The sequence below is a fragment of the uncultured Granulicatella sp. genome (genome assembly GCF_963516875.1).
Lineage (GTDB): Bacteria > Bacillota > Bacilli > Lactobacillales > Aerococcaceae > Granulicatella.
Genome location: NZ_CAUQCL010000003.1, coordinates 1 through 115,343, shown reverse-complemented (window position 1 = coordinate 115,343; position 115,343 = coordinate 1). Strand labels below are relative to the sequence as shown.

Annotated in this window: 106 protein-coding genes, 2 other RNA genes, 1 pseudogene and 1 riboswitch (1 of these 110 running past the window's edge); of the genes and pseudogenes, 12 read left to right on the top strand and 97 right to left on the bottom strand. The window is 32.5% G+C overall.

From position 1 onward, the window contains the following. The 11 genes from RWM24_RS02235 to lspA all read right to left on the bottom strand — a co-directional run. Positions 1 to 2,406, bottom strand: the 5' portion of a protein-coding gene (locus RWM24_RS02235) for a PD-(D/E)XK nuclease family protein (RefSeq protein ID WP_314111116.1). Its footprint begins 1,164 nt before the window's first position; the window shows 2,406 of its 3,570 coding nt (coding positions 1-2,406); it begins with the start codon at positions 2,404 to 2,406; its stop codon lies off the left edge, out of view. 133 nt (positions 2,407 to 2,539) lie between these two features. Continuing rightward, positions 2,540 to 2,776, bottom strand: coding sequence for a glutaredoxin-like protein NrdH (nrdH, locus tag RWM24_RS02230; protein ID WP_314111114.1), 237 nt, complete (start codon positions 2,774 to 2,776; stop codon positions 2,540 to 2,542). 234 nt (positions 2,777 to 3,010) lie between these two features. Beyond that, positions 3,011 to 3,175 (bottom strand): hypothetical protein, encoded by a 165-nt coding sequence (locus RWM24_RS02225; RefSeq protein ID WP_314111112.1) that lies wholly within the window; start codon positions 3,173 to 3,175, stop codon positions 3,011 to 3,013. Positions 3,176 to 3,229: 54 nt separating this feature from the next. Further along, complete coding sequence (locus tag RWM24_RS02220; RefSeq protein ID WP_314111110.1) at positions 3,230 to 3,856, bottom strand: thermonuclease family protein; 627 nt, start codon at positions 3,854 to 3,856, stop codon at positions 3,230 to 3,232. Between the two features lie 79 nt (positions 3,857 to 3,935). Then, on the bottom strand, positions 3,936 to 4,496 hold the full coding sequence (gene frr / locus RWM24_RS02215) for a ribosome recycling factor (RefSeq protein WP_006702655.1): 561 nt from the start codon (positions 4,494 to 4,496) through the stop codon (positions 3,936 to 3,938). Between the two features lies 1 nt (position 4,497). Next, positions 4,498 to 5,220, bottom strand: coding sequence for a UMP kinase (gene pyrH, locus RWM24_RS02210; protein ID WP_314111108.1), 723 nt, complete (start codon positions 5,218 to 5,220; stop codon positions 4,498 to 4,500). Between the two features lie 99 nt (positions 5,221 to 5,319). Next, on the bottom strand, positions 5,320 to 6,201 hold the full coding sequence (gene tsf / locus RWM24_RS02205) for a translation elongation factor Ts (protein ID WP_314111107.1): 882 nt from the start codon (positions 6,199 to 6,201) through the stop codon (positions 5,320 to 5,322). A 105-nt stretch (positions 6,202 to 6,306) separates the two neighbouring features. Then, positions 6,307 to 7,077 carry a 30S ribosomal protein S2 gene (gene rpsB / locus RWM24_RS02200; RefSeq protein WP_314111106.1) on the bottom strand — a complete coding sequence of 257 codons (771 nt, stop codon included), beginning with the start codon at positions 7,075 to 7,077 and terminating at the stop codon, positions 6,307 to 6,309. A 170-nt stretch (positions 7,078 to 7,247) separates the two neighbouring features. Beyond that, positions 7,248 to 7,787: a bifunctional pyr operon transcriptional regulator/uracil phosphoribosyltransferase PyrR gene (pyrR, locus tag RWM24_RS02195; RefSeq protein ID WP_314111104.1), complete on the bottom strand. Its 540-nt coding sequence runs from the start codon at positions 7,785 to 7,787 to the stop codon at positions 7,248 to 7,250. 12 nt (positions 7,788 to 7,799) lie between these two features. After that, positions 7,800 to 8,693 (bottom strand): RluA family pseudouridine synthase, encoded by an 894-nt coding sequence (locus RWM24_RS02190; protein ID WP_314111200.1) that lies wholly within the window; start codon positions 8,691 to 8,693, stop codon positions 7,800 to 7,802. Between the two features lies 1 nt (position 8,694). Further along, positions 8,695 to 9,159 carry a signal peptidase II gene (lspA, locus tag RWM24_RS02185; RefSeq protein ID WP_314111102.1) on the bottom strand — a complete coding sequence of 155 codons (465 nt, stop codon included), beginning with the start codon at positions 9,157 to 9,159 and terminating at the stop codon, positions 8,695 to 8,697. 239 nt (positions 9,160 to 9,398) lie between these two features. On the opposite strand from lspA, the gene RWM24_RS02180 reads away from it, so the two are divergent. Then, positions 9,399 to 10,031, top strand: a complete 633-nt coding sequence (locus RWM24_RS02180; RefSeq protein WP_314111100.1) for a YkyA family protein — start codon at positions 9,399 to 9,401, stop codon at positions 10,029 to 10,031. A 6-nt stretch (positions 10,032 to 10,037) separates the two neighbouring features. Next, positions 10,038 to 11,231 (top strand): putative glycoside hydrolase, encoded by a 1,194-nt coding sequence (locus RWM24_RS02175; RefSeq protein WP_314111099.1) that lies wholly within the window; start codon positions 10,038 to 10,040, stop codon positions 11,229 to 11,231. 383 nt (positions 11,232 to 11,614) lie between these two features. Here RWM24_RS02175 and parC read toward each other — a convergent pair whose 3' ends face one another. Then, positions 11,615 to 14,071 carry a DNA topoisomerase IV subunit A gene (gene parC, locus RWM24_RS02170; RefSeq protein WP_314111097.1) on the bottom strand — a complete coding sequence of 819 codons (2,457 nt, stop codon included), beginning with the start codon at positions 14,069 to 14,071 and terminating at the stop codon, positions 11,615 to 11,617. A 1-nt stretch (position 14,072) separates the two neighbouring features. Continuing rightward, entirely contained in the window at positions 14,073 to 16,121 is a 2,049-nt protein-coding gene (parE, locus tag RWM24_RS02165) for a DNA topoisomerase IV subunit B (protein WP_314111095.1), read from the bottom strand. A 173-nt stretch (positions 16,122 to 16,294) separates the two neighbouring features. Between parE and plsY the strand changes: the two genes are divergently transcribed. Beyond that, on the top strand, positions 16,295 to 16,894 hold the full coding sequence (gene plsY / locus RWM24_RS02160; protein WP_314111093.1) for a glycerol-3-phosphate 1-O-acyltransferase PlsY: 600 nt from the start codon (positions 16,295 to 16,297) through the stop codon (positions 16,892 to 16,894). A 459-nt stretch (positions 16,895 to 17,353) separates the two neighbouring features. On the opposite strand, the gene galE is transcribed toward plsY, so the two are convergent. From galE to ylqF, 11 genes and pseudogenes are all read right to left on the bottom strand, one after another. Next, on the bottom strand, positions 17,354 to 18,352 hold the full coding sequence (galE, locus tag RWM24_RS02155) for a UDP-glucose 4-epimerase GalE (RefSeq protein WP_314111091.1): 999 nt from the start codon (positions 18,350 to 18,352) through the stop codon (positions 17,354 to 17,356). Between the two features lie 422 nt (positions 18,353 to 18,774). Then, positions 18,775 to 18,876: pseudogene (locus tag RWM24_RS02150) on the bottom strand (Clp protease ClpP); the annotation flags it as partial. Between the two features lie 140 nt (positions 18,877 to 19,016). After that, on the bottom strand, positions 19,017 to 19,967 hold the full coding sequence (locus tag RWM24_RS02145) for an Abi family protein (protein ID WP_314111089.1): 951 nt from the start codon (positions 19,965 to 19,967) through the stop codon (positions 19,017 to 19,019). Between the two features lie 955 nt (positions 19,968 to 20,922). After that, positions 20,923 to 21,726 carry a GTP-sensing pleiotropic transcriptional regulator CodY gene (gene codY / locus RWM24_RS02140; protein ID WP_314111087.1) on the bottom strand — a complete coding sequence of 268 codons (804 nt, stop codon included), beginning with the start codon at positions 21,724 to 21,726 and terminating at the stop codon, positions 20,923 to 20,925. A gap of 15 nt (positions 21,727 to 21,741) precedes the next feature. Next, positions 21,742 to 23,148: an ATP-dependent protease ATPase subunit HslU gene (hslU, locus tag RWM24_RS02135; RefSeq protein WP_314111085.1), complete on the bottom strand. Its 1,407-nt coding sequence runs from the start codon at positions 23,146 to 23,148 to the stop codon at positions 21,742 to 21,744. Between the two features lie 11 nt (positions 23,149 to 23,159). Then, positions 23,160 to 23,687, bottom strand: coding sequence for an HslVU peptidase proteolytic subunit (gene hslV / locus RWM24_RS02130; RefSeq protein ID WP_006702671.1), 528 nt, complete (start codon positions 23,685 to 23,687; stop codon positions 23,160 to 23,162). An 11-nt stretch (positions 23,688 to 23,698) separates the two neighbouring features. Then, positions 23,699 to 24,640 (bottom strand): tyrosine recombinase XerC, encoded by a 942-nt coding sequence (xerC, locus tag RWM24_RS02125; RefSeq protein WP_314111083.1) that lies wholly within the window; start codon positions 24,638 to 24,640, stop codon positions 23,699 to 23,701. Positions 24,641 to 25,004: 364 nt separating this feature from the next. Then, entirely contained in the window at positions 25,005 to 27,074 is a 2,070-nt protein-coding gene (gene topA, locus RWM24_RS02120; RefSeq protein ID WP_314111081.1) for a type I DNA topoisomerase, read from the bottom strand. Positions 27,075 to 27,179: 105 nt separating this feature from the next. After that, positions 27,180 to 28,046 carry a DNA-processing protein DprA gene (dprA, locus tag RWM24_RS02115; protein WP_314111079.1) on the bottom strand — a complete coding sequence of 289 codons (867 nt, stop codon included), beginning with the start codon at positions 28,044 to 28,046 and terminating at the stop codon, positions 27,180 to 27,182. Between the two features lie 71 nt (positions 28,047 to 28,117). Then, on the bottom strand, positions 28,118 to 28,891 hold the full coding sequence (locus tag RWM24_RS02110) for a ribonuclease HII (RefSeq protein WP_314111077.1): 774 nt from the start codon (positions 28,889 to 28,891) through the stop codon (positions 28,118 to 28,120). 1 nt (position 28,892) lies between these two features. Then, positions 28,893 to 29,750 (bottom strand): ribosome biogenesis GTPase YlqF, encoded by an 858-nt coding sequence (gene ylqF / locus RWM24_RS02105; RefSeq protein WP_314111075.1) that lies wholly within the window; start codon positions 29,748 to 29,750, stop codon positions 28,893 to 28,895. Between the two features lie 142 nt (positions 29,751 to 29,892). Between ylqF and RWM24_RS02100 the strand changes: the two genes are divergently transcribed. Then, positions 29,893 to 30,150, top strand: a complete 258-nt coding sequence (locus tag RWM24_RS02100; protein WP_314111073.1) for a hypothetical protein — start codon at positions 29,893 to 29,895, stop codon at positions 30,148 to 30,150. Between the two features lie 38 nt (positions 30,151 to 30,188). Here RWM24_RS02100 and RWM24_RS02095 read toward each other — a convergent pair whose 3' ends face one another. From RWM24_RS02095 to mnmA, 48 genes are all read right to left on the bottom strand, one after another. After that, positions 30,189 to 30,887: an MgtC/SapB family protein gene (locus tag RWM24_RS02095; protein WP_314111071.1), complete on the bottom strand. Its 699-nt coding sequence runs from the start codon at positions 30,885 to 30,887 to the stop codon at positions 30,189 to 30,191. A gap of 125 nt (positions 30,888 to 31,012) precedes the next feature. Further along, positions 31,013 to 31,816, bottom strand: coding sequence for an ABC-2 family transporter protein (locus RWM24_RS02090; RefSeq protein WP_314111069.1), 804 nt, complete (start codon positions 31,814 to 31,816; stop codon positions 31,013 to 31,015). A 4-nt stretch (positions 31,817 to 31,820) separates the two neighbouring features. After that, positions 31,821 to 32,600 carry a hypothetical protein gene (locus RWM24_RS02085; RefSeq protein ID WP_314111067.1) on the bottom strand — a complete coding sequence of 260 codons (780 nt, stop codon included), beginning with the start codon at positions 32,598 to 32,600 and terminating at the stop codon, positions 31,821 to 31,823. Next, positions 32,597 to 33,565 carry an ATP-binding cassette domain-containing protein gene (locus RWM24_RS02080; protein ID WP_314111065.1) on the bottom strand — a complete coding sequence of 323 codons (969 nt, stop codon included), beginning with the start codon at positions 33,563 to 33,565 and terminating at the stop codon, positions 32,597 to 32,599. Before RWM24_RS02080 ends, RWM24_RS02085 begins: the two co-directional genes overlap by 4 nt. 157 nt (positions 33,566 to 33,722) lie before the next feature. Beyond that, on the bottom strand, positions 33,723 to 34,085 hold the full coding sequence (locus RWM24_RS02075) for a DUF956 family protein (protein WP_314111064.1): 363 nt from the start codon (positions 34,083 to 34,085) through the stop codon (positions 33,723 to 33,725). A gap of 100 nt (positions 34,086 to 34,185) precedes the next feature. Then, entirely contained in the window at positions 34,186 to 35,100 is a 915-nt protein-coding gene (locus RWM24_RS02070; RefSeq protein WP_314111062.1) for a PTS system mannose/fructose/sorbose family transporter subunit IID, read from the bottom strand. A 15-nt stretch (positions 35,101 to 35,115) separates the two neighbouring features. After that, a complete protein-coding gene (locus tag RWM24_RS02065; RefSeq protein WP_314111060.1) occupies positions 35,116 to 35,925 on the bottom strand; it encodes a mannose/fructose/sorbose family PTS transporter subunit IIC in 810 nt (269 codons plus the stop codon). Positions 35,926 to 35,937: 12 nt separating this feature from the next. Continuing rightward, complete coding sequence (locus tag RWM24_RS02060) at positions 35,938 to 36,921, bottom strand: mannose/fructose/sorbose PTS transporter subunit IIA (RefSeq protein ID WP_314111058.1); 984 nt, start codon at positions 36,919 to 36,921, stop codon at positions 35,938 to 35,940. A 200-nt stretch (positions 36,922 to 37,121) separates the two neighbouring features. After that, entirely contained in the window at positions 37,122 to 37,709 is a 588-nt protein-coding gene (gene lepB, locus RWM24_RS02055; protein ID WP_314111057.1) for a signal peptidase I, read from the bottom strand. A 15-nt stretch (positions 37,710 to 37,724) separates the two neighbouring features. Further along, on the bottom strand, positions 37,725 to 38,342 hold the full coding sequence (gene lepB / locus RWM24_RS02050) for a signal peptidase I (RefSeq protein WP_314111056.1): 618 nt from the start codon (positions 38,340 to 38,342) through the stop codon (positions 37,725 to 37,727). A gap of 15 nt (positions 38,343 to 38,357) precedes the next feature. Further along, positions 38,358 to 39,818 carry a S41 family peptidase gene (locus RWM24_RS02045; protein ID WP_314111055.1) on the bottom strand — a complete coding sequence of 487 codons (1,461 nt, stop codon included), beginning with the start codon at positions 39,816 to 39,818 and terminating at the stop codon, positions 38,358 to 38,360. Positions 39,819 to 39,830: 12 nt separating this feature from the next. Continuing rightward, on the bottom strand, positions 39,831 to 40,541 hold the full coding sequence (gene deoD, locus RWM24_RS02040) for a purine-nucleoside phosphorylase (protein WP_314111054.1): 711 nt from the start codon (positions 40,539 to 40,541) through the stop codon (positions 39,831 to 39,833). Between the two features lie 40 nt (positions 40,542 to 40,581). Beyond that, positions 40,582 to 41,193 carry a DUF2140 family protein gene (locus RWM24_RS02035; protein ID WP_314111053.1) on the bottom strand — a complete coding sequence of 204 codons (612 nt, stop codon included), beginning with the start codon at positions 41,191 to 41,193 and terminating at the stop codon, positions 40,582 to 40,584. A gap of 48 nt (positions 41,194 to 41,241) precedes the next feature. Beyond that, positions 41,242 to 42,387: a radical SAM family heme chaperone HemW gene (gene hemW / locus RWM24_RS02030; RefSeq protein ID WP_314111051.1), complete on the bottom strand. Its 1,146-nt coding sequence runs from the start codon at positions 42,385 to 42,387 to the stop codon at positions 41,242 to 41,244. Between the two features lie 10 nt (positions 42,388 to 42,397). After that, positions 42,398 to 44,122: an NFACT RNA binding domain-containing protein gene (locus RWM24_RS02025; protein WP_314111049.1), complete on the bottom strand. Its 1,725-nt coding sequence runs from the start codon at positions 44,120 to 44,122 to the stop codon at positions 42,398 to 42,400. Positions 44,123 to 44,749: 627 nt separating this feature from the next. Further along, positions 44,750 to 45,976, bottom strand: a complete 1,227-nt coding sequence (gene pepT, locus RWM24_RS02020; protein WP_314111047.1) for a peptidase T — start codon at positions 45,974 to 45,976, stop codon at positions 44,750 to 44,752. Positions 45,977 to 45,996: 20 nt separating this feature from the next. Beyond that, on the bottom strand, positions 45,997 to 47,121 hold the full coding sequence (locus tag RWM24_RS02015; RefSeq protein WP_314111046.1) for a Nif3-like dinuclear metal center hexameric protein: 1,125 nt from the start codon (positions 47,119 to 47,121) through the stop codon (positions 45,997 to 45,999). Beyond that, on the bottom strand, positions 47,108 to 47,818 hold the full coding sequence (locus RWM24_RS02010) for a tRNA (adenine(22)-N(1))-methyltransferase TrmK (protein ID WP_314111044.1): 711 nt from the start codon (positions 47,816 to 47,818) through the stop codon (positions 47,108 to 47,110). Before RWM24_RS02010 ends, RWM24_RS02015 begins: the two co-directional genes overlap by 14 nt. 20 nt (positions 47,819 to 47,838) lie before the next feature. Further along, entirely contained in the window at positions 47,839 to 48,606 is a 768-nt protein-coding gene (locus RWM24_RS02005) for a DeoR/GlpR family DNA-binding transcription regulator (protein WP_314111042.1), read from the bottom strand. 77 nt (positions 48,607 to 48,683) lie between these two features. Next, positions 48,684 to 50,441 (bottom strand): aspartate--tRNA ligase, encoded by a 1,758-nt coding sequence (gene aspS / locus RWM24_RS02000; protein WP_314111041.1) that lies wholly within the window; start codon positions 50,439 to 50,441, stop codon positions 48,684 to 48,686. Positions 50,442 to 50,456: 15 nt separating this feature from the next. Further along, positions 50,457 to 51,773 (bottom strand): histidine--tRNA ligase, encoded by a 1,317-nt coding sequence (gene hisS, locus RWM24_RS01995; protein ID WP_314111039.1) that lies wholly within the window; start codon positions 51,771 to 51,773, stop codon positions 50,457 to 50,459. A 340-nt stretch (positions 51,774 to 52,113) separates the two neighbouring features. Then, the gene (locus RWM24_RS01990; RefSeq protein ID WP_314111038.1) at positions 52,114 to 55,398 is read right to left on the bottom strand and encodes an SHIRT domain-containing protein; all 3,285 of its coding nucleotides are present in this window, start codon (positions 55,396 to 55,398) and stop codon (positions 52,114 to 52,116) included. A gap of 190 nt (positions 55,399 to 55,588) precedes the next feature. After that, entirely contained in the window at positions 55,589 to 57,001 is a 1,413-nt protein-coding gene (locus RWM24_RS01985; protein ID WP_314111037.1) for an ATP-binding cassette domain-containing protein, read from the bottom strand. After that, positions 57,001 to 58,515, bottom strand: a complete 1,515-nt coding sequence (locus RWM24_RS01980; RefSeq protein WP_314111036.1) for an ABC transporter substrate-binding protein — start codon at positions 58,513 to 58,515, stop codon at positions 57,001 to 57,003. The genes RWM24_RS01985 and RWM24_RS01980 overlap by 1 nt, the downstream gene beginning before the upstream one ends. Continuing rightward, positions 58,512 to 59,297, bottom strand: coding sequence for an ABC transporter permease (locus RWM24_RS01975; protein ID WP_314111034.1), 786 nt, complete (start codon positions 59,295 to 59,297; stop codon positions 58,512 to 58,514). The genes RWM24_RS01980 and RWM24_RS01975 overlap by 4 nt, the downstream gene beginning before the upstream one ends. Next, positions 59,294 to 60,229 carry an ABC transporter permease gene (locus RWM24_RS01970; RefSeq protein ID WP_314111033.1) on the bottom strand — a complete coding sequence of 312 codons (936 nt, stop codon included), beginning with the start codon at positions 60,227 to 60,229 and terminating at the stop codon, positions 59,294 to 59,296. Before RWM24_RS01970 ends, RWM24_RS01975 begins: the two co-directional genes overlap by 4 nt. A gap of 13 nt (positions 60,230 to 60,242) precedes the next feature. Next, a complete protein-coding gene (locus tag RWM24_RS01965; protein WP_314111032.1) occupies positions 60,243 to 60,974 on the bottom strand; it encodes a class I SAM-dependent methyltransferase in 732 nt (243 codons plus the stop codon). Next, positions 60,974 to 61,750 (bottom strand): class I SAM-dependent methyltransferase, encoded by a 777-nt coding sequence (locus RWM24_RS01960; protein ID WP_314111030.1) that lies wholly within the window; start codon positions 61,748 to 61,750, stop codon positions 60,974 to 60,976. The genes RWM24_RS01965 and RWM24_RS01960 overlap by 1 nt, the downstream gene beginning before the upstream one ends. A gap of 141 nt (positions 61,751 to 61,891) precedes the next feature. Further along, a complete protein-coding gene (locus RWM24_RS01955; protein WP_314111029.1) occupies positions 61,892 to 62,950 on the bottom strand; it encodes a 3D domain-containing protein in 1,059 nt (352 codons plus the stop codon). 128 nt (positions 62,951 to 63,078) lie between these two features. Continuing rightward, positions 63,079 to 64,260 (bottom strand): ABC-2 transporter family protein, encoded by a 1,182-nt coding sequence (locus RWM24_RS01950; protein WP_314111199.1) that lies wholly within the window; start codon positions 64,258 to 64,260, stop codon positions 63,079 to 63,081. Next, a complete protein-coding gene (locus tag RWM24_RS01945) occupies positions 64,260 to 64,847 on the bottom strand; it encodes an ABC transporter ATP-binding protein (protein ID WP_314111027.1) in 588 nt (195 codons plus the stop codon). Before RWM24_RS01945 ends, RWM24_RS01950 begins: the two co-directional genes overlap by 1 nt. Positions 64,848 to 65,004: 157 nt before the next feature. Then, positions 65,005 to 65,487 (bottom strand): nucleoside 2-deoxyribosyltransferase, encoded by a 483-nt coding sequence (locus tag RWM24_RS01940; RefSeq protein WP_006702719.1) that lies wholly within the window; start codon positions 65,485 to 65,487, stop codon positions 65,005 to 65,007. Between the two features lie 34 nt (positions 65,488 to 65,521). Next, a complete protein-coding gene (locus RWM24_RS01935; protein ID WP_314111025.1) occupies positions 65,522 to 67,147 on the bottom strand; it encodes an ATP-binding cassette domain-containing protein in 1,626 nt (541 codons plus the stop codon). Positions 67,148 to 67,259: 112 nt separating this feature from the next. Next, positions 67,260 to 68,903: a Na/Pi cotransporter family protein gene (locus RWM24_RS01930; protein WP_314111024.1), complete on the bottom strand. Its 1,644-nt coding sequence runs from the start codon at positions 68,901 to 68,903 to the stop codon at positions 67,260 to 67,262. 280 nt (positions 68,904 to 69,183) lie between these two features. Beyond that, positions 69,184 to 69,447 (bottom strand): type II toxin-antitoxin system antitoxin, RelB/DinJ family, encoded by a 264-nt coding sequence (locus RWM24_RS01925; protein WP_314111023.1) that lies wholly within the window; start codon positions 69,445 to 69,447, stop codon positions 69,184 to 69,186. Between the two features lie 137 nt (positions 69,448 to 69,584). Continuing rightward, entirely contained in the window at positions 69,585 to 70,667 is a 1,083-nt protein-coding gene (locus RWM24_RS01920) for a hypothetical protein (RefSeq protein WP_314111021.1), read from the bottom strand. Continuing rightward, complete coding sequence (locus tag RWM24_RS01915) at positions 70,645 to 71,859, bottom strand: hypothetical protein (RefSeq protein WP_314111019.1); 1,215 nt, start codon at positions 71,857 to 71,859, stop codon at positions 70,645 to 70,647. The genes RWM24_RS01920 and RWM24_RS01915 overlap by 23 nt, the downstream gene beginning before the upstream one ends. A 1-nt stretch (position 71,860) precedes the next feature. Further along, positions 71,861 to 72,760: an ABC transporter ATP-binding protein gene (locus tag RWM24_RS01910; RefSeq protein WP_314111018.1), complete on the bottom strand. Its 900-nt coding sequence runs from the start codon at positions 72,758 to 72,760 to the stop codon at positions 71,861 to 71,863. A 360-nt stretch (positions 72,761 to 73,120) separates the two neighbouring features. Continuing rightward, positions 73,121 to 74,695 carry an ABC transporter ATP-binding protein gene (locus RWM24_RS01905; protein ID WP_314111016.1) on the bottom strand — a complete coding sequence of 525 codons (1,575 nt, stop codon included), beginning with the start codon at positions 74,693 to 74,695 and terminating at the stop codon, positions 73,121 to 73,123. A gap of 298 nt (positions 74,696 to 74,993) precedes the next feature. After that, positions 74,994 to 76,211 (bottom strand): DUF438 domain-containing protein, encoded by a 1,218-nt coding sequence (locus RWM24_RS01900; protein WP_314111014.1) that lies wholly within the window; start codon positions 76,209 to 76,211, stop codon positions 74,994 to 74,996. After that, positions 76,204 to 76,446 carry a DUF1858 domain-containing protein gene (locus RWM24_RS01895; protein WP_314111012.1) on the bottom strand — a complete coding sequence of 81 codons (243 nt, stop codon included), beginning with the start codon at positions 76,444 to 76,446 and terminating at the stop codon, positions 76,204 to 76,206. Before RWM24_RS01895 ends, RWM24_RS01900 begins: the two co-directional genes overlap by 8 nt. A 15-nt stretch (positions 76,447 to 76,461) precedes the next feature. Further along, positions 76,462 to 76,920, bottom strand: a complete 459-nt coding sequence (locus RWM24_RS01890; RefSeq protein ID WP_314111197.1) for a type II CAAX prenyl endopeptidase Rce1 family protein — start codon at positions 76,918 to 76,920, stop codon at positions 76,462 to 76,464. 11 nt (positions 76,921 to 76,931) lie between these two features. After that, entirely contained in the window at positions 76,932 to 77,462 is a 531-nt protein-coding gene (locus RWM24_RS01885) for a hypothetical protein (RefSeq protein WP_314111010.1), read from the bottom strand. Further along, complete coding sequence (locus RWM24_RS01880; protein ID WP_314111008.1) at positions 77,452 to 78,816, bottom strand: MATE family efflux transporter; 1,365 nt, start codon at positions 78,814 to 78,816, stop codon at positions 77,452 to 77,454. Before RWM24_RS01880 ends, RWM24_RS01885 begins: the two co-directional genes overlap by 11 nt. Before the next feature lie 2 nt (positions 78,817 to 78,818). Then, positions 78,819 to 79,556 carry an HAD family hydrolase gene (locus RWM24_RS01875; protein ID WP_314111007.1) on the bottom strand — a complete coding sequence of 246 codons (738 nt, stop codon included), beginning with the start codon at positions 79,554 to 79,556 and terminating at the stop codon, positions 78,819 to 78,821. 8 nt (positions 79,557 to 79,564) lie between these two features. Beyond that, positions 79,565 to 80,005: an ACT domain-containing protein gene (locus RWM24_RS01870; protein WP_314111005.1), complete on the bottom strand. Its 441-nt coding sequence runs from the start codon at positions 80,003 to 80,005 to the stop codon at positions 79,565 to 79,567. Between the two features lie 189 nt (positions 80,006 to 80,194). Next, entirely contained in the window at positions 80,195 to 82,735 is a 2,541-nt protein-coding gene (locus tag RWM24_RS01865) for an ATP-dependent RecD-like DNA helicase (protein WP_314111003.1), read from the bottom strand. Between the two features lie 25 nt (positions 82,736 to 82,760). Then, positions 82,761 to 83,885, bottom strand: a complete 1,125-nt coding sequence (gene mnmA, locus RWM24_RS01860) for a tRNA 2-thiouridine(34) synthase MnmA (RefSeq protein WP_314111001.1) — start codon at positions 83,883 to 83,885, stop codon at positions 82,761 to 82,763. A 208-nt stretch (positions 83,886 to 84,093) separates the two neighbouring features. On the opposite strand from mnmA, the gene RWM24_RS01855 reads away from it, so the two are divergent. Beyond that, entirely contained in the window at positions 84,094 to 84,339 is a 246-nt protein-coding gene (locus RWM24_RS01855) for a helix-turn-helix transcriptional regulator (RefSeq protein ID WP_314111000.1), read from the top strand. Positions 84,340 to 84,401: 62 nt separating this feature from the next. Here the strand turns inward: RWM24_RS01855 and RWM24_RS01850 are convergent, their stop codons facing one another. After that, complete coding sequence (locus tag RWM24_RS01850) at positions 84,402 to 84,743, bottom strand: cysteine desulfurase (RefSeq protein ID WP_314110998.1); 342 nt, start codon at positions 84,741 to 84,743, stop codon at positions 84,402 to 84,404. Positions 84,744 to 84,783: 40 nt separating this feature from the next. Then, positions 84,784 to 85,953, bottom strand: coding sequence for a cysteine desulfurase family protein (locus RWM24_RS01845; protein WP_314110996.1), 1,170 nt, complete (start codon positions 85,951 to 85,953; stop codon positions 84,784 to 84,786). Between the two features lie 109 nt (positions 85,954 to 86,062). On the opposite strand from RWM24_RS01845, the gene RWM24_RS01840 reads away from it, so the two are divergent. Next, positions 86,063 to 87,325: a replication-associated recombination protein A gene (locus RWM24_RS01840; protein WP_314110994.1), complete on the top strand. Its 1,263-nt coding sequence runs from the start codon at positions 86,063 to 86,065 to the stop codon at positions 87,323 to 87,325. A gap of 124 nt (positions 87,326 to 87,449) precedes the next feature. Here RWM24_RS01840 and RWM24_RS01835 read toward each other — a convergent pair whose 3' ends face one another. From RWM24_RS01835 to RWM24_RS01785, 11 genes are all read right to left on the bottom strand, one after another. After that, the gene (locus RWM24_RS01835; protein ID WP_314110992.1) at positions 87,450 to 88,163 is read right to left on the bottom strand and encodes a DUF4241 domain-containing protein; all 714 of its coding nucleotides are present in this window, start codon (positions 88,161 to 88,163) and stop codon (positions 87,450 to 87,452) included. A gap of 26 nt (positions 88,164 to 88,189) precedes the next feature. Beyond that, a complete protein-coding gene (locus RWM24_RS01830; RefSeq protein WP_314110991.1) occupies positions 88,190 to 88,696 on the bottom strand; it encodes a hypothetical protein in 507 nt (168 codons plus the stop codon). A gap of 234 nt (positions 88,697 to 88,930) precedes the next feature. Next, on the bottom strand, positions 88,931 to 89,695 hold the full coding sequence (locus RWM24_RS01825; RefSeq protein WP_314110989.1) for a class I SAM-dependent methyltransferase: 765 nt from the start codon (positions 89,693 to 89,695) through the stop codon (positions 88,931 to 88,933). 676 nt (positions 89,696 to 90,371) lie between these two features. Further along, positions 90,372 to 91,196 carry a bifunctional hydroxymethylpyrimidine kinase/phosphomethylpyrimidine kinase gene (gene thiD / locus RWM24_RS01820; protein ID WP_314110987.1) on the bottom strand — a complete coding sequence of 275 codons (825 nt, stop codon included), beginning with the start codon at positions 91,194 to 91,196 and terminating at the stop codon, positions 90,372 to 90,374. Beyond that, positions 91,189 to 91,842: a thiamine phosphate synthase gene (gene thiE / locus RWM24_RS01815; RefSeq protein WP_314110985.1), complete on the bottom strand. Its 654-nt coding sequence runs from the start codon at positions 91,840 to 91,842 to the stop codon at positions 91,189 to 91,191. The genes thiD and thiE overlap by 8 nt, the downstream gene beginning before the upstream one ends. Beyond that, positions 91,826 to 92,653: a hydroxyethylthiazole kinase gene (locus tag RWM24_RS01810; protein WP_314110983.1), complete on the bottom strand. Its 828-nt coding sequence runs from the start codon at positions 92,651 to 92,653 to the stop codon at positions 91,826 to 91,828. The genes thiE and RWM24_RS01810 overlap by 17 nt, the downstream gene beginning before the upstream one ends. Then, the gene (gene thiW / locus RWM24_RS01805; RefSeq protein ID WP_006702744.1) at positions 92,638 to 93,168 is read right to left on the bottom strand and encodes an energy coupling factor transporter S component ThiW; all 531 of its coding nucleotides are present in this window, start codon (positions 93,166 to 93,168) and stop codon (positions 92,638 to 92,640) included. The genes RWM24_RS01810 and thiW overlap by 16 nt, the downstream gene beginning before the upstream one ends. Positions 93,169 to 93,180: 12 nt before the next feature. Then, positions 93,181 to 93,849, bottom strand: a complete 669-nt coding sequence (gene tenA, locus RWM24_RS01800; protein WP_314110980.1) for a thiaminase II — start codon at positions 93,847 to 93,849, stop codon at positions 93,181 to 93,183. A 4-nt stretch (positions 93,850 to 93,853) separates the two neighbouring features. Beyond that, positions 93,854 to 94,507, bottom strand: coding sequence for an energy-coupling factor transporter transmembrane component T (locus tag RWM24_RS01795; protein ID WP_314110978.1), 654 nt, complete (start codon positions 94,505 to 94,507; stop codon positions 93,854 to 93,856). Continuing rightward, complete coding sequence (locus RWM24_RS01790; RefSeq protein ID WP_314110976.1) at positions 94,491 to 95,846, bottom strand: ABC transporter ATP-binding protein; 1,356 nt, start codon at positions 95,844 to 95,846, stop codon at positions 94,491 to 94,493. Before RWM24_RS01790 ends, RWM24_RS01795 begins: the two co-directional genes overlap by 17 nt. A gap of 3 nt (positions 95,847 to 95,849) precedes the next feature. Beyond that, complete coding sequence (locus tag RWM24_RS01785; protein ID WP_314110974.1) at positions 95,850 to 96,407, bottom strand: ECF transporter S component; 558 nt, start codon at positions 96,405 to 96,407, stop codon at positions 95,850 to 95,852. Between the two features lie 156 nt (positions 96,408 to 96,563). After that, positions 96,564 to 96,653: riboswitch (TPP riboswitch) on the bottom strand. Between the two features lie 143 nt (positions 96,654 to 96,796). Here RWM24_RS01785 and ssrS point away from each other — a divergent pair. Both ssrS and RWM24_RS01775 read left to right on the top strand, forming a co-directional pair. Next, a non-coding RNA gene (gene ssrS, locus RWM24_RS01780) (6S RNA) lies at positions 96,797 to 96,987 on the top strand. A 135-nt stretch (positions 96,988 to 97,122) separates the two neighbouring features. Further along, positions 97,123 to 97,581 carry a universal stress protein gene (locus RWM24_RS01775; RefSeq protein WP_314110973.1) on the top strand — a complete coding sequence of 153 codons (459 nt, stop codon included), beginning with the start codon at positions 97,123 to 97,125 and terminating at the stop codon, positions 97,579 to 97,581. A gap of 308 nt (positions 97,582 to 97,889) precedes the next feature. On the opposite strand, the gene dtd is transcribed toward RWM24_RS01775, so the two are convergent. The 4 genes from dtd to prmA all read right to left on the bottom strand — a co-directional run bounded on the left by dtd (position 97,890) and on the right by prmA (position 102,403). Continuing rightward, positions 97,890 to 98,336: a D-aminoacyl-tRNA deacylase gene (gene dtd / locus RWM24_RS01770; RefSeq protein ID WP_314110971.1), complete on the bottom strand. Its 447-nt coding sequence runs from the start codon at positions 98,334 to 98,336 to the stop codon at positions 97,890 to 97,892. Between the two features lie 26 nt (positions 98,337 to 98,362). After that, positions 98,363 to 100,579 (bottom strand): bifunctional (p)ppGpp synthetase/guanosine-3',5'-bis(diphosphate) 3'-pyrophosphohydrolase, encoded by a 2,217-nt coding sequence (locus RWM24_RS01765; protein WP_314110969.1) that lies wholly within the window; start codon positions 100,577 to 100,579, stop codon positions 98,363 to 98,365. A 111-nt stretch (positions 100,580 to 100,690) separates the two neighbouring features. Next, positions 100,691 to 101,449: a 16S rRNA (uracil(1498)-N(3))-methyltransferase gene (locus RWM24_RS01760; RefSeq protein ID WP_314110967.1), complete on the bottom strand. Its 759-nt coding sequence runs from the start codon at positions 101,447 to 101,449 to the stop codon at positions 100,691 to 100,693. A gap of 9 nt (positions 101,450 to 101,458) precedes the next feature. Continuing rightward, entirely contained in the window at positions 101,459 to 102,403 is a 945-nt protein-coding gene (gene prmA, locus RWM24_RS01755) for a 50S ribosomal protein L11 methyltransferase (RefSeq protein ID WP_314110965.1), read from the bottom strand. 232 nt (positions 102,404 to 102,635) lie between these two features. Between prmA and gpsB the strand changes: the two genes are divergently transcribed. The 3 genes from gpsB to RWM24_RS01740 all read left to right on the top strand — a co-directional run bounded on the left by gpsB (position 102,636) and on the right by RWM24_RS01740 (position 104,596). Continuing rightward, positions 102,636 to 103,001 carry a cell division regulator GpsB gene (gene gpsB, locus RWM24_RS01750; RefSeq protein ID WP_314110963.1) on the top strand — a complete coding sequence of 122 codons (366 nt, stop codon included), beginning with the start codon at positions 102,636 to 102,638 and terminating at the stop codon, positions 102,999 to 103,001. Between the two features lie 11 nt (positions 103,002 to 103,012). Continuing rightward, an RNA gene (gene rnpB, locus RWM24_RS01745) (RNase P RNA component class B) lies at positions 103,013 to 103,373 on the top strand. Between the two features lie 77 nt (positions 103,374 to 103,450). Next, on the top strand, positions 103,451 to 104,596 hold the full coding sequence (locus RWM24_RS01740; protein ID WP_314110961.1) for a class I SAM-dependent RNA methyltransferase: 1,146 nt from the start codon (positions 103,451 to 103,453) through the stop codon (positions 104,594 to 104,596). Positions 104,597 to 104,751: 155 nt separating this feature from the next. Here the strand turns inward: RWM24_RS01740 and clpB are convergent, their stop codons facing one another. Both clpB and RWM24_RS01730 read right to left on the bottom strand, forming a co-directional pair. After that, positions 104,752 to 107,349 carry an ATP-dependent chaperone ClpB gene (clpB, locus tag RWM24_RS01735; RefSeq protein WP_314110959.1) on the bottom strand — a complete coding sequence of 866 codons (2,598 nt, stop codon included), beginning with the start codon at positions 107,347 to 107,349 and terminating at the stop codon, positions 104,752 to 104,754. Between the two features lie 199 nt (positions 107,350 to 107,548). Beyond that, the gene (locus tag RWM24_RS01730) at positions 107,549 to 108,658 is read right to left on the bottom strand and encodes a hypothetical protein (protein ID WP_314110958.1); all 1,110 of its coding nucleotides are present in this window, start codon (positions 108,656 to 108,658) and stop codon (positions 107,549 to 107,551) included. Positions 108,659 to 108,759: 101 nt separating this feature from the next. Between RWM24_RS01730 and RWM24_RS01725 the strand changes: the two genes are divergently transcribed. Beyond that, the gene (locus RWM24_RS01725) at positions 108,760 to 109,692 is read left to right on the top strand and encodes a diacylglycerol kinase family protein (protein ID WP_314110956.1); all 933 of its coding nucleotides are present in this window, start codon (positions 108,760 to 108,762) and stop codon (positions 109,690 to 109,692) included. Positions 109,693 to 109,724: 32 nt separating this feature from the next. Here the strand turns inward: RWM24_RS01725 and RWM24_RS01720 are convergent, their stop codons facing one another. From RWM24_RS01720 to pflA, 6 genes are all read right to left on the bottom strand, one after another. Next, a complete protein-coding gene (locus tag RWM24_RS01720; protein ID WP_314110954.1) occupies positions 109,725 to 110,465 on the bottom strand; it encodes a MerR family transcriptional regulator in 741 nt (246 codons plus the stop codon). 100 nt (positions 110,466 to 110,565) lie between these two features. Next, positions 110,566 to 111,423 carry a YitT family protein gene (locus RWM24_RS01715; RefSeq protein WP_314110952.1) on the bottom strand — a complete coding sequence of 286 codons (858 nt, stop codon included), beginning with the start codon at positions 111,421 to 111,423 and terminating at the stop codon, positions 110,566 to 110,568. A gap of 19 nt (positions 111,424 to 111,442) precedes the next feature. After that, positions 111,443 to 112,333 carry a YitT family protein gene (locus RWM24_RS01710; protein WP_314110950.1) on the bottom strand — a complete coding sequence of 297 codons (891 nt, stop codon included), beginning with the start codon at positions 112,331 to 112,333 and terminating at the stop codon, positions 111,443 to 111,445. Beyond that, positions 112,330 to 113,220 (bottom strand): VOC family protein, encoded by an 891-nt coding sequence (locus tag RWM24_RS01705; RefSeq protein WP_314110948.1) that lies wholly within the window; start codon positions 113,218 to 113,220, stop codon positions 112,330 to 112,332. The genes RWM24_RS01710 and RWM24_RS01705 overlap by 4 nt, the downstream gene beginning before the upstream one ends. Before the next feature lie 100 nt (positions 113,221 to 113,320). Next, the gene (locus tag RWM24_RS01700) at positions 113,321 to 114,250 is read right to left on the bottom strand and encodes a manganese-dependent inorganic pyrophosphatase (protein ID WP_314110946.1); all 930 of its coding nucleotides are present in this window, start codon (positions 114,248 to 114,250) and stop codon (positions 113,321 to 113,323) included. Positions 114,251 to 114,313: 63 nt separating this feature from the next. Further along, positions 114,314 to 115,075 carry a pyruvate formate-lyase-activating protein gene (pflA, locus tag RWM24_RS01695; RefSeq protein WP_314110944.1) on the bottom strand — a complete coding sequence of 254 codons (762 nt, stop codon included), beginning with the start codon at positions 115,073 to 115,075 and terminating at the stop codon, positions 114,314 to 114,316. Positions 115,076 to 115,343: the final 268 nt, after the last annotated feature.

Here is a 115,343-nt window from a genome sequence, read left to right as displayed (position 1 = left end):
TTCTTTTGGTAATTGCTTGGCAATATTTAAATGGAATACACTGTTTACTAATGTGTGATACTGATTTTGGAAATCTTTATCCTGTTTTAATAAATGTGGTAAAGTAAGCCAAATCGATGGGATATCTTCTTCTTTTGAGAATTTATACTGACGAAGTTTTTGTAGTAACGTTGTAAATAATTCATGAATTGTTACAAAATCACCCTGTTCAAAACGTTCTTGTTGTTTTTGATTGCCATCTTGAGTAGTAATCTCAAATTTATTTAAAATACGTTCTACAAAGCTAGAAGGTTTTAATTTAGTACCTTTATCTGTATGATGCATTGATAAATATAACTTTTCAGTTGCGGAAGTTAACACTTTATAAAATAAAAATGGCTCTACGGATTGTTTTTGAATCGTTGTTGGATGTAAGAAACGTCCACTATCTAATTTACTTAATAAATATTCTCTTTCTTCATCGGTAATTAAACCACTCTCCTCTTCCATTCTAGGAAGGACTCCTTGAGATAATCCAATAACAAATGTAACCTTTTTAGGAGAATAGCGGACAGAATCAATTCCCGTACACGTTAATTGGTCTAACGTAGATGGAGCCATATTATAGTGTGTATGTTCAAATCCTGTATGTAATAATAATTGGAATATTTCCCAATCAAACGGCTCATCTCCAAAAATATAAACATACTCTTCTAATAATTTTAGAAATTCATTCCATACTTGATCTTGTCTACGAGCTGTTTGAATGTCTCCACTATTGGCAGCATGATTTCTCCAGTATAAGAATGCTTCCGTTACACCAATTTTTTCTAATAATTGATATAGGAGAGTGATCGCTTCTTTTGTTGTCTCAACTTTATCCAATTTTTTATAAAATGGTTCTAATAAAGAGACGATTTGCTCTCGTAGTTCTTGTGCTTGTGTTAATTGTTGATGAACTAGCACTTCTCTGCTACTTAAGCTATCTTCATCAATATTTTCAACTTGATAATTCCATGTTTTACTTGAAATCCAATCTTTTCCTTCATAGCCTTGAGCTAGTATAATTGTTTCAGTTTCATCTAATGTTTGACGATATTGAATCAAGGCATCTCTTAGCGTAACTTCCTCATCATCCTTATTCACTATATTTGCTCGATTTAAGGGCCAGAAACAATATTCACTTCTTAATAGGTTCATTATGTCATGATAACGCCAAAAATGCTTCTGGATAGCAAAAATCGCGTCTAGTACTTGAATGAGTGGATGATGCTCCATTGTATCTGATAAATCCATGAAATAAGGAATTTGATACGTTTCTAATAAAGGTTGCAGGAGTGTTTGTTGTTCTTCTAAATTTCTCGATAAAATTTGAATATCTTGGTAACGATATTTTCCACTATCAACTAATGTTTTAATGGTTGCTAATGTTTCTTGGATTTCTTGACGTTCATCTTCATAAGTTGTCCATTGTAAAGCTTCAATTTTCCGTGATGTACGATTTGAAGTAGTTTCAAGTCCCCCACTTGTTTCTAACCAATATTGTTCAAGTTCGAAAAAGTCAGGATGATAAGTGTTATTTCCTTCTTTTAATTCTTTTAAAACAGGATTACTTTCATCAATCATTAACCAATTTAGTAAGCGAGAAATTAATTGACGATTGGAATCAAATAAACTAGATTCTAGTGTTTCTTTTGGTTTAAAAGCATCTGTTGTTGCAGTAGTATAAAACTCTACTCCTCCGCACGATTTCACTAATGCATCAATTACTTCTAATTCCATCGCATTTAAGTGATACGATTGATCAATCACAACATACGTATTTGATAAATCCATAGATGAAATTTCTTGCGCTAATATACATAATAAATCTTCTGATTGAACAAAATCTTGTTTTAAATATTCTAAATAATGTTTATAAATGATGCCAAATTCTTTCAAACGTTGATCAATTTCTTCGTAAGAATCCTGTTCAAACCACTCTGAGAAATCCTCTACTTCGATTCCTCCTAAACGAAATTCTTGCATGACAGCAGATAAACGTTCAATAAAACCTTTATGACGAGATTCCTTATTAAATAACACTAATTCATCTTGATATTCAGATAATATTTTTTGTAATATCATACAAATTCCAACCTTGGATAAAGACGGACGTTGAAGTGCAGCATGATCTCTTAAAAAATACCAAGCTAATCGCTTAAAACTGTATACTTGTAATTTTGTCACAGCATAAGAATTCTGTGGTTGTTGTAATAACTGCCCCACTTGTTGAATCATTTCTAATTCTGCAGAAAACTTAATGTGGTCTGGTACAAGATAAATAACTTGATTCTGGCTAGATTGTTTTAACCAATCTGCAATTTTTGTAGCAATATGCGAAACTTTCGCACTTGTTTCTTTTGTAAGAATGACTTCGAAACTCATAAGAACCTCCTATCGTTTATTCCCCTTAACTTAACCATATAACGATGAATTTGTAAACAAAAATAAAACGATTTTTCTATTTGTAGCACTCCGCTACGCAGAAAAATCGTTTTAAAAATTCAATGTTAAATTCTTAGCCAACTAATGTTTCTAAAATATCTGGGCGGAAACCAAAGAATGGTTCAATACCTTCCGCTACAATTACTGGTAATGATTGGAAGCCTAAAGCTTTCACTTCTTCTAAAGCTTCTTCTGATTCAAACACATCCTTGATGACAAATGGTACTTGATTATCCTCAAAAAATTGTTTTGTAAAATTGCATTGCATACAATTTGGTTTTGAATATAGTGTAATTTGACGTTTTGACATATACATCTCTCCCTTATGGTTCATACAGGTAGTATGATACCTCATATCTGGTTAAAATACAATATATTGTGCTTAAAATTTTTATTTTATTTTTTAAAACACAATATATAGATAAAAACTGTTATGGTACACTTGGATAAAACTTGATATAACGCCAAAAACAGTTTTGATACACAGGTCATAGAATCCATCTAAGGCGTAAAACACTATATTTAGTACTTAACTTTTACTTAATTATTCGTTTTCGGAATCTTTCATTCTTTTAATAGTTACAGCATAAACTGCAGCTCCAATAGATGCAAATACTGCAATCATCTTTTTATCATTGAAAAAGACAGTAAAGACAACTACCAAAAAAATCAAAAATAAAATGGTTGCCATAAAACTTCTTTTTTTCATACCCCTGCCCCCCTTAACAATAATCTTGGCAAAATTATATCATAACGAAACGAATTAGTACACACTTGTATCAAATCCACGGTTTGTTACATAGCCATCTTTTTCCCAAATATTTTTCTTTTTCTTCTTCGTTTGATCTTCTACTTTTTGTAAATCTTTTAATAGACTTGTATTTGGTGGATGAGCATATCCTACTCTTGCTAAACTTTCTTCGACTAAAGTTTGCTGTAATAATTTTCCATCTAAATATACATACATCAAAGCACGTCCATATTTATCTGTATAATCCCCTACATCAAATTTACCTTCGACTTTTTTAGCTTTCTTTAGTAATTCTTCTGTTCTTTGTTTCGCTTGATCTGCAAATGGTTGAGCAGCTTTTCCTTCTTTAGCTGTTTCTGGCGTATCAATTAGTAATAAACGAATTTTGAACTCTTTCCCATCTAATCGAACATGGAATGTATCACCATCAGCTACTTTACCAACTTCGAGGGTATATTTTTTTGACTTATTATAACCAGAAAAATCTACTGTACTTTCAACTTGTGTTTGACTAGCATTTGATTTATTGGGAATTTTCTTTTGATTGTTCGAGAAAAAACTAATTCCAGAAATAATTAGAATAAGGACTAATATCGCTAATTTAACAAGTAAAAATTGTTGCTTCTTTGTTAATTTCATAAAATCTCCTCTCAACGATTCAAAAAATAAATGACAACAAATCTTATACATGAACTAAGATTTGTTGTCACAGGATGAATTATACTTCTAATAATTCTTTTTCTTTTACTTGTGCTAAGTGATCAATGTTTTTTACACTGTCATCCGTTAATTTTTGAATATCTTTTTCATATCCACGTAAATCATCTTCAGTGATTTCTTTATTTTTTTCAGCTTTCTTTAAATGTTCAATGGCATCACGACGAATATTACGAACACTTACTTTAGCACCTTCAGCTTCTTTTCCTACTTGTTTTGCTAATTCTTTACGACGTTCTTCTGTTAATTGTGGAATGACTAAACGAACAACGCTACCATCATTTGTTGGTGTAATCCCAATATCAGACATTAAAATTGCACGTTCAATATCTTGTAAACTAGATTTGTCATAAGGTGTAATTAAAAGCATACGAGCTTCAGGAACTGTTACAGAAGCTAATTGATTAACTGGAGTTGGAACTCCATAATACTCAACTTGTAGGCGATCTAATAGACTTGCATTCGCACGTCCAGCACGAATTCCGCCTAATTCACGTTGTAGAGCATCTTCAGTTTTTTTCATACGTTCTTTTGCATTTGCAATAATTTCAGTTGCTGTCATATTATTTCCCCCTTACAGTTGTACCGATATTTTCACCAAGAACAACTCGACGAATATTTCCTGTTTCATTTAAATTGAAGACAACTAATGGAATATCATTATCCATAGATAACGAACTAGCAGTTGTATCCATAACTTTTAATCCTTTTTGAATGATATCTAAATGTGTTAACTCCGTAAATTTAATGGCGTTTGTATCAATACGAGGGTCTGCACTATACACACCATCAACATTATTTTTAGCCATTAAAATTGCATCTGCTCCAATTTCAGCAGCACGTAATGCAGCTGCAGTATCTGTAGAAAAATAAGGATTTCCTGTACCACCTGCAAAAATTACAACTCGAGATTTTTCAAGATTTCTTACAGCTTTTCTACGAATATATGGCTCCGCAATTTGACGCATTTCAATAGAAGTTTGAACACGAGTAGGAACTCCAATGTTTTCTAATGCATCTTGAAGTGCTAAGGCATTCATAACTGTAGCAAGCATACCCATATAGTCTGCTTGTGCACGTTCCATTCCTACTTCTTCTCCTGTTACTCCACGCCAAATATTTCCGCCACCAACAACGATTGCAATTTGAACGCCTAAATCATGAACTTCTTTAATTTCTTTAACAATTTCTTTAATAGTTGGAGGATTAATACCAAAACCTGTTTGGCCAGCTAATGCTTCTCCACTTAATTTTAATACAACACGTTTATATTTTGGTTCAACCATTGTAAGGACTCCTCTTATATAGATTCTTAGTGAATTAAGTCTAAAAAAAAGGGGAATAGAGGGCAGCTTCCTACCTTATTCCCCACTAATTGAAATCAATTATTTTTTAACTTGTCCCATTACTTCTTCAACAAAGTTGTCAACACGTTTTTCTAAACCTTCACCAACTTCATAACGGTGGAATAATTTAACTTTACCACCTTTAGAAGCAGCATATTTAGATACTGTTGTATCTGGATCTTTAACGAATGGTTGGTCGTTCAAGCTGATTTCAGCTAAGAATTTGTTTAAACGTCCAGCAATCATTTTTTCAACGATATTAGCTGGTTTACCTTCGTTTAATGCTTGTTCTGTAAGAACTTTTTTCTCATGTTCTAATTCATCAGCAGAAACTTCTGAACGGTCAACATATTTAGGATTGATTGCTGCAACGTGCATAGCAATGTCTTTAGCAGCATCTGCATCTGAAGAACCTTCTAATATAGTTAACACACCGATACGTCCGCCCATGTGTAAGTATGCTCCGAATGCATCTGCATCAGATTTTTCAACGATTTCAAAACGACGTAATGAAATTTTTTCTCCGATAACTGTAGTTGCTTCAGCGATTACATCTGATACTTTACCTTCATCAGTAACGATTTCTAAAGCAGCTTCTAAGTCAGCTGGTTTGTTTGCTAAAATTACTTGTGATAATTTAGCTACTAATGCTTGGAATTTGTCGTTTTTAGCAACGAAGTCTGTTTCAGCATTTACTTCTAATACAACTGCAACGTTTCCATCTACTAATACGTTTGTAATACCTTCTGCTGCAATACGGTCAGCTTTTTTAGCTGCTTTTGCTAAACCATTTTCACGTAAGTAGTCAACGGCTGCATCGATATCTCCTTCAGTTTGAACTAATGCTTTTTTAGCATCCATCATCCCTACGCCAGTCATGTCACGTAGTTGTTTTACTAATTGTGCTGAAATTTGTGCCATTTCAATTTCCTCCTAAATGTTATAAATTTACAAAAATTATTTTTAAAAAAAGCTGTTTGGATGAAAGTTTTCTTTTCCGATTCCAAACAGCCTACTGGTTAGTGATTATTCAGCGTTGTCGCCTTCAACTAATTTTTCAATATCTTCTAATGAAGTATCTTTATCTAAGTCTTCTTCGTCAACTGCTACGTCTTCACCTTGGTTACCTTCAACGAATGCATCTGCCATTTTAGCTACGATTAATTTAACCGCACGGATTGCATCGTCATTTGATGGAATAACAACATCGATTTCATCAGGGTCACAGTTTGTGTCAACCATAGCAACGATTGGAATGTTTAATTTGTGAGCTTCTTGAACTGCAATACGTTCTTTACGAGGGTCAACGATAAACATTACATCAGGAATGCGTGGCATATCTTTAATACCACCTAAGTATTTTTCAAGTTTGTCTAATTCTTTTAATAGAACACCAACTTCTTTTTTAGGTAATACTTCGAAAGTACCGTCTTCTTGCATTTCTTTAATTTTTTTCAAGCGGTTGATACGTGTTTGGATTGTATCCCAGTTAGTCAACATACCACCTAACCAACGATGGTTAACATAGTATTGACCAGTACGGATTGCTTCATCTTTAACAGCATCTTGTGCTTGTTTTTTAGTACCTACGAATAAAGCAATACCTCCGTCTTGAGCAACTTCACGCATGTAGTTGTATGCGTCGTCCACTAATTTAACGGTTTTTTGTAAGTCGATGATATAGATACCATTTCTTTCTGTGAAGATGTATCTCTTCATCTTAGGGTTCCAGCGACGTGTTTGGTGACCGAAATGTACACCAGCTTCTAACAATTGTTTCATTGAAATAACTGCCATTTTTGTTTTCCTCCAATTTTGGTTTTATTTTTCCTCCCCAATTTTCATCGACAAGGGTACTTATTCCTAAGCACCACCCTTATCATCCAATTAGGTGTGAAATATGGTTTTTATACCGTTAGTTATATTACACTAATCTGAATTAGAATGCAACTATTTTGATACATTCCCTATACTTTTTTTAAAGTAACACATTCTTCATCGTCAACTTCATGTAATTTCACTAAAATTTCTTCTTTTTGTGAAGTTGGAATATTTTTTCCGACATAATCCGGACGAATTGGTAATTCACGATGCCCTCTATCAATTAAGACTGCTAAACTTATTGTTTTTGGTCGGCCATATTCCATTAAAGCATTTAATGCAGAACGTACTGTTCTTCCTGTGAAAATAACATCATCTACTAATACAACATTTTTTCCATTTAATGAAAAAGGAATATTTGTTCCATTAATAATAGGATCAACTGATGGATCTGGTTCGTGACGATCATCTCTATATAAGGTGATATCAATTTCACCTAATAAAACAGGTTGTTTTTCAATGGATTCAATTTTCTTTTGTAATCGTCTAGCAATATGAACTCCTCTAGTCTTAATACCAACTAGTACTAAATCTTCAACAGTTTTATATTGCTCAATAATTTCATAAGAAATGCGTGTCATTGAACGATTAATGGTTGCTTCATCTAATAAGAATTTTTCTGTCATATCCATACTCCTCTACTGTAGTTCTTGAATCTTTTCTTCGAATTCTTGTGGTAATGGACTTTCAAAATATAGTTTTTCTTTACTAATCGGATGAACAAATCCTAAAGTCTCAGCATGTAAATATTGCCCAAATTCTGTGGCATTTTTTCCATTTGGATGATACATCGGATCATTTAAAATCGGATGCTGAATAAAATCCATATGGGCACGAATTTGATGTGTTCTTCCTGTTTCTAGATTTAGTCGTAACACACTTGTGTCTTTTAACGCTTGAATGACTGTAAAATGAGTAATTGCTTGTTTTCCTTCTTTTTGAACACAACGCTTTAGACGATTATGTGGATCTCTAGCTAATGGTGCATCCACTGTACCAGTAATATGCTCAAATCTTCCATCTACAATTGCCACATAACTACGAGTCATGGAATGATCCATTAATTGATTCGATAAACCGACATGAGCTTGTGGTGTTTTTGCTACAACTAATAATCCAGATGTATCCTTGTCAATTCGGTGCACAATTCCCGGACGATAAGTTTCAGACCCCTTGGATAACTGATCCACATGGTAAAGTAATGCATTCACTAATGTACCCGTTGAATGTCCTTTTGAAGGATGGACAACCATACCACTTGGTTTATTAATGACTAATAAATGTTCATCTTCATAAACAATTTCTAATGGAATATTTTCTGCAAGAACCGTTAATTCTTCCTCTTCTTCAATTTGAATGGTAACATGGTCTCCATCTTTTGCTTTATAGTTCGCTTTAACAATTTCTCCATTTACCGATACGAATCCTGATTTTAACCATTGTTGAATGACTGAACGAGTATGAGATAATTCTTGTGTTAGAATTTTATCGAGTCTTTCACTTTTGTCCAATGATAGTGTTAATTCAATAATTTTATTTTCCACTTTTTTCCTTCTTTCTTTCAACAATTAAAATATATAGGAATAATGCCGCTACCCCAACCGTTAAACAAATATCTGCAATATTAAAAATTGGAAAATCGATAAATTCAAATTGAAACATATCGACAACAAATCCTAATCGAACACGATCAATAAAATTCCCTAATGCTCCTGCTAATAATAAACTATAGGTTGTCAACGCAAATTTTGATTTTCCTCTTTCTTGAAACATTAAATACAAAATCGCAGAAACCCCAAAAGCTGTAATAATATAGAAAACAAATTGTTGTCCTGCTAAAATTCCCCATGCTGCACCCGTGTTTTGAATATAAAATAACTTCACAATTCCTGGTAATAATTCTTGACCAGTATGTAACGCAAAATTAGAAACAATCCAAACTTTCATGGCCTGATCTGCCACAATGAATAATAAACTTAAAACTAAATAAATAATCATAAAATACCTCTTTCTACTCTCATTAGTTCTATTGTACCTATTCTATTAATCTTCGTCAAACAAGAGAATAGCAAATAGAAAAAATAAAAAATTAAACTAAAAATAGCAAAAACATCCCCACTTTCACATGGAAAAGCCATCAAATCAGTTAATAATTTGTATATTTCACAAAAAAACTGTATAATAACAAAGTAATTTGTGTGTCTATAAATGAAGATGCGAAAAATAAGGAGTGTGTTATGAAAAAAATTGCTACGAAGGTATTCTTGATTAGTGCAAGTTTGCTAGTATTTGCAGCCTGCTCTAATACAAAGAAGAGTGCTGAAAAAACTGTTCAAGAAGTACAAGATACCTTACCTGTGGTTGTTGATCATTTAAACAACATCCAAACTTTTGAAGCAAATTTGCAAAATGATTGGGAAGATGATATCTCTGATGATTCAACTCTAGCAAATTACGCTAAGAAAAAAGGTAAAGTTTTTGATAATCTACAACAAAGAAGAGATATTCAAAAACAAATTACTAAAACATTAAAAGTGATTCGTGATGATGCGTCTCACCTTAGTAATTTACAAGACAAAAACTTGCCAAGTGTTGAAATTAAAATCGTAAGCTCAAACTTGCAAAAAATTGTCGACAGTATTACGGATTACATCAAAAAATCCGAGGAACAATTAAACAATGAACAACAATTCTTTGTTGAAATTTCTGGAAATAAATTAACGAATGATGATTTACGAAAAAAAATCATAGTTTTAAACCAAGCGGCTATTGATCGTCAAAAAATACTGGAAGAAATTAATGAACCTCTGACAGCCATTGACAAACCTATCCGTATTCTTAAGGCTCGCTTGAGTACAAGAAAGGAGTAGTTGCTCATGAGAAAAATAAATCGATTGATGCGTATCCTTTTATTAGGAGTATTCCTCCTTCTATTTAATCCAGTTCGTGCTGAGGAAGAAACGACTCAAAAATTAACATTGAGAACAGCTAGTTTATTAAAAGTTCCCGTCAACTTTCCTACAGATAGTAGTTATGATTCTGGGATTACTATTCCCTACCCTAGAGATGGAGTAAAAGGAATCTATGTACAAGCATTTAGAGCAAAAGGAACTGAACTTGATAGAATTGTACAATATATTGATAAAACTGATGCTAATGCAGTTGTAATTGATGTTCGTGATGGATATGGAAAAATTACAATGCCATTAGATACGGATAATCAAACAATCCAAAATAATACCGTAAATGAAATTACAGACACAAAACAATTACTAAAAACTTTGGAAAAACATCAAATCTATCCAATTGCTCGAATTGTAAGTTTTGGGGATCACTTAGTACCCTATCAAAATCCTGATTTAACATTCCGCACGCAAATGGGAACTGTTTGGGAAAATGATGAAGGTGAATCTTTCTTAAATCCTTTCCTAAAAGAAAATTGGGAATATATTGCTGAAATTGCTGTAGGTGCAGCTAAAGCAGGATTTAAAGATATCCAATTAGACTATGTACGTTTCCCTTTAGGTTTTGAATTAATTGAAAAATTTTTAGATTACGACTTAGGGGATTACAGTCATTACACTGATATGGATGAGGCACGTATTGCTGCAGTCACAGACTTTGTAGAATATGTTCGTGCTAAGCTAAAACCATATGGCGTTCATCTTTCTGCTGATATTTTGGCACACGCGATTACCGCTTCAAAAATCGGTGGGATTGGTCAAAAATTCACGGATATTGCGGAACATGTTGATGTCATTTCTCCGATGATTTTCCCAAGTCACTGGGTAAATGGAGCGTTCGGTGTAAAAGAACCGGATAAGCAACCATATGATATCGTAAGTCAATATATGAAAATTGAGAATGGGTACTTTAAAGATTTAAATCCCTCTCCTACTTCAAGACCATGGATTCAAGCTTTTACAGCTGACTATTTAGGTGAAGGAAACTTCCAATTGTACACAGCTGATGTTATTAGCCAAGAAATTAAAGCTTTAAAAGAAGCTGGAATTAAAGAATACTTACTATGGAATGCAGCCAGTCAATATTCAACAGAAATTGATTTTTAAGACAAAGAAAAACGACAGAATCATTTAAGGTTCTGTCGTTTTTTATACCCAAAAGACTTTCTATAGTAGTATGGGCATGATAAGCCAATCGGTTTATCATGCAGGAAATTTTGAGACCAAGGCTCAAAATTTAGCTATGAAACTCACGAAAGCGAGTTTGCTAGCGTCCTAATACTACTATTACAAAGAAAGTCTATTAAAATTCATAGACGTTTCTTCATAAAAAATATGATCCACCCCAAAGACTTTCTATAGTAGTATGGGCATGATAAGCCAATCGGCTTATCACGCAGGAAATTTTGAGACCAAGGCTCAAAATTTAGCTATGAAACTCGCAGAGCGAGTTTGCTAGCGTCCTAATACTACTATTTTAAGAAAGTCTATTAAATATTGTATACAAACTTCTTCAAGACCGTTTTCGTCAATCCATCCGCATCATTTAACAATGCTGAACCATTACTTGTACGATCCACTAAACTTAAATCCATTGGACGAATCTCTTTCATTTCTCCATTTATCGAAACAATAACATATTCTTGTTTTGATGTAATAGTACCATCTAAATAAACAACACGGTGAGGATTACTCTTCAATTCTCGTAAGACCATTAACCCTCTCTTAGCTCTTGTAAGCATAGAAACCTCTAAAACATTAAAACGTTTCACCGCTCCACGTTGAGTCGCCAAGAAAGCTGAAACAACTTTAGATTCTGGATTATAAACCATTGCTCCAGCAACAAAATCATCTTTTCTTAAATTAATCGCTTTAACTCCACTTGCAACCGTACCAACAACTGGAACTTCGCTTAATTCATAACGTAATCCAAAACCACAATGCGTTACAATGAAGATTTCTTGTTCTTGATTTGGAACTATTTCAATCGCTACTACTTCATCCGTTGCTGTTTTCAACTTAATCGCATTACTTGTACGAGTTTTATACCCTCGATACGTATTAAATTCATTCAACACAGTTTGTTTTACAAGTCCCTCTTTTGTAAAGAATACAACTGTCCAGTCTTGATATACATCATTACTATCTTTTTCTTTCACCATACCGGCTAAAATAATTTCATTAGTCGCTAAAGAAATGGATTGACTTAAATGATGCCCTACATCTTTCCATTTTGCTTCAGGTATTTCATGAACTGGTAGATGTAAATAATTCCCTTTAGACGTAAATAACACTAAACTATCTAGAGTCGATACTTTTTGGACAAGTAAGACTTCGTCCCCTTCACGCAATCCATTCTCTTCAGGAGCACTTGAAGCAAACGAACGTGGACTAACTCGTTTGTAATAGCCTTGTTTTGTAGCTACTACATACACTTCTTCTTCCGGAATTAAAATCTCTGTTTCAATTTTAATTTCTTTAATTTCAGCTTGAATTTCTGTTAAACGAGATGTCGCATATTTTTTCTTTAACTCACGTAATTCTTGCTTCATCACTTGTAATAACGTTTTTTCTGATTTTAGAATGCTTGTTAAAGTCGCTACACGTTCATTTAAGTCTAATTTTTCTTCTTGTAAAATTGTAATATCAGTATTCGTTAAACGATATAATTGCAAGCTGACAATTGCTTCCGCTTGTGTCATTGTAAAATCATAAGTTTCGACTAATTTTTCTTTCGCATCTTTTTTATCATTACTATTGCGAATTAATGCAATCACTTCATCTAAAATCGATAAAGCTTTCATTAAACCATCTACAATATGCAAACGATCTTGCGCTTTACTTAAGTCAAACTGAGTTCGTTTCGTAATGACTTCTTTTTGATGGGCAATATAAGAATCGATTATTTTCTTCAATCCAACTTGCATTGGACGTCTAGCATCAATGGCAACCATATTGAAATTATAATTAATTTGAAGTTCGGTATTTTTTAGTAAATAATTTAAAATTCCTTCTGCATTTGCTTCTTTCTTCAATTCAATTACAATTTGTAATCCAGTACGATCTGATTCATCCCTTACTTCAGCGATACCTTCAATTTTTTTGTTTAGACGAATTTCATCAATTTTCTTCACTAATAATGCCTTATTCACTTCATAAGGAATTTCAGCAACAACAATTTGACTCTTTCCACCTTTAATGTCTTCAATCGAAGTTTTAGAACGAACCACTACTTTTCCTTTTCCTGTTTCATACGCTTGTTCTAGTTCATCAATCCCTTGAATAATCGCTCCAGTTGGAAAATCTGGACCCTTTACAAATTGCATTAATTCCTTAACCGTTGCTTTAGGATGATCAATGGTATGAATCGTTGCATCAATGACTTCACCTAAATTATGCGTTGGAATTTCAGTTGCATAACCAGCAGAAATCCCTGTAGCACCATTGACTAATAAATTCGGGAATCGAGCTGGTAAAACAGTTGGTTCTTCTTCTGTATCGTCAAAGTTTAATACAAAATCAACCGTTTTTTTGTCTAAATCACGTAATAATTCTTCAGAAATTTTTGATAAACGAGCTTCCGTATAACGCATGGCAGCTGCTGGGTCTCCATCCATACTACCGTTATTCCCATGCATTTCAACTAAAACATCTCTTAATTTCCAATCTTGGCTTAAACGAACCATCGCTTCATAAACCGATGAATCCCCATGAGGATGATAATTACCAATTACATTACCGACAGTTTTAGCAGATTTTCTAAATTGTTTTTCGCTTGTATTCCCTTCTACAAACATCGCGTATAAAATACGTCTTTGTACAGGTTTTAATCCATCTCGAATATCTGGTAAGGCACGATCTTGAATAATATATTTGGAATAACGTCCAAAGCGATCGCCCATTACATCTTCAAGATTTAACTCTTGGATATCTTGTTGCAAGCTCATATTATTCCTCCTCCATTAAAAGTGATAATTGTTCAACAGATGATGGAGAATTTATTTCTTCTTTTGTAGCTTTAGAAACTTTTGGTTGTTCATTCACTGTTAAATGCCCTTCTGTTTCTAAAATACTCTTTCCATCTTCTAAGCTAAACTCTACGTGACTTTCAATCCATTTTCTACGTGGTTCAACTTTATTCCCCATTAATGTACTTACACGACGTTCTGCTTGAGCTCTATCATCGATGACAACACGAATTAGTGTTCTTGACTCAGGATTCATCGTTGTCTCCCATAATTGGTCTGCATTCATTTCCCCAAGACCTTTATAACGTTGTAATAAGTAGCCTTTACCAACTTTTTTAATTTTTTCCTCTAATTCTTTTTCAGTCCAAGCATATTCTACGACTTGTTTTTTACCAGTTCCTTTTGAAATCTTGAACAATGGAGGTAATGCTAAATAGACTTTTCCTGCTTCAATTAAAGGTTTCATATAACGATAGAAGAATGTTAATAGTAATACTTGAATATGAGCTCCATCAGTATCCGCATCGGTCATAATGATAATTTTATCGTAATTAGAATCTTCAATATTAAAGTCATTCCCTACTCCGGCACCGATAGTATAAATGATTGTATTAATTTCTTCATTTTTTAAAATATCGGATAAAGATGCTTTCTCCGTATTAATGACTTTTCCTCGTAATGGTAAGATTGCTTGGAATTTACGGTCACGTCCTTGTTTCGCTGAACCACCCGCAGAATCTCCCTCTACCAAGTAAAGCTCATTCTTTTTAGGATTTTTCCCTTGAGCAGGTGTTAATTTACCAGATAGAAGTGTTTCTTTTTTCTTTCCTTTTTTACCATTACGGCTCTCTTCTCTTGCTTTACGACTCGCTTCACGTGCTTCTCTTGCTTTTAGAGCTTTACGAATTAATTCTTGAGCGATTTCACCATTTTCCGTTAAAAAGATTCCTAATTGTTCAAAAATCGTATTATCCACAATACTTCTTGCAGCAGGAGTTCCTAATTTATCTTTCGTTTGCCCTTCAAATTGTAAAATTTCTTCCGGAACACGTAATGAAACAATCGCTGTTAATCCTTCACGAACGTCACTACCTTCTAGATTTTTATCTTTTTCTTTTAATAGACCTACTTTACGAGCATATTCATTAAAAGCTTTTGTTAAGGCAGTTTTCATCCCAACTTCGTGAGTTCCACCATCTTTTGTACGAACATTATTAACAAATGATAAAATTGTTTCAGAATAGCCATCATTATATTGGAAGGCAAATTCTGTTTCTACTCCATCAATCGTACTATTGAAATCTACAATTGGAGATAAAGTATCTTTTTCTTCATTTAAATATTGAATAAAATTACGGATTCCTTCTTCATAACAAAATACATCACTTGTATCCGTTCTTTCATCCGTTAATGTAATTGTTAATCCTTTTAATAAAAAGGCAGATTCACGTAAACGTTCTGCTAAAGTTTCATAAGACCAAACAATAGTTGAAAAAATATGTTTGCTTGGTAAGAAACGAACTGTTGTCCCAGAACCTTTACGATTTGTTTTTTCTTTTTTAATGGAACTAACTTTTTCTCCACCTGTTTTAAATGTTTGAGTGTATAATACACCATCACGTAATACTTCTACTTCTAACCAATCCGATAAGGCATTTACAACGCTGGCTCCTACCCCATGAAGTCCTCCAGAAGTTTTATATCCACCTTGTCCAAATTTACCACCAGCATGTAAAACGGTAAAAATGACTTGAATGGTTGGAATTCCTGAAGCATGTTTTCCGGTTGGCATTCCACGTCCATTATCTCGAACAGATAGTGATCCATCTTTATGAATTGTGACATCAATCTTACTTGCATATCCAGATAAGGCTTCATCGACTGCATTATCAACAATTTCATAGGCAAGATGATGCAATCCACGATGGTCAGTTGAACCGATATACATCCCTGGACGTTTTCGAACGGCTTCTAATCCTTCTAGTACTTGAATTGAATCATCATTATATTGGTTAGTGACTTTACTCATTCACGACTCTCCTTCTTCCAATTTATAAAACATATCTACTCTATCATACTTAATTTTTCAAATATTGCAAGAATTCTTCCTATAACTCCTTAAAATCGTACTAATTTTTTTAAAATATGCTATAATCAGTGAGTATAAATTAAATTTAACGGATAAAGGAGAAAGAAATATCGATGCTATCCATTGTTTTAGGTGCTACGATGGCATATTTATTAGGATCCATTCCTTCTGGATTATGGATTGGACGTAAGTTTTTTCAAATTGATATTAGACAATACGGAAGTGGAAATTTAGGAGCTACCAATTCCTTTAGAATTCTTGGTAAGAAGGCAGGAACCATTGTTTTACTGATGGATCTTTTAAAAGGTTCGATCAGTGTTCTTCTGTTAAAGCAAATGGATTTACATGGGATTTCACCACTTATTATTGCATTATTTGCTGTAATCGGTCATACGTATCCATTATTTGCGAATTTTAAGGGTGGAAAAGCTGTTGCGACTTTTGCTGGAGTTATATTAGCGTATAAACCGGAATTGCTAATTCCTTGTTTATTTTTATTTCTTATTATTTTAGGGATTTCTAAAATGGTAAGTTTTTCTAGTATGGTCACTATTTCCATTGGTGTACTAGCATCTCTTTACTTCCAGGATATGGTTTTAACAACGATTGCATTTATTGTTGATTTATTTATCATTTATCGACACCGTACCAATATTCAAAGAATATTAAATGGTACAGAAGCTAAAGTTGATATTTTTAAATGGAAGAAATAACTTAAAAGCGTAACAAAAGATAGGAAGAAAAATATTTTTTGGTTGTGAGGTCGCCAGTAGCCTCTTCGAGTCTCTTGGCTAAAATTCGAGCCTTGGTCTCGAATTTTACCTGTAATGAAAGCTAGGGGCTAGCTTTCATTACTTTCACTACAAAAAAATTTTTTATTCCTATCTTTTATACTATAAAACGTAATTTCACAATAAAGTATTAATTCAATATTTCTAAATTTACGGGTTTATACTTTATAGGGTTGATGGAGAAATTTTACCAACCCTATTTGTCAAACAGCCTAAACTATTTACTCCAACAACTAAAAAAGGAATTAAGCAACCTGACGCTGCTTAATTCCTTCACTAAAATTGTTTCATCAACCCTATTTGACAAAGAGCCTAATATCTATAGGGGATTTACCCACTACAAATATTATAGAGACTATTTATGATTGATGTTTCTGTTATTTATTCCAAAATGTTTTTGCCTTCTTTAACACGCCAACGATAATCTGATAAAATAATATCTTCGAGGGAGTAGCTAGCCTTCCAATCAAGATATTTTTTAGCTTTTGATGCGTCTGCTAGGACGCTGGCTGGGTCACCAGCACGGCGAGCAACAATTTCGTGTGGTATTTTTTGATTCAGTAATTCTTCAGCAGTTTTAAAGATTTCTTTGACGGTATAACCTTTTTCAGTTCCTAAGTTAAAGATTTGAGAAGAACTGTCTTCTTGAAATAGGTAGTTCATTCCTTTAACATGAGCCTGTGCAAGGTCTAAGACATGAATGTAATCCCGAATACATGAACCATCACGTGTATCGTAGTCATCTCCAAATATTTTGAGGCTATCATTTTGTCCCAATGCGGTCTTGTTGATATTTGGAATGATATGAGTTGGATTTTTCACGCGCAGACCATTTGAAGCATCCATTTCAGCCCCAGCTACATTAAAGTAACGGAAAATGACATATTTCCAATCGTAGCGATTGGCCATCCAGTAAATCATTCGTTCGCCCATCAGTTTTGTCTCTGCATAAGGGTTGACAGGGTCGAGTAGGGTATCTTCAGTTGCTGGCTTGTCAATACAGTTATTACCATAGAGGGAAGCAGTCGAAGAGAACATGATTTTTTGAATGCCAACTTCAGATAAGACTTTGAGAACTTGGTTCATACCAGCAACATTGGCAGTGAAGTATTTACTTGGATTTTCAATACTTTCGCTCACAACAATTTCACCTGCACAATGTAGAACAGCGTCAACCTTGTTTTCTTCCAAGTAAGTTTTTAAAGCACTAGCATCATAAACATCCAGTTGTTTAAAGCTAGCACGACTATCCACAGCCGCTCGATTTCCTGTAGAGAGATTATCGAGGACATGCACCTGGTAGCCAGCATTTAAAAGAGCTTTAACGGTATGGGAGCCAATGTAGCCAGCTCCACCTGTAACAAGAATTGTTTTGATCATAATTTTCTCCTTATATGTTCATATTTAATTTCTTTATGTATTAAGAATATCATTAATTAAATTTTTTATCAATTTTTTTGAAAAAATGAAAATAATTGAAAACAACAGAAAATATTCTGTAAACCATGAAAGTATGAACATTTTTTGTTATAAATTTTTTTCGTTAATTTATAATTAGGTTGGTATTGGAATGTTTATTAGATTTTGCACCATATGCAAGAGAATACTATCCTTTTCTAAGATAGAGCATGACTAAGATACTAACTTAGAAATCTACCTTCCCACTATCCTTCTCCTATAATCCTGAAGCTCCTATGATGTTGCTATTTGAATTGTTTAACATAATTTTTTCCTTCTTTCTTTTATAAAAATTTGTTTTTGCATGTTGAGTCAATCAATTCCCGATTGTTGATTCTCGTATCTTCATTTAACATTTCTATGGCTTTCTGCATCTCCTCGGTATTTCCATATGCCACTGTCATCGGATTATGAATCATAAGCATTGCAACTGGGCTCATAAGGACATCCACACATTTGTAGCCATACGCGCCATCGTTATCAATACCGAGTCCGTTGTACGCTAAATATCTTAAAAGTCTAATACTTCTTGTTTTTGTTATCATGTTAATTTCCTTTCTTGCTCACAAAAAAAGACACCCAATGATTATTGGTGTCTACGTTTTTTATATTTTTTCACTTTAAAATTATTTTGAAAAATTTCCTTATTTACAAATCCATAATATTGAGCAGTTACATCGTTGTTGATTAATTTATGTAAAGATAAATTAATACTATCTAATTTATATTTATTATTAATTTTACGAATCATGTGTAAAATAATCAGTAATGGTAAAGCAATTCTATTACTGTATACATTAGATTGATACTGATATAATATATTTTTCCACTCTTCCTTTATAATAGGTGTCGTTGTTAATTTTGTATCTATGAAATTAGAATTATGCGCACAGATATTACGAATTAAATTAACACATTTTAACCAAGATATAAGTTCTATATTGGTACATTCAAAAAAATCAGCGATATATTTTTTGTTACTTTTAGACATTAATTCAATTAAATTAACCACTTGACCAAATGTCAGTAAATCAACACTTAACCAAATAGGTGGATACTTTTTTCTATCCGATTTTAATTTTTCGTTAATTTCTGCATTATTTTGTCTACTTAAAGCCTTTTTTATGACACTCTTGTATTCTTGTTCTTTCAACTCTAAATAATGTTTACAATACTCTCTTTTATCACACCAATGAGCAAAAGATAAATAACTATATGCTCCTTGACCTCTACTGCTTAAAACGTAAGAAACTTGTGTTTTTAAACAAACTTCGATATCTTCTAGAGCGTGGAGAAGTTGAATACGTAAGTTTTTATCTTGATAATATCTAGATAAGATATCTTCAAAAGATTTTCCTTGATAATCTATACCTGACTCTATTTTTCTACAAAAAGGGCGTCCGAATTCTTTTATTTTATAATAAGGAATTCGTGACAATGTTATCTCTGCCTGTTTGTCATCTCCAAAAATCATATTTCTACTTTTAAATATTTCGATTTGTTCGCTGTATTCCTTATGCAAAAATATACTTTCCATCCTCGCCCACCTCTTTCTATAAAAAAAGCCCCCCGTCAGATCATGTCTGTGCGTATTGCTGGGGGGCCGTTGATATCTTACAGATATAATAACCTATTTTCTTTTTGAAATCAATTAGGAAGAAGAAATTCATAAGAAAAAATTTATATTTTTACTATTTTCATTCATCTTATAGATTTATACTTGAATAAATTTAAATTTGAGTCTCTATATAGAATCCACCTTCACAGTAATAATGAAAAAAACACCTAACTTCGGTGCTATAATTTATAGGGTTAATGGAGAAAATCCACCAACCCTATTTTAGTGTATACAAAAAGTGCTTCATCCCTTATATTAAAAGCGTCCAAACTATTTAAGAGGAGATAAAGACCCTATGACTAGGGTACAAGAAGTTGTACTAAATTTAAAGATATAAATGTAAAAAAAGAAATTAAAGTCGAAGCTTGCGAAACAGTTTCTGAATCCTATATCGCTAAAAAAAATGAATATTTCAGTTCATACTGTTTGTAAAATTTTAAATTAAACTGCTAAAGCTAGTACGAATTTTGCTTATTGTGACACTATTACTCATCAACTTATTGATGTTGTTCAAGATAGAAAATGAAGAATTTAATTAATTATTTCAACCAGTTTCCTTTACAAACACGCTTAAATGTTATAAAAATTTCTATAAAATTGTTTCATCAACTCTATTTGATAAAGACCAATAAAAGATAGGAAGAAAAATCGTTTTGTAGTGAAAGTAATGAAAGCTAGGGACTAGCTTTCATTACAGGTAAAATTCGAGACCAAGGCTCGAATTTTAGCCATGAGACTCGCTTACGAGGCTGCTGGCGACCTCACAAACAAATAAGATCTTTCTTCCTATCTTTTATATATTCATGGCGTTTTTCCACTATAAGTTCTAAACGTACGTAATAATTACTCTTTTTGGTAAGTTATTCCTTTTTACTTATAAATTAGCTAATTCATCATTCAATGCTTGGTGAATGTGTTGGTTCTTAATTCTTAAGAATGTTCCTTTTGTACCCAAGCTTCTACTTTCTAATACACCTGCAGATTCTAGTTTACGAATCGCATTTACAATTACCGTACGTGTAATATCAAATTCTTTGGCAATTTTTAATGCTGTAAATCGTAATTCAATACCATCAAATAACGATAAAATAATTTTAATGGCTTCGATTTCACTATAAGAAAGAGATTTTAAAGCTAAATGGACATTTTGTTTTTCTCGGTTTTCTTGTTCAATTCGTTTTGTTTGCCAGTGCAATAGCTCAGTTCCAATTGCGGTTGCTGCATGCTCTGCTAAAATCAAATCACCTGCGGAAAATGACTCTTTAGCTTTTCCCATCACAACAAATCCTAAACGGTTCCCAGAAGCATAAATCGGAATAATCGTTGTTTTTGCTTCAAGATATTCCTGTTTTAATTCCACGGGAAAAATCGTTAATTCAGCATCTACTGATATATTTTCTAAATTTGTTTCTATAGAATTCAAAGCGTTCATATAAAAATCAGGAAATTGTCTCGTTGAAACATATTCATGCATCCGAGCATTATTTAACTTAAATTGATCATGAACCCCTAAAATTCTACCTTCTGGCGATGCAATAAATAAATCCACTTTCAATAGAGTTCCTAGTACACCACTTAAAGTATTAAATGGTAAATCGGCTTTTTCATCTAATGTCCATAAATTATCATATTGTAAAACCGTATTGATTTTTCTTAAATCGTTAAGTACTTGTTGCAATATTCTTTCTCCTTCCTATAAAATATAACGACTTAAATCACGATCAGCTGTTATCGTATTTAATTTTGATTCCACATATTGCTCAGTAATTTGAATGCTTCCCATTTGCATTTGAGGAGCTTCAAATAATAATTCTTCTAATAATGTTTCTAAAATAGTATGCAATCTTCTTGCGCCAATATTTTCCATATTACTATTCACTTCAAACGCTGTTCTAGCAAGTGCTGAAACAGCTTCTTTTGTAAAGATAACTTCAACATTTTCGGTAGCCAATAATGCTTTATATTGTTTTAATAGAGCATTTTTAGGTTCTGTTAAAATACGTTCGAAATCTTCTTTTGATAAATCTTGTAATTCCACACGAATTGGGAAACGACCTTGTAATTCAGGCATTAAATCGCTTGGTTTAGCAACATGGAAAGCTCCAGAAGCAATAAATAAAATATGATCAGTTTCAATGGCACCATATTTTGTTTGAACTTGGCTTCCTTCTACGATAGGTAAAATGTCTCTTTGAACCCCTTCTCTTGAAACTTCCCCGCCATTATGTCCTTTTGCAGCAATTTTATCAATCTCATCAATAAAAATAATTCCTGATGTTTCTGCTAATTTTAATGCTTCTGCATGTACATCATCTTTATTCACTAATTGATCTGCTTCCTGTTCAGTTAAAATATCTAACGCTTCTTCTACACTAACTGTACGTTTTGAACGTTTTTTAGGTGTCATTTGGTCTAACATGGATTGGATTTGTATCATTTGCTCCATTCCATTTGAATTGCCAGCCATACGTAATGGTTTTTCTTCTACTTCAATCGTAACTTCTTGATTTTTTAGTAAACCATTTCTCAATTGTTGCTCAATTTCACGTCTTGATGCAGCAATTTCCTCTGTTACTTCTTCTTTTTCCTCTTGTGGTAGGTCTGTTTTTGGTAAGCCCATTGATTGGAATAAATTCATTAGAGAATCTTGTTGTGGATTTGCCACTTTTTTCATGATGCCAGGTTTTAAAATTTTTGCTAATTTACGAACAGCCTTATCATAAGCTTGTGGACGTACATCTTCTTGCTTTTGTTTTTGAACAATACTAATCGCATTTTCAACTAAGTCACGAACCATTGATTCTACATCACGACCAACATATCCCACTTCTGTAAATTTAGTGGCTTCTACTTTAACAAATGGAGCATCAACTAATTTAGCTAAACGTCTCGCTAATTCTGTTTTCCCTACACCAGTTGGTCCAATCATTAATAAGTTTTTAGGCGTCACTTCTTTTTGCATTTCTTCATCTAATAATAATCGACGATAACGATTACGTAGAGCAACTGCTAAAGCACGTTTAGCACTAGCTTGTCCTACAATAAATTGATCTAATTCGTGTACGACCTCTCTAGGTGTCTTACTAATTTTTGAATTCATTTTCCCGTCTCCTATACTACTTCTGTAATAATTGCATCATTTGTATACACATCAATTTCTGAAGCAACTTTTAAACTTTCCCTAGCAATATCTTCTGCGCTTAAATTTTCATCCCCAAATCGTAATAAAGCTCTAGCAGCAGATAATGCGAAGTTTCCACCCGAACCAATTGTTAAAATACCATCATCAGGCTCAATTACTTCCCCTGTACCAGAAACTAATAATAACTGGTCTTTATTCATTACAATTAACATCGCTTCTAATTTTTGTAAGGTACGATCAGTTCTCCATTGTTTTGCTAATTCAATTGCTGCACGTTGTAAATTCCCTTTGAATTGCTTTAATTGATCTTCAAACATTTCTTCTAAAGTAATCGCATCTGCAACACCACCAGCAAAACCAACAACGACTTCTCCACCGAAGATTCGTCTAATTTTTCTAGCGCTACCTTTCATAATAATTCTTTCGCCCATGGTAATTTGACCGTCACCTGCAATAGCAGATTGATTCCCTTTTTTAACGGCGCATATTGTTGTCATTTTAAAACCTCCTATGGTTTATGGTTAAATTTGGATGCATCAAAAGTATCTTCCTCTTGTTTTGCTCTTGGAAAATATAATTGATAATTTTGTTGCAATGCATCTTTTGTAACATGTGTATAAATTTGAGTAGAACTTAAACTAACGTGTCCTAATAATTCTTGAACAGTTTTCATATCTGCTCCATTATTTAGTAAATGAGTCGCAAAAGTATGTCGCAACATATGCGGATGAATTTTTAATTGTAATCCACTTTCTTGTAATAATTGATTTAAAATATAGCGAACTCCTGTCGTTGTTATCGGGTCTCCTAAATGATTCACGAATACAAAAGCATGTTCTTTTTTATATTGGCTCATTAAAGTAGTTCTACTTTCTTCTAAATAAAGCTGTAAAGCCTCTGTAGCAAAATCCCCTATTGGAACATAACGTTCTTTTGAACCTTTCCCAATGACCAAAATAACGCCATTTTTTAAATCTAATTGCTGTAAAGTTAATTCGGTTAATTCACTCACACGCATCCCTGTAGCATATAATACTTCAATTAACGCACGATTACGTTGGTCTAAAGGCTGATTTCCATCAATGGAAGCAATAAATTTTTCCATCTCATCTTCATAAAAAAATTCAGGAAGTCGTTTTTGTCCTTTTTTATAAGAAACACTCGCAAATGGATTTTCCTCAACAAATTCGTGTTCTAATAAGTATTGATAGAATGAACGAAGACTTGATAAGAAACGTGAAATACTGGAACGGTTATATTGTTGCTGATGTAATTTTCCTAAATAAATCCGAACATCCACTGCCGTAACTTCAGACAATTTTGTTAATGGAATTTCTTTTAAAAACATTAAAAATTGTTCAATATCTCGTTGGTACGCTTCAACTGTTTTCAACGAATATCTTCGCTCAACGGTTAAATATTGAATAAACGCATGAAATTGTTCTTCCATCTAACGACATCCTTTCTCCATATAAAACTGTAGCATAGTTTCTAACAACTGACAACTAAATTGTCAAAATTTTCCAAACAATTTTCACTACAAAAGAAATTCCCTTTTATTTTTATTAGGAATGAATTTCATTTATCAGTTAGAATTTAAATTTATTTATAATCCAAAAGCTAAATAATATTTTTGTAGTTAAAGTAATAAGTTCTGCGAAAGCAGAAACTATTACAGATAAATTTGAGACCAGGGCTCAAATTTAAGCTATGAGACACCGAAGGTGGCTGCTAGCGTCCTCAACTACACCAAAATTATTATTTAGCTTTTGGATTATTACGAAAAAAAGAAGCCTTTCGGCTTCTTCTCATCATTATTTTTGAATTTCTTCTTTATAATCGCATTGGCTACATACAATTTGTTTGCCACTTTTTACTTTTTTCTCTACAAGATAGTGAGAACATTTCGGACATTCTCTTCCTACTGGTTTATCCCATGACACAAATTCACATTCAGGATAACGATCACATCCATAGAATAAACGATTCTTCTTCGATTTTCTCTCAATCACATGCCCTTGATGACAATGCGGACAAGTTACCCCAATCTCTTTTACAATCGCTGCAGTATGACGACAATCAGGGAAATTACTACAAGCATAGAATTTACCAAAACGTCCCAATTTAATCACCATTGGATTTCCACAAACTTCACAATTAAATCCTGCAGGTTCATCTTTAATTTGGACTTTCTCAATTTGAATTTCTGCTTTATCCACTTCAGCCTTAAAAGGTTGATAGAATCGATCAATAACTTGAACCCACTCTTGTTTACCAGCTTCAATTTGGTCTAATTCTGATTCCATTTCAGCAGTAAATCTTGTATCTACAATATTCGGGAAATAATTTTGAATCATTTGATGAACAATTTCTCCCAATTCCGTTGGCTCAAAACGTTTCGTTACCAATTTTACATAGTAACGTTTTTGAATCGTTTCAATTGTTGGAGCATAGGTTGAAGGACGTCCAACTCCAATTTCTTCTAAAGTTTTAATTAAAGTTGCTTCTGAATATCTAGCAGGTGGTTGAGTAAAGTGTTGTTCTGGATCTAATTTTTGTACAGATACCGTATCCCCCTCAACTAATTCAGGTAATACATTAGATTTTTTAGCATCCGCATTATCTTGATACACTTTTTGATAACCAGCAAATTTAATGGTAGAACCATTAGCTTTAAATACTTGTTGATTTTGTTCTAACTCAACTTGAACTGTATCGTAAACAGCTGCAGACATTTGACTAGCTACAAATCTAGACCAAATTAATGTATAGAGTTTTAATTGATCTTTTGTTAAATAAGATGCAATAGAATCAGGTGTTCTCATGACAGATGACGGACGAATCGCTTCATGGGCATCTTGAGCACCTTCAGAAACTTTTGTTGAACGAGTAGAATTCGAATACTCACTACCATACTCAGATAAAATAAATGATTTTGCTTCATCCTTTGCAGTTTGCGAAATTCGAGTTGAGTCTGTACGCATATACGTAATTAAACCGACTGAACCTTGTCTTCCTAGTGATACGCCCTCATATAATTGTTGAGCGACCATCATTGTTTTACGAGTTCTAAAGTTTAATTTATTAGAAGCATCTTGTTGCAAACTACTTGTTGTAAATGGTGCAGCAGGATTTCTTCTTCTTTCTTTTTTCGTGACTTTTTGAACGGTAAAAGGTGATTTCTCATCAATTTGTTTCAAGACTTGATTCACTTCATCTTGAGATTTTAATTCAACTTTTTCAGCAGTTGTGCCATAATAACTTGCTGAAAATTTCTTAGTTGATTTTTGGAAAGTCGCATCTAATGTCCAATATTCTTCTGGAACAAAAGATTGAATTTCTCTTTCTCGATCGATAATTAATTTTACAGCGATACTTTGTACACGACCTGCACTTAAGCCTTTTTTCACTTTTTTCCATAAAATTGGAGAAATCGTATATCCTACTAAGCGGTCTAAAATACGACGAGCTTGTTGTGCATCGACTAAATCCATATCTAAATTTCTTGGATTTTTAAATGCTTCTTTTACAGCATCCTTTGTAATCTCATTAAATTCAACACGAATCGGTTTAGTCGTATCTAATCCTAATAAATGTGCTAAATGCCATGAAATAGCTTCCCCTTCTCTATCCGGGTCACTTGCAAGATAAACAGCATCGGCTTTACTCGCTTCTTTTTTCAAAGATTTGATTAGATCCCCTTTCCCACGAATAGAAATATAATGAGGTTCATAATTATTTTCAATATCGATCCCCATTTTACTTTTTGGTAAATCACGTAAGTGACCTTTACTTGCCACTACTTTAAAATTCTTTCCTAAATATCTTTCAATTGTTTTCGCTTTTGTTGGTGATTCGACAATCACCAAGTTTTTCTTAACCATATCGAAACTCCCTTCACAGAAGTATATGCTTGTTTTCAATAATCGTTATTCATCATAGCGAACGAAAGTTTGTTTGTCAAATTAAAAACTAAATAATGAAGAATTTTATGGGAAATAATGAAGAGAATCTAAAATATCGTTCGCATTTCGTATCGGAAATGCTCCGGCCGTAATCAATTCATTCGTCCCTTTAGAATATTCACTTGTGATGTTACCAGGTAAGGCAAATACTTGACGATTTTCACTTAAAGCTACATTAGCGGTAATTAAACTTCCACTATGCAATTTAGCCTCGATTACACATAATCCATGACTTAATCCTGCGATAATTCGATTTCGATAAGGAAAATGAAACTTTAAAGGTGGACTATCTAATGGATATTCTGACAGTATCAGTCCTTTTTTTCCTATTGCATCATACAAACTTTGATTTTCCTTAGGGTAGCAAATATTAATGCCATTTCCGATAACCGCAATCGTTTCGCCATTTAACTCTAACGTAAGTTGATGTGCTAAACTATCTACGCCTCTGGCTAGTCCACTAATAATAGATACTTTTCTTTCAAGTATATCGGGTAGTAAATATTCTAGCGCTTCTTTGCTATAGGGAGTATGGTTTCTTGCACCAACAATTCCGATAGATAAACGATTAAATAACTCCAGTCTTCCCTTGTAAAATAGTACAATTGGTGGTAAATAAATTTCTTTTAAACGTTTAGGATACAACGCATCTTCATACATCAAAAAATGAATTCCTTCTTTTCGATACTTTAATTCTAAACTAGCAAAATCGGTATTTCTTAGCCAATCGATTTCTTCCAAACTTAATTCCTGATGAATCGCTTCTAATGTAAAAGTACCTTCTGTCCATTCATTTTGACATAAGCGTTGATATAACTCCCATCTTTGTTGACTACTCCCCTTATCCCTCATTGCTAGAGCAATCATTAATGTTCGTCTTGTCCATTCCATAAAAATAACCTTCTTTCTCGAAATAACATTTCTACTTGTTATATACGAAAAAAAAGGCTAAAAATATTTTTTTATTGCAAAAAATCTTTAATTGGAGCAAAAGTTTTTCGATGAATTGGACAAATTCCTTTTTTATTTAGTCCTTCCAAATGTTTTGTCGTTCCATAACCTGCATTATTAGAAAAATCATATCCAGGATATAATTCATCAAATTCTTGCATCATTTGATCACGCACTTGCTTGGCAACAATACTTGCTGCTGCAATCGATATACTCTTTGCATCTCCTTTTATGATGCCAATTTGAGGTGTATTCACATCAATTTTCATCGCATCAATTAACAAATAATCCGGTTGAATCTTCAATTCACTGACTGCTTGTTGCATTGCTAAACGACTCGCTTGATAAATATTCACTTGGTCGATAATATCTGCATCCACAATTCCAATTCCTATTGCAATAGCTTTTTCTTGAATCAATCGATAAATTTCTTCCCGTTTAGAAGCTGATAGTTTTTTTGAATCATCAAATCCTAAATCTTCGATATTTTTCGGTAAAATGACTGCTGCAGCTACTACAGGACCTGCTAATGGACCACGTCCCACTTCATCGACACCTGCAATAAAATTAGCTCCTTCTTTGTATGCTAAACGCTCATAATATTGCATTTCAATAAAATGTTCTGCACGTTTTTGTTCTTTTTCAATTCGTTTTTGACATGATTTGAGAGCTGTTTGAACTCCTTTTCTCATATCTAAACTCAATTGTTGAAACATGGGATCTTCCATCGAATGAATCGAACTAAGTATTTCCTTAATCTGACTAATGGTATATTTTTCAGTCATTTTATACACCTTCCAAACTAATAGGAGCAGTATCTAATGTATATCGTCCTAATTTACCACCACGAATATCAAAAATAATACGCTCACTTGCTCGTTCGTAATCATCTTTGAATCCTAACTTTTTCGTAATAAGTAATAATAAATCCACATCTGATAATTCTAAATCAGCTTCACTCAATCCATAAGGCTTTCTTAGAGCATCTGTATAGTAAGTTCTAAAAATATTAATCGCAAATAACGCTACATCATCCATATGTAATAATGAATCTTTAATAGCTCCTGTAACTGCTAATTTATTTCCAATCTCTTGATTATCGAATTTTGGCCATAAAATACCAGGCGTATCTAACAATTCAAAATCATTCCCAATTTTTAACCAACGTTGTCCTTTAGTAACACCAGGACGATTCGCAGTTTCAGCTTGATTTTTTTGAATCATACGATTAATAAATGTTGATTTTCCAACATTTGGGATTCCTAATACCATTAAACGAATCGGACGAGGACGTACCCCTTTTGCAGCTAATTTTTCAAATTCATCCGCCATTAATACTTTAATCGCTGCTTTTACTTGATTCAAGCCTTTACCATCTTTAGCTTCCACTGTTAAAACTTCAATGCCTTCTTCTTGGTAATAGTTCATCCATTTCTTTGTTTGAATTGGATCAGCTAAATCAGTCTTATTCAATAGCATTAATTGTTTCTTTTGTCCTTTTATCTCATTTACAATTGGATTACGACTTGATTCCGGAATACGTGCATCTACTAATTCGATTACAACATCTACTAATTTTAGTTTTTCAATGGCTTCTCTTTTAGCTTTAGCCATATGTCCAGGATACCATTGTATCGTTGCCATTCATTTCATCCTTTCTTACTACTTGTACTTTATTCTGAACTATTTTAACATACTCCCTTTTTATTTCAAAATTATTCATAGTCACAAGCAGACTTTTAGTGTATAATCACCATATTATTTTTATGCTGAAAGGAATAAATATATGAAAAAATTGATTCAACTAATCGATAAGTTCGATGGTCCTCAATCAAGATTAAGTAATGAAGAATTTTTTATTCGTGAAAAACTATTACTATATCTAAAACTATTTTGGGTATTCTCCATTGTTATTTTTGTCTTATTAGGAATCATCGTCAGCATTTCTTATTTCTTCTATTTCTTTTATTATGCCATTATTTTATGGATCATTACGAAAGTGTTAGACGTGTTGCTATATTTTTACTTGAACAAAAAGCCTTGAAGGAAGCAATCCTACTCCTCCAAGACTTTCTTATTTCATTATCCAATTGATGCTTTAAATTTAACTTTCTTAATTTTAAAATCAATACCCTTTTCTTGAATTGTCTTTTTAAAATCTTGAACAAAAATACGAGCATCATTATCAATTTGAATAAAGAGCTCATAACCTTCCTCAGACTTTTTTACTTCTACATTGGAGGATTGATATTGTTTTAAATTACAATGACGATGGATATCATGTATAACATTTAAATGGCTAATAATACCAGTAATATTTAATTGATACATTTGTCGATTCACACTTATTTTACGATGTGTCAATAATTGAACAATAACTACAACAGCACAACACGCACTTCCAAAGAACCAGAATCCTCCACCTATTGCCATTCCAATACCAGAAGTTGCCCATAAACCAGCAGCTGTAGTTACACCACTAACACGCATATCACGCATGTAGATAATACCACCACCGATAAAACTGATACCACTCACTACTTGAGCAGCAATACGAGTAGTATCTGCTGCATCAGGAGTTTCCCAAAAAGCTTCTTTCGAAACAATCATCATTAAAGCAGAAGCTAAAGCAACAATTACATGAGTTTTCACCCCAGCTTGTTTATTACGTGATTTACGTTCATAACCAATCGCCCATCCACATAAACAGGCAATAATAATGGATAAAAAATGACGTAATTCTAATAAAGCATCAAATTGATGTAAAAATATTTGATCCATTTAACTTCTCCTTTTTACTCATTAATACTATTCTTATAGAATGTATTCAATCGTATAATTTTTCAAAGAAAAAGTCAAGCTGAATGCTGTGGGTGATATAATATTTTAGCTTTTTTCACATGGATTTAACCACCAATACTTTGATATTTCTTTAGCCCTTGTTTCCAAAAGAATTGATAAACTAAATAAAAAATAATCCATCCTGAACTAACATTCATTAATGTTTCTAAAGTAAATCGATTAGTACTTAGTAATAACTCATGTACAGGAAAATATCCTATAAAACTAAATGGTATAATCATTAATACAGCTTTTAACCATTGAGGATATATTGAAATTGGATAATTTCCAAGTTGAGAAACTTCCCAAAAAATACTTTTAAGCCCATCATTTGATACCCACCAAAATGCAGTAGTACTTAAAGATAAATAAATAGCATATCTAACAAAAATAGAAGAAAGTATAAAGAAAAATAATTTAATAAAGAAGATAGCTGTCCACAATTCAGATAATTGAGTGATTGATCCTATTAATAATAATAAAGCTACAACTGTTTCAAATACAGATTCTTCATCTAATTGAAAAATAATAAACTGAAATAAAATATTTAAGGGTCTTACTAAGAAAATATCTAACTCTCCACTTTGAATCATATATGGAATTTCAAGTACAGTTACAAAAAATATTTCCCATAACGCATTTACTAACATCAAGTAAGAATAAAAAAATAACACTTCATATCCACTAAACTCACCTAAAAATCCTGTATTCATAACAATAATATAAAGAACAAATAAAGTTGAAATTGTTTCTAGAAAAAAGCCCATATTTCCTAAAACAAAATCAATAGGATACATCATTATTCGTTTGATATCCATTCTTACAAATTCAGTATAAATTTTTCTATAAAATTTTAACGAACGAATCATCATGTTACCCTCCCATAATTTCTAGTTTTGAATAGACTCTTTTTTGTAAAATGAATAAAACTAAGAGAAAGAAAAGAATCCAACATAATTGAATTAAAAGTGCAGTTTTATAGGAAAACAATTGACTTCCACTTAATATTGCACTAGGAAAATATTGTAAAGCAACAAAAGGCAGTTTTAATACAATTAGTTTTAAGGGTTCAGGATAAATATCTATCGGCAAAACTCCCCCTCCAAGTAATAAAATTAAGCCTGAAATTAAACTTTTAGTTCCATTTATACTAATTAAATACGGAGAAAGTAATCCTATAATATGACCAACAATTAATGAAAGTATCCAACTTAAACATAAAGATAGAAATGCCAACAAAAGAACACCATTAATAGTTATGAGATTTATTTTGAAGAAAATAACATAAATAACCCAGATAGGAATAATTCGATAAATCATCTTATAAACACTATTCCCCATTTGAATAGAAGAATTGACTAAAAACAGCATTTGTGGGCGCTGTAAATAATTAGCTATTGTTCCCTTTAAAATAATATGATTCATAAAATCGGCTGAAGAAAATAAAGGCAATAAAGACGATAATGTTAAGGCAAACATAGAATAAATAATAATTTGTTGTGTATTCATACCATTTGTTTTTTCAACATATGTCCAAATATAATACTGAATTACAATAGCAATAAATGTACTCATAATCGTCATAACATTATTCATGCGATATTTTTTATTGGACTTAAACTGGTAAAGTATGTATGTTAATAAACCTTTCATTCTAACATCCTCTTTACCGTCATTAATTCTGATAAACTTAAATGAACAACTTCAAAATTATCAGGATGAACATTATTTCGAATAAATTCAATCGCTAATTCTTCTGAAATTTCACGAGTATCAAAAAAATATTCAGTAGAAAAAATATTTTTTGCTAATACTTTTATAGCTGAATTCTCTATCGATTCATGCTGTCCTTGTTCGTGATAAACTATCACTTTTTTCAAATAAGAATATTGATTTTTAAACTCTTCAATACTTCCTTGATATGCATTGATACCTTTATTCAGAATAATAATTCTTTGACAAACTTTCTCAATCTCTTGAAAATCATGACTAGTAATCATGAAAGTCATATTTTTTTGCTCATTAACTTTTAAAATAATTTCCATCATTTTTTGTTTTGTTTGAACATCAATACCAATTGTAGGTTCATCTAAAATAACTAACTTAGGAGAATGAAGCAAAGCACAAATGAATTCTCCACGCATACGTTGTCCTAAAGAAAGTTCTCGTACTGGTTGATTAATATATGCTCTTACCTCTAATTCATTTATTAACCATTCTAACCATTTATCGTCTTCAGTAGATGTTCTAGAATAAATTTTTTGTAAAAACTTGAAAGAATCTAACAGTGGTAAGTCCCACCATAGATGAGATTTCTGTCCAAACATAACTCCGATTTCAGAAGCATTTTTTCGACGATTCTTGAACGAATCTTTTTCAAAAACAGTTACATTACCAGAATCTGCAGGGATAATTCCTAACAACATCTTTATTGTCGTAGATTTTCCAGCACCATTCTCACCAATATAACCAGCAATTTCCCCTTCGTTAATTTCTAAATTTAAATCTTGAATAACTGTTTTCTTTGCCTTTTTTGTAAATAATTTTTCTGTAAAAGACTTTTTTAATTGTATATCTGAATCAATATATTCTTTATATACATTTTCAAAACGAATCATACTCTTCTCCATATATCATAAATAAAATTTTATCCGTACAGACACTCTATGTACACTCCACCCATGACTTCTCATAGTAGGAATGATATGAGACTCGCAAAAGCGAGGCTGCTTCCGTCCCTTACTACTATATTAGAAGTCATTACAAAAACTAAAGTTACTTTTTGAAGAAATTCCTCATCGTAAACAACGGTTTATTACGTACAATGTTTTCTTCTCCAACAAATGTACGCATTTCTTTTAAACATTTCCCTGCATTTTTCACCACAAAATTAAATGAACCTGCAGATTTCGTATCTATAAAGAACCCACGAATATAACGATCCTTAAAGAAAATTTGAGCACGTACTTTGTCAATCTCATTCCAAGGAATTTGAATATAATCCTCCGGATTTTTTTCATTATAAAACTCAAACGCTCTATCCCCAACAAGAATATCGCCATGTTTATTTCCAATCCAGCCAACAAATGCATTCGCCTTCGTTGTATAAATAACTTTTGTATTTAATGACTGTGCCATAACATTCTCCTTTTTCATTAAACTGATAGCTCTATTTTATCATAAAACAAAAAAAGATGAACAGACATTTAAATCTGTTCATCTCAAAATTGTATCTTAATTACATAATTCCTGTTACACGACCAAGAATACCTAGTGCAAATAATCCAAAGATAATTAAAATTGGACTTACTTTACGTTTTAATAACCACATACATGCGAATGTTAATAATAAAGCAGCAAAACCTGGAATTAATTGGTTTAAGTTATCTTGTAAAGTTGTAACTTTTTCAGGAGATAATGAAGTACCACCTGCTAAAGCAGATAAGATTTTTTGTAATGTTGAACCATCAACAGCTCCATCAGGGAATTGAATGTATGCTCCTTCAGATAATTTAGCACGAGCAACAACTAATGGGAAGTTAATAGAAGTCCAACGTTGAACTAAAATCCCCATTACAAACATCCCTAAGATTGAAGCACCTTTAGTAATAGTTTGTAAAATTCCACCTGATAAGTCACTTGTAATTTCAGAACCTTTTTGATATCCCACTTCTTGTGTATACCATAAGAAACCGATTCGGATTAAGTTCCAAGCAATAAAGAAGAATAATGGTGCAATTAATGAACCACCAGTTGCCAATGAAGCAGCAATTGCTCCAAGAATTGGACGAACTGTAAACCAGAATACTGGATCCCCAATACCTGCTAAAGGTCCCATCATCCCAACTTTAACCCCTTGAATAGCAGCATCATCGATATCTGCTCCGTTTGCTTTTTCTTCTTCAAGAGCTAATGTTACCCCAAGAATTGGAGCAGCAATATATGGGTGAGTATTAAAGAACTCTAAGTGACGTTTTAAAGCATCACTTGCATCTTGTTTGTTAGGATATAATTTTTTAAGAGCTGGGATTAATGAGAATGCCCAACCACCATTTTGCATACGCTCATAGTTCCATGAACCTTGAAGGAACTGAGAACGTAACATTACGCTAATACGATCGCTTTTCGTTAATGAAACTTTTTTCTCTGACATATTTGTTCCTCCATTCTAGTAATCATTTAAAATATCACCAAGTGGGTCTCCTGAACCAGCATTTGATCCTGAACCACCTGAGTTATTTTTTTGTAAGTTTAAGTAAATAATAGCAATTGCTAAACCGATAATACCAGTTGCAATTAATGTTAATTCTTTAATTGGTGCTAATGCAAAACCTAAGAAGAAGAATGGCCATACTTCTTTAGTTGCCATTAAGTTAATAACCATCGCATAACCTACGGCTACTACCATTCCCCCACCTACAGTCATACCACCAGTAAACCATGCTGGCAATGAACCTAAAGCAGCTTGTACTGTTGCAGAAGGGATGAATAATAAAGCTCCTGCTGGAATTGCAATACGTAAACCTTGTGTAGCTAATGCTACATAGTGCCAAAATTCAACACCACGGAAGTTACCTTGTTCTGCTGCTCTATCAGCTTGGTGAACAAGTACAACAGATAATGTACGAACAAACATAGTTGTTACTAAACCAACAGTTGCTAAAGTAATTGCTGCTGCAATCGCAATGTTACGACCTTCTGTAGAGAAGTCACCGGCTTTTACATAAATAATGGCAGATGCTACTGAAGCTAACGCTGCATCGGGAGCAACTGCTGCACCGATATTAGCCCAACCTAAAGCTAATAATTGTAAAGCTCCACCTAAAATAATACATTCAGTTAAATGTCCAGTTGCTAATCCAATTAATGAACATGCAATAATTGGTTGATGGAATTGGAATTGGTCTAAAATACTTTCCATACCAGCTAAAAAGGCAACAACTAGGACTGCAATAATTGCTACAATATTAAAATCCATAATGACCTCCTATTAAATGCTTAATCCTTCGCCAGCTTTTGCAGCGATTAATTTGAATAAATCAGAAGGAGAATCTCCTGATACTTTTCTAACATCGAATTTTACGCCTAAATCACGTAATTTTTTATACGTATCAACATCTGCTTGGTCAACAGATAATACATTATTAATTTGAATTTTTCCAACTGAATGGGCCATAGAACCAATATTCAATTCTGGAATTTCTACACCTTTTTCGATAACTGCTAAAGCATCTTGTGGATTTTCAAATAATAATAATGCTTTTGTATCTCCAAAACGTGGATCGTTATACACTTGAACTAATTTATCCAATGGGATAACGTGAGCACGTACTCCTGGAGGAGCTGCTTGCTCAATTAATTTTTTACGTAAATCGTCTTTTGATACTGAATCAGAAACAACAATAATACGGTTTGGATTTGTTGCTTTAGTCCAGTTTGTCGCAACTTGTCCGTGAAGTAAACGAGTATCAATACGAGCTAATACAAACTTAATTTTTCCATCTCCTAAAACTGTTCCTTCTGGAATAGCTCCTTTTGATGCAACCGTTTGTTTTTCAGCTACTTCTTCTTTCTTTTGCAATTCTTCAGGGCGAACTTTTACCCCATCAATTGCAGTTGGAGCAATCGCTTGCGCAATTTCGTGAGCTGTGTTCATTGAGAAACGACTCGCATACGCTTCGATTAGCATTGGTAAGTTTAATCCAGCGACAATCGCACGATGTTCTGGAGCTTCTTCAAACAATTTATTTGCTTGATTGAATGGACTACCGCCCCATAAATCGACTAAGAATAAGATTTCTTCTGAATCAACTTTTGCAATGGCTTCTTGCAATTTTCTTTGCAAATCTTCTGGGCCTTCACTTGGCATAAATACAACAGATTCAACTTTTTCTTGTTCACCAAAAATCATTGAACCAGATTGCTTAATACCAGCAGCGAATTCACCATGGCTTGCAATAATAATTCCAACCATAAGATATCCTCCTATAATATAATATTTAGTGTATATAGTTTTACACTAACAGGAGTGTATCATTAATTTTTCTGTTTGTAAAAGAAAACAAATTGGATATAACATTAAAGAATTTTTATACTATATTTTACCCTTTAATTATTACGAAATTATTCCACAAAAAGAAAAAACTGGATGTTATAAATCCAGTTTTATTACTTTTATTCCGTATAAAGATAAGAATAATTTTTTTGTCCACCAAATTGATTCATTGGCCAAATGGTAAAAACAGCTTTTCCTTCAATAGCTTTTCGATCAATTAGTCCAATCATCCGACTATCTCTAGATACACCTCTATTATCGCCCATTACAAAATATTTTCCTTCAGGAATTTTTGTTTCTCCTGTTAAACTTTGTAATGTAAAGTCATCAATAAACACCGTTTGTTTTTGTAATGCTTCAGTATTAATAAAAGGTTGTTCAATTTTTTTACCATTGATATAAAGCACACCTTGTTTCAATTCTAATGTATCACCAGGCATTCCAATGACACGTTTAATATATTCAACATTTTCATCTGGAGCTTTTAGTACGACAACATCAAAGCGATTGATATCCCCAATTTTCGATAATATCATACGATCTCCATTATGTAATGTTGGATACATAGAAGCTCCACTAACTGTAAAAGGTCGTCCTAAGAAAATATACACTGCGCCTACAATAATAAATGCTACAATAAAAGACCATATCCATGACCAAATGATGGATACTATAGACGGTTTTGAATAATATTCTTCTTGTTCCATTACTATTCCTCCTTATTATTCAGAGTATAAATAAGAATAATTCGTTTGACCACCTATTCGATTATACGGCCAAATCGTAAAGACTGCTTTTCCTTCAATAGCGGTTCTATCAATAAAGCCTATCATACGACTATCTCTTGATACTCCACGATTATCTCCCATTACAAAATATTTTCCTGCAGGAACTTTTGATTCTCCCGTTAATTCTTGTAACGTAAAATCATCAATATAGACTGTCTTATTGACTAAAATTTCTTTATTAATAAACGGTTGTTCTACTACTTGTCCATTAATATATAATTTTCCTTCTTTTACTTCAATGGTATCACCAGGCATTCCAATTACTCGTTTAATATACTCTTTATCTTGATCTGGAGCATGTAATACAACTACATCAAAACGATTGATATCCCCTAATTTTGACATCAACATACGATCATTATTATGCAATGTCGGATACATTGATTGACCACTTACAGTAAAGGGTTTACCTACAAAGATAAATAATAAGGCTAGAATTGCAAAGGATACAGCAAAAGAGGCTATCCAACTGAATAATTCTTCCCATATAGTAGGTTTAGGAATTTTTCTTTTACGCATATTTCGAGGAATAAATGAACTAACTTCTTCCATGGAAAAACCTCCATTCTATTTTAGTAATTCTTTTGCAGCTTGATACTGTGTATCATTTTGTTGAATTAATTGTCTTACACTATTCATTAATTTTTGCGCTGTCTCTTCATCAACTTCTCCTGATGCAGTTAACCCTTCTTTTTGTTGATAAGCTTTTACTGCCTCTTGAGTAGCACTATCAAAATAACCGTCTGCTGTAACAGAATATCCTAATCCTTTTAAGATTGTTTCAACTGAAAGGACATTTTGAGAAACGGATCCTTCTTTTAATGTTTCTCTTGCATCAATAATTTTTAAAAAGGCATAATCCGGTAAAGTTACTTCTTTTGTTGGAGTTACTCCTTCTTTATGAATCCAATTTCCTTTTGGAGTTAACCATTTAGCATTTGTATATTTTAATTCACTATTATCCGAAATATCGATTACACTTTGAACGGTTCCTTTACCATAAGTTTTTGTTCCTACAATTTGTGCTCCAGCACCTTCTTTTACCGCTGCAGCAAGAATTTCAGAAGCACTAGCACTTCCTTCATTTACTAGAAGGACATAAGGTTGAGTAATTTTAAATTTTCCAATATCAGAAGAAGCTTTGTAAATCTTCTTCTCACCAAATCTGTCTTCTACTTGAACAATTGGTTCACCGTCTTTTAAGAACATATTCGCAACTTTATATGCTTGATCTAATAATCCACCAGGATTGTATCGAACATCAAATACAAATGCTTTAGCGCCTTTATTGGTTAAATCTTTCACGGCTTTTTCCAATTCTTGAGCGGTATTTTTTGCAAAACTAGTAATGCGAATATGACCAATTGTGGCATCCTCTTTATCTAATTCAGCTTTTACGGTATTAATCGCAATACTAGCTCTTGTTAATTTGACTTCTAAAGAAGTACCCGCGCGTTCAATTGTTAAAACAACATCTGTTCCAACTTCCCCACGTACTTTTTTTACAACTTCAGAAATGGTCTTACCAGTCATATCTTCGCCATCAACTTTTGTAATGACATCATCAGCTTGAAGGCCTACTTGTTGTGAAGGACTTCCTTCCATTGTTGTACTAATTACTACTCGACTTTGATCTGATTTTAATTCGGCACCAATTCCACCAAATGCTCCATTGACGGTTTCATCTAATTGTGCTGTTTCGTCATTTACTAAATAAGTAGTATAAGGATCTCCAACTGATTCAGCCATCCCTTTAATAGCCCCTTGAATTAATTGTTCATTGGTAATATTTTTATCTAAATAATTTTGTTTTAAATAATAAAATACTTTCTCAATTTGAAATAATTCTTGCTTGGAAAATGCATGTGCTTGAGTTTGATTACTAATTAGTTTTGGTAACTGTGTCCAAATTATACCAATTGTCAATCCTACAGAAACGATGATTGTTGCAATTATTGATACAATAAAAACCCATAGTCGTATTCCTTTTTTAGGAGCTTTCACGACTTTTTCTTGATTTTTTTCCATATTTTTACCTACTTATTCGCCATGATGAACTGTTTCTAAAGCAATTTCCATCATTTCATTAAATGTTTTTTCACGCTCTTCAGCAGTTGTTTCTTCACCTGTTAAAATATGGTCACTAATCGTTACAATTGCTAGAGCTTGTTTCTTATGTTGAGCAGCTAATGCATATAAACCAGCAGCTTCCATTTCAATGGCAAGTACGCCGTATTCTTGTAATTTTTGTTTGTTTAATTCAGCATTATAAAAACGATCTGAAGATAAAATATTTCCAACGTGTACAGTCGTACCTCGTTCTTTTGCTAAATGATAAGCTTTATCTAATAAATCAAATGAAGCTAAAGGTGCAAAGTTAACTTGTCCTTGGAAAATATTTGTAATAATTGATGAATCCGTTGTAGCTCCTTGAGCTAATACAATATCACGAACATTTACATCCGGTTGAATAGAACCAGCTGAACCAATACGGATAATTTTTTCAACGCCAAATTCAGTATATAATTCATTGGCATAAATCATCATCGAAGGAATTCCCATTCCACTACCTTGAACTGATACTCGTTGTCCTTTGTATAAACCTGTATATCCAAACATATTTCTTACGCTATTATATTGTTCAACATCTGTTAAATAATGTTCCGCAATGTATTTTGCACGTAGTGGGTCTCCTGGCATTAATACTACCTCTGCGATTTGTCCTTTTGTTGCATTAATATGTACACTCATATGTGATCTCCTAACTGTCTTATAGACTTTTAAATTTTTCTTACTGTAGATATTCTACTATATTGTCATTAGAAATTGAAATAGAAAAAATAAATTCATTTGTTTTTAAATTAATTTTTTTTGCTTTAATCGTATTTCCTTCATGAAGTCCCGATAAATTTAGTAGAAAATACTGTTTTTCAGTATTTAATTGGAACCATTCTGGAAACTCCATTTGTTGTAATCTACCTAATGCTAAAAATACTGGTAAAGAGAATCCCCCTAATTGAACAGACTGTATTTTTAATTGAATGGCTCCTTCTTCAGTTACATATGGAACTGTCGTCATTCTATAAGAAACAGTAACCCCTAATGCAGTTGCATCTCCAGTAATTTGAATGACTGAATCATTCATCACAAAGCTTGGAAAACTTGGATTTTCAACTTGATTCTTTTTCGTAACAATCTCTAAAATATTTTGAATTTCATTTTTACTTAAAGTTACTTCCATCCAATTCTCTCCTTGTTCTACAATTTGCGTAGTTGAAACTTGATTTTTAGTTCGACTAGGAATTAATGAAGAAATCATTACAAATACATTTATAGCAATAATGCCAAAAAATGCAAGTTTCCAGTAATTCCATTTTTTTATAGTTCTTCTTGACGGTGTCATTCTACCACCTCTTTCCTTTTCATAAAAGCAATTTTATAAAATATTAAATTAATCTTCTAAAAGAAAAGCTTGAAATACATTATTTCCTAAAAACTTCCCTTTATGTGTCAATGCAATTCCTTCACCAGTTATCTGGATTAATTCCTGGTCTAATAAATCCTCGATAATTTCTTGATAAATATCATTAATATTTTTATCAAATCGTTTAAAAAATTCTTGATTGGATACACCAGACATTTTTCTTAATCCTAAAAACATAAACTCTTCTATTTGGGATTTTTGACTTAATACATCCTTTTGTAAAATTGGAAGTGTAAAATTTCGCAATGGCTCTAAATAATGTTGAATTGGTCCACAATTTTGATAGCGTTCTTGATTTAAATAACCATGAGCACCCGCACCAAATCCTAAATACTCATCTGCTTTCCAATAATGTAAATTATGTCTTGATTCAAAACCTGGAAGTGCATAATTACTAATTTCGTAATGATGCCGTCCAAAACTTTCCATTGAATCCATGGCTAATTGAAACATATCCGCTTCCTCATCTTGCGATGGTAAAGGAAGCTTGCCTTGTCTCATTAAATTATAAAAAACAGTCTTCTGTTCTAAAATTAAGGAATAAATCGAATAATGTGGTAAATCTAATTCCATTGCAATTTTTAAACTATCTTCAAAATCTTGAATCGTTTGTTGCGGCAGTCTAAAAATTAAATCAATACTCATATTCTCAAATCCTAGTTTTCGAGCATTTCCTATGGTTTGTAAAACTGTCTTTTTACTATGTTTGCGACCAATCTTCTTCAATAGTTCATCATTAAAAGATTGGACACCCATACTAATACGATTTACCCCATATTCTTTCATCACTTCTAATCGTTCTATTTGTCCGTCATCTGGATTTAATTCCATCGTAAATTCACAATTTTGCTCTAATGGTAAATAACGATGAATTCCTTCAAATAAAGTTGCTAATTGCTTTGGCGTTAAAGTTGAAGGTGTTCCTCCCCCGATATATAACGTCTCTAAAGGAGAGATTGGATGAGCTTCTGCTCGTAATTGCATTTCTCTTACTAATAAATCAACATATTCATCAACCGGTTGCCCTTCAATAAATACCTTATTAAAATCGCAATAATAGCAAATATGAGAACAAAAAGGAATATGAATATAAGCTGCTCTTACTGCGTTCATTTGTCTCTCCTTATTCTTTTGGTTTATTTTCCCGAATTTGTTGAATCACTGCTTCATCCGGAGTAATATACGTATTTTGTTGTCCTTCATACACAACAAATCCTGGTTTAGATCCATTTGGCTTTCTAATTTTAGAAACTGAAACATAATCCACAGGAACGGTTGCCGAATGACGGTATTTAGAATAGTATGCTGCCAACATGGCTGCTTGACCAATTGTTTCATCCGTTGGATTAGCTGACTCTACAATGACGTGTGATCCAGGAATATTTTGAGCGTGGAGCCATAAATATTCTTTTTTCGCTTGTTTTAAGGTTAAGCTATCATTTTGTAAATTATTTCGACCTACTAAAATTCTTGTACCATCATTTGAATAGAAAACATATGGTTTTGAAGGTTTCACTTTTTGTTTTCCTTTTTTCATAGCAGAACGTTTTAAATACCCACTTGCTACTAATTCTTCTCGAATGATTTCTAAATTTTGCACATCCGCTTCTTCAATTTGATATAACACTTGTTCTAAATATTGAATTTCTTGATGGGTAAATGCTTGTTGTTTTTCAATATGTTCAATTGAATTTCTTAATTTTTGATATTTTTTAAAATAAGCTTGCGCATTTTGAGAAGGTGTCAACCAGGTAGACAATGGAATGGTTAATAACTCATTATTGTCATAATAATTCTCCACTTGAATTTCAGTTTGTCCTTTTTCAATTTGATACAGGCAAGTATTTAATAACTCCCCTTTAATACGATATTGTTCCGCTTTCTCACTCTTTTGTAAATCTTCTTCAAATTTAACGAGTTTTTCTCGATTTTTCTTTAATTCCGATTTCAACATTTGAAGTAAATTTCCAGCTAACTGTTGGATTTTTTCTTCCTGAACTTTATGAACATAATAAGCTGTTAATAATTCAGATAATGTTTCAAACGATTGATTTTCAGCATTTTGGAATGAGTAATATGGACATACTGTGAAGTAGCTTTTTCCATTAGATAATTTTGCCAAAGTTGGTGTTGGTTTCTCATTATTTTGTTCTAAAAACTTCCATAAACTTTCAGCAATTGTTTCATCAAACATCATAGAACGTTCAACAATTTCATTTGCTGTTAATGTACTCATTCCTTGAACAAGATTCATTAGTGATTTGGTTAATGAATCTTCAGAAACTTCTCTATTCAATCTGGCATCTAATTCAAAAAGAGTCATTTCAAATGGATTCAGTTTTGTTTGGTGAGGAGGTAATTGATAAGTAGCCCCCGGTTGTAAGGTACGATAAGTATTTTGAGTCAATGGAATTCGTTTTAAACAATCAATAATTTGCTGACTTCTTCGATCCACTAAGAAAACATTACTATGTTTTCCCATCATTTCAAGTGTCAAACGCCATTTCGCTTCATCTCCAAGTTCATCCCTTGTATCCACATCTAAATGAATAATACGGTCAGCTCCCACTTGAGTAAAATCTTGAATAATTGCTCCTTCTAAATATTTTCTTAAAATCATACAAAAGTTTGGAGCAATTTCAGGATTATCCCCTTTTTCAGTAATAAACTGGAAACGTGCCATCATGGGATGAGCACATAATAATAATAAGTAATTTTTACGATTGGAACGAATCGTTAATTGAATTTCATAAGGAAGGGGCTGATGAATTTTACTAATTCTCCCTCCAATAATTTCTTTAGAAACTTCATCCGTCATCCATTTTGTAAATAAACCATCAAATGTCATAAGTTCCTCCATATTGATAAAAAAATAGATTTGAATTTATCTAATTATAAATCCAAATCTATTATATTTCGTTTCATCGTTAGATTAGATTTTACTGTTAAACTCTACTCTATTGTAACGATTTTTAGAGAATTTATCTACTGATATGATAAGAAAGCACAGAAGACAAATACAATTAGCTTTATCTTAATGTAGCTACGGCGCAAGCAGCCTCGCATAGCGAGTCTCATTGCTAAAAATCGAGCCTTGGTCTCGATTTTTCCGGCAATAAATGCCTAACCAGGCATTTATTGCATCAGCTACTTTGAAAAGCTAATTGTATTTTGACGGATGATAATGAATTTACGAAAAATCACAATCTTTTCATTATTAAATACTGACTTAAGAAAATCTCATAGCAAGTAATAAGCAGTTGATATTACTAAAAAAATGTTCAGTTTTAACCGTCCAAACTAAAATATCCGTCAAAATAAAATTGGCTTTTCTCTGTAGCTTTAGCACTATAAGCCAGATGGGCTTATAGTGCAGGAAAAATTGAGACCTTAGGCTCAATTTTTAGGCATGAGATTCGCTTTGCGAAGCTGCTGCCGTTCTTAGCTACTATAAGAAAAGCCATATTTTATATTTTTATTTCGCTAGTAATTGTGCAATTTCAATAATGACATCACGTGCTTTTTCCATTGATTCTACAGCGACGAATTCATATCGTCCGTGGAAGTTTTCTCCACCTGCAAAAATGTTTGGAGTTGGTAAGCCCATAAATGAAATTTTAGAACCATCTGTACCACCACGAATTGGTTCAATATTTGGCGTAATTGATAAGTTTTCCATTGCTTTTTGAGCAACTTCAACAGCTCTAAAATCTTTTTCAATAATTTCAGCCATATTGTAATATTGATCTTTCATATCAATTGAAATGCGATTGCTATCTAATGATGCGTTTAGTCGATCTGCAACTAATTGTAAATATGCTTTTTTCGCTTCGAATAATGTACGATCATGGTCACGAATAATATAGACTAATTTTGCCTCTTCTACGACACCATTAGCATACATTAAGTGATAGAATCCTTCACGACCAGAAGTATGTTCTGGTACTTCAAATTCAGGTAAAGCATTTTGGAATTGACGAGCAATTTCTAAGGCATTCACCATTGTATCTTTTGCAGTTCCTGGGTGAACATTTTTCCCTTGGATTGTAATTTCAGCTTGAGCAGCATTGAAACTTTCGTATTCTAATTCTCCTACTGGGCCTCCATCCATAGTATAGGCAAAGTCACAGCCAAATTCTTCCACATCAAATAAATCAGCACCACGTCCAATTTCTTCATCTGGACCAAATGCTACACGAATTTTTCCGTGTTCGATTTCAGGATGAGCTAATAAGTATGCACCTGCAGTAACAATTTCACTAACACCTGCTTTATCGTCAGCTCCTAATAATGTTGTACCATCTGTTGTAATTAATGTTTTCCCTACATAATTTTTTAAATTTGGAAAATCTTTTGGAGATAAAACAAATTTACCTTCTTTATCTAATACAATAGCTTCTCCATCATAATTTTCATGGAATTGAGGTTGTACATTACGAGCTTCAAAATCAGCTGTATCTACGTGAGAAATAAAACCAACAACCGGTACTTCTTTTGTAGTTGTAGCTGGAATTGTTGCCGTTACGAAACTATTTTCAGGATTTAATCTTACATCTTGATATCCTAATTCTACTAATTCTTCTACTAAGTCTTTTAAAAACTCTGTTTGACTTGGTGTTGATGGAACAGTTGTGCTTGCTTCATCTGAACGAGTTTCTTTTTTTACATAACGAATAAAACGATCAACTAATTGATTTGGCATATTACATTCCTACTTTCTTCTTATAAAAATTCAAATGGATCTGTATCAATCGTACTTTTAATCACTGATACATTCCAATTTTCTTCTTGATCCCATTGTACAAGCCAGTTCGCTAATTTTTCAATACAAACGACTTCAATATGATGTCCTGCATCTACTAATAATATCGGTGATTCTTGAATATCATGAGCCACATGATACGTAATATCACCTGTTACAAATGCATCTGCCCCTTTACCTACAGCTGCTTGGTAAAAACTTCCACCAGAACCTCCTAGAACGGCAACTTTACGAATCTTGTCTAACGAACGATTTCGTGGAGTGACAAAACGTAATCCTTTTAATTGGAATTGATTTTTGACATAAGTGACAAATTCTTCCACAGATAATGCTTCAGGTAATTGCCCAATTCGTCCAATTCCTAGTGTTTTTGCATCATTTTCTAATACCCACACTTCATAAGCTGGAACTTCATAAGGATGACTTGCTTTCATAGCAGTAATAATAGCATCCACTTGATTTTCATAACAGATAACTTCTACTTTTTCCTCTGCTACTTGTTCTGCTTGATTCACTTGTCCAATTGCAGGATTTGCTCCTTCAGTTGGTGTAAAACGTCCTACTCCACTAGTTGTAAAACTACATTCCTTGTAACAATTACCGATTTGTCCTGCACCTGCTTCATGCATTGCTTGACGAACCGTACTTGCTTGTTCTTTTGGTACAAAAACTGCAATTTTCATTTGACGAAGTTTTCCTGTTGGAGATAGTACTTCTATTTTTTCTAATTGTAATACTTCACTTAACCAATCATTGACACCACCGGTTACAACATCTAAGTTTGTATGAGCCGCATAAATCGCAATATCATGCTTTAAAATTTCTTGATACATTTTATGTTGCGGATTTGTTAAATCAAATTGTTGTACCGGTCTAAAAATTGGTGGATGATGCGCTATAATTAAATCAACATTTTTTTCAATCGCTTCTTGAATGATTGAAGGACGAATATCTAAAGTCGTCATCACTACTCGAACTTCTTGATTCCAATCCCCAAAATGTAAGCCAATTGGATCTTTTCCCATTGCTAAAGACTTCGGAACTCTTTGTTCAAATTTACGGATAACTTCTCTAACGGTTGGCATTGTTAATCAATCCTTTCAATTCAAGATATTGATGGTTAAATGTTTCTACTTTTTCAGTTGGAACTTCTTTGCTCTGTTTCAATTGCGCTAAAATTTCTTCAATTTTGCGTAATTGTCGTTCCCATTTACGAATCACCAACTCTGTTGGATTCTTTATTAATTTTGGACCAAATTTAATTTGCGTTGCAGTTAATGGGACACTCTGTTCTCTTTTTTCAGCTACAATAATTTCATATAAGCGATGATGATCTTCCACTACAACTTCTTCTAAAATTTCATAGTGATGGTCCACTAACCACTGTCTTAATAAATGTTCAGCAACATTTGGCTGCAACACTAATCTTTCTTTACCAGTTAAAGTTCCATTTACTCGACCTTGTTCTAAAATACGAGCAATCAATTCTCCGCCCATTCCACAAATAGAAATGGCTGTAACTTCATCTTCAGAAGTAACGACATCTAAACCGTCCCCTAAACGAACAGAAATTTTATCGTTTAAAACATAATCTTGAACAGTTTGCATTGCAGACTCGTATGGACCTTTTACAACTTCTCCGGCAATTGCGTTAGTAATCAATCCTTGCTGAATAGCATACACTGGTAAATAAGCATGATCGGAACCAACATCACATAATAATGTCACCCCATTTAAAAAAGAAGCAACTGTTTTTAGTCTTGGACCTAATTCTACCGACATTTCTTACTCCTTTCTTTCCATTAGGAAATAAATAATACTTTTACACCGATACTTTTTAAATAAGCTACTGTCTCAGCATCAGCGGAATAATCCGTAATTAAATGCGTAATCATGGAACAATCTGCCGTATGGAAATTGGATTCTCTTCCAACTTTAGCTCCTTCAGCAACAACAATCTTAGGACCATTCGTCCGTTCTAAAATGACACGATTGACTGCTGTTTCGGGTAAAGCAACAGTCGTAATTCCATTTTTATTAATGCCACCGACACCTAAGAAACAAATATTCGCACGAGCTTTTGAAAATGAATTAATGGCAAAATCTCCGACTAAAGATTTCTTTTGCTCAAAAATTTCTCCTCCACTTAACACAATCGAAGCTTTTGAGGAGGCCTTCTTAAAAATAGAACGTCCATTATTCGTTAATATCGTTACATTCTCATCTGCTAAATAATTCAATAATAAAAAGGCTGTAGAACCTGAATTAATAAAGACCATATCATGTTCGCGAACTAAGCCAGATGCTCGGCGTGCAATATTTTTCTTAGTAGAATTGTATTGTTTTTGTTCAATATTTTCTTTTTCTATTTTACCAGTAATATATTTTGCTCCACCATAAAAACGTTCAATCAGTCCTTGATCTTCAAAACGTTGTAAATCTCTACGGATTGTAATTTCAGAAACTTCTAATCTGGCAGATAATTCTTCCACAGATAATTGCCTATGTTCCTGTAATAATTTCAAAATTTCTTGTTGTCTTTTAAACACAACACCTTTGCTATTTTTCATTAGTATTCGTTCCTTATTTTTCTCTATGAAGAACAGAGGAGAAGCCTTCATTGACGACTTCTCCATTGTTCAATATTTTAGCGAATTTTTAATGATAATTCTTGTAATTGTTGTTCAGATACTGGACTTGGTGCATGTGTCATAGTGTCCATAGCTGAACCATTTTTAGGGAATGCAATCACTTCACGGATGTTATCTTCCCCAGCTAATAACATGACTAGACGGTCTAATCCTAATGCAATTCCTCCGTGTGGTGGGAATCCATAATCTAGTGCATCCATTAAGAATCCAAATTGTTCTTGAGCGGATTCTTTTGTGAATCCTAATACGTTAAACATTGCTTCTTGCATGTCTCTTCTATAAATTCTTAATGAACCTCCGCCTAATTCATATCCATTTAATACAATATCATAAGCTTGAGCTTTAGCTGCTGCTGGATCTTCTAATAAAGCATTGAAATCTTCATTTACTGGACGAGTAAATGGATGGTGCATTGCTTGATAACGGTTTGCATCTTCGTCATATTCTAATAATGGCCAATCAACAACCCATAAGAAATTGAATTTAGTTTTATCAATTAATTCATGTTTTCTACCGAAGTGTAAACGTAATTCAGATAATGATTGTGCAACAACACTTGGTTTATCTGCACAGAAGAAAATAATATCTCCCACTTCTGCATCTAAACGTTCTCTTAATGCTGTTTCTTGGTTTACTAAGAATTTAGCAATTGGTCCTTTTAGTCCATCTTCTTCTACTTTCAACCAAGCTAATCCTTTTGCACCATATTTAGCAACAAATTGTGCTAAGCTATCTGCATCTTTACGAGAATATTCATCTGCTAATCCTTTTAAGTTTAAGGCTTTTACATGTCCACCGTTTTCAACAACAGTACTGAACACTTTTAAGTCAGAATCTTTTACAATATCCGCTACATCAATTAATTCTAATGCAAAACGAGTATCTGGTTTATCATTACCATAACGGCTCATTGCTTCAGCAAATGATAAACGAGGGAATGGAGTTGTTACTTCTACTCCTAATGTATCTTTCATGACTTTTTTCAATAAGCCTTCCATCATTTCTTGAATTTCTTCAGCTGATAAGAAACTTGTTTCAATATCGACTTGTGTAAATTCAGGTTGACGGTCTCCACGTAAATCTTCGTCACGGAAGCAACGAACGATTTGGTAGTAGCGGTCTAATCCCCCACCCATTAATAATTGTTTAAATGTTTGAGGTGATTGTGGTAAAGCATAGAAACTTCCTTCATGTACACGAGAAGGTACTAAATAGTCACGAGCTCCTTCTGGAGTTGATTTTGCTAAGTATGGAGTTTCTACATCGATAAATCCTTCAGTATCTAAATATTCACGAATTGCACGAGTTGTTTTATGACGTAAACGTAAGTTTTCTAATACAGGTTTACGACGCATATCTAAATAACGATATTTCATACGTAATTCGTCTGAAGCTACTTTATCATCTTCAATGTAAATTGGTGGAGTTTTAGCTTTTGCTAATAATTCAACATCATGTACTTCTAATTCCATTGTACCCGTTTTTAAGTTTGGATTTGTTAATCCTTCACCACGTAAAGCAACAGTACCTGTTACTTCAATAACGTACTCTGGACGTAAGGTATCTGCAATTTCAAAAGCTGCTTGGTTATGTTGTGGGTTAAATACCACTTGCATTACACCTTCACGGTCACGTAAGTCGATAAAAATAACTCCACCATGGTCACGACGTTTTTGTACCCAACCATGTAATGTAATTTCTTTTCCTACTAATTCTTCTGTGACTAATCCACAATAAATTGATCTCTTTTTCATACAAATCCCTACTTTCTATTTTCCAAAATATTCATCAATTGCTGTTGTATCCATAGTTGCTTGGCGGAATAAACTATCAAAATCTTCATATACATCTGCTAAGTCAACTTTTACTTCTTTACCAGTGCTCATTACTTTTAGTGGAACTTGACGACTTGCCAATTCTTCTTCTCCTAAAGTAATCACAACTTTTGCTCCATATTTTTGAGCATTTTTAAATTGAGGTTTTGCTTTTCTACCGAAGAAATCACGATCTACAGAATAACCTTGTTGACGTAAAGAGATAGAAAGTTTTAATACTTCTTCTTCTGTTTCTTCTCCTAAACCAACAATATAAGCATCTAATTCTTGTAAATCAGGAATTTCTACTTGTTCATCTTTCATTAATAACACAAGTCTTTCCATTCCTAATCCAAATCCAAACCCTGGAGTTTCTGGTCCATCTAATTCTTGAACAAGACCATCATAACGTCCTCCACCACAAATCGTTGTTTTAGCACCAAATGATTTTGAATCCGTCATAATTTCAAAAATCGTATCTTGATAATAATCTAATCCACGAACCATTGTTTCATCAATCTCAAATGGAATATCTAATGCTTTTAGATATTGTTGCACCTTTTCAAAGTGAGTACGTGCTTCATCTGATAAAAATTCTAAAATACGTGGTGCATTTTTTACGATTTCAATATCACGTTTATCTTTACTGTCTAATACACGTAATGGATTTTTATGAAGACGATTTTTTGAATCTTCACTTAATTCTTCAGTAAATGGTTCTAAATAATCAATTAAAGCTTGACGATAGGCGATACGATCTGCTGTTTTACCAAGTGAATTAATGACTAAACGCATATTGGATAAGCCAAGTTCTTTTAATAAATCCCATGCCATTGCAATAGTCTCAACATCCGTTGCTGGATTTGTTGAACCAAATACTTCCACACCTAATTGGTGGAATTGTCTTAAACGTCCTGATTGTGGACGTTCATAACGGAACATTGGAGCCATGTAATAAACTTTATAAGGTTTCTTATGTTCTGGTCCAAATAATTTATTTTCTACATACGCACGAACGATAGCTGCTGTTCCTTCTGGACGTAATGTAATATGACGGTCACCCTTATCATAAAAGTCATACATTTCTTTAGAAACGATATCCGAAGTATCACCCACACCTCTACTAAATAATTCATAACTTTCAAACATTGGTGTACGCATTTCTTCAAATTGATAATCGCCTAAAATAATGCGAGCAGTTTCTTCAATGTAATGCCAGATTTTTATTTCCTCTGGTAATAAATCAGCTGTTCCTTTTGGTTTTTGAATCATTTTATCCCTACTTTCTATGTATAAAAATATGTAAAAAAAATCCTGACTCAAATGAATGAGTCAGGACGATTATTTCGTGGTACCACCTAATTTTGAATAGAGCCATTCTCTATTCCTCTACTAAATAACGGCTCTTTTGCCGGAATAACTTTGCATTATTCTCCTCCAGAGTGTCTTTCAATTCTTTCAGTCTTATGAGAAACTTTCAGCCATGATTTCTCTCTCTAATTGCTGTGAATCTACTTAGCTCCTTCACTGGATTTCCTATGAAATTGATACTAATTTACTAAAAAGTTTACCGTTTGTCAAGTGATGTGATTAGAAGATATGAATTTAGGTATTATTCTTCATCTTTTTTCTTTACTACTGTTGGTGTAGCTAATCCTAATCCAGCAAGAATTGCTAGCACAGCTGGTGTAAAGGTTGCTAATTCTTCTGTACCTGTATTTGGTAATTCTTGTTTAGATACAGGAGTTAAAGTTTCCACTGATGTAGCAGGTTGTTCTGGTTTTGATTCTAGCTTAGGATTTGGTTTTGGTTCTGGCTTAGGTTCCGGTTTTGGCTCTGGCTTAGTCTCTGGTTTTGGTTCTGGTTTTGGCTTAGTTTCCTTTTCTACATATTCCCAAAGTCCTAAAAACTGAACATTTTCTTTATTGATTACTTTTTTATCTTCTTTATAACCTTTAAATACCCAGCTTCCATTTCCATCCTTTACCTCTGTTGTTGATGGTGATTCCGCTTTAACTTCAGTTCCATTAATATACTCTTTTTTATCGGTAGGAGTTAATTCAGTTATATTCTTCGGTAATTCTTTTCCTGCTGTTACACTTTGGAATTTATAAGATACATTATATTTATTTGCTTCAAATACCCATGTCCCTATAAACTCTACATCTGCTTTATGTACTACTTTACTTTCTGCATCGTAGCTCTTGTATACCCATTTACCATCATTTACTGTATCTACATACTCAGTGGTTGTCGGTTTAGTTGCATCCACATTTGCTTTATCTACGTAACGTTTTTGGTCTGTTGGTTTATATTCTTCTATTGTTGCTGGCAATGTCTTACCTGATGTTCCACTTTGGAATCTATATATTACTCCATATTTATTCGCTGTAAATTCCCATGTTCCTAAAAATTCTACATCTGCTTTGTTTATTTGTTTTTTAGTTGCATCATAACCTTTGAAGACCCATTTACCATCATTTACTGTATCTACATACTCTGTAGATGTTGGTTGAGTCGCATTTACTTCAGCCTGATTTGCATAACGGTTTTGGTCTGTTGGTTTATAGTCTTCTATTGCTGCTGGCAGATTTTTTCCTTCTGTTCCACTTTGGAATCTGTATGTTACACCGTACTTATTAGCTTCGAATTCCCATGTTCCAATGAACTCTACATCTGCTTTATTTACTACTTTACTTTCTGCATCGTAGCTCTTGAATACCCATTTTCCGTCATTTGCTGTATCAACGTACTCTCTAGTTGTCGGTTGAGTCGCATTTACATTAGCTTTATCTGCATAACGATTTTGGTCTGTTGGTTTATATCCTTCTATCACTGCTGGCAATGTCTTACCTGGTGTTCCACTTTCAAATCTATATGTTACACCATATTTATTAGCCTCGAATATCCATGTTCCAATGAACTTCACATCTGCTTTGTTTACTTGTTTTTTAGCTTCATCATAGCCTTTGAAAACCCATTTACCATTATTCTCAGTATCTGCATACTCTGTAGATGTTGGTTGAGTTGCATTTATTTCTTCCTGATTTCCATAACGGTTTTGGTCTGTTGGTTTATATCCTTCTATTGCTGCTGGCAATGTCTTACCTGGAGTTCCGCTTTGGAATTTATAAGATACATTATAAAATGTAACATAACCTAGTTCTAAAACATTAGCTTCTACTTTATTAATAGGTAAATTTGTGGCTGAATTAAACCAACCTATTTTCCCTGCATTTGGATGAACATTACCCTCAACAGAACCTGTTACTCTTAGAACTGTTTCACCATTTGTATCTGCTAACCCTTTGGCTTTTTCTTGATTAATACGAATAACCATATGATTGATTTCTTCATCACTCTTATTAGGGAATAATGCTTTAAGTTCTGTTGATGTAAGAGAGCGAAGTGTCATATTGCGCATAATTGTTTCGGCAATAGACTTACCTGCATCCGGTTTTACTACGTTCTCAGCTATACGCTCATTTCGTTCGTTTTCTGGACGATCACTATCCTTATCATTTAACGATCTAAGAATCATTCTGAATGTTATATTATGGTTATCCTTAGTTTCAACACCAAATGTGACTCTAGGGTCCGTATTACTAACGATTGAATTAAAGCTATCTTTTGAATTTCCTAAATCTGTTCCATTTTTTGAATATACATGTAGAAGTTCCTTCGTTCCATCTTCCTTAATTCCAAGAGCATATAAGGGTCTCCATGAGTAACCATTAAACTCTGCATATAATTTTTCCGGAACGACTAAATCTTTGTCTAAATTCACATTTAAGTCTACATATGTGTAAGTTTTTCTCCTTTCGTTCAATTCAAATTGATTTCCTTTATATGAATTAGATAAAACAGGACCAACATATCCTACATGAGGATTTCTGTACACAGTCATCGCTGTAGTCTTATCCATTTCAAACTCAGCTTTTAGAACCACTTCATTCACTTTTGTAGTATCATTATTTTCCGGTTTATACTCATCGATGATACGTCGTGTATTTTTTTCTTTATCTTCTGTTTCTTTATTTAGCTTAGTATTAGGTAATACTTCTTCAGATTTTACATTCGTATCAATATTAACCTTATTATCATTAATTTTAAATTTATTCATTCCACCTATAATCGCAAATCCCATAGAAAATTTATCTGTAGGGAAAGGATCATCTTGATCATTTAAACTAGCATAAACACCATACAGTTTGGAATCAGCTTTCAATCCATCTGGAAAAGCTGTGGCCAAAGTGTCTTCTGGGGAGAATAGTCTTGCTCCTTCTGCAATTTTTCCATCTACAGGTGGTTTGTCAGACCAACCAAGAAAAGTTTTTGCAGCAGCACGGAAAAGACCGGTATTTGGTAAGGGACTCCCTAATTTATCTGTAGCATTCTTATATGTATTTTCAGTATCTTTTTTTTCGTGTGATTCACTTGTCCATTGACCGATAAGACTTACTTTACCATCATAATTTGCTGTCGTATCTCTTTTAAATCTTCTAGTTCTTGAAGGTTCGGGATTTGGTGTAGTTTCTGAACTACCTGAGTTTGATGAATTTTCTATTGTTCCTGTAGTTGTTGAAGGTGAACCACTATTTTTATCTACTGTATTAGATGTATGAATAACAGCATTTAATTTATTTGTTTCAGTATTCTCTAAATTAGTATGTTCAATGTTTGAACTGTCATTAGCCGAAAGAGAATCTTTTGGCTTATTATTTTCTGATAAATGTTCATTTGCTAATTCAGAAGATGGTATCCCATTATCTTTTGCATATACTGCACCACTTCCTATAAATAACATAGCACTAACAGCAACACTAACTGCACCGACATGATATTTTCTAATTGAGAAACGTAAAGTTTTTTCTTTGTTATTTCTTTTAAATTTCATACTTCAAGCATCCTTTCTTGTTAATCAATTCACTGGCATGTTAATTATACATTTATTCACAAATTTTATCAAACATTACTAATTTTCTATTCTTATTTCTTCATAAACTAAAAATCCCCTACTATTTTGTTAGTAAGGGATTCTTGTACATTTTATTCTATTCAAAATATTCATTCTTATGTTTTTAGTCTCATGAATTAAAAGCATCCATCAATCGCCCTTCTGTTAACACAATGACATGAGAGCAAATCGCTTCAATTAACGACTGATTATGGCTAATAAATACTATTGTCATCTTTGTTTCTTCTTGAACTTTTTGTAATACTTTTATAACCTTTTCTTGATTCGCATCATCTAGTGAACTCGTTATTTCATCACAAATCAAGCACTCAGGTTGAGCTAAAATAGCTCTTGCAATCGCACATCTTTGACATTGTCCGCCAGATAATTGATGAGGATATTTTTCTAACCAATCAAATTCTAATTCTAGGCTTGTAAATAATTCCTGAATCATTCGAATCCGTTCTGATTGATTCTTAATTTGTCGCATAAACCTTAACGGTTCTTCCAAGCTCTTCAATATTGTTTGATTCGGATTAAACGATAATAGACTATTTTGGAATAAATATTGAACTCTTCTGTAATAACTTTGTTTTTCATGAATCAATAATTCTCTTAATTGTTTTCCTTCAATCTCAATACTGCCTTCATATGGAATAAAGCCTGATAAAATCTTTGCAAGAGTGGTCTTTCCTGCTCCTGAATGCCCCATTATTCCAGTTACTTTGTATTTTGGAATATCAATCGTAACGCTTTGAAGAATCGCATCATTACTTTGATAATGATTAGATACATTTTTCAATTGGAAAAATACTTCTTTTTCGACAGCAGTGTCTCGAACAAATGGAATTCTTTCTTGTAGTGCTTCCTCTTTTTCTACAAATTGTCCCTCTTCTAAAGTCAACACTTTCGAACAACATTGATAGGCTAATTCTTGTTGATGTGTCACCATAATGGTTGCTACTTTATGATGCTTTGCAAAAGTAACAATTAATTGCATCATTTCCATTTGCAACGGAGCATCTAAAGCACTAAAAGGTTCATCAGCAATAATTAATTTCGGCTGATTGATAAAAGCCATTGCAATCATCACTCTTTGCAGCATTCCTCCAGATAATTCGTGAGGATATAATTGTAATACTTTTTCCTCTAATTGAACAATTTTCAGAGTTTCGATAATTTTTTGTGGTTCTGGTTGTACCATTAATTCTTCCAATTGTTTCCCAATTGTAAATAACGGGTCCAAACTATGTTGTCCATTTTGAAAAATGATGCCAATATCCTGTCTCAAATATTCTCTTCTCTTGTTACGATCTAATATTAACCAGTTTTCTTCTAAAAACTTCATTTCAGTCACATTCATCATTACCTTTTGATGAATATTTCCAAGAATACATTCTAAAAAAGTCGATTTCCCAATACCCGACTCGCCAATAATTCCAATGACTTCTCCTTCTTTAATGGAAAAATCTAAATCTTTGAGGACTACTTCCTGTCCATAAGAAGCATTTAATTGTTTGACGTCAAGAATTTTCTGTGTCATTAGTCTTTTACCAATTTATTCGTAATATGATAGAAATCTGATGGAGATAATTCAAAATGATGAATATAATTGTTCATTGCCCCATGTAAGTTAACAAATCCAATGTAATCGACAATTGCGTCATCTCTTGCATAATCTTGAATTTCTGCTACTTCACTGCGGATTTTAGCTGCATCTACTTCATGAGCTAAGGTAGAAATTTTTTCATCTAACCATGAGTCTGAATTTTTAACATAATTTAAAGCTCCATCACTCGATAATGTTGCATCTAAGAAGTAGTGAGGATCTCCCGTTGGCAATGTTAATGCGGAAGCTAATGCAATGTCATAATCTAATTGGTTTAATCCATCGACTTTTTCTTGAATATCAATTTTCAAATCAATCCCTAATTGTTTAAACTGTTGTTGCAGTGCTGTAGCAATTTTTTCAATAGCTAATCTCTTATAGGTTTTTAGAACAATTTGTAACGGCTCATTTTGCGCATTCACTAAAATTCCATCTGCATTTTTAGTTTGATAGCCAGCTTCTGCTAATAATTTAGTTGTCATTTCTGGTTGGTATTGTTTATTAGCAAATGTACCACTTGAATAAATACTAGAATCTAAAAAGGCACCATCTGCAGGAGTGACATGACCTTTTAAGAAGTCTTGTGTTAATTCTTGTTTATTAATCGCATGTAAAATCGCTTGACGAACTTTTTTATCTTGTAATCTTGCTTTGTTCAATTCTAAATGATACGTTCTCGTACTTGGTTGATTATACACTTGAACAGAAGAATCTTTCATTAATGAATCAGCTACATCATCATTTAAATCTAATCCACCATCTACTTCTTTAGATTTTATCGCTAATTCCAATGTTTTTTGATCTGGAATTAATTGATAATGTACTTCCTTAATCGATGCATTACCATCCCAATAATGAGTCGAAGCCGTTAATGAAATAGAATCGTTTGGTTTAAATTCTGTCACTTCATAAGGGCCCGTTCCTACAATCTTGTCTGTACTTGTTACATCTACAATAGCTGTTTTAGCATCCACTAATTCATGAATAAACTGAGGACTTGGTTTTTCAGTATGAATTGTAAAAGTTAGTGAATCATTAGCAGTATAAGTAGCTGTTTTAAAAATTTTACCCGACTTATGGTTTTCTCCTACTCTTTGAAGACTAGCAATGACAGCGTCACTAGTAACAGCATTTCCATTTGAAAATGTAAGTTTTTCTTTTAAATGAATTTCCCATGTTTGATCATCAATCTTCTTATAAGAGGATGCTAACCATGGTTCTACATCAAAGTCCTTTGTTAAACGGAATAATGTTTCTCCAATCCCAAAACGAATGGTATACCAACCTTCCCAATCTTTTGCGGGATCAATGCCTGCTGTAAATTGAGAATATCCAATTTTAAAAGTTGAATTTTGAGTACTTTCTTGTTGTTGAGATGCTGGCTGTACGGGGGCACATCCTACTAATACTGCTGCTGCAATGGTTAATAACATATTTTTTAATTTCATAAATTTCTCCCTTTCTGTTGAATCCAATAGTGGATTCCGTTAAATATAATAATCGTTAGAGTTATCGCAAGTCCTGGTGCAATCATTAACCATGGTGCTTGTTCAAACGATAATCTTCCCTCATTTAACATCGCTCCCCATTCTGGTTGAGGAACTTTTACTCCTATCCCTAAAAAAGATAATGTTGCTAAACTTAAGATTGTACTTGAAACATTGACAATCATATACGTCACTAATGGTACTTGAATATTTTTTAAAATTGTAATCAGCCGATACCATAATGGTGCTCCTTGCATATACATTACCGTTACATATTCTCGAACTTTAATGTTACGAATTTCTCCTCTTGTTAATTTGGCATAATAAGGCAAATAACTAATGACAAGCGCAATGACCCCATTTCTTAAGCCTCCACCTAATACTCCAGCTACCGTAATGGCTATGAGTAAACTAGGAATGGCTAATAAAATATCTACGAGGTTCGTTACGATTCTGTCAATCCATCCACCAAATAACCCAGCTACTCCTCCTAAAAACATTCCACCTAAATAAGATAATCCAACGATTAAAAGAGAAGCGCCGATAGAATATCTAGCTCCTACTATCACTCGAATAAACACATCTCGACCAAAGTCATCCGTTCCAAACCAATGATGAGCGTTTGGTGGTCTTAACAAATCACTAGCATTCATCGTTTCGTAGTTAAGGAACACTGTACTCCACAATAGTAATACACATCCTATTAAGATGAGTGACATAACCCATTTTCTTTTATTGTTCATGGCAATTCACCACCTTTAATACGGCTATCTGTCCGATTCTGTAATTCATCCGAAATTTGAGTGAGTACCAAATATAAAAAGCTAATACATACAACTATCATCTGAACGACTGGATAATCTCTTGAACTAATACTATCCATTAATAACTTCCCAATTCCTGGCCAATAGAAAATCGTTTCTACCACAACGACACCAGCCATCAGAGAACCAAATGATAGTAAAATAATCGTCACCATTGTAGGAAATATATTTTTCAATAAATGTCTTTGAAAAATTTTTGACTCTTCCATCCCACGATAATAAAGCACTTTAACATATTCTTGTTGTAATTCTTGTTCTAACAACGCTGAAAATTGTTGAATAAATTTTGCACTCACCGGAATCACAATTGTAATAATCGGTAATATTAATCCAATCCCACCTTGATTGGATAATAATGGAACCCATTTTAATTGAACGCTAAATACATACATTAAGAAATAACCAATGACGAAAGATGGTAATGACATGTAAAAAAATAAGATTAATTGAAAAAGTAATTTTACAATTCGGTTTTGACATCTCACCAAAAATATCGAAAACGGAATGGAGATTCCTAATGAAATCACTAGAGTAATAATTGCCAATTGAATTGAATTCAAAGCGGCTGGAATCATTAATTTCTCAACCTTGATATCAGACATTAAACTCTTACCAAAATCACCTTGGAGAAATGTAAAGAGCCAATTCCCATATTGTACAAGTAAAGGTTGATTCAGTCCCATTTCCTCACGCATAAGTGCAAGAGCTTCTGAAGAGACACGACCAGTCCCAGCAGACATTTTAACAGAAGCAGGATCACTAGGTGCTAAATGAATGAGTAAAAATACAAAAAATGAAATACCGACAAATAAAATAGATATGGTTAAAATTCTTTTCAAACCTTTAAACATTCACTACCACTCCTTACTTCTTAGCACATAGTAAGAACAAAGGTGTAGGATTATAAAATTCATCTTTTTCTAGATAAATTCTTTGACTAATCGTGCGATCAATTTGAAGAGAGTCAACTTCTTGATTTAATAAATATTGCACATCCCATTGCGGTCGTACTTCACTTGAAATGGATAAACTTCTTTGAATCATTTCGCATTCTGATAAAGTATCTTGACTTAAATGATGATGCGCATGATGCTGTGGTAAATGACTTGTATCCGTCATACTCGAAGCACCATAATTTCCATCAATATTAATGAGTAATCCACCTTTTTTTAATACTCGAAGCCATTCATCATAAGCTTTAGGAACATCTGGTAATGTCCAAGTCACATTTCTAGCAATGACGATATCAAAACTTACATCTTTAAACTCAAGATTTTGAGCATCCATCACTAAAAATTGAGCATTGAACTTTTCCTGTTTCGCAAAAACAGTCGCTAAATGAATCATTTCCTTTGTTAAGTCAATTCCTATTACTTCATGCCCCATCTGACTTAAAATTCCTGTAAAGAATCCTGTTCCACAACCAATATCTAAAATTTTTAAAAATTTCTTGTATGGTAAATATTTGGCAAACTCTGTAATCCAACGATCCTTCAATGGACTATGAAATTCTCTTGTACGTTGCTCTAAAAAAGAAGAGCTTCGATTTGTCCAATAATTTTCAACTCTCTCATGAATAGTTTGTTCTTGTGTCATCACGCATCCCCCTTTACGACTTTGATACAAAACATCGGTGTCGCACCATAATTTAATTGTTCTTCATAATCCCATACTAAATTTCCAAAATTTTCTTCCGTTTCTACAGAGATACCTTCCAGTGAAGAAAAATAATCGATATCCCATTGCGGTCTTTGTTGATAGGTCAAAGGTAATTGTTGAACAATCCATTCCATTTTTTCCTCATCAACACCTTCACCTTGCCAATAATCTTCTAACTTTTCTTCTATCGCTTGTTGACGCTTTGCTTCGAATTCTTTTTCTAATGATTCATTTTCTAGAAATGTATACCAATTCGCATCAAAAATAAGTAGAGATCCATTTGGTTTCAACACTCTTAACCATTCTGAATAAGCTTGTAGAGGTTTTTCTAAATTCCACGTTAAATTTCGACTAACAATCATATCAAAACTTTCTGGTTTAAACTCTAAATTCTGGGCATCCATCTGCAAAAGCTGAATACTTGAATTTTCTTTGCCATATTTTTGAATATTCCCTTTAGCAACTTCTAGCATTTTTTCGGAAACATCCACACCTGTTATACTGTTATATCCTAATTCTTCTAAAATAATTGTAAAAAATCCAGGTCCTGTACCTATATCTAATACATTATGTTGTTGATTAGCTGGTAACAATCGTTTTAATTGGTTTTTCCATCTTTCTCTTTGAATTCCCTCTAATTCTTTTTGATTCACCTTGGAATATCCTGTATAACGATGATTCCAATAATATTGTATTTCTTCTAATAAGTTCACATTTGTTACTCCCTTAATTCCTAACTCGATGCTAATCTGTTACAAGTTTATCAAAGTATATCGGAATTTATGTTAACAAATAATCACAAAATCAGAATTTTTTCTACAAAAAAAAGAATTTCAGCGCCTCTGAAATTCTTCTTAATTCATTACTTGTATTGTAATTTTTTGTCTACCAAAATCCATTGCTTGTTGTACTTCAGGAAAATGTAAGTCAATTCGATTCCCCTTAATATCTCCACCTGTATCCCCAGCAATCGCTATCCCATAACCTGGAACTTCCACTAAAGTGCCTAACGGAATTTGAGTAGGATCTACTGCAATAACATTTGGATTCGATCTTAAATCAATTCCCATCGCTGTATAATTACTTAATCCCGGTTGTTTATAAGAATAAGCAGTTGCTTCTGCTGCAAATTCTTTCCCATTTGACGTTGATTTTACTTCATTTGAAAGTGACTGAAAATTAGAAGAAGTCTTATTATTTCCTTTGGATTCAATATTATTTTTTACTATTGAATCTTTAACTTCAGTTGAATGAACTTGTTCTGTTTTCTTATCCTCAGGAGAATGATGCGTTGTTGGTTCGGTATTCTCACTTAATGCTTGAGCCTTACTTTCTTGTTCACGAATTGCAAATAATGCTTCTTTATTCGTCGCAAGATTTCGTTTTAACACTTGAATACTATCCGAATAAAGTGTAGATTCTGTTTGTAACTCTTCTTGTTTTTTTAATAAAGTATCTTCTGTATCTCTTAATTCTTTTTGAGAATTTTCTAAAGTTTGAACTTCTTTTTGATAATTTCGAATTGTTAAAATATCCGATTTGAATAATTCTTGAATAACGATTAATCGATGAAAGAAATCCGAAATACTTGTTGCTTGAAGCAGTTGAACAAATCGTTGATAAATTACTCCACTTGATTGTAAAGCTACCATTCTTTCTTTAACGACTATTTCCTTTTCTGCTAATTTTTCTTGCTGTTCATTTATTTGAAGTTCTAATTCTTTTTGATTGGATTTCAATTCATTTAAGTCTTGTTTCAAACTTTCAACTTGTCGATATTTCTCATTCGCAACATTTAATTTTTGAGAAATTTCTTGTTCTAATTGTTGAATTGATTCTTGAGAAATTTCTTGCGCATGAATGAACATTGGAAAACTAGTCCATAATAAACAAGCTATTCCACTAATAACCATGCTTTTTCTTAATCGTTTATCCAGTATCCTTCACCACACTTTCTCCATAGTATTCTCCATTATACAATTTGGACATAAAAAAAACGTAACAACCGTATTACAGTGTTGTTACGTTTTACCCTTGATCTTTATTGATTCAAAACTTTTTTGAACGAGAAACCATTTACTTTCTCTAAAAGTAAAATAAACACAAATAAAATTATAATAAGAATAGGAAGGACAATTATTCCCATACTCCCACTTAATTGTGCATTATGAATATTTTGAGGCAAGCTTCCTGTTAAAACCTCAACTGAACGTAAATAAGTAAATGGAATAATATGTGCTACTCTCTGTAAAGGTTCAATGACATTTATACCAAAGACGAATCCCACAATTAAAATTAATGAGATAAATAAAGCAACTGTTTTTTGTTTGAAAAAGAAACTAATTAAATAGACTACTTCAACAATAACGATAAATACTAAAAATTCTAAGGCTAAACTCTCCAATAATATATTCTGTATTTTAACAATCACTATCTCTTGCTTAGCAACATCAAAAATTGGATATGGATATTCCAAAGTTCCTAACCCTTGATTGAATAATCCTAAAAATAAAGAAATAGCACAGATTACTAGAAACACAATGGTTACATACCCAACTCCTACTCCAAAAGAACTAATAGCAAACTTCACTTTTGAAAAAGGAAGTAACTTGGCGGTATCCAAATTACCTTTAAATCGATCTGTAAATAGTTGTGTTAACATAAAAATAATCGAAATTAAAAATAAAGTTGGAATAATAGTAGTTAATGTCCATACTACTTGATCAATTCCATAAGTTGGAAAATCTAAAAGATGCGCCTTAATATTTAATGGATATAAAGCTTCATACACCTTCCATTCACGATATACTGCCCGTTTTAATTCCGCACTAGAATAAGGCTCTTTTGAAATTCTACCGAAACTCTTTTCTTCATATTTCGCTTGTAAAGCATAAGCCTCTTTCCACTTTTGTTGTTCTAATAAAGATAGAATATATTTTCTTTCCTCTAATTGATTCTGATTCAATTCTAAATTTTTCTTTGTAGACTGATATTCTTCTGACTCACTATCTGTCGTTTGAGATAATTTATCTTCATTTTCTTTAATCAGTTGTTCGTTTTTTACGATGCTACTTTGTATTTGACTTTCTAAACTAAGTTTCTGTGCCGTTCTACTATTCATATAAAATGCAATACTGATGACAATTGCTAGCAGCGCAACTATAATGACATTCAACCGACTTTTTAAAGCTTTTTTTACTAAAAATAAACTAAAATGTTTCATCATTGCACCTCTTCTATTCGACAATTTTCAATCTTTACAATTTTATCGCAGACATCCATTAATTCTTCTTTGTAGTGAGAACTTATGATCATCAATTGTTGTGTTTGGATTTCTTTTAATCGATTGAAGAACTTAGTACGATAATACTCATCTAAACCATTTGTAATTTCATCCATTAACCAACAGTCTGCTTGACTCATAAAATACATTGCAATTAATAATCTTTGTTTCATCCCTAGTGAATATTTTCGAATGGGTAGATGAATATAGTCAGACATTTCCCAATACTCAATTTCTTTCTCTAAATTTTGAGATGAATTCCAAACATTTTTTATATAAAGTAAATAATCTATTCCGCTTAAATTTCCATCAAACCATTCAATCGTTTCATAATAAAATAGTGAAGATGGAGCTATGATATGTCCACTATCTACTGAAATTAACCGACATATTGCACGAAATAATGTAGTTTTTCCAGAACCATTAATCGCAACCATACCATATATATTTCCCTTTTCAAATGTAAAATCTATATCTTTTAAAATTATTTCTCTTGTCTTTAGACGAACTTGATTCAGTGTAATCATACAAATCCCCTCTTTTAACTAATTTACATTTTAACATTGATATCATTTTCAGTTTATCATTTGATATCATTTTTTACAATACAAAAATAACCATTCACTTATGAGTACAAAATAAAAAATCGACACTCTTGTTGTCATTTAGAGTGTCGAATTTGTTTTAAGCCATAATATAAGCAGGTAAAGCTTCTAATAATTCTTGCGTACTTGAGAAGACTTCTCCTCTTAATTTAATGAGACCTACTGTATATAAATTTGCATATGGGAATTGAGATTCAGCAACTTCTTGTAATGCTACTAATTTTTCTGCATTTTCAGCCCCATATTGACGACTATCACTATATAAAGCCAAAATTGGAATACCAGCTTGATACGCAATTCCAATCTCACTAGCAACACCTGCATCAATAATCGCACCATCTAAAATGGCAATAACTAAATCTGCATCTAGTAAAGCATCTGTATCATATCTAGCAATCATCGTTGAATCTGCAAAAGAATTTTTATCATTAATCGCCATTTGTTCTTGTGGAAGATAAACCTCCAATTGAGGATATTCTTCTCGAATTCGTTTAACAAAACTCTCGTTAAAAGCTAATTCCATTTCTGAAAATAATGGACTGGCAAAATAAATTTTTTTCATAGCGCTTCTCTCCTATAGCAAATTAAAGTCGATCTTATTGATATAAAGCATCTACACGTGCTTGAACTTCGTTATTTTCTAAGAATTCATCATAAGTAGATTCCATACGATCCACAACACCTTTAGGTCCGATTTCAATAATACGGTTTGCTGTTGTTTGAATAAACTCATGGTCATGACTTGAGAATAATAATGAACCTTTGAATGCAATTAAGCCATCATTTAATGCTGTAATAGATTCTAAGTCTAAGTGATTTGTTGGGTCATCTAATAATAAGACATTTGCTTTTGATAACATTAATTTAGATAACATACAACGAACTTTTTCTCCCCCTGAAAGAACGGTTACTTGTTTCATAACATCGTCTCCAGAGAATAACATACGACCTAAGAAACTACGTAAGAATGTATTGTCTTGTTCTTCAACCGGTGCATATTGACGTAACCATTCTAAAATATTTAATTGTGGATTTGAGAATTCTTCCGTCATATCTTTTGGTAAGTATGCTTGACTAGTTGTTACTCCCCATTTGAATGTACCGCTATCTGCTTCCATTTCCCCTGTTAAAATTTTGAATAATGTTGTAATCGCAATATCTGAACGACTTAAGAAAGCAACTTTATCGTCTTTTTTCAATTGGAAACTTACATTTTCAAAAAGAACTTCGCCATCAATTGTTTTTGATAAGCCTTCAACGATTAATAAATCATTTCCGATTTCACGAGCAGGAGTAAATCCAACGAATGGATATTTACGGCTAGATGGTTGAATATCATCTAATGTAATTTTATCTAACATTTTCTTACGAGAAGTCGCTTGTTTTGATTTAGAAGCATTCGCAGAGAAACGAGCGATAAATTCTTGTAATTCTTTAATTTTTTCTTCTTTTTTAGCATTTTGGTCTGCTAATAATTTAGCGGCTAATTGACTTGAATGTAACCAGAAATCATAGTTCCCAACGAATAATTTAATTTTACCAAAGTCAACGTCAGCCATATGTGTACATACTTTATTTAAGAAGTGACGGTCATGGGAAACAACGATAACAGTATTTTCAAAGTTAATTAAAAATTCTTCTAACCATGCGATTGATTTAGCATCTAAACCGTTTGTCGGCTCGTCTAGTAATAGGACATCAGGTTTACCAAATAATGCTTGAGCTAGTAATACTTTTACTTTTTCAGCTTCCACTAATTCACTCATTAATTTGTAGTGTAAGTCTTCTGTAATTCCTAGACCTTGTAATAATTGTGAAGCATCACTTTCCGCTTCCCAACCATTTAATTCTGCAAACTCTCCTTCGAGTTCTGCAGCACGAATACCATCTTCTTCTGTAAATTCTTCTTTCATATAAATGGCATCTTTTTCTTTCATAATATCGAATAATTGTTTGTGTCCCATAATAACCGTATCAATTACTCGTTCTTCTTCAAAAGCGAAGTGGTCTTGTTTTAAGACTGTTAAACGTTCATGAGGATCTAAAATAACTTCCCCTGTTGTTGGTTGTAATTCACCAGATAAAATTTTTAAAAATGTAGATTTACCCGCACCATTTGCACCAATCACTCCGTAACAGTTGCCAGGTGTGAATGTAATATTTACTTCATCAAATAATTTACGATCTGAAAATAATAAACTTACGTTTGAAACTTTTAACATGAAATTCTCCTTTTATAACATTTTTATCCTTATTGATTGTACTATAATTATCTATAAATAACAATTAATCACTAAAAAAGATGACACCAAATGGCATCATCTTTTACTTGTTTTATTCAGTTACAACTACTGGACGTCCTAATCTTTGAACCGTCTCACCAATATTTCTAAAGTGGTCACTAATACGTTCTAAGTTACTTAATAAATCCATGACAAAAATACCAGATTCAGCACTTGCAATGCCTTTATTCATACGTTTCATGTACTTATCACGAATTTCAATTTTCAATCGGTCAATTTCTCGCTCAATTGTAATCACTTCTTTAACTTTTACTAAATTACCTGTTGATAATGTATCGATTGACATCGCAAATCCTTTTTGTACTAGTTCAAATACATGTTCTAATTCTGATAAAGTCTTTTCATCTAATACAATATCACGTTCTAATACAGCTTTCGCAAAGTCTGCAATATTTTCAGCATGGTCACTAATACGTTCCACGTCGTTAGCTGTACTAAATAATTCGTCGATCGTTTCTTGGTCAGTTGTTGAAACATTTTGTTGAGAAATTTCGATTAAATATTCCACAATGGCTTTTTGGAACTGATTTACTTGTTGTTCACTAGCAAATGCTTGTTCAATCTTTTCTTGACTTCTTAAACGAATCGCATCAATCGCATAAGTTAATGTTTGATCAGCAGCATGAGACATAGCAGCAAATTCATACATTGTATTTTGTAACGCAATAGATGGAGTTACTAAAATACGTTTGTCTAAATAACTTGTTGGTTTCTCTTCTACTTCGATTAATTCTACTTTTGGTTCTGGAACAATGATGTCCGCTAATTTCACTAATAGATTTGCAAATGGGAATAACACAATGACATTTACAATGTTAAATAGTGTATGAGCATTCGCAATTTGTCTTGCAACATCAGTAGCATCCATAGATGTTACGATATTTGTTAAAATTCCTGTTAAAAACAGCATGAAGTAAATAGTACCGATAATATTAATGCTTAAGTGAATCACTGCAACTTGTTTTCCTCGTCTAGATGTTCCTAAACTACTAATTAATGCAGTAGTACACGTTCCAATATTATCTCCAAAAATAATATAAAGAGCTGTTGAGAATGGTAATACACCTTGAGCTGCTAATGCAATCAACACCCCAATTGTAGCAGAAGAACTTTGAAGCGCTAATGTCATAATAAATCCAAGCGCTACCCCAAATAGTGGATTATGTCCATAATTAACAATCCATTCTGTAAAGGCTGGTAAATCTTTTAGTGGCGCTAATGCGTCTTTTAAATAGTTCATACCAATGAACAAAATTCCAAACCCTACTAAGATTTCAGCTAATTCTTTCATCTTAGGATTCTTCACAATTGCTCCCATTAAAATTCCTGTACCAATTGCAATAGGCGCCCATTGAGAAAGATTAAAGGAAACCATTTGACCTGTAATTGTTGTACCAATATTGGCCCCAAAAATTACACCAACTGCTTGTTGAATCGTCATAATACTAGCATTCACAAATCCGACTACCATTACTGAAGTAGCACTTGAACTTTGAATGACCATTGTGACGAACATCCCAACTAAAACAGCCATCAAACGATTTTTTGTTAATGTACGAACGATACTTTTTAGCTTATCCCCTGCAAATTTTTGCAATCCATCCGCCATTAATTTCATTCCATACAAGAACAAACTTAAACCTGCAACTGCGCCTAAAAACATCTCTAAATACATGGTGTTTTTAACTCCTTTGTTGTCTATTAAATTTTAAATGTTTATGTTCTATAAACAACACGATTGTAACATAGCCAATAACACTTGAAAAGAGAATTTTATGTAAAAATACAAATAACTCCAATCTCTCAATAGACAGAATCTATCAAGAAATTGGAGTTGGTAAATTGTAACAGTTATTGTAAATCTTTTATCAATTTTTCTAAATTGCCTGAAGCATGAAAAACTCTAAGTATAGTAACTATATTATTCTCATATTTATAAAATATGGAATAGTTATTTAGCCATCAATTTTCATCCTAAACTCATTAAAAAATTCATTAACCGAACGAACATGTTCCCCTTCAGCATTCTGATATTCTTGAATCATCATTTTACCAAATTCTTCAGAAGTTATATTTTCAATACTATCTGTATAAGGAGATACAGATAAGGAACGATTAAATGGATGATTTTTGTTTAAAGAAACTTGCTTTAAAAGCAATTCAGTAGATTTTTTGTCTTCTCCATCAACTCTTACATTAATTGTATCAGTTTTTCCCACGATCATACCACCTTTAATTATAACGCAATAATATTGCAATTCATGACAATAGCCAAATTGATCGTATCCTTTCTTAACTACTTAATTAGTGTGCAAATATAAGGTCATTTCCTTCTGGCATCATTCTTCCATCAACTTTATCTTATATTTAAAAATTTTATGAATAGATAATTCGTAACATAAAAAGTAAACAGCATACACGTACTCAACAATAAAAATCCTATAGTAAGAGACTGATTATTGTGAATTATCGGTAACACTATCATCATCCCAAATGGAGTATTAAATAGACCAAAAATAATACAAGTGACGATTAAAGTCAGCAAACAAATAATCGATAATATTTCGTCTTTAAAAAGGAAGACAAGAATTTTTTCAAAAATATAACAAATATAAGTTGACACTACTGGATAAAAGATTGATATAAACAACAAATGATAAGCTGAATAGATCCTAGTACCTTCTAACGTTGCAATAAGAAATGGATAATTAAAAAAATTAACACCAAAAGCTATACAATATAAAGAAATTCCAATCAAAACTATAATTACTGGTAAGAAATAAAACAATCCCAGAGTATAAAACCACTCATCTATATTTAGACGTATTATTGAAATAGGTAACGCTTTGACTAAACTTTTATGGGATAATTTTCGCTTATGAAAATTAGCAACCATGAATATATAAAGAAATAAAAAACCACCAAAAGCTGAAAAATAAAGAATAATTTTTATCACTACATAAGTAGTTTTATAGTGCATATAATCCTGATTACTATCACTTAAATATTCTAATATGAGCTTTTCATCTTCCAATTTACTAATATCAGGCAACTTATCACTATAATTAGGCAACAAAATTTTAAGAGTATTTAATAGCTTAATACGTTCTTTATAAATAGACAACAATTTTTTTGAAGTAACGGACTTTTTATAACTAAAATTTTCTTCAGACAAGTTTTGATATATTTGAGCTATTTGCATTTCCGCCTCTTCTCGAACATCAGTAGTTATACTGTAGTCTTTAGCAAGTAATGCCTTTAAGTCATCCATCATCATAAATTGAGTATTTAATACTTTTTGAGGAGTTTCTGTAGGAACCCATTTGTTATAACCTATCAATAATGCAAAAAGAACAAAAATTATGACAGGAAGCTTGATAAAGTAACCAGTTGAAACTAAATATTTATAATCTAGTTTAATGGAAGAAAATTTTTTCATAACGCTCCCTCTTTTCCTTCAAAGTCATAATACCAATAGAAACTATAAAACAAATTACACTAGTAATTACAAGTACTAACACTCCTCGAACCATTGAAAAGTGTCCATTTAAATAGAACTCATTTTTAACACCATATATTACTGTTCCAAAACTAAAATAAGACGAAGGAATAAAACCAATATACGGCATTTCAACATTTAAAACTTTCATGACCGTTTCTAAAAATATAACGATTATTCCAAAAAGAAATGTTAGGATTTGATTACTAAATAGTTGGTTTAATAAACTACATAAGCTTACAATAAATAAATTCAATAACATTACAAAGCATAGGATAATGAGAAACAGACTGAAATAAGAAATAGTTATAGGCGTATCATTTTCAAATATCACCGTTTTTAAAGTAAAATCTCCTATTCCATTTTTTATAGAAATCATTCCAAAATAAATTAGAAATGCTACAAATTGAACAAAACTTATAACAATCCATTTACTAATCATTTTTTTAATACTATACCTAAAATTACTAATTGGTTTTGCATTCAATAAACTTCTATGTTTAGAATCTGATAAAAATATAGAATTAGACATCACTAACGTAAATAAGAAAAGGAATGGTAAGAAAAAAATATTTGGAATTTTATAATCCAATAATGGTAAGAAAGACTGAACAGCAGTTATACCTATCAATTCATTCATTACATTCTTATCATCAAAATTTTTGTTTTCTAACTGTTGATAATACAACATTGACTGTTGTGTTTGCTTTTTAAATAATATTCCATTTTTAGATGCAGTAGATCCTAAAGTATTTTTATTTGTAATCGTAATATCATACTTTTCACGAATAGAGTCTTCTAATTCCCAAGCTTTAATCATTAATTGAATATACATACTATAATCTTTATTTTGAAAAGCATTTCCAGCATCTATATATGCATTATCAATCTCAACGAATAATTTTTCACCTTCATGTAACTCTCGTTGTGACATTTTACTATCCATTAATAGACTATTTTTGTATTGTTCATGGATTTTTATATTTGTTTGAGTAAATTCATTCATCAATTGATACTGATGATTTAGCTCATAGAGACGTAAAATTGAAAAAATAAATACAATAGAGAGAAAAATGATTACCTGAATTCTTACCAGTCGATTCGTCAATACCATGATAATCTGGCTTTTCATATTACTCTCTCCCTTCATCATCTGAATGAAACAGTTCTTGATAAATGATTTCGCAACCTTTTATACCATAAGTCAGACTATATATGTCCTTCAAATTTGATTGAATCCACAAAAATATGGAATCTAGTTCATTCAAATCTTTAATACTGATGCTCAATTCTGAGGGATTAGATAATATATTCATATTCAAAAATTGTTCAATAAACTCTTTATATCTATCCTCTGATGAAAATTGTATTTCAATTGATTGATTACACTGATCTTCAAGATTATATTTTAATGCAATCCTCTTATCTTTTAAGAAATACACCTCATCAGCAATACTATTTAGATTATTTAACAAATGAGACGCAATGATAATTATTTTACCTTCATTTTTTAAACTCTGAAGTACATTAGATATTAATTGCACGTTATCTGGATCCAATCCATTCATCACTTCATCTAATAACATAACTTCACAATTTGTTACAACTACTAACGCAAAACAAAGTCTCTGTTTCATTCCTAACGAGTAACTAGAAACTTTATTGGAGATATATTCAGTCATTTGTAATTTTGAGACAACTTCAGCAACAAATGATGGTTTAATATTCCACATTTCAGCATAAAATTGTAAATGTTGTAAGCCTGTCAAGTCAGAATACAAATCATCTTGATTACACATTCTCACGATTTTTCGTTTCATTTCCAAATAATGATTCTTATAATTTTTATCATCCAACAAAACACTTACAACTTTATGATTTAAATTACCGGCGATAATCTCTATTAGTGTAGATTTACCTGTTCCATTTGGCGCTACTAATCCAATAATTCTAGGCTTGTCAATTTGAATATGAATATCATTTAATACTTCTTTTTTCCCATATGAAAATTGAGATATACTAATATTTAGCATTCTACCCCTCCTCATTTACCCACCTATTTAAATAATTATTAATTCTTCCGTTACAATCACAAAAAATTTATCCCCTATAAAATATTTGATGCTCATGTAATCACAAATAAACTTCCAAATTTCTAATGTTTCTTTAATTATATTCTTCCTTTCAATTAATGTAAAGGCTTTATTTACAATAAAAAAAACTTCTGAATCTGTACTGCACCCTATTGGACATGTTTTTTAATGACATTAACTTATAAAGATAGAATTGAAATCTATCAAATAACAAGACATGATTTTAGGTTAATGAATCTTTTAAATGGGACGTAATCCAAAGAAAAACGCGCCAAAAAATTTGGCGCGAATCCCTAGATTTTATAAAAAATAAATTTTATCTAATTTTGAGCTTATCTTATCATCTAAATGATGTGAAATAATAATGACCGTTTTCTCAGAATCTTCTACAATTTGCTCTTCTATAGCAACCGCCGTTTTAGTATCAATAGCTGAAGTTGCTTCATCTAAAATAATACATGGTGTATTACGTATTAATGCTCGAGCTAATGTAAGACGTTGTTTTTCCCCTCCTGATAAATTATTTCCGTCTAAAGAAATAATCGTATCTAATTTTTCAGGTAAGTTATTTACTAAATCATACAGTTTAACCTTTTTCAAAATATCAAAAATTTCTTCATCAGTTTTCTTCATACCAAGTAGAATATTTTCTCTAATTGACATATTAAAAATTGCACCTTCTTGACTCACATATGCAATCTCTTTTGAAAAAAGAACATCCTTATTCTTTTCTTTCACAATGCCATTTACTTTTAATTCTCCATCAAAATTATTTATTCTACCTAAAATAATATTGAGCAAAGTAGACTTTCCACTTCCACTAGGACCTAAAATTGCGTATTTTTTACCTTTTTCAAATTTAAAAGATAAATTATCAAAAATCTTTTTCTCGTCAATAGAATATGTTATATTGTTCCCTTCTATTAAGGATAAATTGTCATATTCTATTGTTTCTGCTATCATTTTAGTTTCTAACTTCTCAATAACATCATTCATACCTTGCATTGATACGACTATTTCTAGGAACATACCAGTAGAATTTAAAAATAATGCTAGTATTGCTGGAACTGATAATAACATTCCAATACTGATTTCCTTTTGTAATACTAAATAAAGAACAAACATAAACATAATACCTTCAAATATTCTTTGTGAACCATAAAATGTTAAGGTAGCAAAAGAAGTATATTTCTTAGCTACAACTCTCTGATTCTCAACATCTGTTTGAGCTTGTTTGATTTTTTCTTTTAATATAGAAAGTGCATTAAAATTTTTTAAAACATCATAAGCAGAAGTGTATTCCTGTAATGTATTAGTATATATACCACTTAATTGAGAAAACTTCTGATATGCCATACCTATTTTTTTTCCAAACCGAGTTCCTACTATCATTAAAATTATTAGTAATAAAAGTGAGACAGATCCTATCTTCCAATTAATTGAAAATAATATAATTAGAGATATAGTTGATAATACTACATTACTAAACAGATTTAAAAAAGGTTCAAAATAAGTTGTTGAAATACGCTCTAAGTCAGTTGTGTACCAAGATATGTACTCTCCATGTTTTAGCTTATGATAGTTATCGTATCCCATTTTTTCAATATTTTCACTAACGCCACTGCCAATTGAAACAATCCAATCTTTAATCAACTTTGCATTATTAATCGATAGACAAGACTTTAGTATTTCAGTAATTGCCATTACTAGAATTAATACAATACCATATAAAAAATAATTATGATTATTTGCTAAAAAATTATCGAGTATCAGAGTTCTTCCATAACTACTAAAGATTGTTCCTAATGCAATTAAGATAGTAAGAATTATTGTTCCAAACCACCGATATAAATTTATTGTAATATATTTTTTCATAAGTTCTCCTTTTTCAAAATATTTTATTTTGTTATTTCCATTTATGCTTCTTCCTATAATTATATATTAACATACATTTTGTTTTTTTCATCTTTTTTTAATTTAAAAAATATTTTTATTGTTTTATCAATTTTTAACAAAGATAATTTATAACCAAAATTTAATGTTTATACTATCATAAAAATAATCTTTTAATAATAAAAAACTCTCCGAATCACTCGGAGAGCCCGTATTTATTATTTACAACTTCATTGTTAGAAGTTACTGATAATTTAAAACTCATTTTAAGCTTCTCAGCTTACGATAACTCTCGTTTCAGAGGTTGACTTTCAAAATTCTTCACGTATGGTGCAATATTTTGGACATATTCTAATACGCCCATATACTCTCCTTGAGCATTTCGTACGGCATGATACGTTACGTGAATCATTTTATCTTCTTTTTTAAACCACATTTCTTCTTTTTCTTTCTGCCCAGATCGTAATTGTTCAAATAATTGTGTTACGATGGCATGGATTTTTGGTGGATGACAATTAATAACATCACGACCAATCGCACTCTTTGTGCGCTTGAAGATTTTCTCTTCACTGTTGCCTTCGTTGTAATATTTAACAATGTTATCCTTATCGACAAATGACAGTTCCATTGGAAGTAGGTTTAATAATAAGTCTAATTGCTCTAAGGATAAGGAGCCAGTTGATAATGGGATATCTCCTGATTCTTGAATTTCATCTTTAGATTGAATAGTGGAAGGTTTCTTTTCTACTTTCCATTCTGCTTCAGGAGTGACAATGCAATAGCCATATTGTGGAGTATCTTGCGCCATCTTTTCCCAATCATCTACGTGGAAAGCTTGTGCAATCATAGGAATTAAAATATTTTCCTCTTTAAAAATCATTTCTAGCAGTTCTTCTTTAGCTACTAGAAATTGTTCCATGACATCATCTGCTTGTTCATCAAAAGCTTGTTTGAAATTTTTATAAATTTCTCTTATTTCATCGTGGACTCCCCACATTACTTTTGGTGGAGCCGTAATTCCTTTAGATTCCATTATTGGAAATAGAGCATATTCTTTTCTTAAATAATGATTTTCAAACTGATCGAGTAAGCCGATTTGACGTTTTAATCCTTTTAATAGATCTTCATCTTTTGAAGATAAATAAACCAGCAACAATCGTTCAATTCGGTCAATGGCTCCTCTGAGGGCTAAATTTTCCTTTTTTAGAACCATTACTGGATGTCCTTCTTTTTCAAAATCAGGCATCCCTTCTCCAGCATCTACTTTAGCACTCATTAATGAAGCGTGAATCTTACAAAGACGCATAATTTCTTCATAAGTAATTCCTTCTTGCATTAAGTTTCGTTCCATTACTTGAATTTCATAGGGAGAAACGGAATCAAAATGTTTGTTAAATTCTTCTTGGATAATTTCTTCTTTTTCCCCTTGATGCAATCGGAGCATTAATTCTTTTAATTTTTCTTGACGTTCTAATGGTGTCATGGCATCATTACTCATTGCTCTCCCTGCTTTCTTTTACAATATATCCATTCAATTCTAATTGACGAATAATTGTGTCCAGTGGGATTTTAGCAATTTTAGAACCTTTTTTTAAACTTGTAATTCTTCCAACTGTTTGAACCATCTGTGGCTGAGATAAAGGCGTAAATCCTAACTCAATGAGTAAATCTTTTACCTCAGGATGATTTTGTAAAGTTGTATATACCGTATCTTCTAAATAAATTGTATTCATCGAATCTCTCCCATCTTATAATCGTTGTAACCCTAATAACCCAACTAATAAGCAAATGATAATATATATCCATACAAACATTGTTGTAAACACAACAGAATACGTTCCTTTTGGAGTTCTGTTTGCTTTGATATATGAAATGACTTCTTTGCGATAAAGGAATAAGAAAATCACCGATACACAGCTAGTAATGATTAATAAAATATTCGTTACAGTATCTGCTAATTCTATTCCTAAAAGTGCAGGCAAACCACTTTCTACTAATAAACTAAATCCAAAATTATTTAATATATGGAAAAATACTGCCCATAAAAAACTATATTCTAGAGCAATATACGCAAACAATATCCCAACAAAGAAAGCAAAAACTCCTTGAATTAAATTCATATGGAATAATCCGAAAGCCATTGCAGAAATTAGAATACTAAAAATTTTTCCATAATGTTTTAATCGATAAACAACTCCACCACGAATTAATAATTCTTCTACAAAAGGACCTCCAACGCTGCATAAATCACCATCATCAATGAATCATCACCACTTGTGGCAGCTTCAATTGCACCTTTAGTACTTAAACCAATTTGATTTAAGAAAAATTCGAATAATTGAGCGCTTTGAGTAAAAATAAATTGGCAGCCAAACAGTATAATCGTAAATACTGCAAAATATTCCAATGTCATCTTCTTTTGACGATAAAAGATCGTATCTTTCATATTGATTTGTTGTTTTTTGTAAAAAATACTAATACCAACAATCACTGCAACAATATAACCAAAGTCAGATAAATTTTGCAGATAAGTCTCTGTTACCATTGGTAAAAAGTCTGGTCTCACAGTTTTCACCATTTTAATTAGTTCACTACTAAGAACAAATAGAGAAAGAATCCCCATAAAAATAGCTGTATACACTAATAAATGTTTAAACATTTGTTTACTTAAAAGTTTTAAAGGCGGTTCCGTTTTTTTCACTACAATTTCTTCCTGAACTTCGACTACTTCTATTGATTTATTTTCCATGTACTAATCCCCTTTTATCAAATTTTATTTGAACTTTTCTTAATCGTAACATTAATAAGAAACAGTTTGCCATTAATCCTGTAATTAATGCAATCCAATAAGCATAAGGGCCTAAATCGGTCATCCAATCTAACATAATCCCTACCGGAAGACCAATCACCCAAAATCCTAATAAGCATAAAATAAATGGCATTTTTGCATCTTTATATCCACGTAATATTCCTTGAATTGGTGCTGCAACGGCATCAAACATTTGGAATAATAAACTATAGGATAAAAATACCATTGTCAATTGAATAAAACTTTCTGAACTTCCATATAAACCAGCAATCATTGGACGGTTAAAATATAACCACACTAATGTAAGTAATGCAATGAATACGGAAGTAGAAATTCCTAAACGAATATATTCTTTTGCAGATTGTTGATTTTTTTGACCAATTTCATAAGAAACAATGATGGTTAAAGCATTAGAAATACTCATTGGGAAGGCATACGCCAAATATGAAAAATTCATCGCAGCTTGGTGTGAAGCAATGACATGAGAACCAAATTTTGCCATTAATAAACCAACTAATGCAAAAATAGCAACTTCACCAAATACATTAAACCCAATTGGTAACCCTAATGCAAACGGCTCTTTCCATAATGGCAAATGCGGTCTTTCAAAACTTAATATATGATAAGATTTCAACTTTGGATGTTTTTTTACTACCAAAATGGCAACCATTAATAACACCCAATATGCCATCGCCGTTCCAAGACCTGCCCCTGGACCTCCTAGTTCAGGTAGTCCAAATTTTCCATAAATTAATGAGTAATTAAAGAACATATTTAATGGGACAAGTAAAATCATTAGAAACATCGATACTCTTGTTAATCCTAAGGCATCAATGAAGGATCGAATGACACTAAAGAGTAAAAATGGAATAAACCCAATCGATAAGAGTAATAAATAGTCTCTGGCAATCGTGGATACTTCAGCTTCTAAATGCATTTGATCTAATGCTGGATTCAATCCGATTAAGCCGATACAAAATAAAAGAACCGCTAATAATATTCCAATATACAAAAATTGAAACACAATTTTTTGAATACCATTTTTATCGTTCTTTCCAAGTAATTGCCCTACAATTGGAATTAGTGCTGCTACAATTCCATTTAACAGTGTAAAAAATGGATTATATAAACTTCCTGCAATGGAAACACCTGCTAGGTGCATTTCATGATATTGTCCAGTCATAACCGTATCAATAAATTGCGCCGAAAAATTTGCTAATTGATAAATTAAGACAGGAATTAAAATTTTAAATAATAATTTCAAACGTTCACTTGTATGATTTGTTTCGTACATATTCACTCTCCTTTAATATAATCTAGTAATTGTTCTACGGAATCTAATACTAAAATTGACTCATCTGTCATTTTTTGAACATCGCTACCGCTCGTTAAAACACCAATTCCCCCACCACAATTTTTGGCATATGCCATATCTAAATAGGAATCTCCAACGTAAAAGATATCTTCTAGTGGCACTCCTAAATCCTCACTTGCTGCAATTAAAGAATCTGCGACTGGTTTTGGTGGATAATTATCAGGTGTAGCAACAAAATCAAATAAATGCCAAATATTTAAAATTTCAAAAATGGTTTTCGTAGGAATATAACTATCATTTGTCACAACTCCTACTTGAATTCCTTTATTTTTTAATTCAGAAATTAAAAAAGCTACATCTCCAATTGGAATAATCATATCTGGATGCGCTAATAAATATTGTCTGAAATCTTCAAGTACTTCATTATATAAAGAAACTTTATCAATCGGAAAATATTTTCCAATCTTATCTAACATATCCTCAACGGTTCCTGAAGCAATGACACTATTCGGAATAATTTCACCTTGAACAATGCCTAATAATTCAAGCATTTGTTCAATCGTTACGGTTGAGTTTTCTTTAATATACGGCTTTAAAATGTTACGAATGACCATTTCTGTTGGTTCAACCCACATATTATCTATATTCGTTAAAGTACCATCCTTATCAAATAAAATAGCTTTTACTTCTCGATTTCCTTTATTTGTTTGTAATTTCATCATTAGACCTACTCTACATTTTGTAATTCAACACCGATAATATTATCCATTTTTTCTAATTGTTTTAAAATAGCGGATAAATCAGTTGTTGATTCAGAAATATCTAACATTAATTGCACAATCGCAACACTATGAATAGCTAAACCTTGGAAAATGGTTAATACATTCATATTATGACTTGCAAATAAGTCTAATGTTTTCGATAAAGTTCCTCTTTCGTTTTTCATGTGAATATTTAGAGAAGCTTTTCGACCATAGGTAACAGAAGAAAATCCTTGAACTTTTCGATAATATTTATAATAAACACTACGAGAAATACCTACTAATTTTACCGCTTCAGTTACATCCTTAGCTTGGTTTGTTGCTAATAATTCTTTTGCTTTTAATACTTTAGAAAACACTGGTGGAACAGCATCTGCTGATACTAAAAAATGTTTTTGGTTTTCCATAAATTTTCACCTCGGTTATATTGTATACGATAGAAGGACAAATTACTAGTTTGATTCTCATTTTTTTATAAAAAATAATATAAAAAAACACTTATTTCACAGGCAATACAACAAACAGAAAATGAGCTATATCTATTTGCTATTACGTGAAATAAGTGTTCGTTATAACACTATAAAATTCTAATTTCATCATGATTTTGACATAAAATCATATGGTGTTAATTCTTCCATTCCAATCATCGGATCAATACTGAAAGACTCAATTAAGTCCATTGTAAGAATATACGATTTTGTCTCTTTTTCAAGGACACTTTTAGAAGTAACTTGATAAGTTTCCTTTGCTTCTTCTACTGTGCTAACTTCCATTATTTTCTTAGAATTGGATGAAACATCATCAGTTGTTTCTTTTTCTGTTGTAAGACTTATGGATGGATTTTCTTCTGTGTGGTTATCGAGATTACTTTCCATCGCTGGCTCTTCCTCGATAGTGAAACTTTCAAAGCTATTTCCTTGCAACAAATCTTTTAAGCATGTTTGACGTCTTGCACTTTGACGATTCGCTGCTTCTTGGAATGCTTCATATTGTCCACACATAATTAAGAATTTCTTACTTCTTGTTACTGCCGTGTATAGTAAATTTCTCTGCAACATTCGCTGATATTGACCGACCATTGGTAAAATAACCATTTGGAATTCACTACCTTGCGCTTTATGAATTGAACAACAATAAGCATGCGTCAATTGAATAAAGTCATTTCGTTTATATTCTACTTCTACGTGATCAAAAGAGACATATATTTTATCGACTTGATCTTCATTTTCTTTGGCAAATATAATCGCAGTTACTTCTCCAATATCCCCATTATAAATATTTTCTTCTGCGACATTGACTAACTGCAATACTTTATCCCCTACACGGAAAACACGGTCAAATGATTCAATTTCTCGAACAGAATTTCCAATTTTTGGATTTAAAATATTTTGCATCATTTTATTAATTTCATGAATACCAGCTTCTCCTTTATACATTGGAGCCAGTACTTGAATATCTTTCTTCTGATACCCCTTCTTGATAGCCTTGACTACAATTTGTTCAATCACATCTAAAATCTGAGTTGAACGACACGGGATAAAGGTTCTATCAGGTTGGTTTTGAGTAAAATCCATTGGTAAATGCCCGTCTTTAATCGAGTGCGCTAATGTCACAATACTTGAAGAATCTTTTTGTCGATGAATTTGCGTTAATTCAATCGAAGGAATCTTATTCGATAATAGAAAATCTGTTAACACTTGTCCTGGACCAACAGATGGCAATTGATTTTTATCCCCTACAAATAAAATCTTTGTTTTCCCTGGAGTTGCACGCAGCAGACGATTCATTAGCCAAGTATCGACCATCGACATCTCATCAATAATTAAGAACTCGCAATATAATGAACGACTTTCATCATAATCATCCTGTTCTAATTCAGAATTTTCTTCTGCAGAAATTCCTAACATTCGATGAATCGTAGAAGCAGATATTCCTGTTAATTCATTCATACGTTTCGCAGCTCTTCCTGTTGGAGCTGCTAATTGAATGGCATCAGAATCTAAATCAATCTCTTCTAAATATCGATACATTTCTACGACACCATTAATAATCGTTGTTTTCCCTGTTCCTGGTCCTCCAGTTAAAATAAACAAGGATTCTTGCATAATTTTAATGAGTGCTTGTTTTTGAGAATCATCATAAATAATGCCAAATTTCTTTTGAACATGCTGAATGGCTTCTTCAATATCTTCTTTTGAATAGAGAGATTTCTTAGAAAGTTCCAAACGATGTTGAATCGCATTCACAATACCAATTTCTGCATAATATAACGAAGCTAATGATAAATGATTTTCTTCAGAAATAATAATTCCTTCACGAATTAATTCATTTAATGCATTCACGATTTGATCGGGTTCAATTAAAAATGAACGAGTTTGCTCCAATAATTTTTGAGCTGCAAGAACTACTTCTTTATCGATTAAATACGTATGCCCTTCTTGATAAGACAAATCCCTTACCACTACATAAACGGCACCTTTCATACGATATAAACTATCTGCTGCAATCTCTAATTGTTGCGCAATGGCATCAATTCTTCTAAAACCAAGTCCTTCAATGGACTGTAATAAGACATAAGGATCTTCTTTAATGATATCCATTGTTTTCTCTTTATAGAGCATCATAATTTTCTGAGCAAATACTGGAGTAAATCCCATATTCGTCAATTCAAATAAAATACGTTCTGTTCCCTGATTTTCAATAATGATATTTCGAATACTCCCACATTTCTTTGTCGATAATCCTGGCACATTTTTTAAGCAATCTTCATCTTGAATAATTTGCTCAATCGCATTTTCACCTAAACAGTCCACAATCTTCTCAGCTGTTTTTTCTCCAATGCCAGGAAATCGTCCACTAGAAAAATAAGCTATAAGTCCTTTTTTTCCAGTAGGTTGATGTTGTTGATAACTTAAGACAGAAAACTGTTGCCCGTATTTTGGATGCGAAACAACTTTTCCATTAAAACGATAAGGGGAATTATCATGAATCGTGCCAATAATTCCTGTTACAACAATCTCATCTGAGTTTAGTTGTACACTACTTTCCTGCACTCTTATTAATAATACTTTGTAGAAATTTTGCGGATTTTCAAAAAATGTCGCTAAAACTTCTCCTACAATGTATTCTTCACTCATGACTTCCCCTCTTTTCTATCTATGATTAAACGTACTGACGTTCGTTTCCTTCCATATAAGCTTTATCAATAATGCCTCCACCTAAGCAAATGTCTCCATCATAAAATACAACTGCTTGTCCAGGTGTAATTGCACGTACTGGCTCTTCAAAGTATACCATAGCTTTTGTCTTATCGTCTTCTTGGAATACAACTTTAACTTTTGTATCTTGTTGACGATATCTGAATTTGGCAGTACATTCAAATTCATTTGGTTTTTCTTCATCTGTATTAAATTGCAAATCTGTCGCAAATAATGAATCTGAATAAAGATTAGGATGATGGAATCCTTGTCCAACATATAATGTATTCGTACTTAAATCTTTTCCTACAACAAACCATGGATCATTCGTTTTACCACCGCCACCGATTCCTAATCCTTGACGTTGACCAATCGTATAATACATTAAACCAGCATGGTCTCCTTTAACCTCTCCATCTAATGTCACCATTTTACCAGGTTTAGCTGGTAAATAATGAGACAAGAATTCATTGAAGTTTCTCTCGCCGATAAAACATACACCTGTTGAATCTTTTTTCTTAGCAGTTGCTAAGTCAAATTCTTCTGCAATTTTACGCACTTCTTTTTTCTCTAAATGCCCAATTGGAAACATGGCTTTTGATAGTTGTTGTTGATTTAATTGACTTAAGAAATACGTTTGATCTTTATTATTATCCACTCCACGTAATAAACGAACTACTCCATTCTCGTCTTTTTCCACTCGAGCATAATGTCCCATTGCTACATAGTCTGCTCCTAACTGAAGAGCATATTCTAAGAAAGCTTGGAATTTTACTTCCTTATTACACATGACATCCGGATTAGGAGTTCTACCTAAACGATATTCTTTCAAGAAATATTCAAATACACGATCCCAATATTCCTTTTCAAAATTTACAGAATAATATGGAATTCCAATTTGTTCTGCAACAGCTTCTACATCTTTATAATCTTCTGTTGCAGTACATACACCATTTTCATCTGTATCATCCCAGTTCTTCATAAAGATCCCAATAACATCATAGCCAGCTTGTTTTAATAAAAGAGCAGTTACGGAAGAGTCAACTCCACCACTCATACCGACAATTACTCGGATATTTTCCTTATTCATTCAATCACCATCATTTCTAATTTTTCTCTGTTTTAACGATTTGAAGGTCGCTGTATCAATTTTATATCACTTTCTAAAAATTTTTTCAAAAAAATTTACTCAAAATCTTCTTAAAAGCGATAACGGTAGGAATTATAGCCCTTTACCCATTTGACAAATAATTTTATTTTCACTACAATTGTTATTGGTAAAAGGGGGGCATAAGTGTATGATAATATCTTTACGAGCAGCACGGGTTAATCGTAATTTGACACTCTTAGAAGCCGCCAAATACCTAAAAATTAATAAAGATACTTTAACGAAGTATGAAAAAGATTCTACGAATCTTCCTTACTCGTTGAGCAAACGCATGCAGGAGCTCTATGAGATCCCAGGCGAAAATCTTTATTTTGGCGATACTTTAAGCTTCGTGGCGCAGTTTAAGCCACTCCCTCACGAAGAAGATCAACAATAGTGATCGGAATACCTTCCCGTGCTATCTATAGAAACGAGACAGAGTAAACTCTGCCTCGTTTTTTATATTTCTTCTAATACACCACGTTCTACTAAACCTTCAAGAATAAATTCTAATTTTTCAATCGCATATGCATTTTTTTCATTTCCATATAATTGAACAGTTTGTAGTCCATCTTTTGTTGTTGTTGAAATTTTTAATAATTTCATTGCTTTATCAACGGAAACTTTTAATTTTAATCCACGATGTCCGACTACTAAGTCATCTAAACTGCGAATTAATTGAAAATTACCTGCTTTTGTTTCGACAAATCCATTATCTCTTAATGTATATCCTTTTACCGTTGGAGATACTTGATAAACATGATTTGAGTTTTTTAATGTTGCTGTTTGAGTAAATGCCATATGAACACTTCCTTTCATCACTTTCTTCTAGTTTAGCATACTATAGACGTTTAATCGAGGATATTGAGGAAATAAATGCATCAATATCTTCTTTAGTTGTCTCTCCTCCAAATGATAAACGAACAGATTCTACTACTCTATTTTTATTCTGAGGATACATGAGTGATAATACAGGACTAGGCTCTAAACTTCCTGCAGAACAAGCAGAACCCGCTGAAACAGCTACTTGATGTAGATCACACATGATTAATGTTTGACTGGCAGGAATGCCTTTTATCCATACATTACAAATATGAGGGCTCTTTTTTGATGTATCCCCATTGATTTCAAAAGGAATATGGCGAGCTGTTAATTGTTCTTGTAAATACTCTGACAATTCAATATATCTGTTCTTCTTCTCATTTCTAGTTTGAATTGCTAGTACAAGAGCTTTTTGAAAACCAACAATATATGGAACATTTTCAGTTCCTGCTCTCCACCCTTGTTCTTGTCCTCCACCTTTAATCAGTGCATGAATCGGTGCAGATTTTTTCTTATATAAAAATCCAATTCCTTTTGGCGCATGAATTTTATGCCCTGAAGCAGATAGGTAATCAATATGAGTAGTCGCTACATCCATTTCTTCTTGAGCAAATGCCTGAACTGCATCTGTATGGAAATAAGCAGGATGTTCCACTAATAACTCACCGATTTCATGAATCGGTTGATACGCTCCAGTTTCATTATTAACTGTCATAATCGATACTAAACGTGTCTTCTCCGTTAAAGCTTCTTCCACTTGTTTAACGGAAATACAACCTAACTCATCAGGAACTAACGCAATAATCGTGAATCCTAATTGTTTAGCATAGGCAGCAGATTTTTTAACGGATGGATGCTCGATTCCTGAAATAATGATTTCTCCTTTTTCTTCTGCAAAATGCTGACAAATCGATTCAAACACTAAATTATTCGCTTCTGAACCTGAACCTGTAAAAATAATGGAATCATTCGTAGCAGCATGTAACTCTTGTAATATATCTTTTTTAGCAGCTTGAATCTTTTGTTTTTGAGTACGACCAATTTGGTAAACACTAGAAGGATTCCCAAAATATGCCATTTCTTCAAAAATTGCCTTTTTTACTTCCTCTACAACCGGTGTAGTGGCAGCATAATCTAAATAATGCAACGATATCGTCCTTTCTTTTGGATAAAATTTTACATCTATCATTTTCTACTCTTACTAGTATAGTATATTTTTCAAAATAAGGTAAATATTTTTGACTCACGTCAGTATTTAAACTATGCTAAAATAAAATAGACAGAAAGTGAGGAGAATTATGAAAAATCAACCATTAGCATACAGAATGAGACCCACTTGCTTAGAAGAAGTTGTTGGACAACAACATTTAGTAGCACCTGGAAAAATTATTTCTCGAATGATTGCCGCCAAACAACTCTCTTCGATGATTTTATATGGCCCTCCTGGAATTGGAAAAACAAGTATTGCAAGTGCCATCGCAGGAACGACAAAGTATGCCTTTCGAACATTAAATGCCGCCACTGATACAAAAAAAGAATTACAAATTGTCATTGAAGAAGCAAAGATGAGCGGAACAGTCATTTTATTATTAGATGAAATTCACCGCTTAGATAAACCAAAACAAGATTTTCTTCTTCCACACTTAGAAAATGGACGTGTCATTTTAATAGGAGCCACTACTGAAAATCCATATATTGCCATTAACCCAGCCATTCGCAGTCGAACACAAATTTTCGAACTCATCCCACTGACACCAGAAGAAATTCATCAAGCGCTCAAACGTGCATTAACAGATGAAACAAAGGGATTAGGTAAATATAATGTAGAAATCGAAGACGGAGCAATGCATACATTGACGCATTTTTCAAATGGAGATGTTAGAAGTTCATTAAACGCTTTAGAATTAGCCGTGAAATCTACTACGGAAAATGAAGATGGAAAAATTATTATTACAGAAGAAATCGCAGGAAACTGTCTACAAAGAAAAGTATTCGCACATGATAAAAACGGAGATCAACATTATGATGTCATCTCCGCTTTCCAAAAATCGATTCGAGGAAGTGACGTAGATGCAGCACTTCACTATATGGCAAGGCTCATAGAAGCAGGCGAACTTATTACATTAATTAGACGATTATTAGTCATCGCTTATGAAGATATCGGATTAGCTAACCCAGCAGGAGCCAGTCGAGCCGTATTAGCTGTACAAGCTGCAGAAAAACTCGGCTTACCCGAAGCAAGAATCCCACTTGCCAATGCAGTGATTGAATTAGCACTCTCCCCTAAATCGAACACAGCAATTCTATCCATTGATGCAGCACTCTCAGATGTAAGACAAGGGAAATCAGGAACCATCCCTTCCCACTTACAAGATGCACACTATCAAGGAGCCCAAAAACTAGGACGAGGAACAAATTACCAATACCCACATAACTATCCAAATCACTGGGTAAAACAACAATATTTACCAGATACACTCAAACATGCACAATACTTCCACCCAGATCCAACTTCGAAATTCGAAGAAGCGTTGAAAGAACAGTATAAGAAGTTTCAATAATATGGAAATATCCCCCGACAAGAAATTCTTGCGGGGGATGTTTTCATAAGTCGAAACATACTTGGATTCATATAAAATCAAATCTTCTTTATTTAATAAATAGTTCATATATCTCCCTTTGAAATTAATTTATCGGTATATACTCTAAAACAATATCACAAAGATTTCCCTTTTCATCGTACCCAAAATATACAGGATACTGTCCATCTCCAAAACCAGACTGAATCATGGGAATTGATAAATCTGTATTAGGAATTTTAAAGTTTATCCAATCTCCATCTTCTCTTTGAAATTTTGGATTTTTCATGGCATTTTCTTTAAATTCCTTTGCAAAAAAATCATTATAAATATTTTTTTCAATATTTTCTTTATACCACTTCTCTACAAAATCACAATATTTATCTCTTGTTTCTACATCAACTATAGTTGCCAATCCTGCATCAACCTTAAATCCAAAAATACTTTCATTATCTACACCTTCTAGGTTTTCATCACCTTTTAAAGCTTCGTAATAAATCACAGGCTTATTTTCATTAAATTTTACTCTTGTAAGTACATAACGATAGTATTCTTCTTCGATTTCTGCTACCAAAGTTTCAATGCTATACTTTCCTCTTGGTACTTTGGTTAAGTAAGGTTTTTCAGCTCTACTCAGCCAAACCAAAGGATCTCTTACCAAAAGTTCTCCCGTAGGAAATATGATTTCTCCCATTTCTAAAACAAATAATTTTTTTCCATGAATTTTATTTTTTTCAAAAACTTCTGCATAGTTCATAGGGGCAACTAATAAATGTTTTACTGTTTCATATTTTTCAATCCATTCTTTTGTTGTATTCATATATACTCCTTTAAAAATTTATCGTTCTACGCTATTCCTAATCTTTCACCACGTATTTTAAAAATAGTATCCACATCCATATCAAATATCTTGCTTTTGAAATCTATTTCTTCAAAATAATAGTTCACTTTTTCTTTGTCGAATTCATTTTCTAATTGTTCCCATAAATCTTTAGTTAATACCACAAATGCCAAAGTATCATTCCCAAGACTTTCAAGACAAAAACGAATTTCATACTTAGGTTGAATAAACTCATTTATAGATTTAATGTTTGTATCTCTATCCATTTTTTCCTTATAGGGTATCATAAATGACTTATCTTTATGTTTTAAATAAATATCTTCTCCATAAGGTTTCCCATTATCTTTTAATACTATTTCTATCTTATCTTCTAGTTTTTCATTCACATAAGAGATGATATCTTCATCATATTCTCTATTATCGACCCATATAAGAGTATCGGATTCTAAAAGTTCTTCAAAATTGTTCGTATCTTCTAAAAAAGATTTTAATCTTATAAATGTATTATCCATAAATTTTTTCCTTATTTACTTTCAAAATAAGATTGTAGAATATACATTCATAGTTACTTTTCTATGTTAATTATACCATTTTGCATATACCCATATAAAGTGAAATAATTCATGGATAAAGAACAAGTTGATGTAAAAACACCAACTTGCACTTTTAGAATTACTTAAAAGTCAGATAAAAATTCGAGAGTGTACACTCTCTTGGGCTATTCTCCTGAAGTAACTTTCATAATATTATAGCTTCATGCAAAGTGTAGCAATATAGTCATTTCCATAATGGGTTAATCTATTTCTTTTATCACATGATTCATAAAAATCGATCATAGCAAGACCATTTTTTAGCTGTCCTCTAATCTGACTTTCTAACGTATGGCTAAATTCATATCCATATTCTGGATTTATAGTTATTTTGCCTTCTTGTTCAAGCTCTTTTGAATTAAAAGGGATTGAAAACTTTAAAAGTAATTCCTCATCAGGTCGATCCCATACAATATCAGCATCATACATGTAAATCCATGGATTCATAAATCCAACCATTAAAAGTCCACCTTTTTTCAATACTCGAGAGGCTTCTTTATACATATTTTCTAGATCTTCGATATATACATTTGAAACTGGATTGAAAATAATATCAAAAGTTTCATTTTCAAATGGGAATGGTTTTGTCATATCGCCTTGAACTGTGTTGATTGTTAATCCTTCTCTTTTAGCAACAATTTCATCTCTTTCTAATTGTGATGTAGAGAAATCCATTATGGTTACATCATAACCTTTTAACGCAAAAACTGGTCCCTGCTGTCCCCCACCACAAGCTAAACCTAATATCTTTTTTCCATTGGCTTTTTTAAACCATTCTTCCGGAACTTTTTTCCCAATTGTTAATGCAACAGAAATGGGCTTATTTTTAAGTTCTTCTAATTGTTCATGTGTTAATGGCTCGGTATAGTCATTATTAACATTATTCCATCTATTTTCATTAAACTTTATATAATTGGTCATCTTATAATCTCCTCGTAATTTTCACCATTATAATTTATGTTAGATGTATTGTCAGTACATTTTTTCAGATCTACAAGTTTTTCATAATCGATACAAAAATTTCTATTAAACAATGTTACAATCACACCACTATCAGAGAATGTTTATTAATTTTTCTTATTTTCTTGTTATTATTTTTCCCTACTTAAATACCAAAATGAAATATACGCTATCATTGCAATAAAAATATTATGGAGCAAACCTAATTGCATTTGATTGAAAACAAAATAATATATTGTAAAAACTAATGCAATCACAATATTACTTTTAATAATTTTTTTCAGACCAAACTGTTCTTTTCCAATCAGTATAATGAATAAATGGCCTAATAGTATCATTATAATTGACAGTATTATAGAAAACTCTGTTGACCTTAACAAAAGTGTATTCCCTAAGAAGAGTAGAATAAATCCGTAAAACCATTTTTTATTGTGTACCATAATATTCATTCCCCCTACAAAACATATTTATTCGCTTTCATTTTACTATTAGTTTACCTAGCTTTCAATATGATTTAGGAGAAATTCCATCCACCCTAAGATGCAACTAAAAAAGAATACAACTCTCCAATAGTAAAACTCATGACAACACACACTGTCATCCTCTCCTACATCGAAAAGTCATATTCCTATTTTTCTTACGCTTCAATTACTCGAACACTGTCATCCAACTTCGCCCAGTGATTTGTTGGGCCGTGTCCATTTCCTACATAGATTGGTTGAGCAATTGCACCTTGAATAAATTTACGAGCTGTAATAATGCTTTCTTTCAAAGGCTGTCCTTTTGCTAATTCAGCTGTAATACAAGCGGAGAATGTATCACCTGTTCCATGGGTAGAAGCTGTTTGAATTCGTTTAGCTTCTGTCCAAAATGCTGTTCCGTCTTCTAATAAGACAAAGTCTTTTACAATATCCAGTGTTCCATGTCCGCCTTTAATAATGACATTTTTTACGCCAAGATTTTGTAAAATAGCTGCAGCTTGCATCATATCTTTTTCTGTTAAGATTTTCTTGCCAATTAATTCTTCTGCTTCTGGTAAATTTGGTGTACACACTGTGGCAATTGGTAATAATTCTTTTTTAATCGTTTCAATTGCTTCTGGTTGTAATAATGGATGTCCGCCTTTAGCAATCATAACTGGATCCACAATTAATGGTCCAAAATTTACTTTTTTATAATTTTCTACTACAGTGCGAACAACTCGACTATCTGATAACATTCCTGTTTTTGCAGCACGAATATGAAAATCACTTGCCAATGATTGAAATTGCGCATCAATAAATGCACTAGGTACTTCATGAACTGCTTGTACTCCTAAAGTATTTTGAGCTGTTAAAGCTACAAAAATACTCATTCCAAAAACTTGTCGAGCTTGAAATGTTTTTAAATCTGCTTGAGCTCCTGCTCCGCCTCCTGAATCAGATCCAGCAATAGTCACTACTTGTATAGTTTCATTACTCATTTGCTTCCCCTCCTAAAATTTCCGTTACTTTTTTTCTTAAACAGTGACATTTTTGTTTGATATCTTTAGCTTTCATTATCTCACTGACAATGGCTACACCTGCTATACCTGTCCCTTCCAGTGGTTCCATATTGTCTTCTTTAATACCACCAATGGCTACGATAGGAATCGATACGGTTGTAGCAATTTCCTTAAGAGTCTCAATAGAGGTTGGTTGAGTAATGACTTTTGTCGTCGTTGGATAAATAGCTCCTACACCTAAATAATCTGCTCCATGTTGTTCTGCTTCTAATGCACGTTCAACTGTTTTAGCTGTAACTCCTAATATTTTGTCTTTACCAATGAGTTTTCGTACCACTTCAACAGGTAATTCATCTGCTCCAATATGAACACCACTAGCATCAACGGCTAAACAAATATCCACTCGATCATCAATGATCAAAGGAATTTGATACGTATCTGTGATAGTCTTAACTTTTTGAGCTAATTCATAATATTCTCTTGTACTGCATTCTTTTTCTCTTAATTGCACAAGAGTCACACCTGACCTACAAGCTTCTTCTACTTTTTTCAAGAAGTCTTCCTCTTTCCAATAATAACGTGCCGTTACTAAATAAAGGGCTAAAGTTTTATTTAACTTCTTCATTTGTCCAGTCCTCCATTTTTAACATTTCTTGCCAATTTTCTTGGTACAATTTTGATAGTTGATTACAAGTTTCGATTCGAAAACTTTCCATTCCTTGCTGGAGTACCTTGCTTGCTTTTTCTCCACATACATTAAAATAAGTAATCGCTCCAATTGTAGCTTCTAGTGGTTCAATTCCACTTCCTAAAAGGCCCGCAATTAAAGCTCCCACTACATCTCCAGTACCTGTAAATAATTCTAAAGAATCTACTCCATTTTTTAGGCAAAAACTGTTTGAATTCGTAACAACTAAGTCTTGTTCTCCCGTTGCTAGAAAAACTGTTTGAGGATAAATTTTAGCCAAATTTCTTAATGCGTGAACTAAGTCTTTTAATTCCATTGTACTTTGGTCTTCCTTAGCATTATCGACTCCTTTGGCACTACTCTTTAGTCCAGCCAATCGTCTCATTTCTGAAATATTTCCCTTCACAACGGTAACGCCTATGTCTAATAAACGTTGTACTAAAATAAGACGATTAGATAGTCCAACTATTCCAACAGCATCTACGACAAGAGGCTTTTGATAAGCATTTCCAAGTTTTGCTGCTTTTATAATGCAAGCTTCTTTTTGTTCTGTTAAATGTCCAATATTTAGTAATACGGCAGATGATACTTGAATAACAGATTCAATTTCTCGTTCATCTTCAGCCATAATTGGTTTTGCCCCTACATATAATAATGCATTTGCCACTAACTCTTTTGTAATTCCATTCGTAATACAATGAATCAGAGGACGTTGTAATGGGAAAATATTTTCTAAAACTTTTTGCATAATGGACATTCCTTAGTTGGCGCAAATAATTTTTGAATACGTTGAATAGTTGATACGTTTTTTAATTTTACCCAAACTAACCAAGCAATCGTTGAACCAATAATCGCTCCTCCACAAAAACGTGGTGTATAAACAAACCAGAATAATCCAGTTGTTGTTCCAGTAAACCAAACCATTACAGGATAAGATAATAAAGAACCAATTAATCCTGTTCCAATAAATTCACCAATCATCGCTCCATAGATGTTCTTAGTCATTCTAGCTCCAATTCCTGCTAATAACGCTCCAAATACTGCACCTGTTAATGCTAAAGGTGGAATCGCTAATAATGTCATACGAAGTATCGCTGTTAAAAATGCCATAGCTACTCCGTATACTGGTCCCATTAACATAGCTGCAATGACATTAATCGTGCTAGACATTGGTGCCATTCCTTCAATGCGCATTAATGGGGATAAAACCACATCTAACGCTACCATCATTGCTAAAAACATAATTTTTTTATTTCTACTCATTTTCCTAACTTCCTAACCTTCTAATTTCCATGTTTCGTGTGTATATGCCATTTCCCAAAATAAATACTCAAATTGGCAACTACGATAAAATGCTTCTATCATCTCTTCTTTTGTTTCATCTGTTGCTTCTTCATATAATCGTTCAATAACTCCATATTCATATTGAACAGCTTCTTTACTATCTTCGCCCGCATAAGTCATAATCCATCGTTGATACATTTCGTGAGGAGAACCTTGTTTAATTAATTGTTCCCCAATGGCTTGATATAACCACGGACAAGGTAACATTCCTGCACAAGCTACGACGACATTTTTTTCTGCTAGTTGTCGATACAAATGCGATACATAATTATAAGCAGTTGGAGCAATCGGTGTATTTTTGATTTCTTCTTCATCAATACCCAATTCTTTAAAAAATTCTTCTCGAATTAATTGTTCCCCTTGTGCTAAATGTTGCGAATTTCTACTCATTAATTCTTTCACTTCTGCATCATCTGATGCATCTGAAATGATTTGATATAATTTACTAAAATGTTCTAAATAATAACGATCTTGTAATAAATAATAACGAAATATCGAATCACCCAATGTCCCATCTTGTAATCCCGTTACAAATGGATGTTCAAAACTTCCTTGCCAATAACGTTTAGAAACTTCCATGGCTTTTTCTGTAAATGTCATTTTCCTACCTCCATAACCATCCAATACTATTTCCTACTACAAATAATAAAATCATCCATCCCAGAGCTTTACCATCATTTTTCCAAATAATCGATGGGGTTCGTTTTCCTTTTTCATCAAATCCATGGCTTATCATCGCTTGTTCATATTGCTCTTGTAAGTGATAAGCTGTAAAAATGACTTTGATATAATATAAGCTTGACCAAAAATGTAAGGGACGACCTCTTAATTGACTCGCTTCCTTCATTTGCACAACTTCTCTTCGAATATAAGGAAAAGCATGAATAATGACTAATAAGCCATAGACAAAATGAGGAGGCAATCCTTTTTGTTCCAGAACTAATAATAGTTCTTCCAAATCCACACTAAATGCCAATAAAAATCCTAATAGAGCAAATGCAAATGTTCTTGTAAACATCACTGAAGCAAGCTCTAGATGAATTCCTTGAACACGAATCGACCAATAACTACCAATAGCTGGAAATAATGGAACAATGATTGTTGCACCAATAACTCCCCACTGCTTTTTCCAAAGAAGATACAAGAATCCAACAACTAATACAAAAATATTCAAGACATTTGAAGGAACAAACGATAATTCAATCGTCACTATGATTAGAAAAAGAGAAAAAGCTAAACTTTTAGACTGTTTTTCCATGTTGCATGCCCCCTTTTTGTAATGTCTGCTCACTGATTTGAATATGATGTTGACTCACACCTTCTAAAGGGGCTAATCGATGAGAAACGACTAATAATTGTTGATCATGTGTTTGTTGATTCCACTTCATCCATTCTCCTATCAATTGGCAACTTTTTTTATCTAATCCGGTAAAAGGTTCATCCAATAATAAAAATGGAATCTCTAAACTTAGCATACAGATTAGCTGAATCAATTTTTGTTCTCCGCCACTTAAATACATCAAACTTGTATCCAGTTTTGAACCTAATGCTGTTTCTGTGAGTATTCGTTCTTGCCATTCTTGAGTATGAGCAAATCTCTTCATTCCAAAATTCAATTCATCCCTTGGCATTAAAGTGACAAATTGATGCATTGCTTCTTGAACGGTCAATGTTACCAATTTAGAACGATTTCTCTTAGTTATTTTTTGCCCTTCATACATAAAATTGCCTTTTACTTTTGACAATTGAACCATTGCTCTTAGTAAAGTTGATTTTCCGACACCATTATCTCCGGTTAAAGTCGTAATTCCTTTTTCTAAAGAAAACGCTGGAATCGACCATAAGCCTTCTTTTATAACATTTTGAAAGGTGAAAAACTTCTCTGTAGAAACTCCTTCTTGTTCTAATGAAATAACAGAGTGATTCGATAATGAACTGATAGGAAGAGTCTGCAAGCAACCTTGCTGAATATGTGATACACAACTAACATATTCGCTGTAGCCATTCGTATCATGATCACTAATAATAACTAATTTGCCTTTTTGAGACAGTTGAAATAATAATTTCATTAAGGAGCGTCTACTTTTCTCGTCAACACTCGCAAATGGCTCATCTAATAATAAAATTGGAACATCCATTGCTAATAAAACTGCAATTGCAGAACGTTGTTGCTCCCCTCCAGATAATTGAACAAAAGGCCGATCTAATAAATGCTGCGTTACTGTATCCATCGTAACGTGATGAATTCGTTCTTGAATTTTTTCAAAATCATACCCTAAATTTTCAAGAGCAAACGTTAATTCACTCCGTAAATTTTTCATTGTAAATTGACGATAAGCTTTTTGGAATACAGTTCCCGCAATGGTTGCTCTTTCTACAGGTGTCATAGAAGAAATATCTTTTCCTAACAAGTAACACTGTCCTTCAAAATTCATCGGTTTAATGCCCGATAAAAATTGAAATAGAGTTGACTTCCCACTCCCCGTATCACCTGTTAATAAAATGAATTCACCCATTTCTAGTTTGCAATGGAGATGTTGAAGAATGTTAGTTTTCCCTTGCCAAACGCTCACATCTTCTAAAGTGATTCCATTCATTGATTAATTTCCTCTTGTAGCTTTTACTTTTTCTAATAAGTTCATAACAATTTTTACAAATACTACTCCGAAAACAAAAACAGAAATAAAACGAACAACGATTAATGCAACTAAAAATCCTAAAGAATAAGCGCCATATCCTAATTTGAAATACTCATAAATAAAGCTAAAGACAACTGTACCAATCGCACCTAATGTAAGAGAGAAAGTATCATATCTCTTATAAACCGTTGCAAAAAATCCTACTTCAGTACCTAAGCCTTGAATAAAACCAGAAACTAAAACTCCAACTCCAAAATGAGAACCCATTAACATTTCTGCTAAAGCAGCTAACATTTCTCCAAGGGTTGAACTTCCTTTCTTCTTCAATAGTACTCCAATCATCGGAGCAGCCATCGTCCATAATCCAAATAAAATTTCATTGGCAAAAGGTTGATACCCTCCAGGTGTTAATGCCACTTCTAATGCGACATACAAAAATCCTGCCCCCATAAATACGCCCCCAAAAAGAAACGCTAATAATGCCATTAAAATGACATCTTTCAAACTCCATTTTTCCATAAAAAAAACTCCCTTCGTTTTCAAAACAAAAGGAGGCTCATTCACTAACATCATGAACATCAGCAATGGAAACTAATTCTTTGAATCCCGACATCAATACAGCCTAAAAACACTATCTTTTATATCGAGCAAACAAATCATTAGAAAACATTACTATTGTAACATTCCACATTTCCCTTCGCTGGTACTATCCAGATCAGGTTCAATGGGTATAATCTCAGCCAATAGGCACCCCAAATGTTTTGTAATATTAAATTTTCTTTTATCATATCATATTTGAAATCATTTTCAACTTATCTGCTTAAAAAAATATTTGCACCCTTGTCATAAGTAAACGCTATCAATTTTAGTATTGATTTTTTATCAGATGAGTGCTACTATAGTGACATAGAAATCTGAGATGTGCGCGGTATTTACTATGTGTTGACCGAACAATTAATGACTATTTAGGGATTCAGATTGTTGTTATGGATAACAAGCCATTGCACTTGGAAGTTAAGAAGTAACTCATAGAAGCCCACCTGCTTAGAATGCGGGTTCAAAACTATCAAATACATCAAACGGCATCACCGGAAATCTATCAATAAAGTTTTTACTTTGGACCACTCTTTCGAGTGGTTTTTTCTTTTATAAACGGATTTTATCTTTATGAAATCCCTTTTAAAACTTTTTCATAGTGGTATAATAAAGGTATAAAGATTAAGGAGTGATTGTTATGTTCCATGAATATTCAAAAATTTTAGTTCCGGTAGATGGGTCTAATGAAGCTAGATTAGCTTTTGAAAAAGCAATTGAGGTAGCTAAAAGAAATCGTGCTCAAGTTTTAATTGCTCATATTATTGATACACGAGTCCTTCAAACTCCTACTGGTTTCGAAGGAAACTTTAATGAAGAAATTCAAAGACAAACAGAAAATTTATTCCAAGAATATCGTCAATATGCTCAAGAACATGATTTTAATGATATCGATTTTGTTTTAGAATATGGTTCACCAAAAGTTTATATTTCTAAAAACATTCCAAAGGATTATCAAATTGATTTAATTATGATGGGCGCAACAGGACTCAACGCAGTCGAACGTTTATTTATCGGTTCTGTATCAGAATACGTCATCAGAAACGTCAGCTGCGACGTCTTAGTAGTCCGTACAGACCTAGAAAACCAACGACAATAAAAGTATAAAAATAAAGAATAGGAAAGACTTCCCGTAGTAACAAGGGTCTTTCCTGTTCTTTATCTTTGATGATTCATTTAAAAGTCTTCAACGCCTCTTACATGAGTGACACTAAAAAAGTATAGAAAAAGAGAAAAAAAAGACTTTTCATAGTAGCTAACGTAATAGAAGCCAAAATTGGCTTCTATTACTGGAACAATCGAGACCTTAGGCTCGATTGTTAGCCATGAGATTCGCAACGCGAAGCTGCTGGCGTCCAAGCTACTATTTTTAAAAAGTCTTTTTTTCTCTTTTTCTATTACGCCCCATTAACGGGTTTTTGAATCCAACAGGATTGTCACTGGTCCGTCATTTAGTAACTCTACTTTCATATCCGCACCAAACTGCCCCGTTTCAACAGGAATCCCAGTATCTCTTAACAAACCATTAAACTGATCAAACATCTCAATCGCAACATCCCCAGGAGCTGCCTTTGAAAACGAAGGACGATTCCCTTTCTTCGTATCCGCATATAAAGTAAACTGCGAAACCGATAAAATCTCACCGTCAATATCCTGAATACTACGATTCAACTTACCCTCTTCATCTTCAAAAATTCTCATCTGAACAATTTTACGAACAAGATATTCCATATCTTCTTTTGCATCATCATGCGTTACACCCACTAATAAAAGAAAACCACGTTGAATCTTTCCAATGACTTTCTCTTCCACAGTAACACTCGCATGAGAAACACGCTGTAAAACAACTCTCATAATTCTTTCCTCTTTCTCGCAGCTGATTATGAAATCACACGACGAACACTATAAACATCAGGAATTTGATTAATTTTCTTCACAATAAATTCTAATTGTTCCGTATTATGAATTCCAATATTGACCGTAATTGTAGCCATCTTATTAGAATCCACTTTACCATTTACAGAATTTAAAGACTTCGTAATACTATTGATAACATTTAACACCTCATTCAATAAACCATTACGATTGTATCCTTCAACAACTAATTCTGTATCATATTGTTGCTTAGAATTACCCGTATCTTCCCAATCCACATCAATAAGACGAGTTTGTTGATCTTGTTGAACTTTAACATTCGGACAATCTTTACGATGGACAGAAATTCCACGTCCTTTTGTAATATATCCAACAATTTCATCACCCGGCACCGGATTACAACAACGACTTAAACGAATTAATAAATTATTAACCCCTTCAATAATAACGCCATTTTCATGCTTAATACTCATCTTTTGAGTATCTTTCCGTTGAATTTTTTCAGTCGTTTGTTCAAAAGCTTCTTCTTGCATTTTTTGCTTTTCAATTTCTCGACGAGCTTTATCTGTTAATCGATTGGCAACTGTTTGAACAGAAACTTCTCCAAATCCAATTGCTGCAAATAAATCATCTTCATTGGCAAAATTAAATCGACCAGAAATTTCTTTTAATTGAGTTTTTGATAAAAAGTCTTTTGGAGAAAATCCTAAATCAACAATTTGTTTTTCTAGTAAATCACGGCCACGAAGAATACTTTCTTCACGATTTTGTAATTTAAAGAATCGACGAATTTTATTTTTTGCACGAGTCGTAAAGACTAAATTAATCCAGTCTCTTGATGGACCAAATGAATTAGCAGAAGTTAATACTTCTACAATATCTCCTGTTTTTAACTGATAATTTAATGGTACAATTTTATTATTAACTTTTGCGCCGACTGTTTTATTTCCAACTTCCGTATGAATATTGTAGGCAAAATCTAACGGCCCTGAACCTAATGGTAACTCAGAAACATCTCCTTTTGGAGTAAAGACATATACTTTATCACCAAAAATATCTTCCTTCACACTATTCATAAAGTCATTCGCGTCTTTTGAATCATCTTGTAATTCAATTAAATCTTTAAACCAATCTAATTGTTTTTGAAGTGGATCATTCGATACTTTTTGCGTATTTCCTTCTTTATACGCCCAGTGAGCGGCAACCCCGTATTCTGCAACAGCATGCATTTCAAATGTACGAATTTGAATTTCTACCGGTTTACCTCCAGGACCAATAACCGTCGTATGAATCGATTGATACATATTCGCCTTTGGCATTGCAATATAATCTTTGAAACGACGAGGCATTGGTTTCCATTTCGTATGGATTGCCCCAACAACTGCGTAACAATCACGAATACTATTCACTAAAACACGAATCGCTAATAAATCATAGATTTCATTAAACTCTTTCTTTTTATCTTTCATTTTACGATAAATTGAATAAATGTGTTTAGGTCTTCCATAAATTTTCGCTTCAATTTCTAATTCCTGTGTAGCTTCTTCAATATTCACGACTGTTTCATGAATATATGCTTCACGTTCATCACGTTTGGAATCCATTAGTTGAACAATACGATAATATTGTTGTGGGTTTAAATATCTTAATGATGTATCTTCTAATTCCCACTTAATTTTATTCATCCCTAGTCGATGGGCTAAAGGCGCATAAATCTCTAATGTTTCATTTGCAATCATGCGTTGCTTTTCTGGTTTATGAAATTTTAAGGTTCTTAAGTTATGTAAACGGTCTGCTAGTTTTACCATAATAACCCTTAAATCATTTGCCATCGCTAATAACATTTTACGGTGATTTTCCGCTTGTTGTTCTTCATGAGATTTATATTTAATTTTCCCAAGTTTTGTAACACCATCTACTAAAAATGCAACATCCTTGCCAAATACGTACTGAATATCTTCAATTGTAAATCCTGTATCTTCAACAACATCATGTAAAAAGCCTGTTGCAATCGTATCTGGATCTAAGTGCAATTCTGCCAAAATTCCAGCTACTTGAATTGGGTGGACAATATATGCTTCGCCAGATTTTCTTACTTGATCCTTATGAGCGAAGGTCGCATATTCAATGGCTTTTTGGATGAACTGAATACTCTTTTCATTCATATATTCACGACAGAGTGAAATGACATCTTCAGCCGTATAATTTTTATTTTTTGACATATACGTTTTTCCCCTTAATTCATAACAGTAACGATTTTAAAAATGATTTTTGTTACTGTCTTCTTAACTTTAGTTAATACTTATCCTATCTCTTTCTTTGCCTTCCGTCAACTATTTCAAACCTTTTAAAAGTTCGAAATAATAGGACACTGCAGCTAATGCATACATGGGTGCCGTTTCAGCTCGTAAAATTCTTGGACCTAAGGCACAAGAATGAATTTCCTGGCTATTTAAATACTCAATTTCTTGTAGGTCAAATCCACCTTCTGGACCAAAATAAAAGGCAATCGAATCTCCTTTTTGTAACGAAGTCAACGTTTGAACAAATACTGCCGCTTCTCCTTCTTTGGCAACTTCTTCAAAGGCAACTAATGCTTTTGTCGATTGCTTAGCTAAACTGACACTTTCCTTTAAAGTCATTAACTCTAGCACTTTTGGCACATGTAATCTGTGTGATTGTTCTGCTGCTTCTTGCGCAATTTTTTGTAATCTTTCAATTTTCTTTTGAGATTTATCCTTAGTCCATTTCACCATATTCCGTTTCATTTCTACGGGTACAATCGTATGAACGCCTAATTCTGTAGCTTTTTGGACAATCGTTTCTAATTTATCCCCTTTTGATAGCCCTACAAAAATTGTCACATCAATCGGTAATTCTACATTTTGTTCTGTATGTTCTACTATTGTTAACTCTAATGGTGATAATTTTGTAATTTCTGCGATATATAATTGTTCGTTCTCATCTACAATTTCACAACATTCTTCGATATTCATTCGCATCACTTTTACCATATGATGCTCTTGCTCTTTAGGAACGGAGATCTTTTCTCCTACAGATTGAATGACTTGATCAATAAAATAACGTTGCATCTCATTCACCTAGTCTTTCACTTTTGTCATGACAAATGTATTCCATTCACCCATTGTGAGTTGTTGTTTTAAAGTAAATCCTGCATTTTCATAAGCAGAACGTACTTCCTCTGCTTTTGACTGAATAATTCCTGATAAAATTAAAACACCATTTTCATTTAAATTATGATAGGCATCAACTGGCATCATTAATAATATCTCAGCTAAAATATTCGCCACAATTAGATCTGAAGGTTGTTGAATACCTTGTAATAAATTATTTTCATAAACAGCAATTTCACCAACTTCTGGGTTTAATGAGATGTTTTCTTTTGAAACTCTTGTTGCCATTTCATCAATATCAAAAGCTGAGACATTACTAGCCCCTAATAGTTTAGCAGCAATACTTAAAACACCTGAACCTGTTCCAACATCTAATACACTCTCTCCACCACGAACATATTGCTCTAAAGCTGCTAGTGATAATTGAGTCGTTGGATGCGTTCCTGTTCCAAATGCCAAACCTGGATCTAAACGAATTAAGCGTTCATCTTCTTGTTGTTTCTGATACTCTAACCAACTAGGAACAACAGTTAAATATCTAGTCACACGCACTGGGAAATAATATTTTTTCCACGCTTCTGCCCAGTCTGCTTCTCCTACTGTTTGTAATGTCACAATTCCCTTACCAATTGTTAATCCGAAATATTTTAGTTCTTGAACTCTATTCGTAACTGTTTCCGTCATTTCATCATTCCATTGATTTGGTTGGAAATAAGCTTTGACAAATACTTCATCTGTTTCATATAAGGCTTTTTTTTCTACTGAAAGCCATTCTAATTGTTCTTGATTTAATTGATCATAATCGAGCGGATCTTCAATCGAAACTCCTTTAGCTCCAATTTCCATAAAAATTTCACTGACTGCCTCTACACTTTCTGTATGAGTTACTACTGTAACTTCTAACCAATCCATTTATTAACTCTCCTTTTGCGTATATCCTTGTTCACAAGACATTATAACAAAGAAAATAAAATTTGACTAAAAATTTAATGTAACATATTTGTAATTTTTCTGAATTTTTAGTATGATATTGAAGATAGAAAAACGAGAGGTTTTTCACTGCTTGCAAAAGACAGTTATGCATCGAGTAGCAAGTATACTGGAGTAAACTATATAATGATTAATATTAAGGAGTAATGAAACCATGGCAAGACATTTATCAACAAAAGATATTTTAAATAAACAATTTAAACGCTCATTTAGAGGATTTGACATTGAAGAAGTAGATGCATTTTTAGATTTAATTATTCGTGATTATGATACATTCCAAAAAGAAATTAGCTTTTTACAAAGTGAAAATGAACGTTTAGTAAATAAAGTTGACGAATTATCAAAACAAGCAACTGTCACAAAAGGAACTCGCTCAGCTAGCATTCCTTCTGCTGGAGTTACAAACTTTGATATTTTAAAACGTTTAGCGAATTTAGAAAAACATGTCTTTGATGAAAAATTAGAAGAAGACGATGATGATTTAGACAAAACTCGTGTTATTACCCCAATTAAAGATTAATAATACTTGTAAACTTTGAGTAATCGCGGTAGTGATTTCACTACTGAGGAAAGTCCATGCTCGCACAGACTGAGATGTCTGTAGTGTTCGTGCTTAGCGAAACAATAAGCTAAGGCAACAACTTGTTGACGGCAGAAAAAATGGCTAAGGATTTCTATGCCAAAGTATTCTTGAAAGTGCCACAGTGACGAAGCATTTCTGGAAACGGAAATGGTGGAACGCGGTAAACCCCTCGAGCGAGCAACCCAAACATATGGTAGGGGCACTCTTTATTAGGAAATGAACGAAATAAGAGGCACATTTGTGTAGACAGATGATTACTGAAATCAATTAGAACCTGCTAATTGATGGAACAGAACATGGCTTATAGAAGTTTGCATTCAGGTTATTTACCGGGGTCTCCCGGTATTTTTTTTGAAAAACAAAACTTTCATAGAAAGGAAATCATTATGACAACTTATAAATTAGTCGCCACTGCTGCAGCTGGCATTGAAGCACTTGTTGGAAAAGAATTAAGAACTCTTGGATATGATTGCCAAGTAGAAAATGGAAAAGCTTATTTTACTGGAGGCGATTATGATATTGCAAAAACGAATATTTATTTACGTACAGCAGATCGTATTAAAATTATTTTTGGTCAATTTACCGCTAAAACTTTTGATGCTTTATTTGAACAAACAAAAGCACTTCCTTGGGAACAAATTTTACCAGTAGATGCAGAATTCCCTGTATCAGGAAAATCTGTTAAATCAACTTTACATAGCGTTCCAAACTGCCAATCTATCGTAAAAAAAGCAATTGTTAATCGTCTAAGTGCAGCTTACGCTCGTAAAACACATTTACCAGAAACAGGAGCACTTTATCCTATCGAAGTTTCTATTTTAAAAGATGTTGTAACTTTAACCATTGATACAAGTGGTACAAGTTTATTTAAACGTGGCTACCGTACTGAAAAAGGTGGTGCACCATTAAAAGAAAATATGGCAGCAGCTCTTGTCATGCTAACAAATTGGTTCCCAGATAAACCATTTTATGATCCATGTTGCGGTTCAGGTACTATTCCTATCGAAGCTGCTTTAATTGGATTAAATATTGCTCCTGGATTAAATCGTTCATTTGCAGCTGAAAAATGGACATTCTTTGATCCAAAAGCATTTGATACAGTTCGCCAAGAAGCAAGAAAAGAAATTCGTACAGATGTAACATTAGACATTCTTGGAGCTGATATTGATGGTTCTATGATTGAAATTGCAAAACAAAATGCAATTAAAGCTGGTGTTAGCGAGCATATTGAATTTAAGCAAATGCAATTAAAAGATTTCCGTACGAAGAAAGAAAATGGTGTATTAGTCGCTAATCCACCATATGGTGATCGTTTATTATCTGAAGAACAAGCTCAAAATATTTACCGTCAAATGGGACAAACATATGAACCATTAGAAACTTGGAGTAAGTATATTTTAACGAGTGATTTAAGTTTTGAAGAACATTACGGAAAACAAGCCACTAAAAAACGTAAACTATACAATGGTGCCATTCGTACCGACTACTTCCAATTCTGGGGCATCCGTAAACGCAAAACGGTAAGTGAATAAATAAAAAAAGAAAACTTTTCAATGTAGTAGTACTATAAGCCACACGACTGTGGCTTATAGTACAGGAAACTTTGAGACCTAGGCTCAAAGTTTAGCCATGAGACCGCAGGTCTGCTGGCGTCCTTACTACATAGAAAAGTTTTTCTTTTTTATTTTCATTCTTCAACTACATGAAACGTAACGTGGTCTGCTACTACATCACATTTTACGGTATTTCCTGGTAAAATACTTGAACGAATTAATTCTTTTGCAAGTGGTGTTTCAATTTCACGTTGAATATAACGAGCAATTGGTCTAGCACCATAAACTGGATTATAAGCATTTTCAGAAATCCAATCTTTCAACTCATCCGTGAACTCTAATTGAATCTCTTGCTCTTGTAAACGAAGATTCAAATCTTTCAACATCTTACCAATGATGCCATGAATATGAGTTCTTGATAATGGTGTGAAGAAGATTGTTTCATCAATACGATTTAAAAATTCAGGTTTAAATGTACCCTTCAAGACGTTGTCGACTGCCTGTTTCGTTTCAGCATCAATCGTTTCTCCTTGAATTTCTAATAAGAATTGAGAACCAATATTACTTGTCATAATAAAGACCGTATTTTTAAAGTCAACAACTCTACCTTTTGAATCTGTTAAACGTCCATCATCTAATACTTGTAATAAAATATTGAAGACATCTGGATGTGCTTTTTCAATTTCATCTAATAACACAATCGTATATGGATTACGACGAACTGCTTCTGTTAATTGGCCGCCTTCTTCATAACCAACATATCCTGGAGGTGCTCCAACTAAACGACTCACAGAGAATTTCTCCATATATTCACTCATATCAATTCTGACCATATGGTCTTGACTATCAAATAAGTTTTCTGCCAATGTTTTCGCTAATTCTGTTTTACCAACACCAGTTGGTCCTAAGAATAAGAAGCTACCAATTGGTCTATTTGGATTTTGTAATCCTGCACGAGAACGTAAGACTGCATCTGCCACTTTTTGAACAGCTTCATCTTGCCCAATCACACGTTCATGTAACGTATCTTCTAATTGAAGAAGTTTTTCTCTTTCTCCTTCTACTAATTTAGTGACTGGAATACCAGTTAATCTACCAACAACACGAGCGATTTCTTCATCTGTTACTGCTTCTTGCACTAATCGATTATCTTCTTGAGCATGAAGTTTTGCTTGAGCTTCTAATTCTTGAATTTCTTTTTCTAATTTAGGAATACGACCATGACGAAGTTCAGCAGCTTTTTCTAAATTATATTCAGCTTCAGCTTCTTCTAATTCATGTTTTAAGCGATCAATTTCTTCACGTTTATCACGAATTTTATTCACTTCTTCTTTTTCGATTTCCCATTTCATTTTCAAGCTATTTGCTTCTTCACGTAATGTTGCTAATTCTTCTTGAAGAATCGATAATCGTTTTTTACTTGCTTCATCTTTTTCCATTTTTAATGCTTGTTCTTCGATTTCTAACTGCATTAAACGACGAATAACAGAATCTAATTGTGTTGGCATTGAATTCATTTCTACACGAATCGTTGCACATGCCTCATCGACTAAATCAATCGCTTTATCTGGTAAATACCGATCTGTAATATAACGATTTGATAAAGTTGCTGCCGCTACTAAAGCATTGTCATGAATATTAACACTATGGTGAATTTCAAAACGTTCTTTTAATCCACGTAAAATAGAAATTGTATCTTCTACCGTTGGTTCATGAACTAATACTTTTTGGAAACGTCTTTCTAAGGCTTTATCTTTTTCCATATTTTCGCGATATTCATCTAATGTTGTTGCTCCAATACAGTGTAATTCTCCACGAGCTAACATTGGTTTTAGTAAGTTTCCGGCATCCATAGACCCTTCTGTTTTACCAGCTCCAACAATTGTATGAATCTCATCAATAAATAAAATGATTTGCCCTTCTGATTTTGTCACTTCTGATAACACTGCTTTTAGACGTTCTTCAAATTCTCCACGGAATTTTGCACCAGCGATTAAAGCCCCCATATCTAATGAGTAAATCACTTTATCTTTTAAATTTTCAGGAACATCTTTACGCACAATTCTTTGTGCAAGACCTTCTACGATGGCTGTTTTACCTACCCCCGGTTCTCCAATTAATACAGGATTGTTTTTTGTTTTTCTAGATAAAATACGAATGACATCACGAATTTCTTCATCACGTCCAATAACTGGATCTTGTTTTCCAGATTTTACTGCGTCATTTAAATTTTGTGCATATTGTTTTAATGCTTCATATTGATTTTCTTGATTTTGACTAGTCACACGACTTCCTCCTCTCAATTTTTCAATTCTTTCTTGTAATACTTGTTTTGTTACTTGATGTTTCACTAAAAATTCTTTAATAGGATGATTAATTTCCATTAAAGCTAGTACAATCACTTCAGTTGCTAAATATTCATCTTGAAATTGTTGTCTAATTTCATCTGCTTTCGTTAGTAATTGATAGAAAGATGGACTTAAACTTTGACCATATTGGACTTGGCTTCCTTCTACTATTGATAATTGATCAATTTTTTCATCCACAAATTTTTCTAATTCTGAAATTGGAACATGGACATCTTCATATAGATTTCTCACAAAATGATTGGGCGTTAAAAATACTTTCCACAAATGTGAGATATCAATTTCTTGATGTTTTCTATTTTGCGCAATTTCTTGTGCCTGAGCAAGTGATTGTTGCATCATCGTTGTCATTTTTTCAATATTCATCTTGCTTCCCCCATTCTTTTTCTTCCATTTCTTTATCAAATTTCTTTGATGTTTATAGTATACACCTTTAGTCAATAAAGGTCAAACATTTTCTTTGACTTTTTTTGACTTTTTGACAAAAAAGAATAGAAATTCCATAGTAGCTGAAACCGTAGGTTTGCTTGCGCCCTAGCTACTATAAAATTTCTATTCAAAAAATCTATCCATTTGAATCAACACGCATTACTCTTCTTACGCAATAATATCCTGGAGTTAACTCTTTCTCCTTATCCTCAATACCCTCACCACGATAATACGAAGACAACGGCAATAAATTAATAATCGGTGCTTTATGAGTCTCCTCTAACCAACCACCCTTTGTAACAGATACATCATCGATTAATTCCGGACCAAATTCAGCATTCGCAATCGTTAAACCAAACATATTCTCTTTCCATAAAGGAGAAATATTTTGCTGGAATAACTGACGTTTTAACTGATTTCCCCATTTGAATAAACGACGACAACTTGCTCCACAACAATATTCCCATTCATCTTCATTTAATAATCCAAAACCATGACGCTCTACTTCCCTTTTTACATCAGAATAAGAAATCGCATCATCTACATAACAATCAAAAATATCAGGATTCAAATGATTTTGTTGAATTAATAAAGGAGCTTTTCTAGCTACTGTGGGATAATCTTGTAAAAAATTATGCTTTTGCCCTTCAGGTACCAACAATGAATGAATCCTCTCAAGAAGATTATCTGTATGATTTTCAAGAGAAATTAATTGTCCTGAAACTACGTTATATTGACCGATATATTTCATTCCAACATATTGAGGCTTCTTCTCTACTAATAAAGCTGGAATATTCACTTCTCGTAGAGGTGAAGTTGAACGATTAATTTTCTCATCAATGTATTCTGTTGTTAAACGAATATGAGAAAAATCTTGATTCAAAAATCCTTCCTCTGTTAAAAGTGAACTGGTTAATTGTTGATTACAATACCGTTTTAAAGCGTATCTCAATTCTTGACGCTCTTCACTACAATCAAGCCCAGATAAACCAGATAATCCTCTATCCCATCCTAAAATACATTTTTTCTGTCCAGGTACAAATACATACTCTATACCATCTATGACTATTTCAAATGTATCTATTTTTATACCACCAAAATGATAACTAACTGGAGTAATTTTTGTCACTTCTAGTATTGGATTTACAAAATGTCTTAACACATTTTGAATGACTACTTCCTTCATTTCATTTGATAAGGTTTTCCATGTTGGGTTTAAAACTGCGTCAAATAAATTATTAGACATCTTCATCACCTCAGTTCTATTTTCAAATTAATCTTAACACTTCTTCATTTATAAAATCAACTCGATTTGTTATAATATATTGTACACAAAAGGAGAATACTATGCAGTTAATGATTATCGCAAATCCATTTTCCGGTGGTGGAAATGGAAAAAAACAATTCGACAACTTAGTCAACTATTGTCTAAAAAACAACATTACATTTTCAACTTATTTAACACAATATTCTGGAGAAATATTTGAAATAATTCCTCGTATTATTCAAAACTTATCTTCAGAACAAAAAATGATTATTATTGGTGGAGATGGTACGTTAAATGAAGCAATCTCTTCTCTTATTGCATTCAATCAAGAAATTCCTGTAGCTTACTTACCCGCAGGAACAGGAAATGATTTTGCAAGAGAAATGAAATTTTCACATGATATTCTAACATTTATAAAACATCTACAAAATGAAACGGTTAAACAGCTTGAAATCATTTTATATCATGAAAAACTCAGTCATAAAAAAGGAATTGCAATTAATTCATTAGGCTTTGGAATAGATGCTGCTATTTGTCAGTTAAATACTTTCCAATCAAAATCACAGAAAAAACGATTTGGTTTAAATAAATTATCTTATTTAACACCAATCATAGAGGCCTTTAAACATCATCAAAAATTTCAAGCTTCGATTCAAATTGATGACGAACCTATTCAAATTGCTGATAAAAATTTATTAGTAGGACTATTTAATCACTCTTATTTTGGTGGTGGTATTCAATTTGTGCCCACTGCAAAACAAAATTCTCATCATTTTGAAGTAGTCGTAGCTAGAGACGTTACTACTAAAGTTATTCTTAAAGCTTTTCCATTTATTTTATGGAATAAACAACATTTTGAACGATTTCCAAATCACTTAATGAAAGAAACTGCTACTAAAGCGTGCATCAAAATTCAACAACCCATTCTTATGCAAACAGATGGAGAAGTTACTTCTTTTGAAGCAGTGGATCTAGAAGCTGAACTCATTACCTACCCAATCTATTTAACCTAAAAAACTGGAGCCAATAACGACTCCAGTTTTCTTTATCCTCTCACTTTTGCAACATATTGTTGGATTGCATCACAAGCATATTGTCCAACACCTTTTCCATAGTGATCTAAATTTGTTCGAAACTCTTCATTATGAGCATAGCCAAGTCCAATACTTGAAAATACATCTATCGAACAATCAAATGCATATTGACACATATGCTGATGTAATTCTTTTGCCAAATCTACATTTACTTCATCTGTTGCTGGAATTCCTTTTTGAATATTATCTGCATATGCAAAGAAAATTCGATTGAATCCTTCAGCTACAATATCCTCTTTTCCCTTTTGCTTTTCTTCAGCTTCATTCATAACTTCTTCACCATATTTTTTTATGGCTTCATTTTTATATTTTTTATTATCTGAAACACTAAATCCTTTAAATTTTTCTTCTGATGACATCTTAATTTTCCTTTCTGTAGACAGAATTGTCTTTTCTAATGTATCAATTAATGTTAGAAGTTTTTCCTTTTCATTTTGCATTAACATTAATTGTTTTTGTAAGTGTGGTAATAAGTCCTCTTCCTTTTGTTGCAAAAGTGTCTGAATTTCTTTTAGAGAAAATCCTAAATATTTATAATAGAGAATCGTTTGTAGATAAGATAAGTCTTCTTCACTATAATATCGATAACCATTTTCATCTTTTTTTGGTGAAAGTAATCCAATACTGTCATAATGATGTAAAGTGCGCACCGATACACCACTAATTTCGCTTACTTGTTTAATGAAATACATAATCATTCCTCCTAACAATTACAGTATACGGTATGACGTTAGGTCATAGTCAAGACTTTTTTATAAAAAAATACACCTCCAAAATGGAAGTGTATCCTATTTATGATTTCGGTTGATAAGTAAATCCTTCACCAATAACATGGGTGACTTCAGTAATAATCGTAAATGCTTCAGGATCTACTTCATGAATGATTCTTTGTAATGTCATCACTTGTAGACGGTTAACAGCTACAAACAATACTTTTCTTTCTTCACGAGAATAAAAGCCATGACCGTCTAAAATCGTTGTACCACGACCAATTTTTTCTTGTATTTGTGCACCAATTTCTTCATATTTCTTCGAGATAATCATAAAGGATTTCTTAGAGTTAAATCCTTCTAATACAAGGTTTATCATTCGACTTGCTGTAAATAAATAAATTAATGTAATAATTACTTTTTCTAAATCAGAAATAATGGATAAAGGACTCACAACAAAAATATCTAATATTAATAATGAAACAGAGACATTCCATCCTAAATATTTTTTCAACATCATCGCAATAATATCCGTTCCTGCTGTTGTTCCATTTCCTAACATTACAAGACCTAATGCAGCCCCTGCAACCACTCCACCACCAATTGCTGCTAATAAAACATTGTGAGGAATAAATTGATAAACACCTCTTGTGATATCCAAGAATACAGACATTAAAATAATAGCATATACAGTATAAAACATTGTTCTACGTTCTAAATATTGATACCCAATTAATAGTAAAACAATATTAATCACTAAATTTGAAGTCCCGGGATTAATGCCCATAATATAATATAATAATAACGTAATCCCTGTTACACCACCACTCCCAAACTGATTTGGAATCACAACTGCATTAATCGTAAACGAAAAAATAAAAGATCCGATGGTAACCATCAATAGTGACATTAGAGTTTCTTGATTTAAATACTTTTTCATATGAGACTTCTCCTTTCTCTTATTCAGGGTCTCTATGGAATCTTCCATAGAAGTTTTCTGTTGCAAATTGATTAATAATCACTCGAGGATCAGCTTCTTTTAATACTGAAATTGCATCAATTAATTCATAAGATGATAATACAGTATGTAGTAAATACATTCTCTCATGACTAAAACCACCAATTGCTTCAACACAAGAAATACCATGACGAATATTTTTTAAATATGCTTGCATCACTTCTTCACCATAACGTGTTGTAATTTGTAAAGTTACACGATGGTATCGTTGATGGAAATTGCTAATGACTTTCGTTGAAATATATTGAAATAGAATTGAGTACCCTGCATATTTCCAACCAAAAATAGCTCCGAAAATTAATAATAATAATGTATTAAAAAAGAATACTTCTTGCCAAATTGTTTTACCATTTCGATTAGAAAAGAATAAGGCAATAAAATCCATTCCTCCAGTAGAAGCATTTCCTTTTAAAGCAATGGAAATATAAATTCCATTTAACACTCCACCAAAAATAACATTTAATAAAACATCATCAAAAATTGGTTCAAAATGTAATACTCGTATAAAAAAACTTCCACAAAATACTTGTACAATTGAGTAAAACGTAAATCTAGGGCTAATGCCTCGATAACAAATAATCGCAACAGGAATATTTAATGCTAGCATCATTAATGAAATGGATAAATCCATTCCAACTAATTCTCCTATTTGATGAATTAAGATAGACACCCCTAAAAATCCACTCGATAATAAATTGGAAGGTTGAATAAAAACTTTTAAGGTAAATGCTTGTAAAAATCCGGATACTAAAATTGCTAATATACTTACTAAGTGACGAATTTTAGGATTTTTACGATATTTACGATACATTGCAGGATTCAATAAACTCATAGGCGTTCACCTACTTTTAAATGATAACGAATATGATCGGGTGTTAAAATTTTTAATTCTGAATCTTGGTATAAATATGGCCATTCCATTTCTTCTAATCCTTCCACAATTGCTTCTAATACTTTAATTTCTGGGACAAAAAACATAATTTCCCTTACGCCATATAAGGTATGACTTTTATCAACATTTTGCCACTCATTAATTGCAATCGAATAATATTGTTGATTAATTTGAAAATTTTGACGTTCAGCAACATAATCGTAAGTTGTTTTAAATTGAAAAATATCATGAAGGAAGTCAGAAGTCTTTTGAATATCTTCTACAATATAGTGAACTTGATTTAAACGTGTTTTAGCAGGAAGACCATGAACACCAGTATCACCCAATTGAATGAAATCTTGAATTGGAATGGTGACTTGATTTCCTTCTAAATATTGCATTTCATGATTGACATCTTCTAATAATAAATCTTTTTTCACACAATAAAATTTTAAACGATTTTGTTCTGGATCCATTATATAAAAAGCTTCACTATATCCATCATCACAAGTTGCCATAATCATTTGTTCTTCCAATAACAAATGATTACTTAAATCACCCAACAATTGTTTTTTTGGAATTTCAAATCCTAAATAATACGTTAAGTTGGTATTACGAGTTCCAGTATTTTCTACAGCCAATAATCGAATCATCGGAACACTTCCCTGAGGCATTCCTAATAAAATCTCTGTTTCAAAGTCTTGTAAAATGGTTAAACCCAAAACTTGTGTATAAAACCTCTTCATACTATGGATATTTTCTACAAATAATGTTACTTGAGCAATATCCCATTCTTTTTGTGATCCAGAAGGCAATAAATTTTTCAAATAATCTAATAAATGTTTCACTGCTTCTCATCCTTCATTTTTCCAATTTTTTTCAATAAAATAATCCGAACAGGTCATGGCTATTCTGTCCATCAATTGTTCGGATTAAACATAAATTAAATTAGCCCTCAAATGCTACTGTTAAAGGTGGCACTACTTGTTTTTTACGAGATACAACACCTGGTAAAATTAACAAGCCATTTTCATATTCTGTATTAAATGCATTCGCAACTGTATCTAATGCTTCTCCAACAACTAATCCTGTAGAAACACTTGTTAAAATATTTGTTACTACTAATAAAAATGTATCGTAACCATGAGTTGCATTTGCTTCTTTCATACTAAATTCTAATGCATCACGTCTAGCTAGTAATTCTTGTTCATCAACAACATTCACTTGAGCAATACGCATATTCAATGAACCCATTGGGAATGATTTTGCATCTAAGTCAATTAATTCTGCTTCTGATTTTGTTGATAGATTTGTCCCTGCTTTTAGCATTTCTAATCCATAAGAATTTACATCAATTTCAGCAATACGTGCTAATTCAGTTGCAGCTTCAATATCTTGTTGTGTGCATGTTGGTGATTTAAATAATAATGTATCAGATACAATAGCTGAAACCATTAATCCTGCAATTTCTTTTGGAATTTCGATTCCATATTCTTTATACATTTTAAATAAAATCGTATTTGTACATCCTACTGGTTCACAACGATAGAATAGAGGATTTGCCGTTTGGAAATTCGCAATACGATGATGATCCACGACATATTGTACTTCAACTTTTTCAACATCACTAGCACTTTGTTGTACTTCATTATGGTCTACTAAGGCTACTTTATCTGTTTCTTCACTTAATGATGTAATCACACGTGGTGCTGTTCTATTAAAATAGTTTAGTGCATATTGAGTTTCTTCATTAGGTTCACCTAATGCAACTGCTTCTGCATCTTCTCCTAATTGTTTTAATAAATAGGCATACGAAATAGCTGATGTAATCGCATCTGTATCTGGATTTTGGTGTCCAAAAACTAATAATTTACTCATCTTATATCCTCACTTTGTAATTTTATAATGACTATTTTACCACACAATATTTAGAAAACCAATCTAAACTTCTAAATATCCTTTATATTCTTGTGTTCTTAAAATACGGTTCGCATTTGCAACACGTTCTTTTGTTGGTGGTTCAATATGTTCTAATTTATATGGAATTCCTAGGTTTTTCCATTTATAAACTCCTAAACGGTGATATGGTAAAACTTCGAATTTCAATACATTTTTTAAACCTGCTACAAAGTCACTTAATCTTTGTAAATATTCATCATAATCTGAACGTTCAGGAACTAGTACGTGACGAATCCAAACTGGTTGACCTTTATCTGATAAATATTCTGCTAATTGTAAAATATTTTTATTAGTCCAAGCCGTTAATTTCTTATGTTGTTCATCATCAATATGTTTAATATCTAATAAAATTAAATCTGTATATTCTAATAATTCTTCGAATTTACTAAAGAATGGTTCATCGTATGTAAATGGCATACCACAACTATCTAATGTAGTGTGAATTCCCATGGCTTTACAACGTTTAAAGAAATCAATTAGAAAATCAACTTGTAGTAAAGGTTCTCCTCCACTTACTGTTACGCCACCTTTTTTACCCCAAAAGGCACGATAACGTAAAGCTTCTTCTAATAATTCTTGACTTGTAATCTTTGTTCCTCCTCCAATATTCCAAGTGTCTGGATTATGGCAAAACTCACAACGCATACGACATCCTTGCATAAACGTTACAAAACGGACTCCTGGTCCATCAACAGAACCAAAACTCTCTGTAGAATGAATATATCCCTCAACTGGTTCACTCATTCTTTATCCCTCCAATTTATCTATCTATTTTAATCGTATTATACCACAATAATACAATAATAAAAAACTAATGAATTCTTTTTCACTTTCATTAAAATTTTATTTTTAACTGTACTTATTTTAATTTTTTGTTCCTTATTTGTTCCGTAACATTGTATTTTATCCAAATTAGAGAAAAAAAGAACGTTGATAAATCAACGTTCTTCACAACTTTGGTTCTATAATTTATAGGGTTGATGGAGAAAATCCACCAACCCTATTTTAGTGT

What these genes read in the sequence shown, in the direction of transcription:
- nrdH (WP_314111114.1), bottom strand. Translation starts at nt 2,776, where the DNA reads ATGTCAAAACGTCAAATTACACTATATTCAAAACCAAATTGTATGCAA.
- RWM24_RS02225 (WP_314111112.1), bottom strand. Translation starts at nt 3,175, where the DNA reads ATGAAAAAAAGAAGTTTTATGGCAACCATTTTATTTTTGATTTTTTTG.
- RWM24_RS02220 (WP_314111110.1), bottom strand. Translation starts at nt 3,856, where the DNA reads ATGAAATTAACAAAGAAGCAACAATTTTTACTTGTTAAATTAGCGATA.
- frr (WP_006702655.1), bottom strand. Translation starts at nt 4,496, where the DNA reads ATGACAGCAACTGAAATTATTGCAAATGCAAAAGAACGTATGAAAAAA.
- pyrH (WP_314111108.1), bottom strand. Translation starts at nt 5,220, where the DNA reads ATGGTTGAACCAAAATATAAACGTGTTGTATTAAAATTAAGTGGAGAA.
- tsf (WP_314111107.1), bottom strand. Translation starts at nt 6,201, where the DNA reads ATGGCACAAATTTCAGCACAATTAGTAAAACAACTACGTGACATGACT.
- rpsB (WP_314111106.1), bottom strand. Translation starts at nt 7,077, where the DNA reads ATGGCAGTTATTTCAATGAAACAATTGTTAGAAGCTGGTGTACATTTC.
- pyrR (WP_314111104.1), bottom strand. Translation starts at nt 7,787, where the DNA reads ATGACAGAAAAATTCTTATTAGATGAAGCAACCATTAATCGTTCAATG.
- lspA (WP_314111102.1), bottom strand. Translation starts at nt 9,159, where the DNA reads ATGATTATTTATTTAGTTTTAAGTTTATTATTCATTGTGGCAGATCAG.
- RWM24_RS02180 (WP_314111100.1), top strand. Translation starts at nt 9,399, where the DNA reads ATGAAAAAAATTGCTACGAAGGTATTCTTGATTAGTGCAAGTTTGCTA.
- RWM24_RS02175 (WP_314111099.1), top strand. Translation starts at nt 10,038, where the DNA reads ATGAGAAAAATAAATCGATTGATGCGTATCCTTTTATTAGGAGTATTC.
- parC (WP_314111097.1), bottom strand. Translation starts at nt 14,071, where the DNA reads ATGAGCTTGCAACAAGATATCCAAGAGTTAAATCTTGAAGATGTAATG.
- parE (WP_314111095.1), bottom strand. Translation starts at nt 16,121, where the DNA reads ATGAGTAAAGTCACTAACCAATATAATGATGATTCAATTCAAGTACTA.
- plsY (WP_314111093.1), top strand. Translation starts at nt 16,295, where the DNA reads ATGCTATCCATTGTTTTAGGTGCTACGATGGCATATTTATTAGGATCC.
- galE (WP_314111091.1), bottom strand. Translation starts at nt 18,352, where the DNA reads ATGATCAAAACAATTCTTGTTACAGGTGGAGCTGGCTACATTGGCTCC.
- RWM24_RS02145 (WP_314111089.1), bottom strand. Translation starts at nt 19,967, where the DNA reads ATGGAAAGTATATTTTTGCATAAGGAATACAGCGAACAAATCGAAATA.
- hslU (WP_314111085.1), bottom strand. Translation starts at nt 23,148, where the DNA reads ATGAATTCAAAAATTAGTAAGACACCTAGAGAGGTCGTACACGAATTA.
- hslV (WP_006702671.1), bottom strand. Translation starts at nt 23,687, where the DNA reads ATGACAACAATATGCGCCGTTAAAAAAGGGAATCAATCTGCTATTGCA.
- xerC (WP_314111083.1), bottom strand. Translation starts at nt 24,640, where the DNA reads ATGGAAGAACAATTTCATGCGTTTATTCAATATTTAACCGTTGAGCGA.
- topA (WP_314111081.1), bottom strand. Translation starts at nt 27,074, where the DNA reads ATGGTTAAGAAAAACTTGGTGATTGTCGAATCACCAACAAAAGCGAAA.
- dprA (WP_314111079.1), bottom strand. Translation starts at nt 28,046, where the DNA reads ATGGAATGGACAAGACGAACATTAATGATTGCTCTAGCAATGAGGGAT.
- RWM24_RS02110 (WP_314111077.1), bottom strand. Translation starts at nt 28,891, where the DNA reads ATGACTGAAAAATATACCATTAGTCAGATTAAGGAAATACTTAGTTCG.
- ylqF (WP_314111075.1), bottom strand. Translation starts at nt 29,750, where the DNA reads ATGGCAACGATACAATGGTATCCTGGACATATGGCTAAAGCTAAAAGA.
- RWM24_RS02100 (WP_314111073.1), top strand. Translation starts at nt 29,893, where the DNA reads ATGAAAAAATTGATTCAACTAATCGATAAGTTCGATGGTCCTCAATCA.
- RWM24_RS02095 (WP_314111071.1), bottom strand. Translation starts at nt 30,887, where the DNA reads ATGGATCAAATATTTTTACATCAATTTGATGCTTTATTAGAATTACGT.
- RWM24_RS02090 (WP_314111069.1), bottom strand. Translation starts at nt 31,816, where the DNA reads ATGATTCGTTCGTTAAAATTTTATAGAAAAATTTATACTGAATTTGTA.
- RWM24_RS02085 (WP_314111067.1), bottom strand. Translation starts at nt 32,600, where the DNA reads ATGAAAGGTTTATTAACATACATACTTTACCAGTTTAAGTCCAATAAA.
- RWM24_RS02080 (WP_314111065.1), bottom strand. Translation starts at nt 33,565, where the DNA reads ATGATTCGTTTTGAAAATGTATATAAAGAATATATTGATTCAGATATA.
- RWM24_RS02075 (WP_314111064.1), bottom strand. Translation starts at nt 34,085, where the DNA reads ATGGCACAGTCATTAAATACAAAAGTTATTTATACAACGAAGGCGAAT.
- RWM24_RS02070 (WP_314111062.1), bottom strand. Translation starts at nt 35,100, where the DNA reads ATGTCAGAGAAAAAAGTTTCATTAACGAAAAGCGATCGTATTAGCGTA.
- RWM24_RS02065 (WP_314111060.1), bottom strand. Translation starts at nt 35,925, where the DNA reads ATGGATTTTAATATTGTAGCAATTATTGCAGTCCTAGTTGTTGCCTTT.
- RWM24_RS02060 (WP_314111058.1), bottom strand. Translation starts at nt 36,921, where the DNA reads ATGGTTGGAATTATTATTGCAAGCCATGGTGAATTCGCTGCTGGTATT.
- lepB (WP_314111057.1), bottom strand. Translation starts at nt 37,709, where the DNA reads ATGGAACAAGAAGAATATTATTCAAAACCGTCTATAGTATCCATCATT.
- lepB (WP_314111056.1), bottom strand. Translation starts at nt 38,342, where the DNA reads ATGGAAGAAGTTAGTTCATTTATTCCTCGAAATATGCGTAAAAGAAAA.
- RWM24_RS02045 (WP_314111055.1), bottom strand. Translation starts at nt 39,818, where the DNA reads ATGGAAAAAAATCAAGAAAAAGTCGTGAAAGCTCCTAAAAAAGGAATA.
- deoD (WP_314111054.1), bottom strand. Translation starts at nt 40,541, where the DNA reads ATGAGTGTACATATTAATGCAACAAAAGGACAAATCGCAGAGGTAGTA.
- RWM24_RS02035 (WP_314111053.1), bottom strand. Translation starts at nt 41,193, where the DNA reads ATGACACCGTCAAGAAGAACTATAAAAAAATGGAATTACTGGAAACTT.
- hemW (WP_314111051.1), bottom strand. Translation starts at nt 42,387, where the DNA reads ATGAACGCAGTAAGAGCAGCTTATATTCATATTCCTTTTTGTTCTCAT.
- RWM24_RS02025 (WP_314111049.1), bottom strand. Translation starts at nt 44,122, where the DNA reads ATGACATTTGATGGTTTATTTACAAAATGGATGACGGATGAAGTTTCT.
- pepT (WP_314111047.1), bottom strand. Translation starts at nt 45,976, where the DNA reads ATGCCAAATCAATTAGTTGATCGTTTTATTCGTTATGTAAAAAAAGAA.
- RWM24_RS02015 (WP_314111046.1), bottom strand. Translation starts at nt 47,121, where the DNA reads ATGCCAACCGTTAGAGAAGTTATCCGTAAATTTGAACAAAGAGTTCCG.
- RWM24_RS02010 (WP_314111044.1), bottom strand. Translation starts at nt 47,818, where the DNA reads ATGTCGGTAGAATTAGGTCCAAGACTAAAAACAGTTGCTTCTTTTTTA.
- RWM24_RS02005 (WP_314111042.1), bottom strand. Translation starts at nt 48,606, where the DNA reads ATGAAAAATAGCAAAGGTGTTGTGTTTAAAAGACAACAAGAAATTTTG.
- aspS (WP_314111041.1), bottom strand. Translation starts at nt 50,441, where the DNA reads ATGAAAAAGAGATCAATTTATTGTGGATTAGTCACAGAAGAATTAGTA.
- hisS (WP_314111039.1), bottom strand. Translation starts at nt 51,773, where the DNA reads ATGATTCAAAAACCAAAAGGAACAGCTGATTTATTACCAGAGGAAATA.
- RWM24_RS01990 (WP_314111038.1), bottom strand. Translation starts at nt 55,398, where the DNA reads ATGAAATTTAAAAGAAATAACAAAGAAAAAACTTTACGTTTCTCAATT.
- RWM24_RS01985 (WP_314111037.1), bottom strand. Translation starts at nt 57,001, where the DNA reads ATGACACAGAAAATTCTTGACGTCAAACAATTAAATGCTTCTTATGGA.
- RWM24_RS01980 (WP_314111036.1), bottom strand. Translation starts at nt 58,515, where the DNA reads ATGAAATTAAAAAATATGTTATTAACCATTGCAGCAGCAGTATTAGTA.
- RWM24_RS01975 (WP_314111034.1), bottom strand. Translation starts at nt 59,297, where the DNA reads ATGAACAATAAAAGAAAATGGGTTATGTCACTCATCTTAATAGGATGT.
- RWM24_RS01970 (WP_314111033.1), bottom strand. Translation starts at nt 60,229, where the DNA reads ATGTTTAAAGGTTTGAAAAGAATTTTAACCATATCTATTTTATTTGTC.
- RWM24_RS01965 (WP_314111032.1), bottom strand. Translation starts at nt 60,974, where the DNA reads ATGACACAAGAACAAACTATTCATGAGAGAGTTGAAAATTATTGGACA.
- RWM24_RS01955 (WP_314111029.1), bottom strand. Translation starts at nt 62,950, where the DNA reads ATGGTTATTAGTGGAATAGCTTGTTTATTATGGACTAGTTTTCCAATG.
- RWM24_RS01950 (WP_314111199.1), bottom strand. Translation starts at nt 64,260, where the DNA reads ATGAAACATTTTAGTTTATTTTTAGTAAAAAAAGCTTTAAAAAGTCGG.
- RWM24_RS01945 (WP_314111027.1), bottom strand. Translation starts at nt 64,847, where the DNA reads ATGATTACACTGAATCAAGTTCGTCTAAAGACAAGAGAAATAATTTTA.
- RWM24_RS01940 (WP_006702719.1), bottom strand. Translation starts at nt 65,487, where the DNA reads ATGAAAAAAATTTATTTTGCCAGTCCATTATTTTCAGAAATGGAATTA.
- RWM24_RS01935 (WP_314111025.1), bottom strand. Translation starts at nt 67,147, where the DNA reads ATGTTAAAAGTTTCAAACGTAAGTTTATTATTTTCAGATCGTAAATTA.
- RWM24_RS01930 (WP_314111024.1), bottom strand. Translation starts at nt 68,903, where the DNA reads ATGTATTTAGAGATGTTTTTAGGCGCAGTTGCAGGTTTAAGTTTGTTC.
- RWM24_RS01920 (WP_314111021.1), bottom strand. Translation starts at nt 70,667, where the DNA reads ATGAAAAAATTTTCTTCCATTAAACTAGATTATAAATATTTAGTTTCA.
- RWM24_RS01915 (WP_314111019.1), bottom strand. Translation starts at nt 71,859, where the DNA reads ATGAAAAGCCAGATTATCATGGTATTGACGAATCGACTGGTAAGAATT.
- RWM24_RS01910 (WP_314111018.1), bottom strand. Translation starts at nt 72,760, where the DNA reads ATGCTAAATATTAGTATATCTCAATTTTCATATGGGAAAAAAGAAGTA.
- RWM24_RS01905 (WP_314111016.1), bottom strand. Translation starts at nt 74,695, where the DNA reads ATGAAAAAATATATTACAATAAATTTATATCGGTGGTTTGGAACAATA.
- RWM24_RS01900 (WP_314111014.1), bottom strand. Translation starts at nt 76,211, where the DNA reads ATGAGTAATGATGCCATGACACCATTAGAACGTCAAGAAAAATTAAAA.
- RWM24_RS01895 (WP_314111012.1), bottom strand. Translation starts at nt 76,446, where the DNA reads ATGAATACAATTTATTTAGAAGATACGGTATATACAACTTTACAAAAT.
- RWM24_RS01885 (WP_314111010.1), bottom strand. Translation starts at nt 77,462, where the DNA reads ATGGAAAATAAATCAATAGAAGTAGTCGAAGTTCAGGAAGAAATTGTA.
- RWM24_RS01880 (WP_314111008.1), bottom strand. Translation starts at nt 78,816, where the DNA reads ATGTACGAAACAAATCATACAAGTGAACGTTTGAAATTATTATTTAAA.
- RWM24_RS01875 (WP_314111007.1), bottom strand. Translation starts at nt 79,556, where the DNA reads ATGAAATTACAAACAAATAAAGGAAATCGAGAAGTAAAAGCTATTTTA.
- RWM24_RS01870 (WP_314111005.1), bottom strand. Translation starts at nt 80,005, where the DNA reads ATGGAAAACCAAAAACATTTTTTAGTATCAGCAGATGCTGTTCCACCA.
- RWM24_RS01865 (WP_314111003.1), bottom strand. Translation starts at nt 82,735, where the DNA reads ATGAGTGAAGAATACATTGTAGGAGAAGTTTTAGCGACATTTTTTGAA.
- mnmA (WP_314111001.1), bottom strand. Translation starts at nt 83,885, where the DNA reads ATGAATAAGGAAAATATCCGAGTAATTGTCGGTATGAGTGGTGGAGTT.
- RWM24_RS01855 (WP_314111000.1), top strand. Translation starts at nt 84,094, where the DNA reads ATGATAATATCTTTACGAGCAGCACGGGTTAATCGTAATTTGACACTC.
- RWM24_RS01850 (WP_314110998.1), bottom strand. Translation starts at nt 84,743, where the DNA reads ATGGCATTTACTCAAACAGCAACATTAAAAAACTCAAATCATGTTTAT.
- RWM24_RS01845 (WP_314110996.1), bottom strand. Translation starts at nt 85,953, where the DNA reads ATGATAGATGTAAAATTTTATCCAAAAGAAAGGACGATATCGTTGCAT.
- RWM24_RS01840 (WP_314110994.1), top strand. Translation starts at nt 86,063, where the DNA reads ATGAAAAATCAACCATTAGCATACAGAATGAGACCCACTTGCTTAGAA.
- RWM24_RS01835 (WP_314110992.1), bottom strand. Translation starts at nt 88,163, where the DNA reads ATGAATACAACAAAAGAATGGATTGAAAAATATGAAACAGTAAAACAT.
- RWM24_RS01830 (WP_314110991.1), bottom strand. Translation starts at nt 88,696, where the DNA reads ATGGATAATACATTTATAAGATTAAAATCTTTTTTAGAAGATACGAAC.
- RWM24_RS01825 (WP_314110989.1), bottom strand. Translation starts at nt 89,695, where the DNA reads ATGACCAATTATATAAAGTTTAATGAAAATAGATGGAATAATGTTAAT.
- thiD (WP_314110987.1), bottom strand. Translation starts at nt 91,196, where the DNA reads ATGAGTAATGAAACTATACAAGTAGTGACTATTGCTGGATCTGATTCA.
- thiE (WP_314110985.1), bottom strand. Translation starts at nt 91,842, where the DNA reads ATGAAGAAGTTAAATAAAACTTTAGCCCTTTATTTAGTAACGGCACGT.
- RWM24_RS01810 (WP_314110983.1), bottom strand. Translation starts at nt 92,653, where the DNA reads ATGCAAAAAGTTTTAGAAAATATTTTCCCATTACAACGTCCTCTGATT.
- thiW (WP_006702744.1), bottom strand. Translation starts at nt 93,168, where the DNA reads ATGAGTAGAAATAAAAAAATTATGTTTTTAGCAATGATGGTAGCGTTA.
- tenA (WP_314110980.1), bottom strand. Translation starts at nt 93,849, where the DNA reads ATGACATTTACAGAAAAAGCCATGGAAGTTTCTAAACGTTATTGGCAA.
- RWM24_RS01795 (WP_314110978.1), bottom strand. Translation starts at nt 94,507, where the DNA reads ATGGAAAAACAGTCTAAAAGTTTAGCTTTTTCTCTTTTTCTAATCATA.
- RWM24_RS01790 (WP_314110976.1), bottom strand. Translation starts at nt 95,846, where the DNA reads ATGAATGGAATCACTTTAGAAGATGTGAGCGTTTGGCAAGGGAAAACT.
- RWM24_RS01785 (WP_314110974.1), bottom strand. Translation starts at nt 96,407, where the DNA reads ATGGAAAAATGGAGTTTGAAAGATGTCATTTTAATGGCATTATTAGCG.
- RWM24_RS01775 (WP_314110973.1), top strand. Translation starts at nt 97,123, where the DNA reads ATGTTCCATGAATATTCAAAAATTTTAGTTCCGGTAGATGGGTCTAAT.
- dtd (WP_314110971.1), bottom strand. Translation starts at nt 98,336, where the DNA reads ATGAGAGTTGTTTTACAGCGTGTTTCTCATGCGAGTGTTACTGTGGAA.
- RWM24_RS01765 (WP_314110969.1), bottom strand. Translation starts at nt 100,579, where the DNA reads ATGTCAAAAAATAAAAATTATACGGCTGAAGATGTCATTTCACTCTGT.
- RWM24_RS01760 (WP_314110967.1), bottom strand. Translation starts at nt 101,449, where the DNA reads ATGCAACGTTATTTTATTGATCAAGTCATTCAATCTGTAGGAGAAAAG.
- prmA (WP_314110965.1), bottom strand. Translation starts at nt 102,403, where the DNA reads ATGGATTGGTTAGAAGTTACAGTAGTAACTCATACAGAAAGTGTAGAG.
- gpsB (WP_314110963.1), top strand. Translation starts at nt 102,636, where the DNA reads ATGGCAAGACATTTATCAACAAAAGATATTTTAAATAAACAATTTAAA.
- RWM24_RS01740 (WP_314110961.1), top strand. Translation starts at nt 103,451, where the DNA reads ATGACAACTTATAAATTAGTCGCCACTGCTGCAGCTGGCATTGAAGCA.
- clpB (WP_314110959.1), bottom strand. Translation starts at nt 107,349, where the DNA reads ATGAATATTGAAAAAATGACAACGATGATGCAACAATCACTTGCTCAG.
- RWM24_RS01730 (WP_314110958.1), bottom strand. Translation starts at nt 108,658, where the DNA reads ATGTCTAATAATTTATTTGACGCAGTTTTAAACCCAACATGGAAAACC.
- RWM24_RS01725 (WP_314110956.1), top strand. Translation starts at nt 108,760, where the DNA reads ATGCAGTTAATGATTATCGCAAATCCATTTTCCGGTGGTGGAAATGGA.
- RWM24_RS01720 (WP_314110954.1), bottom strand. Translation starts at nt 110,465, where the DNA reads ATGTATTTCATTAAACAAGTAAGCGAAATTAGTGGTGTATCGGTGCGC.
- RWM24_RS01715 (WP_314110952.1), bottom strand. Translation starts at nt 111,423, where the DNA reads ATGAAAAAGTATTTAAATCAAGAAACTCTAATGTCACTATTGATGGTT.
- RWM24_RS01710 (WP_314110950.1), bottom strand. Translation starts at nt 112,333, where the DNA reads ATGAGTTTATTGAATCCTGCAATGTATCGTAAATATCGTAAAAATCCT.
- RWM24_RS01700 (WP_314110946.1), bottom strand. Translation starts at nt 114,250, where the DNA reads ATGAGTAAATTATTAGTTTTTGGACACCAAAATCCAGATACAGATGCG.
- pflA (WP_314110944.1), bottom strand. Translation starts at nt 115,075, where the DNA reads ATGAGTGAACCAGTTGAGGGATATATTCATTCTACAGAGAGTTTTGGT.